The 94665-nt window shown below is 43.1% G+C and carries 90 protein-coding genes, 1 tRNA gene and 3 pseudogenes; 20 read left to right on the top strand and 74 right to left on the bottom strand.

Annotated features, from left to right (window positions below):
- Window positions 1-85: 85 nt before the first annotated feature.
- Window positions 86-649, bottom strand: a pseudogene (locus tag RWX26_RS08040) (helix-turn-helix domain-containing protein); the annotation flags it as partial.
- Between RWX26_RS08040 and RWX26_RS08035 the strand changes: the two are divergent.
- Window positions 641-1210 (top strand): annotated as a pseudogene (locus RWX26_RS08035) (low temperature requirement protein A); the annotation flags it as partial. The pseudogenes RWX26_RS08040 and RWX26_RS08035 overlap by 9 nt on opposite strands.
- A 111-nt stretch (window positions 1211-1321) precedes the next feature.
- On the opposite strand, the gene leuS reads toward RWX26_RS08035, so the two are convergent.
- The gene (leuS, locus tag RWX26_RS08030) at window positions 1322-3823 is read right to left on the bottom strand and encodes a leucine--tRNA ligase (protein ID WP_314580687.1); all 2502 of its coding nucleotides are present in this window, start codon (window positions 3821-3823) and stop codon (window positions 1322-1324) included.
- A 164-nt stretch (window positions 3824-3987) separates the two neighbouring features.
- Here leuS and RWX26_RS08025 point away from each other — a divergent pair, with 164 nt between their 5' ends.
- Window positions 3988-4551 carry an isoprenylcysteine carboxylmethyltransferase family protein gene (locus RWX26_RS08025; protein WP_314580684.1) on the top strand — a complete coding sequence of 188 codons (564 nt, stop codon included), beginning with the start codon at window positions 3988-3990 and terminating at the stop codon, window positions 4549-4551.
- A gap of 67 nt (window positions 4552-4618) precedes the next feature.
- On the opposite strand, the gene RWX26_RS08020 is transcribed toward RWX26_RS08025, so the two are convergent.
- The 9 genes from RWX26_RS08020 to RWX26_RS07980 all read right to left on the bottom strand — a co-directional run bounded on the left by RWX26_RS08020 (window position 4619) and on the right by RWX26_RS07980 (window position 13686).
- Window positions 4619-5713 (bottom strand): glycerol dehydrogenase, encoded by a 1095-nt coding sequence (locus RWX26_RS08020; RefSeq protein WP_314580682.1) that lies wholly within the window; start codon window positions 5711-5713, stop codon window positions 4619-4621.
- Between the two features lie 47 nt (window positions 5714-5760).
- Window positions 5761-6429: a fructose-6-phosphate aldolase gene (locus RWX26_RS08015; protein ID WP_314580680.1), complete on the bottom strand. Its 669-nt coding sequence runs from the start codon at window positions 6427-6429 to the stop codon at window positions 5761-5763.
- A gap of 14 nt (window positions 6430-6443) precedes the next feature.
- Window positions 6444-8885, bottom strand: a complete 2442-nt coding sequence (locus RWX26_RS08010) for a glycyl radical protein (protein ID WP_314580678.1) — start codon at window positions 8883-8885, stop codon at window positions 6444-6446.
- Between the two features lie 168 nt (window positions 8886-9053).
- Window positions 9054-10355: a PTS sugar transporter subunit IIC gene (locus tag RWX26_RS08005; protein WP_002911151.1), complete on the bottom strand. Its 1302-nt coding sequence runs from the start codon at window positions 10353-10355 to the stop codon at window positions 9054-9056.
- Window positions 10356-10372: 17 nt separating this feature from the next.
- Window positions 10373-10684, bottom strand: coding sequence for a PTS sugar transporter subunit IIB (locus tag RWX26_RS08000; protein ID WP_002896658.1), 312 nt, complete (start codon window positions 10682-10684; stop codon window positions 10373-10375).
- A gap of 20 nt (window positions 10685-10704) precedes the next feature.
- Window positions 10705-11028, bottom strand: a complete 324-nt coding sequence (locus RWX26_RS07995) for a PTS lactose/cellobiose transporter subunit IIA (RefSeq protein WP_002896659.1) — start codon at window positions 11026-11028, stop codon at window positions 10705-10707.
- Between the two features lie 331 nt (window positions 11029-11359).
- Window positions 11360-11851 carry a hypothetical protein gene (locus tag RWX26_RS07990; protein ID WP_314580674.1) on the bottom strand — a complete coding sequence of 164 codons (492 nt, stop codon included), beginning with the start codon at window positions 11849-11851 and terminating at the stop codon, window positions 11360-11362.
- Window positions 11852-11952: 101 nt separating this feature from the next.
- Window positions 11953-12924 carry a sugar-binding transcriptional regulator gene (locus RWX26_RS07985; protein ID WP_002903662.1) on the bottom strand — a complete coding sequence of 324 codons (972 nt, stop codon included), beginning with the start codon at window positions 12922-12924 and terminating at the stop codon, window positions 11953-11955.
- Between the two features lie 18 nt (window positions 12925-12942).
- Window positions 12943-13686, bottom strand: a complete 744-nt coding sequence (locus RWX26_RS07980) for a DeoR/GlpR family DNA-binding transcription regulator (protein ID WP_314580670.1) — start codon at window positions 13684-13686, stop codon at window positions 12943-12945.
- 124 nt (window positions 13687-13810) lie between these two features.
- Here RWX26_RS07980 and RWX26_RS07975 point away from each other — a divergent pair, with 124 nt between their 5' ends.
- Complete coding sequence (locus RWX26_RS07975) at window positions 13811-14587, top strand: glycyl-radical enzyme activating protein (RefSeq protein WP_032913016.1); 777 nt, start codon at window positions 13811-13813, stop codon at window positions 14585-14587.
- Window positions 14588-14658: 71 nt separating this feature from the next.
- Here RWX26_RS07975 and RWX26_RS07970 read toward each other — a convergent pair whose 3' ends face one another.
- The gene (locus tag RWX26_RS07970; protein WP_314580667.1) at window positions 14659-15528 is read right to left on the bottom strand and encodes a glycosyltransferase family 2 protein; all 870 of its coding nucleotides are present in this window, start codon (window positions 15526-15528) and stop codon (window positions 14659-14661) included.
- 210 nt (window positions 15529-15738) lie between these two features.
- On the opposite strand from RWX26_RS07970, the gene RWX26_RS07965 reads away from it, so the two are divergent.
- On the top strand, window positions 15739-16710 hold the full coding sequence (locus RWX26_RS07965; RefSeq protein WP_314580664.1) for an NERD domain-containing protein: 972 nt from the start codon (window positions 15739-15741) through the stop codon (window positions 16708-16710).
- Window positions 16711-16760: 50 nt separating this feature from the next.
- Here the strand turns inward: RWX26_RS07965 and RWX26_RS07960 are convergent, their stop codons facing one another.
- The 6 genes from RWX26_RS07960 to RWX26_RS07935 all read right to left on the bottom strand — a co-directional run bounded on the left by RWX26_RS07960 (window position 16761) and on the right by RWX26_RS07935 (window position 23017).
- Window positions 16761-18170, bottom strand: coding sequence for an LPXTG cell wall anchor domain-containing protein (locus RWX26_RS07960; protein WP_002929046.1), 1410 nt, complete (start codon window positions 18168-18170; stop codon window positions 16761-16763).
- A 118-nt stretch (window positions 18171-18288) separates the two neighbouring features.
- Window positions 18289-19218 carry an aldo/keto reductase family oxidoreductase gene (locus RWX26_RS07955; protein WP_002929045.1) on the bottom strand — a complete coding sequence of 310 codons (930 nt, stop codon included), beginning with the start codon at window positions 19216-19218 and terminating at the stop codon, window positions 18289-18291.
- Between the two features lie 9 nt (window positions 19219-19227).
- A complete protein-coding gene (locus RWX26_RS07950; protein WP_314580659.1) occupies window positions 19228-21006 on the bottom strand; it encodes a beta-galactosidase in 1779 nt (592 codons plus the stop codon).
- On the bottom strand, window positions 21007-22368 hold the full coding sequence (locus RWX26_RS07945; protein WP_002896670.1) for a PTS sugar transporter subunit IIC: 1362 nt from the start codon (window positions 22366-22368) through the stop codon (window positions 21007-21009). It lies immediately after the preceding gene.
- A gap of 5 nt (window positions 22369-22373) precedes the next feature.
- Complete coding sequence (locus RWX26_RS07940; RefSeq protein ID WP_002898520.1) at window positions 22374-22691, bottom strand: PTS lactose/cellobiose transporter subunit IIA; 318 nt, start codon at window positions 22689-22691, stop codon at window positions 22374-22376.
- A gap of 8 nt (window positions 22692-22699) precedes the next feature.
- Entirely contained in the window at window positions 22700-23017 is a 318-nt protein-coding gene (locus RWX26_RS07935; RefSeq protein WP_080555820.1) for a PTS sugar transporter subunit IIB, read from the bottom strand.
- 204 nt (window positions 23018-23221) lie between these two features.
- On the opposite strand from RWX26_RS07935, the gene RWX26_RS07930 reads away from it, so the two are divergent.
- Window positions 23222-24418, top strand: coding sequence for an ROK family protein (locus tag RWX26_RS07930; protein WP_314580653.1), 1197 nt, complete (start codon window positions 23222-23224; stop codon window positions 24416-24418).
- 84 nt (window positions 24419-24502) lie between these two features.
- Here the strand turns inward: RWX26_RS07930 and RWX26_RS07925 are convergent, their stop codons facing one another.
- Together RWX26_RS07925 and RWX26_RS07920 are read right to left on the bottom strand one after the other, a co-directional pair.
- Window positions 24503-25399 (bottom strand): PEP phosphonomutase, encoded by an 897-nt coding sequence (locus RWX26_RS07925; RefSeq protein WP_002907378.1) that lies wholly within the window; start codon window positions 25397-25399, stop codon window positions 24503-24505.
- Window positions 25400-25631: 232 nt separating this feature from the next.
- A complete protein-coding gene (locus tag RWX26_RS07920) occupies window positions 25632-27524 on the bottom strand; it encodes a M13-type metalloendopeptidase (RefSeq protein ID WP_314580647.1) in 1893 nt (630 codons plus the stop codon).
- 149 nt (window positions 27525-27673) lie between these two features.
- Between RWX26_RS07920 and RWX26_RS07915 the strand changes: the two genes are divergently transcribed.
- From RWX26_RS07915 to tpx, 4 genes are all read left to right on the top strand, one after another.
- Complete coding sequence (locus RWX26_RS07915) at window positions 27674-28393, top strand: metal ABC transporter ATP-binding protein (RefSeq protein ID WP_314580645.1); 720 nt, start codon at window positions 27674-27676, stop codon at window positions 28391-28393.
- Window position 28394: 1 nt separating this feature from the next.
- Window positions 28395-29243, top strand: a complete 849-nt coding sequence (locus RWX26_RS07910) for a metal ABC transporter permease (RefSeq protein WP_032909605.1) — start codon at window positions 28395-28397, stop codon at window positions 29241-29243.
- 19 nt (window positions 29244-29262) lie between these two features.
- Complete coding sequence (gene ssaB, locus RWX26_RS07905) at window positions 29263-30192, top strand: metal ABC transporter substrate-binding lipoprotein/adhesin SsaB (protein ID WP_314580642.1); 930 nt, start codon at window positions 29263-29265, stop codon at window positions 30190-30192.
- A gap of 151 nt (window positions 30193-30343) precedes the next feature.
- Entirely contained in the window at window positions 30344-30835 is a 492-nt protein-coding gene (gene tpx / locus RWX26_RS07900) for a thiol peroxidase (RefSeq protein ID WP_002901615.1), read from the top strand.
- A gap of 20 nt (window positions 30836-30855) precedes the next feature.
- Here the strand turns inward: tpx and RWX26_RS07895 are convergent, their stop codons facing one another.
- The 3 genes from RWX26_RS07895 to RWX26_RS07885 all read right to left on the bottom strand — a co-directional run bounded on the left by RWX26_RS07895 (window position 30856) and on the right by RWX26_RS07885 (window position 35212).
- Window positions 30856-31953, bottom strand: coding sequence for a DUF3114 domain-containing protein (locus RWX26_RS07895; protein WP_314580638.1), 1098 nt, complete (start codon window positions 31951-31953; stop codon window positions 30856-30858).
- 287 nt (window positions 31954-32240) lie between these two features.
- Entirely contained in the window at window positions 32241-34481 is a 2241-nt protein-coding gene (locus RWX26_RS07890; protein WP_314580635.1) for an SEC10/PgrA surface exclusion domain-containing protein, read from the bottom strand.
- Between the two features lie 278 nt (window positions 34482-34759).
- Window positions 34760-35212: a C39 family peptidase gene (locus RWX26_RS07885; protein ID WP_314580632.1), complete on the bottom strand. Its 453-nt coding sequence runs from the start codon at window positions 35210-35212 to the stop codon at window positions 34760-34762.
- A 138-nt stretch (window positions 35213-35350) separates the two neighbouring features.
- On the opposite strand from RWX26_RS07885, the gene RWX26_RS07880 reads away from it, so the two are divergent.
- From RWX26_RS07880 to RWX26_RS07870, 3 genes are all read left to right on the top strand, one after another.
- On the top strand, window positions 35351-35998 hold the full coding sequence (locus RWX26_RS07880; RefSeq protein WP_223337927.1) for a metal-dependent transcriptional regulator: 648 nt from the start codon (window positions 35351-35353) through the stop codon (window positions 35996-35998).
- 105 nt (window positions 35999-36103) lie between these two features.
- Window positions 36104-36565: a MarR family winged helix-turn-helix transcriptional regulator gene (locus RWX26_RS07875; protein WP_223337928.1), complete on the top strand. Its 462-nt coding sequence runs from the start codon at window positions 36104-36106 to the stop codon at window positions 36563-36565.
- On the top strand, window positions 36558-36983 hold the full coding sequence (locus RWX26_RS07870) for an EVE domain-containing protein (RefSeq protein WP_011836390.1): 426 nt from the start codon (window positions 36558-36560) through the stop codon (window positions 36981-36983). Before RWX26_RS07875 ends, RWX26_RS07870 begins: the two co-directional genes overlap by 8 nt.
- Before the next feature lie 113 nt (window positions 36984-37096).
- On the opposite strand, the gene RWX26_RS07865 is transcribed toward RWX26_RS07870, so the two are convergent.
- Window positions 37097-37711, bottom strand: a complete 615-nt coding sequence (locus RWX26_RS07865) for a CPBP family intramembrane glutamic endopeptidase (protein WP_314580622.1) — start codon at window positions 37709-37711, stop codon at window positions 37097-37099.
- A gap of 500 nt (window positions 37712-38211) precedes the next feature.
- Between RWX26_RS07865 and RWX26_RS07860 the strand changes: the two genes are divergently transcribed.
- Complete coding sequence (locus tag RWX26_RS07860) at window positions 38212-39009, top strand: nucleotidyltransferase domain-containing protein (protein ID WP_314580621.1); 798 nt, start codon at window positions 38212-38214, stop codon at window positions 39007-39009.
- Window positions 39010-39102: 93 nt separating this feature from the next.
- Here RWX26_RS07860 and dtd read toward each other — a convergent pair whose 3' ends face one another.
- The 7 genes from dtd to RWX26_RS07825 form a co-directional block, all read right to left on the bottom strand.
- Entirely contained in the window at window positions 39103-39546 is a 444-nt protein-coding gene (dtd, locus tag RWX26_RS07855; RefSeq protein WP_314580619.1) for a D-aminoacyl-tRNA deacylase, read from the bottom strand.
- Between the two features lie 56 nt (window positions 39547-39602).
- Complete coding sequence (locus RWX26_RS07850; RefSeq protein ID WP_314580618.1) at window positions 39603-41822, bottom strand: bifunctional (p)ppGpp synthetase/guanosine-3',5'-bis(diphosphate) 3'-pyrophosphohydrolase; 2220 nt, start codon at window positions 41820-41822, stop codon at window positions 39603-39605.
- Window positions 41823-42460: 638 nt separating this feature from the next.
- A complete protein-coding gene (esaA, locus tag RWX26_RS07845; RefSeq protein WP_314580615.1) occupies window positions 42461-45205 on the bottom strand; it encodes a type VII secretion protein EsaA in 2745 nt (914 codons plus the stop codon).
- Window positions 45206-45361: 156 nt separating this feature from the next.
- Window positions 45362-49798, bottom strand: coding sequence for a type VII secretion protein EssC (essC, locus tag RWX26_RS07840; protein WP_314580612.1), 4437 nt, complete (start codon window positions 49796-49798; stop codon window positions 45362-45364).
- The gene (essB, locus tag RWX26_RS07835; protein WP_314580609.1) at window positions 49791-50927 is read right to left on the bottom strand and encodes a type VII secretion protein EssB; all 1137 of its coding nucleotides are present in this window, start codon (window positions 50925-50927) and stop codon (window positions 49791-49793) included. Before essB ends, essC begins: the two co-directional genes overlap by 8 nt.
- A complete protein-coding gene (locus RWX26_RS07830; RefSeq protein ID WP_002916152.1) occupies window positions 50920-51174 on the bottom strand; it encodes a hypothetical protein in 255 nt (84 codons plus the stop codon). Before RWX26_RS07830 ends, essB begins: the two co-directional genes overlap by 8 nt.
- Window positions 51143-51625 (bottom strand): type VII secretion EssA family protein, encoded by a 483-nt coding sequence (locus RWX26_RS07825; protein ID WP_002916155.1) that lies wholly within the window; start codon window positions 51623-51625, stop codon window positions 51143-51145. The genes RWX26_RS07830 and RWX26_RS07825 overlap by 32 nt, the downstream gene beginning before the upstream one ends.
- 654 nt (window positions 51626-52279) lie before the next feature.
- On the opposite strand from RWX26_RS07825, the pseudogene RWX26_RS07820 reads away from it, so the two are divergent.
- Window positions 52280-52916 (top strand): annotated as a pseudogene (locus RWX26_RS07820) (transposase).
- 35 nt (window positions 52917-52951) lie between these two features.
- Here the strand turns inward: RWX26_RS07820 and RWX26_RS07815 are convergent.
- From RWX26_RS07815 to RWX26_RS07775, 9 genes are all read right to left on the bottom strand, one after another.
- Window positions 52952-53407, bottom strand: coding sequence for a DUF5085 family protein (locus RWX26_RS07815; protein ID WP_314580602.1), 456 nt, complete (start codon window positions 53405-53407; stop codon window positions 52952-52954).
- A complete protein-coding gene (locus tag RWX26_RS07810) occupies window positions 53407-53865 on the bottom strand; it encodes a hypothetical protein (RefSeq protein ID WP_268702158.1) in 459 nt (152 codons plus the stop codon). Before RWX26_RS07810 ends, RWX26_RS07815 begins: the two co-directional genes overlap by 1 nt.
- 33 nt (window positions 53866-53898) lie before the next feature.
- Window positions 53899-54558, bottom strand: a complete 660-nt coding sequence (locus RWX26_RS07805) for a hypothetical protein (RefSeq protein ID WP_314580597.1) — start codon at window positions 54556-54558, stop codon at window positions 53899-53901.
- A gap of 369 nt (window positions 54559-54927) precedes the next feature.
- The gene (locus RWX26_RS07800; RefSeq protein ID WP_314580689.1) at window positions 54928-55656 is read right to left on the bottom strand and encodes a hypothetical protein; all 729 of its coding nucleotides are present in this window, start codon (window positions 55654-55656) and stop codon (window positions 54928-54930) included.
- Between the two features lie 5 nt (window positions 55657-55661).
- Complete coding sequence (locus tag RWX26_RS07795; protein WP_314580596.1) at window positions 55662-57116, bottom strand: T7SS effector LXG polymorphic toxin; 1455 nt, start codon at window positions 57114-57116, stop codon at window positions 55662-55664.
- Window positions 57113-57772 carry a DUF4176 domain-containing protein gene (locus RWX26_RS07790; protein ID WP_314580594.1) on the bottom strand — a complete coding sequence of 220 codons (660 nt, stop codon included), beginning with the start codon at window positions 57770-57772 and terminating at the stop codon, window positions 57113-57115. Before RWX26_RS07790 ends, RWX26_RS07795 begins: the two co-directional genes overlap by 4 nt.
- A 27-nt stretch (window positions 57773-57799) precedes the next feature.
- Window positions 57800-58063, bottom strand: a complete 264-nt coding sequence (locus RWX26_RS07785; protein WP_314580590.1) for a hypothetical protein — start codon at window positions 58061-58063, stop codon at window positions 57800-57802.
- Between the two features lie 13 nt (window positions 58064-58076).
- A complete protein-coding gene (locus RWX26_RS07780; protein ID WP_314580586.1) occupies window positions 58077-58496 on the bottom strand; it encodes a DUF5082 family protein in 420 nt (139 codons plus the stop codon).
- Window positions 58497-58574: 78 nt separating this feature from the next.
- Complete coding sequence (locus RWX26_RS07775) at window positions 58575-58871, bottom strand: WXG100 family type VII secretion target (protein ID WP_111676673.1); 297 nt, start codon at window positions 58869-58871, stop codon at window positions 58575-58577.
- 244 nt (window positions 58872-59115) lie between these two features.
- On the opposite strand from RWX26_RS07775, the gene RWX26_RS07770 reads away from it, so the two are divergent.
- Window positions 59116-61527, top strand: a complete 2412-nt coding sequence (locus tag RWX26_RS07770; protein WP_314580584.1) for a bifunctional 2',3'-cyclic-nucleotide 2'-phosphodiesterase/3'-nucleotidase — start codon at window positions 59116-59118, stop codon at window positions 61525-61527.
- A gap of 43 nt (window positions 61528-61570) precedes the next feature.
- Here RWX26_RS07770 and RWX26_RS07765 read toward each other — a convergent pair whose 3' ends face one another.
- The 5 genes from RWX26_RS07765 to RWX26_RS07745 form a co-directional block, all read right to left on the bottom strand.
- Entirely contained in the window at window positions 61571-62323 is a 753-nt protein-coding gene (locus tag RWX26_RS07765) for a 16S rRNA (uracil(1498)-N(3))-methyltransferase (RefSeq protein WP_314580582.1), read from the bottom strand.
- On the bottom strand, window positions 62324-63277 hold the full coding sequence (gene prmA / locus RWX26_RS07760) for a 50S ribosomal protein L11 methyltransferase (protein WP_314580579.1): 954 nt from the start codon (window positions 63275-63277) through the stop codon (window positions 62324-62326).
- A 143-nt stretch (window positions 63278-63420) separates the two neighbouring features.
- Window positions 63421-63891: a GNAT family N-acetyltransferase gene (locus RWX26_RS07755; protein WP_125341182.1), complete on the bottom strand. Its 471-nt coding sequence runs from the start codon at window positions 63889-63891 to the stop codon at window positions 63421-63423.
- On the bottom strand, window positions 63888-64340 hold the full coding sequence (locus RWX26_RS07750) for an NUDIX hydrolase (RefSeq protein WP_314580575.1): 453 nt from the start codon (window positions 64338-64340) through the stop codon (window positions 63888-63890). Before RWX26_RS07750 ends, RWX26_RS07755 begins: the two co-directional genes overlap by 4 nt.
- A gap of 9 nt (window positions 64341-64349) precedes the next feature.
- Complete coding sequence (locus RWX26_RS07745) at window positions 64350-64820, bottom strand: DUF3013 family protein (protein ID WP_314580573.1); 471 nt, start codon at window positions 64818-64820, stop codon at window positions 64350-64352.
- Window positions 64821-64907: 87 nt separating this feature from the next.
- On the opposite strand from RWX26_RS07745, the gene RWX26_RS07740 reads away from it, so the two are divergent.
- Both RWX26_RS07740 and RWX26_RS07735 read left to right on the top strand, forming a co-directional pair.
- The gene (locus RWX26_RS07740) at window positions 64908-66176 is read left to right on the top strand and encodes a replication-associated recombination protein A (protein ID WP_314580571.1); all 1269 of its coding nucleotides are present in this window, start codon (window positions 64908-64910) and stop codon (window positions 66174-66176) included.
- Window positions 66177-66441: 265 nt separating this feature from the next.
- Window positions 66442-66514 (top strand) — tRNA-Lys (locus RWX26_RS07735).
- Window positions 66515-67058: 544 nt separating this feature from the next.
- On the opposite strand, the gene RWX26_RS07730 is transcribed toward RWX26_RS07735, so the two are convergent.
- The 13 genes from RWX26_RS07730 to RWX26_RS07670 all read right to left on the bottom strand — a co-directional run bounded on the left by RWX26_RS07730 (window position 67059) and on the right by RWX26_RS07670 (window position 79635).
- Entirely contained in the window at window positions 67059-68891 is a 1833-nt protein-coding gene (locus tag RWX26_RS07730; RefSeq protein WP_314580569.1) for a Cna B-type domain-containing protein, read from the bottom strand.
- A gap of 465 nt (window positions 68892-69356) precedes the next feature.
- Entirely contained in the window at window positions 69357-70979 is a 1623-nt protein-coding gene (gene groL / locus RWX26_RS07725) for a chaperonin GroEL (RefSeq protein WP_002914472.1), read from the bottom strand.
- Between the two features lie 23 nt (window positions 70980-71002).
- Window positions 71003-71284, bottom strand: coding sequence for a co-chaperone GroES (gene groES, locus RWX26_RS07720; protein ID WP_314580567.1), 282 nt, complete (start codon window positions 71282-71284; stop codon window positions 71003-71005).
- A gap of 210 nt (window positions 71285-71494) precedes the next feature.
- Window positions 71495-71785: a hypothetical protein gene (locus RWX26_RS07715; RefSeq protein WP_002901670.1), complete on the bottom strand. Its 291-nt coding sequence runs from the start codon at window positions 71783-71785 to the stop codon at window positions 71495-71497.
- A 12-nt stretch (window positions 71786-71797) separates the two neighbouring features.
- Entirely contained in the window at window positions 71798-72652 is an 855-nt protein-coding gene (locus RWX26_RS07710) for a PTS system mannose/fructose/sorbose family transporter subunit IID (protein WP_399558434.1), read from the bottom strand.
- On the bottom strand, window positions 72636-73481 hold the full coding sequence (locus RWX26_RS07705; RefSeq protein WP_314580561.1) for a PTS sugar transporter subunit IIC: 846 nt from the start codon (window positions 73479-73481) through the stop codon (window positions 72636-72638). The genes RWX26_RS07710 and RWX26_RS07705 overlap by 17 nt, the downstream gene beginning before the upstream one ends.
- A gap of 27 nt (window positions 73482-73508) precedes the next feature.
- On the bottom strand, window positions 73509-74003 hold the full coding sequence (locus tag RWX26_RS07700) for a PTS sugar transporter subunit IIB (protein WP_002896729.1): 495 nt from the start codon (window positions 74001-74003) through the stop codon (window positions 73509-73511).
- A gap of 43 nt (window positions 74004-74046) precedes the next feature.
- A complete protein-coding gene (locus RWX26_RS07695) occupies window positions 74047-74484 on the bottom strand; it encodes a PTS fructose transporter subunit IIA (RefSeq protein WP_314580557.1) in 438 nt (145 codons plus the stop codon).
- A gap of 219 nt (window positions 74485-74703) precedes the next feature.
- A complete protein-coding gene (locus RWX26_RS07690) occupies window positions 74704-75987 on the bottom strand; it encodes a sugar ABC transporter substrate-binding protein (RefSeq protein ID WP_314580555.1) in 1284 nt (427 codons plus the stop codon).
- On the bottom strand, window positions 75984-76667 hold the full coding sequence (locus RWX26_RS07685) for a response regulator transcription factor (RefSeq protein WP_012130913.1): 684 nt from the start codon (window positions 76665-76667) through the stop codon (window positions 75984-75986). Before RWX26_RS07685 ends, RWX26_RS07690 begins: the two co-directional genes overlap by 4 nt.
- Window positions 76660-77973, bottom strand: coding sequence for a sensor histidine kinase (locus RWX26_RS07680; protein WP_002896734.1), 1314 nt, complete (start codon window positions 77971-77973; stop codon window positions 76660-76662). Before RWX26_RS07680 ends, RWX26_RS07685 begins: the two co-directional genes overlap by 8 nt.
- Window positions 77973-78959, bottom strand: a complete 987-nt coding sequence (locus tag RWX26_RS07675) for a substrate-binding domain-containing protein (RefSeq protein WP_314580548.1) — start codon at window positions 78957-78959, stop codon at window positions 77973-77975. The genes RWX26_RS07680 and RWX26_RS07675 overlap by 1 nt, the downstream gene beginning before the upstream one ends.
- A 280-nt stretch (window positions 78960-79239) precedes the next feature.
- On the bottom strand, window positions 79240-79635 hold the full coding sequence (locus RWX26_RS07670; protein ID WP_002896737.1) for a single-stranded DNA-binding protein: 396 nt from the start codon (window positions 79633-79635) through the stop codon (window positions 79240-79242).
- A 128-nt stretch (window positions 79636-79763) separates the two neighbouring features.
- On the opposite strand from RWX26_RS07670, the gene RWX26_RS07665 reads away from it, so the two are divergent.
- On the top strand, window positions 79764-80351 hold the full coding sequence (locus tag RWX26_RS07665) for a hypothetical protein (RefSeq protein ID WP_314580546.1): 588 nt from the start codon (window positions 79764-79766) through the stop codon (window positions 80349-80351).
- Between the two features lie 497 nt (window positions 80352-80848).
- Here the strand turns inward: RWX26_RS07665 and ytpR are convergent, their stop codons facing one another.
- The 3 genes from ytpR to RWX26_RS07650 are packed head-to-tail and all read right to left on the bottom strand — an operon-like array spanning window position 80849 to window position 82091.
- Window positions 80849-81475, bottom strand: coding sequence for a YtpR family tRNA-binding protein (gene ytpR / locus RWX26_RS07660; RefSeq protein WP_314580544.1), 627 nt, complete (start codon window positions 81473-81475; stop codon window positions 80849-80851).
- The gene (locus RWX26_RS07655; RefSeq protein WP_314580542.1) at window positions 81472-81807 is read right to left on the bottom strand and encodes a thioredoxin family protein; all 336 of its coding nucleotides are present in this window, start codon (window positions 81805-81807) and stop codon (window positions 81472-81474) included. Before RWX26_RS07655 ends, ytpR begins: the two co-directional genes overlap by 4 nt.
- Window positions 81804-82091 (bottom strand): DUF4651 domain-containing protein, encoded by a 288-nt coding sequence (locus RWX26_RS07650; protein ID WP_314580539.1) that lies wholly within the window; start codon window positions 82089-82091, stop codon window positions 81804-81806. The genes RWX26_RS07655 and RWX26_RS07650 overlap by 4 nt, the downstream gene beginning before the upstream one ends.
- Before the next feature lie 170 nt (window positions 82092-82261).
- Here RWX26_RS07650 and pepA point away from each other — a divergent pair, with 170 nt between their 5' ends.
- Window positions 82262-83326 (top strand): glutamyl aminopeptidase, encoded by a 1065-nt coding sequence (gene pepA / locus RWX26_RS07645; RefSeq protein ID WP_314580537.1) that lies wholly within the window; start codon window positions 82262-82264, stop codon window positions 83324-83326.
- 119 nt (window positions 83327-83445) lie between these two features.
- Window positions 83446-84930 carry a DUF1846 domain-containing protein gene (locus RWX26_RS07640; RefSeq protein WP_314580535.1) on the top strand — a complete coding sequence of 495 codons (1485 nt, stop codon included), beginning with the start codon at window positions 83446-83448 and terminating at the stop codon, window positions 84928-84930.
- Between the two features lie 54 nt (window positions 84931-84984).
- On the opposite strand, the gene RWX26_RS07635 is transcribed toward RWX26_RS07640, so the two are convergent.
- From RWX26_RS07635 to RWX26_RS07575, 13 genes are all read right to left on the bottom strand, one after another.
- A complete protein-coding gene (locus tag RWX26_RS07635) occupies window positions 84985-85419 on the bottom strand; it encodes a hypothetical protein (protein ID WP_101771841.1) in 435 nt (144 codons plus the stop codon).
- Between the two features lie 9 nt (window positions 85420-85428).
- A complete protein-coding gene (locus RWX26_RS07630; RefSeq protein ID WP_314580531.1) occupies window positions 85429-85593 on the bottom strand; it encodes a hypothetical protein in 165 nt (54 codons plus the stop codon).
- Window positions 85590-85793, bottom strand: coding sequence for a helix-turn-helix transcriptional regulator (locus tag RWX26_RS07625; protein ID WP_002907433.1), 204 nt, complete (start codon window positions 85791-85793; stop codon window positions 85590-85592). The genes RWX26_RS07630 and RWX26_RS07625 overlap by 4 nt, the downstream gene beginning before the upstream one ends.
- Before the next feature lie 148 nt (window positions 85794-85941).
- The gene (locus tag RWX26_RS07620; RefSeq protein WP_314580528.1) at window positions 85942-86979 is read right to left on the bottom strand and encodes a HAMP domain-containing sensor histidine kinase; all 1038 of its coding nucleotides are present in this window, start codon (window positions 86977-86979) and stop codon (window positions 85942-85944) included.
- Complete coding sequence (locus RWX26_RS07615; RefSeq protein WP_060976229.1) at window positions 86946-87644, bottom strand: response regulator transcription factor; 699 nt, start codon at window positions 87642-87644, stop codon at window positions 86946-86948. The genes RWX26_RS07620 and RWX26_RS07615 overlap by 34 nt, the downstream gene beginning before the upstream one ends.
- Window positions 87645-87656: 12 nt before the next feature.
- Entirely contained in the window at window positions 87657-88379 is a 723-nt protein-coding gene (locus RWX26_RS07610) for a lantibiotic ABC transporter permease (protein WP_314580523.1), read from the bottom strand.
- Window positions 88379-89167 (bottom strand): lantibiotic ABC transporter permease, encoded by a 789-nt coding sequence (locus RWX26_RS07605; RefSeq protein ID WP_314580521.1) that lies wholly within the window; start codon window positions 89165-89167, stop codon window positions 88379-88381. The genes RWX26_RS07610 and RWX26_RS07605 overlap by 1 nt, the downstream gene beginning before the upstream one ends.
- A gap of 1 nt (window position 89168) precedes the next feature.
- Window positions 89169-89876 (bottom strand): ATP-binding cassette domain-containing protein, encoded by a 708-nt coding sequence (locus tag RWX26_RS07600; protein ID WP_314580518.1) that lies wholly within the window; start codon window positions 89874-89876, stop codon window positions 89169-89171.
- Window positions 89877-89969: 93 nt separating this feature from the next.
- Window positions 89970-90782, bottom strand: coding sequence for a 2-amino-4-hydroxy-6-hydroxymethyldihydropteridine diphosphokinase (gene folK / locus RWX26_RS07595; protein WP_314580516.1), 813 nt, complete (start codon window positions 90780-90782; stop codon window positions 89970-89972).
- 87 nt (window positions 90783-90869) lie between these two features.
- Window positions 90870-91424, bottom strand: coding sequence for a GTP cyclohydrolase I FolE (gene folE, locus RWX26_RS07590; RefSeq protein WP_002896758.1), 555 nt, complete (start codon window positions 91422-91424; stop codon window positions 90870-90872).
- The gene (locus RWX26_RS07585) at window positions 91405-92799 is read right to left on the bottom strand and encodes a folylpolyglutamate synthase/dihydrofolate synthase family protein (protein ID WP_314580513.1); all 1395 of its coding nucleotides are present in this window, start codon (window positions 92797-92799) and stop codon (window positions 91405-91407) included. The genes folE and RWX26_RS07585 overlap by 20 nt, the downstream gene beginning before the upstream one ends.
- 1 nt (window position 92800) lies before the next feature.
- The gene (folP, locus tag RWX26_RS07580) at window positions 92801-93754 is read right to left on the bottom strand and encodes a dihydropteroate synthase (RefSeq protein ID WP_314580511.1); all 954 of its coding nucleotides are present in this window, start codon (window positions 93752-93754) and stop codon (window positions 92801-92803) included.
- Between the two features lie 194 nt (window positions 93755-93948).
- Entirely contained in the window at window positions 93949-94587 is a 639-nt protein-coding gene (locus RWX26_RS07575) for a type II CAAX prenyl endopeptidase Rce1 family protein (protein ID WP_314580510.1), read from the bottom strand.
- Window positions 94588-94665 lie beyond the last annotated feature (78 nt).

The raw sequence follows: 94665 nt of genomic DNA, 5'->3' as shown, positions 1-94665 counted from the left end.
CAGAACTAAATCCTTTGGATAAATTAATTGTCTAACTTTTGGGGGTCAGTACATTATCTGATGCTTATTAAAAATATTTCTGATTTTAGGATTGCTTCTGAATCTCTTCTCGATACTCCGATATCGTCTTTCCTGTCCACTTTTTAAAGGCTCGTGAGAAGGAAGATACTTCCGAATAACCAAGCAAATAGGCTACATCATCCGTTGTCATGTCAGGATTTTTGAAATAACCAAAGGCTAGGATTTTTTGAAACATTTGTAATTCTTGATTAAATTTGGTACCTTCTGCAGTCAGGTTCCGTTGCAAGGTACGACTGTTAATACCTAATGATGCTGCTATATCTTCGATGGTAAAGGAACCACTTGGAATAGCCTGGTAAAGTTTCTGCTGGACGATACCTGTGAAACTTTCACTGGTCATTGCTTCTGCTAAGCGTTCCTTGAGTTGAGGTTCTAGGTAGTCTAACATGACATTATTGGCCGTGAGGAAAGGCTTCTCTAAGTCAGCTTTTTTAAAGACTAGTTCATTCCCTTCCATTACTTCCACTTGGCATCCAAAAATACTAGCGCTGGCTTCTTCATAAGTATAAGGAGTCCCGACATGCACTGGGACAATCGCTTCGCCTGTTCCCGTCCGAATCAAATCAACCTGCCCCACCTGATTGAACGCATTTCGCTTTTAGTTATCATCACTTTTGGTGAGATGATTATGGGACTAGCTGATTTCTTTACCCTTGAACATTTCTCCATTCATTCTATCCTTTACTTTATCATCATGATCAACCTCTTTATGAACTATTTCGGTCAGTTTGACCATGCTATTGATGAGGAAGGGGAGAATAAAGGAATCTTCTTGATTTACAGCAACTATCCGATTTTCATTGGTTTGATTATGGTCACTGTTTCTATGAGTTTCTTGATCAATCCTGAAGCTCACCACCTCTTTGCGACTAGCTTCTTCTATGCTGGTATCGGGCTCTTCCAAGCTGCGGTCTTGTCAAATGGTCGCTTCAACAAGAGTTACCTCAAGTATGACAAAATCTATTATGGCTTACAAGCTACATTCTTCCTTATCGGACTGCTCTCAGACAATCCAACCATCGTCATTGCTATCGCAACTCTAATGACCTTGGCGATGGAAATTCATTTTACTCATTTTTATATGACACAGACCAAGAAATTCTCAACACCTAATTGGGAATTGTTCTAACAAAAGACCTTGAGAAAATTTTCTCAAGGTCTTTTGTATTTAATAGCAATAGCATTTGTTGTCTAATGCAGACTTGATTGAAATCTCCTGCAAATGCAATAAACAAACTAATTATTTCACCACGATATTAACTAGTTTATTTGGAACGCTAATCACTTTCACGACTTCTTTGCCAGCGATTTCAGATTTAATTTTCTCATCTGCCAGAGCGATTTCCTGCAGTTCCTCACGGCTCAGGTCCTTAGCTACGATTAGCTTAGCACGGACTTTACCCTTGATTTGAACTACGATTTCGACCTCTGCCTCAACCAGCTTGCCTTCGTCATAAGTTGGCCAAGCTACATAGGAAATGCTCTTGTCAGTTTGAGCGACTGCCTGCCAGAGTTCTTCAGCCAAGTGCGGTGCGAAAGGCGCAAGCAATTGAATGAAACCTTTAGCATATTCGACATAGAGTTTTTCTTCCTTGTTGGCTGCATTGACAAAGATCATGAGCTGGGCAATGGCTGTGTTAAACTTGAGCTCCTCAATCTGCTCTGTGACAGACTTGACTGTTTCATGGTAGACCTTGTCCAAAGCTCCGCTATTTTCAGAGACCAGCTCCTTAGAGTTAAGGAGACGATAGACCCGATCCAGGAACTTGCGGCTACCTTCTAGACCTTCCTCGCTCCAAGCGATGGACGCATCCAGCGGTCCCATGAACATTTCATAGACACGCAGGGTATCAGCGCCGTATTGCTCTACTACATCGTCTGGATTGACCACATTCTTCAGAGATTTAGACATCTTGGCTGGTGCTTGCTCCAGTTCTTCTCCCGTTTCGATGTTGAAGAAGGAACCATCACGTTTTTCCACCTTGTCTGTCGCTACAAGAGCACCACGATGGTCACGGTAGCTAGTCCCCAGAATCATTCCTTGGTTAAAGAGTTTTTGGAAAGGTTCTTTTGTTGGAACGACACCGAGGTCATAAAGGAATTTGTGCCAGAAGCGAGCGTAGAGGAGGTGGAGCACGGCATGCTCTGCACCACCGATGTAAATGTCAACAGGAAGCCAGGCCTTGAGCAGCTCTTCGTCTGCTAATTTCTCATTATTGTGCAGGTCGATGTAACGCAGGTAATACCAGCTAGAACCTGCCCATTGAGGCATGGTGTTGGTTTCGCGGCGTCCTTTGACACCATCTTCCCGAGTCACTTCCAGCCAGTCAGTCAGATTAGCCAGAGGGCTTTCACCGGTACCAGAAGGACGGATATCCTTGGTTACAGGCAGGACGAGTGGTAGTTCATTTTCAGGGACAGCCGTTGAAGTACCGTCTTCCCAATGAATGATTGGAATCGGCTCACCCCAGTAGCGCTGACGGCTAAAGAGCCAGTCGCGCAGGCGATAGGTTACCTTTTTATTTCCGACACCTTCCGCTTCCAGCCAAGCAACCATCTTGTCAATCGCGGCAGCCTTATCCAAGCCATCTAGGAAGCCAGAGTTAATATGCGGACCGTCTTCTGTGTAAGCAGCTTCAGCAACATTGCCACCCTCTAGAACCGGAATAATCTCTAAATCAAACTGCTTAGCAAACTCCCAGTCGCGCTCATCGTGCGCAGGAACGGCCATGATAGCCCCTGTTCCGTAGCTTGCAAGTACATAGTCGGCAATCCAGATTGGGATTTCCTTGCCATTGACAGGATTGATGGCATAAGCTCCTGTCCAGACACCGGTCTTCTCCTTAGCTAGATCAGTCCGAGCCAGGTCAGATTTGAGGCTGGCTGCATGTTTGTAGTCTGCTACTGCTTGAGCTTGTTCTGCACTTGTAATGGCATCGACGAGAGCATGCTCAGGAGCCAAGACAGCATAGGTCGCACCAAAAAGAGTGTCCGGACGAGTGGTAAAGACGGTGAAGTCCTTGTCTGTGTCCTTAATCTTGAAGGTTACATTGGCGCCGGTTGACTTGCCGATCCAATTGCGCTGCATATCCTTGATAGACTCTGGCCAGTCCAGCTCCTCCAAGTCATTGAGCAAACGTTCTGCATAGGCTGTGATTTTCAGCATCCACTGACGCATGGGTTTACGAACGACTGGATAGCCACCGCGCTCAGATGTGCCGTCTGGCAGAACTTCCTCATTAGCGATAGCCGTTCCCAGCTCTTCAACCCAGTTTACTGGCACTTCAGCTTCATAAGCCAGGCCTTTTTCGTAAAGCTTGGTAAAAATCCACTGGGTCCACTTGTAGTAGTTAGGGTCAGTTGTATTGACCTCCCGGTCCCAGTCATAGGAAAAGCCCAAAGCATTGATTTGACGCTTAAAGTTGGCAATGTTTTCTGCTGTAAAGTCAGCTGGATCATTTCCTGTATCCATGGCATATTGCTCAGCTGGCAAACCAAAGGCATCCCAGCCCATAGGATGAAGAACGTTATAGCCCTGAGCCCGCTTGTAGCGGCTGAGGATATCTGTCGCCGTGTAGCCCTCCGGATGCCCTACATGGAGCCCCGCTCCTGATGGGTAAGGAAACATGTCCAGCGCATAAAAGTTAGGCTTGTCCTTATCCGTACCTGTCTTAAATGTATGGTGCTCTGCCCAATATTTCTGCCACTTGGGCTCGATTTCTTTGTGATTATAATAAGCCATTCTTTTCTCCATTTTTTGTACTGTTTCTATTATACCATTTTCAAGGGATTTTGAAAGACGGAATCCAGTTTTCACTGACAAAAACTATAACTCATCTCTAAAGCGTTAGTCTCTGATTGACCTCTAAAATTAAAAGTTGTATAATTCTGACCGGAGGAATAATCATGAATTTACAAACTATTTTCACTTATGTTTTCTTTGTTATTTTTATTAGCACAGAAATGTGGATTAAAAATAAAACTAAGTCAAACAATGTAAACGACTCTGCAGATAAAGGGAGCCGCTACATCATTATCGGCAGTGTTATCTGCTGCTTATTTTTGATAAACGGACAATTTCTCGACTTTGTCCCCCACTTACCCAGCCTCACTATCTATCTTGGAATCCTCATCTCCCTAGCAGGGTTCGCATTGCGGGTCTATGCAGTCAATTATCTCGGAAAAAACTTCACACTGGCCGTTCAAACAACCGATAGTCAACAATTAGTAGACCATAGCCCTTATTCTATTGTAAGAAATCCTGCCTATACTGGCAGTATCTTGTCTATCCTTGGTCTATCGATTACATCACTAAATCCTCTTACAATCATTATCAGTCTTATTTTACTCGTGGTAGGATATAGCATTCGACTTAGAGTAGAAGAAAAAGCTTTAAGCAATCACTTTGGGAAAAATTACGAAGCTTATTGCCAAAAGGTTAGATACCGAGTTTTTCCTTACATCTGGTAATCCCACCAAAAAACAAGCCACCCTGTCAGTCCTACAGTTGAAAGGTAGCTTGTTTTGTATTTTACTTTTATTTATCCAAATCCCTGACATATTGGTCGACTGCTAGGATAGCACCTGCAATATCAGAAGCTGAAATCTCAAATGGCATCTGATGAATGGTTTCGCCCTCAATCGTCGCTTGCTGACCAACTTTGAGCAAATCTTCATAGCTGGTATTTTCTAAATGCATTTCTTTCAGAGTTGTCGGCATACCAATTTTTTGATAGAAGCGAATATATTTTTCCAATTCTTCTTTAGGTCGGTTTTCTAAGAAGAGCTGGGTCAAGGTTCCATAGGCAACTTTTTCGCCATGGGTCAGGTGATGAATATCTCCTGTGAGAGCTGTAAAGCCGTTGTGGATAGCATGGGCTGCTGCTAAACCTCCGCTCTCAAATCCGACGCCGCTGAGAAGGGTATTGGCTTCAATGATATTTTCCAGAGCTGGGGTCACGACTTTCGCTTCACAGGCTGCGATAGCCTGCAGGCCATCTGCAAATAGTGTTTCTTCACACTTCTTCGCAATCGCTACACCAGCTAGGCTCTGTCTTTGTCCCAGCATGGTAGTGCCATTTTTTTGCTGGACAGCACGCGCTTCTACCCAAGTCGCTAAACCATCTGCAATCCCAGAAGCCAGAAGTCGTTTTGGCGCTCCAGCAATTACTTTCGTATCCACCAAGACGAGTTCAGGGTTTTTACTATAGAAAATGTACTTTTCAAAGGCTCCATCTTCTGTATAGATAACAGAAAGTGCTGAAGTTGGGGCATCTGTAGAGGCAATAGTTGGCGCAATGACCACAGGACGTCCTAGTATATCTGCAATCGCCTTCGCACTGTCAATCGTTTTCCCACCGCCTAGACCAATAACCAAGTCTGCTCCGTCTTTTTCAGCCAAAGCAACGACCCGATCAATTTCAGCGTCAGAAGCTTCTCCGTTAAAAGCGACATGCAGCACATGAAAGCCATAACGGGTAAGGTAGTCATTGAACTTTTCCCCAACAATCTGGTAAACCACATCATCACAAAGCAAGACTGGATGGCTGCCTAACTGAAGAATCTGTTTTGCATTTTCAAACAGGGCATTTTCTCCCTGAATATAACGAGACGGGCTTGCAAAAATTCTCATAGAACACCTCTTTCATTTATTCATAAATAGAGCATTGAATATGCCTTTTAAATGTATTCCTGATTGTGAATTGCTGACCAGTCAGCAGCAAAGTCATCCACTGCCTTAGAGATAGACGGCATGGCAAAGGCTGCTGCAAAGATATCTGGTCCTGCTGTAATGGCTTGGGCCCCATCAGCAAAAGCACGATTAATTTGGCTAACATTCTTAAAGGACGCTGCCAATATTTTGCTGGCGGAATGTTCCCGCTCAATCGCTTGAGCCAGCTGGCTAATTACAGCATCTGAATCAATATTGAGATTTTCCATGCGGTTATAGTAAGGAGCAAGGTAGTCCGCCCCCGCTTCAATAGCTAATAGCCCTTGAAAAGTTGTATAAATGGCTGTCGCTGTAATCTTGTAGCCTTCTGCTTTGAGAGTTTTGATAGCTGCCAGCCCAGCCGGTGTGACCGGAACTTTAATATAGACAGCATCGCCGCATTTTTTTCGAATTTCAGCAGCATCCTTCAGGATGCCCTCATAATCCTTGGCAACAACCTGCACATGGATAGATGAACCTTCTCCTATGATTTCCCGAACAGCGCGAATCCGTTCGAAAAAATCTATTTTTCCTTCTTTTTTTGCGATGGTCGGATTAGAAGTCACTCCCGCCAAGGGGAGGACTTCCGACCATTTTTTTATCTCCTCTAAATTTAAGGTATCAAGCATGAATTCCATAAATTGGACCTCTTTTACAATGTGTGCTCCGTACGTCCGATAATATCATCTTGCGTCGCCTTGGAAAGCACATTGAAGAAAGCAGAGTAGCCTGCAACGCGAACAATCAAATCGCGGTGTTTTTCAGGATGCTTCTGAGCATCAATCAAGGTTTCCCTAGAAACGACATTGTATTGGATATGATAGCCATGCAGACGGTTAAAGAATGTACGAAGCAAGGCAATAAGTTTCACTTTATCTTCTTCCTTAGACAGGGTCTGAGGATTCACTTTTTGATTGAGCAGAACACCTCCTACGATTTCATCTGTCGGTAATTTAGAAACAGATTTCAATACGGAGGTCGGGCCATTCTTGTCCATATTGTGGGATGGAGAGCAGCCCTCAGCGAGCGGTGTTCCGGCATTGCGGCCATCTGGTGTCGCCAAAGTACCGCGACCTTGACCAACATTGGCTGAAATAGAAGACGTTCCTGAGTAGCGGATACCGCCAATTGGACCGCGACCATAGCGGGTATTTGGATATTTAGCGATTTCATCCACATAAATATCGTAAGCATCTGTCACTAGCTTATCTGCGTAATCATCATCATTACCATATTTTGGTGCATCATGAATCAGCATCTCTTGAATTTCTTTACCACGCTCACCAGCATAGTCCGTTTCAAGTGCATGCCAGAGTTCAGCCGGAGTCAGCCTGCCTTCCTCAAAGACCAGCTTCTTGATGGCCGCCAGTGAGTCTGATAGATTGGCAATACCGACTTGAAGACCAGAAATATAGTCATAGACAGCTCCGCCCTCTTTCAAATGCTTACCGCGTCCGATACAGTCATCTGTCAAAGCTGAGCAGAGGATATCCGGCACTTCTCTTTCAAGAGACAGGTCGATAGAATTCTCCACGATGACACTCATGCGGGTCAAATGGCGCAAGGTCTTGTCCCAAGCCGTTTGCAGCTCAGCAAAGCTCTTCATATCTTTAAAGTGACCGAAGCTTGGTGCAAAGCGCTTGCCAGATGCCGGATCAATCCCATCATTCATAGTAATCAGGAGCACCTTAGGGAAGTTCATGTAGCTCATACCTGTGCAACGGTAGCCCCATTTACCAGGCACAGCAGTTTCCACACAGCCGATAGCACTGTAATCGTATGCATCTTCTTCCAAAACGCCTTTGGCGATAAAAGACGGAATGATGATTTCATCATTATTGAAAGCCGGCATACCGAAACCAAGCTTCATGACTTCAATACACTCATTCATAAAGCGAGCATCCAGACCTGCATGATAGCGAACAGTCAGATTCGGCTGCGGAAGATGAGTTTGAGCTACAGATTTCAAGACAAGGTAGGAAAGTGGGTTGACTGCATCTCTCTTATCTCTCGTTTGCCCCCCGATTGTCACATTTTGATAAAGGGGACTGCCCGCAGATGAGAATGTGTGAGCCTGACTGCGCACTTTATTAATGGTAATCGTCTTAATCCAGAGATTGGTTAAGCGTTCTACAATGCTAGCCTCTGTTTCACGTCCAGCTTCCAAATCTGCCTTGACATAAGGATACATGTACTGGTCAAAGCGTCCATAAGAGAGCGAATGTCCGTTGGACTCGATCTGAAGGATACACTGGATAAACCAAACAGACTGAACAGCTTCAGCAAAGGTTGATGCTGGCTCGTACGGCACTTTAGAACAGATTCTAGCGATTTCTAAGAGCTCCTGACGGCGCTTAGGCTCTGCTTTTTCAGCAAGCTGATTGGCCAAGGCCACAAAACGCTCCGCATAAGCTTTCACAGCATCTACTACGATGAAAATGGAATCATAGAAGTGGTATTTGTCAATACTAGCCGGATCGGTCAAATCCAAGGCTTCCTTAGCTGCGCGAGCTTTTTCTTCAAAACCTTTCAGTCCATAGGCCAAGAGTTTTTGATAGTTGACCGCCAAGTGGGCATCCCCAGAGTTCATCTTTCCTTCCATGCCAAAGAAGCCAGTTTCCATATAAACCTGAACTTCCTCTGGAAGTAAAGCTCCAGCTCTCGCACGGAGGTTATTGTTTTCCCAGAAAGGAGCAATACTGCGGAGCTGCTCTTTGGTTTCCTCTGTAATGTAGAAGACGTCTCCGTCCCGCTTCTCAAAAAGATCTAGTTCATTGAGTACAAACTCTAAAGTATACTCTGGGAAGATAGGCGCGTCTTTATTAGATGAAGCCTGATTGCCGACGATCATCGTTTCATCTTCGATATAAAGCGTCATATTTTCCAAAATCTCTTTGAGCATGTAAGCACGTTTCAACACATTTGGTTTTTCCTTATGCTTATCATAAGCCTTGGTAGCTAAGACAGCGCGCTCTGCATCAATATAGGGCTTTTTATTTAAAACATCTTCCCGATACTTATCCATCCGCTCTGTTAAGCTGCCAAAATAGGCTGTTTTTATTGTTGTTTTTTCTACTTCTTTTACTTGGATCATTTGGTCACAACCTTTCTTATGAAATTTAATTTATTTCTTTCGTAACTATTGTAACATGCAAAATCTTAGAATTCAATCATTTATAGGCGATTACTGAATTAAAGATTTTTTGCACATTTGTGCCATCTGAGCCAAGAAACTTTTGTGTTTTTATCCATCAAAATCAGATTATTCTTCATTTTTCAATTCGTTATTGTAGGCAATCTTATCCTGAAACTTCACAAATGGGAAATAGACAAAGGCAGACATAGCTAGAATGACAATTTGAATGACTGCCCCTTGCCAGCCAGCGACCATAAAGCCAGAAATGATAGCCGGTGTACTCCAAGGCAAAGTCACACCTGCGAATGGCTGCATAAAGCCAACCGCAATCGCCATGTAGACAATCAAAGCAGCCAAAACTGGCACCAAAACGAAGGGCAGGAACATGACCGGATTCATCACAATCGGAAAGCCAAAGACAACTGGCTCGTTGACATTAAAGATTGCCGGGAAAGCAGCAACTTTCCCCAGAGCCTTATACTGTTTGGACTTGGCAGCAAAGAGCATGGCTACTACCACTCCAAAAGTGATACCGGATCCCGATAAGATAAGAAAACTATCCAAGAACTGTTGGGTCACAATATGAGCACCTTGACTAACGGACAGCTTATCTGCAGCAAGTAAAGCCTTATTTGCATCCAGGTTAGACAATAGTAAGGCTGTTACGACGCCATTGACAACGGATTGCCCATGAACACCAAACCACCACAGAAAAGAAATGAAGAAAGCAATACCGATAGCTCCATACAGAGAGCCCGTCAAACCTTGCAAAGGCACCTGAATGACATCGTAAATCATCTCAATAAAGGTACCGCCACCAGTCGCTATCTTGGCAATAATGTAAACAACCATTGATAGCAAGAAAATAACGAAAGCTGGAATCATGGCTTCAAACTGCTTGGCAATCGCTTGCGGAACCTGCTCTGGCATTTTGATGACAATATGCTTTTGAATGAAAATCGTATAGATACTGCCAACTGCCAGACCAATGAGAATGGCTCCAATGATTCCTTGTCCGCCAAACCAGACCTTGGCAATCGCATCTGCAATCGCCTCACCCTTTTCTGGTATGTAGGAGGATTTTAAGAGGATAAAGAAAGAAGAAAGAGACAGCACCCCTGCTGGCAGAGGCTCTACGCCGCTGTTCTTGGCATAGGAATAGCCGATTGAAAAACAAGAAATCAGCCCCATAATGGCAAAGGTTCCTGAATAAACCTGCATAAACGGTTCTGTCCAGTCTGCCCCAAACACACCAGCAATGGCTTGATTTAGACCTTCAAACGGCAATTGCCCTACAATCAAGAATAGACTTCCCACAACTGTAAGGGGCAAAATTGCCAACATACCGTCTTTTAAGGCGATAATCCCGCGCATATTGACAAACTTCATAATCGGCGCAATGATTTTTTGAGTATCCACTTTAGACATAACGAAGCTCCTTGATTTTAATGTTTATCCAACAAACTCAAAGCGAGATTTAACACTTTTTCGCCATCTAGCATACCGTAATCAGCCATCGGAATAACTGCAATCGGAGTATGGCAACTGTCGCAAATAGCTGTAGATTTGTCTAGTGTATAGGCTACCTGCGGGCCCAATAAAGCGACATCCAGATCCGCTGCATAATCAGCCAACTTAGCCTGAGAGTAGGCTTCAATCTCAGCTTCCAGCCCTTTTTCAGCTGCAGCTATTTTCATATTGTTGACCAACATTCCTGTTGAAAAACCTGCCGCGCAAAACAAACCAATCTTAACCATCTTTTCATCCTCCTGATGATTTATTTTTCCCCTTGTAATTCTCTTCTCAAGTCGATGATTTCTTTGATGAGGTTAATCTCTGTAATGCTAGTCATCAAATGATCTTGAGAATGAACAAACAGTGCTGTAATCTCTGTTTTCGTTCCTCCAGCTTCCTGAGCTAGGAACTTGGTCTGCAAGTTATGGGCCTCTAACAGCGCCTTATCTGCCAGCTCAATCTGCTCATCGCATTCTGAAAACTTACCATCTTTAGCTAGTGATAAAGCTTGATAAATATGCTGCTTGGCATCACCAGCGTCTAAGATAAGACCCATGATAATTTGATCTGCTACAATCATTTCCATATGTTACAATCGCTCCTATCTTTATGATTAACAAAAACTTGTTCTTTTGTTTGAAAGTGATTTATTTTTGTTTGTAACTAGAATGTATCACCTTTATCTCAGTCCGTCAATATATTATAGAACAAATTAGCTTATTTAAATTATTTTGCACATTTGTGCAGAATAAAAATTCCCCCCATAAAGGACAGTTCTGTACAGCTTTATTCATCTGCGATTCAAAGGCACTCTATTAGATAAGAACGATAAGCAGATTCGGCACAAAAAAGAAGTAGCAGCTATTCGCTTCTACTTCCTCATATTGTGCTATGTTAAGAAACCGAAACTTATCTTTTTATACGGCCTTCTCAATTTCCTTTGCTATTTTACTTTTCCGCAATTTCCTCTGGAGGATGTATTTCAATAAAACAGCAGGATTCAGACTGTAGGATAATTGCCATTTAAAATAATTCATCCACTCGATGACAGCAAAAAACCAAATTGCTAAAGAGATTATGGATGTGGGAAATTCACTGTAATTTAACATAATTATCAGGGCTCCTACACCCAGTAAAATAAGGTCTAAGATCTTTAGTATTCTGTAAATCTCGCCTGTATATCTTTCAGCAAATCTTGGATTGGAAATCCTTTTTATCAAAATCCACCAGAAAACAGAGCCCTGTATCAAAATAAAACTCAGTACAAACAAGGAGAAAGAAATAGAAATCAAAGCTCCAGTAGTAAGAATCCATTTTTTGAGAAGGAAAAAATTCATCCAAAATACTAGCACAGCGACTAGCTCCCCTGTGGCTAAACTAGTCAATTTTTGTTTCATTAACTTTTTCAAATCAACAATCCACCTCCATACATAGCTGCTAATCCACTATTAAAAAATAGGATTCCTAAATTTAGTTTTGGAAATCTCTTGCACCTGAGATGCCGCTACCATCAGGAAGTGAGGAAACTCCCATCTCCATCCAAGTCTAGCATTTTTAGAATCGTCGCTTCATCCGTAATCAAATGATTGACATAGCCAGCTCGCAACACCGCTAAGATGGCAGCAGACTTTTGACTGCCATAGGCAAAGGCCAAACTAAGCGGCACCTTTTTCAAATTTTCCAAAGAGATGGCAATCGTTCGATTTTGCAAATGCTGGTAGACCATCTCCCCTTTTTTATTAAAGAAGCGACAGCAGATTTCTCCGACAGCATCCTGACTCTCTAGAGCAAGAAAATCCTCTGAGGTCAGCATGTCCAGCCATTGGCGATTTCCCGTGTCAACCTGCCCTCCAATACCAACCACAGCCACATCCAGCTCCTGCCAGCTGCTTTTCAGATCTTCAAAATATTTAGAAGCCAATATTCCATTTGTCAGTTGCTCGTTCTCCTGAATAATCGTGGAATTCATAAAACGGCAGTCCCCATGGTATTTTCCAGCCATGCTATAGATGAGGGTGTTCACATGATAGCGTGCATGGATATGACTCGGTCCACCTGCCAAAGGAAAGAAATGGACATTTGTCAAATGCTTGCTGCTGGAGTGCTCTACTAAAAGGCTCAAGCTCTTTCCCCAAGAAAATCCCACTTTATCATTGTCTTTAATCAGGCTACGTAGCATACCCGCAGCAGCTTGAGCAAGCCTTTCTTCCAAGTCTGCTGGAGATTCATCTACTAAGTTACTGACAATTTCGATTCCCTTGAGCCCGTATTTTTCTTTTACATAGTTTTCCAAATGGAACAGGCGAGTGTCAAAGTCTTCAATCTCAATCTTTACAATGCCCTCTTTTTTCGCTTCTGCCAGCATTCGGCTGATAGTGGTGCGATAAATCCCTGTCTCAGCCGCAATGTCAGACTGGCTTCTTTCTTCGATATAGTAGAGATAAGCAATTTTTGCCAATAGTTTTTTTCTTTCATTTTTCATCTTATCTCCTTCTCTCTGCTAGATTAGGGTCAGCTTGATATCGGCAGCTTTCAAGCGCTCAACAGCCTCTTTCGGAATCGCCTTGTCAGTCACCACTTGCGCAATCTGCTTGAAGCCAAATCTCTTAACCGTTCCTTTTCTGGTAAACTTACTTGAGTCCGTCAAGACAATCATCTGGTCAGATGCCTCTGACATATACTGCACAACCTCACTCCGCATCAAATCCTTGCCTGTAAAGCCTAGATTTTCATCATAGCCATCTGTTCCGACAAAAGCATGTTCTACGTGGAAAAACCGAATCATTTCCTTGAGAAGAGGCCCTACTGTCACTTGAGAATCTTTCTGAAATTCTCCGCCCAGTAAGATAATTTTACAAGAATCAGTTTGTTTTATATAATCCGCAATAAAATAAGAATTGGTAATAATCTTGACATTCTTCTTCGTTCGGCAGATTTCCTCAGCTAGCAAGGCGCAGGTCGAGCCTGATTCGATCATAATGGTTTCATTATCCTGAACAATTTTTGCTGCTTCCTGGGCAATTCGGCGCTTGGTATCATAATGAAAGGAAAGCCTGACATTCAGATCATCGCCGCTATTTAAAACAGCATAGCCATGCTCTCTGCGCAGCAGACCTTTGGTTTCCAGCTTATCCAAGTCCTTGCGAATCGTTACTTTGGACACTTTTAAGCGGTCAGACAAAGTATTGACATCGATTCGTTCAAATTCAGATACTAATCTAACAATTTCATCTAAACGTTCCATTCTATCACCTCTGCTATTATTGTAACAAAAGACGCCTTAAAAATAAAATAAAAATAACTTTCATTCGTAATTGTTTTTCTTTCTAAAATAAGTTATAATGATTGTATCCAAAGGAGGCCTGAGTATGGAAACAACAAAAGGAATTATTTTCAACATCCAACATTTCAGTATTCATGATGGACCAGGGATTCGTACAACGGTTTTCCTCAAGGGCTGTCCTCTGCGCTGCCCTTGGTGCTCTAACCCAGAATCACAGCAATTCAGACCCGAGCCTATGCTGGATGCTACTACCAAAAAAAGCATCACTATGGGGGAGGAAAGAAGTGTCGAGGAGATTATCAACGAAGTCCTAAAGGACAGAGATTTTTATGAAGAATCTGGCGGCGGCCTGACCTTATCTGGCGGAGAGATTTTCGCCCAGTTTGAATTTGCCAAGGCCATTCTCAAAGCGGCTAAGGAAAAAGGGATTCATACCGCTATTGAAACAACTGCCTTTGTAGAACATGAAAAATTCGTGGATCTCATCCAGTACGTTGATTTTATCTATACAGACCTGAAACATTATAACTCTGTCAACCACCGCAAGGTGACTGGAGTAAAAAACGAATTGATTGTTCAGAATATCCACTACGCCTTCACTCATCAAAAGACGATTGTTCTGCGCATTCCTGTCATTCCGGATTTTAATGACTCTTTAGAAGATGCAGAGCGGTTTGCGACTTTGTTTAATGAACTATCCATCAATCAAGTCCAGCTGCTGCCTTTCCATCAATTTGGCGAAAATAAATACAAATTACTTGGCCGAAAGTATGCCATGGAAGATGTCAAGGCCTTGCACCCTGAAGACTTATTTGAATACCAAGATGTCTTTTTGAAGCATGACATTAATTGTTATTTTTAGTCTTTAATTTTTAAAACACTAAAAAACAAGCTACGCTTTCAGCCCTATGGTTGAAAGGTGGCTTGTTTTGTTTATTCTCCAAACAGTTTGAGTTTGCTTTCAATTTCCTGATAGACCCGACTGGACTGCATACCGACGGCTGCAGCGCTGTCGCGACAATACTGGAGCAGGAAAGTGTAGTACTTGTAGTAGAAGCTCAGGTCATAGCCCAGCTTACCTAGAATGGCTAGCTGCTCCTCAAAACCTACAATCAAGTCTCGAAACCACTGCTCATTCCAAGTCATGGAGATGCTATTTGGACGTAAGCGATAGTAATAGAGCGGTTCATTGAGATAGATAATCTTGTCTGACTGAAGATAAAGCTTATAAGTCGTAAAAGCATCTTCTGCCACTCGGCCGACTGGATAGCGTACTGTATCAAAGAGCTTACGCTTATAGAGCTTGGCCCAGGCACAAAGAAAGACACCGTCTACCATGCGCCGTCTAGGGTACTCCTCAATCATCTCTTCTCGCGTATAGAGGGTTTCAAAATGCTCTGTCGAATAGTAGAGGAAGGCTGAATCCTCAGCACGGAAACTACAGTGGTGACCAATGGCAATGTCCGCATCGTACTCCTTGAGCTTTTCATAAAGACGGGCAACATGCTGCTCAGGCAGCCAGTCATCTGAATCAACAAAAATCAAATAGTCTGCACTGGAGTGCTCAATCCCTGTATTGCGGGCACCGGACAAGCCTTGATTGTCCTGATGAATGAGACGAATCCTAGCATCCTGGTCAGCCAGCTCTTGGCAAATCTGGCCCGAAGCATCTGTTGAACCATCATTGACTAGAATAATCTCCAGATTTTGATAGGTCTGACGACAGACGCTGTTCACACATTCTGCTAAATACTGCTCAACATTGTAAACAGGGATGATAACACTGATTAATTCCTGAGACATGATAACTCCTATTCTTTTCCTGTCTTTTTATTATACATGATTTTTTAGGTTTGTGAGGTGTTTTTGGAAAATAAGTTTTTAAAGGATAGCTTTCTATTTTTAGACACATTTTGTTCTATTGTTCAATTGCTGTGTTTTTACACTTATAAAAATCTTTCGTTCTTTATTTTGTGCTATACTCGAATTAGGGATTTTAAGGGAGATTAGGAAATGTTTGGATTCTTTTTCGTCGCATTTGTGGCTGTCTTTGGCATCGTCTTTTTTATCAGTTATAAGCTACTTGAAGACCGAGAAGATACGGACTCAGATTGGTCGTCCAGCCAAAGCCCAGAGCCTGACTATTTCCAGCAAACCCAGACTGCCCCTTGGGAACTCAAATACAACAAGGGAAAACAGGGAGAGTACCAGCTTGGTCAGGTCTTGAACCAGCTCTATGGCTATAAAAAGATTTTGTACAATCTCTATATCTTCAAAGAAGATGGCACTACTACTGAGATTGATGCCCTGCTGATTCATCCATCTGGAATTTACATTTTTGAGTCCAAAAACTACAAGGGCTGGATCTTTGGCTCAGAAAATCAGCAACACTGGACTCAGGTTCTTTCCGGTGGCCGCGGAAAATCTTACAAACATTCTTTTTTCAATCCCGTTATTCAAAATAAAGTTCATCTCAAATGGCTCAGCTACTATCTCAACCAATACACGCCAAATCTATATTCCTATATCGTCTTTGGCAATGACTGTCAACTTAAGGAAATCCATCTAAACAGTGATAGGCATAAGGTTATTCAGACCTGGCAAGTGATCGGAGCAATTGACCGGCAGGCCTACCAAAGTCAAGTCTACCTGTCGCCTGAGCAGATTGACGACCTTTATCGTATGCTCCTGCCTTTGACCAAGCGAAAGCAGGTCATCAAAGAGCGCCATATTAACAGTATTGCTCAGAATAAGCAACGAAGAGACGCAGAAAAGATCTGCCCTCGCTGCCAGCATGGATTGGTGCTCCGTACAGCATCCAAAGGTTCTAAGGCCGGTCAGAAATTTTGGGGCTGCTCCAACTTCCCAAGATGCCGCTTTACTCAAAAATACCAGAAACCTGTCTGCAGTCCGCCTGCTGCGCAAGCACCTAATTTTGGACAGCCTGTCGTGCAAAACCTAAATCAAACACAAAGCAACAGCTAGAATCTGCTGTTGCTTTTTTGTAGATTATTTTCCCCTCTAGCTTGCAAAACCTAAGATTTTTTCTTCAAGCCAAGGAAGCCAGCACCCAGCCCTAAGAGTCCGAGCCCAAGCAGATTGGTCAATAGACTGCTTTGACTGCCGGTCTTAGGCAATTGTTTGGAAGAAGCTTGCTCAAGAGTTGGCTCTTGAGACGCTGCTTGAGGGTCCGTCTGGCCGCTTGTTTTGTAGGTCAGATTTTCCACTTGGCTCCCCTTTGGATCAGGTCTTGCAGGAGTTGGCTGCTGGGCTTGATTTTGGGGATCCTGCTCCATATCGGCCAGCGGCACGATACTCTTCATAAACTCATCTTGTGAAATGGCCCTTTCTTCGACTGCATCTTGAATACCAGTGAGGCTAACAAAATAGTAACGAGCCCAATCCTTGGTCAGTCGCTGAATACCAGCCAAACCAGCTCCTGGATACCAGAGCGGCTTACTCACTTCTTCAGCAAATTTCCAGTCACCGCCAACTTGAATACCAAGCTTGGCATCTGGGTCAGATTTTTCAGAAATACGCGCTTCGACAGAAACCAGAACAGCCCGAATGGTCTGAGGATTCGGAATATCACGAGCCTGATCAGAACCCCAGTGGGCAACCCTATCCTGCTTAGGTAATACCTCAATAGCTGTTCCCCCGCCAGCCAAGGCTTCCTGCCGCGCATCTCCTACGTAGCTGGACATATTCCCCTTGAACTGAGCAACCCATTGAACCCCTTGAGGGTGATCCACAATTTTCTCCCAGACATTGGAGTCCTTCCGAAGGACGAAAGCCTGCATGTTACGAACATCTGCCCAAGCATTGCTGGCCTTATTGTCCGTCATTTCCATCACAACACCCCAAGGATCAAATTCATTCATCCATTTGCCGCGTTCCTTGTCAAAGACAGCCTGTGCTTCTTCGTCGGTCATCCCTTCGCCTTTATAAGCTAGGTAGTACCAATCAGCTGCGGGGTCATAAGTCGGACGACCGCCTAACACGACGGCTCCGCCATTAAATTGGCCGGGGCCGCCATTAGGACCGCGCTTTTGACGCTCCCCATTTTCTTCAACGACATTTTCCTCCGACCAAACCCAGACATCCCCTTGATTGGCTCCCATCTGAGCAATGGCGCGCTGCTTCTGCTCATCGGACATAACCTGACTAGCTGGCAACTCACTAGCAGCTGATTCGGCCTGACTTGCAGGAGCTGCTTGGGGTTCAACCACAGCTGGATTTTCAGCCTCAGGACTTGCTTGGGCTGCTGGAGAAGCCGGCGTTTCAGCTACTGCGGCAGGGGCAGGCGCAACATCTTCTGCTTTAACTCTTGAGACGCACGTCAAAGCTGCTAAGGACAAGAGGGAAGCACATAGCAGCAAGCCGCTTCCATACTTGGCAGCAGAAGCAGATTTTGCTAGGCCTTGCCAAGAAAACTTATTATTCATATCATTCTCCTTTCATAAGACACAGAATCTAGCTTAATCAATGAAACAAGCAGACCGATTCACTGCTCTTAGCCTTCATTGATTCTGAATAACAAATAATCTCCCTGCAAAAACAAGCTTAGGGCAGAGGATTCCCTGCGCTCTTGTATATCTTATACCAGTCAGCCCGAGAGAGCTCAATATCAAAAGCAGCCACCATTGAGCGAATTCGCTGTGGATTCATGGAGCCAACAATTGGCTGCATCTGAGCCGGATGACGCAAAATCCAGGCCAGAACTAAGGCTTCAAAGGAAACTTGATAGTCTGACGCAAAGGCATGCAGAGTTTCTGTAAGCGGAGCATATTTAGGATGCTCCATAAAAAGTCCCTGGTTCAAGTCAACCTGAAATGGTGACCAAGGCTGAATCGTGATATGATGCAATCGACAATAGTCCAATACACTACCATCCCGGACGATTGCCAAAGGATTGAGCATATTGGCATTGAGCCCAGCATCCAGCATCGGAGTATGGGCAGGACCAAACTGCAGTTGGTTGGCAATCAAAGGCTGCTCCACACTTTTCTGCAGCAGCTCGATTTGATAAGGATTTTGATTACTGACTCCGAAATAGCGGACCTTCCCAGCTTGGTGCAGCTGTGAGAAAGCTTCAGCCACCTCTTCCGGCTCCACAAGAGCATCTGGCCGGTGTAGGAGGAGCACATCCAGATAGTCTGTCTGCAAACGCTCCAAGCTGCCTTCAACCGAGCTGATGATATAATCCTTAGAAAAGTCAAAATGGTAGTTGGTGTGAACATCCCGCAGTCCGCACTTGGACTGGATGAGAACTCGGTCTCGGGGAATTTTAGCTGAGCGAAGAGCCTGCGCAAACTTGGCTTCAGATTGCCCACCAGCATAAACATCTGAGTGGTCAAAGAAATTAATTCCCACTTCTAATGCTGTTTCAAGAACGGAAACGACCTCTTTAGGATCGTGCTCTGCCAATCGCATGCAGCCCAAAATCAGCTGACTGGCTTCTTTCAGTTCATTCCCGACTGTCATATATTTCATCGCAACACCTCATTTCTTATAGACCGGATGATCAAGCAAGGTCAACTCTTCAATCTTGACATTTTCAGTTTCAAAGACGATAAATTCATTCTTTTCCTTAAGTAGGCCAGACGGCACATAGAGATAGTGAATTGGTCCTTCATTCCAGTAGCGGCCAAGGTTGAAGCCGTTGACCGAAATACAGCCCTTCCCATACTTAGAGCAGTCAATGAAAGTATCAGCGATATCATCTAACTCTGCTTCAAAGCGATAGAAGGTCGGTGCTTTAACTCTTTCAGGTGGAGCTGAGTAGCAGTCTAGCTTGGCCAGCATTTCCTGGTCAAACTTGAGCGCATAATGCTTCCAACCCTTGCGGAACTGGTGGTTAATCATGATACCACCCTTGACTCCCTTGGATTGACTGGGTGCACCCAGCTTGTAACCATAGTTGACCCGCCCCATATTTTCCACCAACACATCAATCTGAATCCGTTCGGTGTCAGCTGAGAAGAGCATTTCATCACCGATTTCTTCCCGATACTGGGTAGCTAGGTGCTCCTGATTGACATAGAAATGGCAGCGATCATGAGTCTCCAATGCCTTGAGCCTTTCCTCATGGTATTGATTTTTGATATCGGAACGGTAGAGAATATAGCCATGATTCTGCCCAATCTGCTCCATAGGCTGCGGATAATCCAGCTGAATTTCCTCTGTGATGTCCGCTACAACATCCAGCAGATTTGCAGTCCCAAGCAGCGGAAAACTGCCATAGGCCTTAGCCTGTCGGCTAATAGGCTCCATCTGCTCAAGCTCTGGAAAGACCTCGTGGGTCACCCGCTGAACAGCGTAGTATTTCTCTGTTGGCTGCCCCCACTCAGTAATGGGTGCGTCAAAATCATAGGAGGTAATCTGCGGCAAATCCTTGGTCTTGCGGGCCGAACAGCCGCTGATAAAGCCAAAGTTTGTCCCACCTCTCAATAGGAAGAGGTTCATGCTGCCTAGCTGCAGCATTTCTTTGACATCCTGAGCCAAATCTTCTGCCTCTCGCCGAACGATTTCCTCGCTCCAGCGGCTGAACCAGCCATCCCAAAACTCGGTACACATAAGCGGCCATTTCTTGCCGTAGCGCTCCATGAAAGCTCGCAGATTATCTGTATTTTCCTTGGGCTGAGAGCCGAAATTCCCCGTCACAAAAATATCATCTTCAATCAAGGTCCCAGACTCCAAGGCCTCAATCCAAGTCCCATCAGAAGTAAAGAGGGGAACCGTAACTCCACGTACCTTCATCATCTGTGCAATGCTGCGCATGTAGGCCTTGTCCTCGGCGTAAGAACCGTATTCATTTTCCACCTGCATCATGAGGATAGGCCCCCCTTGATCACTCTGATAGGGCAGAAGCTTGGGAAAGAGCCAGTCATAGAAATGACTGACCTTTTCCAGAAAAAGCGGATGATTGACCCGCAGGCGCATCGAAGGATATCTCAAGAGCCAGGCTGGCAGGCCGCCAAAGTCAAACTCTGCACAGATGTAGGGCGTCGGCCGGACAATGAGATAAAGCCCCATCTCCTCAACCAACTTGAAGTATGCTTCAAAATCCAGCATGCCCTCTGCCTGAAACTGACCTTCCTGAGGTTCATGCAATGCCCAAGGAATATAGGTTTCTACCGTATTAAAGCCTAAAGCTTTAAGATTGTAAAGGGTATCTCGCCACTGGTCTGGATGAAGCCGGAAATACTGAATAGCTCCCGATAAAATCTTAAAAGGCTTGCCATCCAGGTAAAATTCTTCTTTAATTTCAAATTTTGCCATCTATCCAAGCTCCTCCTGTTTATCTGCCATCTTGACAAAGGGCAGATATATAGCGGTCGAAATAGCGATGTTAACCAGCGAAAGAATAATTGCCCGCCAGTCGAAGGCTGTCGCAAAGAAACCGTAGAGAATCGGCGGCATTACCCAAGTAACGTTTTGAGTAACCGGCGCAACCAAGCCCATAGAGGTTGCAAAGTAGGCTACTGTTACCATGACCATTGGCGTCAGGACGTATGGAATAAACATAATTGGATTCAAAACGATTGGCAGACCGTACATAACCGGCTCACCGATGTTGAAGACCATTGGGAAAATTCCCAACTTGGCCACTTCGCGATAGTGCTTGTTCCGAGATTGCCAGAGAATGGCAATGGCAACACCAATCGCATCAAACCAGACAAAGGCACCAAAGGAATTATCCGTCCACATGTAAGGAATCGCATGCCCAGCCTGATAAGCTTCCAGATTGGCCAGCATGGTCACACCAAATAGACTGGCCATAACTGGCGCCAGCACATTACCACCGTGCAGTCCGAAGAACCAAAAAATCTTATTGAGAAAGACAATGAGCAGCACAGCCCAGAAGCTTTGAGACAAGCTGAGAAGCGGCGCCTGCAGAATCTTGTAAATCCAGTCAATCAAGAGCTCGCCTGTCACAAGGTTAAAGAGATAGGTCGCAATTCCCACGACATACATGGCAATCGCAGCTGGAATGATAGACAGGAACGGCTTCATGATAGCTGGCGGAACAGAATCTGGAAGTTTGATGGTCCAGTTACGATTCATGACCTTACAAAAGATGATGACAGATACAAAACCAATCAGAATGGCAGTAAAATAACCACGCGCACTGATCTGGTCACCTGGAATGACACTGTTAATCGTCACAGACAGATTACTGCCGTCAAGTTTTAGCTCTGGGAGTTTTGAAATTGCCTTACTCAGCCCTGGTGTTTTGCCAGCCAACTCAAAGGTTTTAGTGACTGAGCCACCAATGGTAATGATGTAGGAAGCCACAGCTACCAGACCAGCAGACACCTTATCAGTATTGTAAATCTTAGCGATATTGACCCCGAAGGTAAAGAGGAATAAGAGGGTAACGATAGGAATACTGCCCTTAAATACCAGCCAGTTAATATCAATCAGCCACTGGAAGGTAGAGGAAATCCAGGTCCAGCCGAACTGTCCTGGCAAGTCAGATAGAAAGGCGTTGACCATGAGGGCGAAAGAGCCCGTCATAATCACAGGCATGGTCCCGATAAAAGAATCCCGTAGGGCAACCAGAAATTTTTGGTTGCCGATTTTATTGGCAATAGGCATGAGACGCGCTTGCCATTTATCAACCAAACTACTCATCTGCATTTCTCCTATTCATCAAATTTTTTATGCAAATCAACAATCTCCTTTGCCAAATCAACAAAGGCGATACTGGTCATGAGATGATCCTGCCCATGCACCATAAATAAACTAAGTTCTGTCTTCTCTCCTTGTGCCTCCTTGCTCAGCATTTCAGCTTGAGCGTGATGGGCTTGCAGCAGGGCCTTCTGAGCCTGACTCAGTCTCTCCTGAGCTCGGTCAAAGTCCTGCTTTTTAGCTGCAGCAATTGCTTCGATAGCACAAGACTTGGCCTCTCCGCCATACATAATGAGGGTCATAGCGACCTCTAAGGAATCTTTATTTTCCATAAAAGTACCTACTTCATGAGCGACTCTGCCAAATCCAGGACCTTATCCCCCTTCATCATTCCGTAGTCCGTCATAGGGATAACATCCACCGGAATACCTTTTGAAGCTAGTTTTTCCTGTAAATCCTCCAGCAGATAGCGGACCTGAGGCCCCAGCAAAAGGACATCAACCTTTTTCTCGCTTAGATAGTCTTCTGCTTCTGACACTGGCACCGCAAATATCGTCGCAGCCAAGCCGCACTCCTCTGCAGCTTTCTGCATTTTATTGACCATGAGACTGGTGCTCATCCCAGCCGCACAGACTAACATAATTTGTTTTGTTTCCATCAGCATCCTCCTTTATGAATCTGACCTAGCCTGCAACGACGCTTGCTATTTATTTTCAATATATAAACAAAAATCCGAAAACAGAATATTTTTCACTATGTTATTAATATTCTATAAACATTATAACTATTTTTTTGTACTATGTCAACGCTTACATTTGAGATTTATAGCTTTTTTTGATAGTATAGCAGCAGAGGAAAGAAGATGACACGAACTAGAAAACAAAACGAGCTAAGGGCAACTGTCCTGGATCAGCTCTATGCCAAACGACCGATTTCTCGGATTGATATTTCAAAAGAAACTCAAATTACACCAGCCACGACTGGCAGTATCATCAATGAACTGATCAAGGAAGGCTTGGTACTGGAGCTGGGCGAGCTCAATGATGAGAGCGTAGGCCGCAAGAAAACCCTGCTAGATATTGCGCCTCGTAGCCGCTACTATCTGGGCTTTGAGATTTCTGAAAAACACCTGGCCATAGTCATCGCTGACAATACCGGTGAGATTGTAGAAAGCAGCATTCGGACTTATCAGGTCGAGGTGACAGGCGGCCCGTCTGACCAGGAAATTATCCGGCTGATTCAAGATTTTCTGAAGAAGAACAGCAAATACTCCATCTCAGCAATTGCCCTCGGGCTACCGGGGCATGTGAATCTCTCTGAGAGTGATTTTATCATTTCTAAAAATCCCCACTGGGGACAGATTAACCTGCAGACTATTCAAGAAGCCTTTGACCTCCCTGTCTACTTTGCCAATAAATCCCACTGTTTGACAATGGCTGAACGCCTCTTTAGCTATCATCCTACAGACAGTAATTTTATCGTCTATCATGTCGCCAGAGGTATTCATTGCTCCTACATGTACAAGGGCAGTATTTACAGTCAGGAGAATTATCTTATCGGGGAGGTAGGACATACTGTCATCAATCCCGAAGGCGAGCGCTGTCCTTGCGGCAAGCACGGATGCCTGCAGGTCTATGCCAGCGAGAGTGCTCTGATTGATAAAGCAGCTATCCTGTATCGGGCTTCCCAGACCTCGCTCCTAAAGACCCTTGTAGAGGATGCTAACGACATTGATTTGACAAGTCTGATGACCGCCTATCGCTTAGGAGACTTGGGGAGCATTGAGTTGATTCATACTGCCTGCCGCTATCTGGCCATTTCCATTTCTAACCTCTGCCAACTTATTGATAGCGAAAGGATTTATCTGGACGGCCAGCTCTTTTCCTATCCGGTGATTGCCGAGCAGGTTCTGGCTCAGTTAGAGCAGGAAGTCCCTCTCTTTCCAAAGCAAAAACAAGCAGAGATTGTTATTATCCCCTACTCTAAATACAGTATTGCCCGCTCTGCAGTCAGCCTCTGTGTCTATCATGAATTTTTGGATAAAAAAGGAAACCTATAAAGGCCGAGACAAGAATCTCGGTTTTTTTACAAAAAAAGAGACAGGCTTTCTAGGAGCTTACCCCTAAAAGCCTGTCTCATTTTACTATCTATTGATTGAGCGTGAAATCATGGAAATGGTGTGGCGCTGCCCTCTGAGAGCCTTGCTCATGGCAAAGATATTTTCAACCGGGGCCAGACAGCCGTAGCCGGAATCTCCGATATGCTGGATATCTACACCGCAGATTTTGTTACGGATAGCCATTTGCTTGACAATATCTTCATCAGCACTCTCTTGGCTGGTACCGATCGCACTCATAACCAGAGCCCCCTTTTGATGGGCCAGTCGGACAATCTGCTTCAAGTCCTGCTCATCAAAGCCTGGCACACTGCCGACTGCCGGTGCTAGGACAATATCAACACCAGCTTCGATAAATTGAGCGATTGCTTCTAGGTCTGCTACCGGCTCATCCACACCTGAAGCATGCATTTTGCCCGCAATCAGCAGGCCTGAAAAATTCTCCTTGACCACTCGAATGGTGTCGATAATGGCTTGATTGGTGACACCAGTCCCCGGATTACCTGTTAGACAGATAAAGTCAACGCCCAGCTCTTCTGCTCGCTGAATGGTCGCTAGACTAGCCTGACGCCCCTCATTTATGATCAGTCGTTCTCCTGCCATCTGGGCCTGACTGTCCACCGGCTCTAGATTGATACCGATAGGACGGCCCACCAAGCGATGAAGTTCCTGAACAAAATCTTCCTTGGCGTCCAGACCAGCTACAAAAGGCTGGAAGATATCAATCCCATTCAGCAAAATCAAGTCAGCACCAAAAGACCGAGCAATCTCTGCATTGGTCACATCACCGATATAAGATTCTTTGAAAGCTACGTTTTCAGATAGGATAACGCGGCCCTCACTGGCCTTGATGCTCTGTTTCAGCTCCGGCGCAGTCATACTTAAAATTTCTGAAGCATTTGAACTAATGAATCGTTTTACCATAAGAACATCTCTTTTCTTTATTATTCATTAATAAACACTTTGAAATCTATTCTATTTGGATATTTTGTTTGTTTTTTGTTATCAACTACAGTATAGCACAAGGCCACAAAAATGTAAACGCTTTATATTTTCTTTGACAAAATAGTCTGCTTTCACAAACAAAAACAGACTATTGAAATGAACTCGATTATTTTTGATTTGAGCAAGATTCGATAAGCGTCTTATCTCGGCATCACCAGATGACCACCCGCTCTTCTGGACTCCGCCACATGCCGTCTCCCTCTTGGACATCAAAGGTCGTAAAGAAGTCGTCAAAGTTAGGCAGCTGCACATTGGTCCGAAGCTTGGCTGGAGCATGGACATCGACGCTTGCCAAAAGCTTCATATACTCTTCGCGTCCCTTCATTCGCCAAATGCGGGCAAAGTTGGTAAAGAATTCCTCAGCAGAGAAATCCGCTTCTTTCTTGGCTGCTTCTAGGGCTGCTGCAATACCGCCCAGATCTGCCACATTTTCTGAAACAGTCAGCTTGCCATTGACCTTAGCACCATAGGAATCCTGCCCTTCGAACTGGTCAATGACCTTTTGAGTCCGTTCGGTAAAGGCTTGGTAGTCATGCTCCGTCCACCAATTATTAAGACTGCCATTTTCATCAAAGGAAGCTCCATTGGTATCAAAAGCATGAGAAATCTCATGGGCAATGACCGCTCCGATACCACCGTAATTGGCTGACGAGGACTGGTGCAAGTCATAGAAAGGCGCCTGCAGGATAGCCGCTGGAAAGACAATCAGGTTTTTCTGCGGATTATAGTAGGCATTGACCATATGGGCTGGCATTCCCCATTCCTTGTAATCCACCGGTTGATTCCACTTGCTCCAGCTGTAAGCAATATCAATCTGGCTTAGCTTCTGAGCATTTTCAAAGAGAGTCAGCTTTTCATCCACGACCTTGCGAGAATAGCGCTCAGGAAGCTCGTCAGGATAACCAATATAAGGCTTGATGACATTGAGTTTGACAATAGCCTTGTCCCGAGTTTCTGGTGTCAGCCAGTCATTCTGAGCCAGGCGATTTTTATAAACTTCAATCATCGTCGCCACTTTCTGCTCCACATCAGCCTTGGCTTCTGGAGAGAACTTCTGACCGGCATACCAGAGACCAACAGCTTGATTAAAGGGACCTTGGGCCAGGTAAAATGCCGCTTTTTTCTTGTCCTGAGCCTGAGGAGTCCCTGATAGAGCACGATGATAAGCTCCTGCCAAGACACGGATGTCATCCGTTAGATAAGGTGTCGTATTACGAACTGCAGAGAGAATCAGCAGAGCATGGAGTTTATCCCAGTTAGCGGCTGTATAAATATCCTTAGCTGCCTGCCAAAAACGCTCTTCTGGCACAATGACTTGGTCGGGTTCTTGACCGATTAACTTGGTGAAAATATCCGCCAGAGGCAACTCTGGCACCAAGGCCTTGAAATCGTCCCACTTATAAGGATGGTAGAGCTTAGCATACTCAGAGCTTTCTTCACTAGACAGAACATACTGAGCAAAAACAGCATCCAGCTCCAAGATCTTGTCCAGAAGATCCTTGATTTCCTCTTCTGCAAAGTCAAATATTGCTAGCAAATCTTCCTGAGCCTTGCGCCATTTTGCAAGTAGGTCAGCCTTCTGCGGATGGTTCTCCGCATAGTAGGTCGTGTCTGGCAAAATCGTTCCCGGTCCGTCTGCCCAGAGGACATTGATTCGGGCATCCATAAAGTCAGGCGCTACACCAAAGGGGAAATAAGTCGGCTTGCCAGCCAGCTCGAAGTCAGCAATCTTAGAAGCATAATCTTCAAAAGACGCTAGGTTGCGAATTTCATCAATGTAAGCACGCGCAGGCTCAATCCCTGCCGCTTCCCGCTTGTCATAATCCACTGCTAAGCGGTGGTAAGCAACAAAGTTCTGCAGAATGGCATCTTCTGGCACTCCATCGCCAGCCAGCCATTTGTCTGTCGTAGAAAGCATAAGTTCCTCAATCTCATCTGCCAGATCCATGAAGCCGCCCGTCACTGGCTTATCATCAGGAATAACCGCCGTCTTGGCCCACTCACCATTAATCGCATCATAGAAATCATCTTGTAGTCGTGTCATCTTCTTCTCGCTTTCATGCTTTTGATATAACCTTATCAAAATCTACTTGTTTTTTCAAACATTTCTTATATTAATTTTAGAGATTTATTAAAAATTAACTTGACTTAATTTTTATTTTAATGTATATTAATCTCATAGAGGTGTATGAGATGATTACGATTAAAGATTTGACTGTTAGCTATCAGGATACGCTGGCTCTTGAGCCCCTTTCATTAACCATTAAAGAGCCAACCATTACTGGGATTATTGGTCCTAACGGAGCCGGAAAATCCACCCTGCTCAAGGGCATGCTAGGGATTATTGACCACCAAGGCCAGACTCTGCTGGATCAAAAGCCACTGCAGAACTCTCTCCAACGGATTGCCTATGTGGAGCAAAAGATTAATATTGATTATCATTTTCCTATCAAGGTCAAAGAGTGTGTCTCTTTGGGACTTTACCCGCAGCTCAAGCTCTTTCAGGGGCTGAAGAGTTCTCATTGGGACAAGGTAGCTGAGGCATTGAAAATTGTCGGTTTAGAAGACTTGGCTGAGCGCCAGATTAGCCAGCTATCCGGCGGGCAATTCCAGCGAGTCTTGATTGCTCGCTGCTTGGTTCAAGAGGCGGATTGTATCTTTTTGGATGAGCCCTTCGTCGGGATTGACTCTGTCAGTGAAGAGATTATCATGGCGACTTTGCGGAGTCTCAAAGCCGCAGGCAAGATTATCCTGATTGTCCACCATGACCTGAGTAAGGTAGTTGATTATTTCGACCAAGTTATCCTGCTCAATCGTAAGCTAATTGCCTTTGGACCTACCGAGACCAGCTTTACCAAAGACAATATGAAAAAGACTTACGGCTCCCAGCTCTTTATGAATGGAGGTGCCTAGGATGATTTTAGAATTTTTCCAAGGGCTGCGGGATTTTCACTTTCTGCAAAACGCCCTCATCACAGCCATCGTCATTGGGATTGTTGCTGGAGCTGTCGGCTGCTTTATCATTCTGCGCGGCATGTCGCTCATGGGGGACGCTATCTCTCATGCGGTTCTGCCCGGTGTGGCCCTGTCCTACATTTTAGGGATTAATTTCTTTATCGGAGCCATCACCTTCGGACTTTTGGCCTCGATTATTATCACCTACATCAAGGGCAATTCCATTATCAAAAGCGATACAGCCATTGGGATTACCTTTTCTTCCTTCCTAGCTCTGGGTGTGATCCTAATTGGCGTTGCCAATAGTTCCACAGACCTCTTTCATATTCTCTTTGGGAATATTTTGGCCGTACAGGACATTGATATGTGGATTAGTATTGGAGTCGGAATAGCTGTGCTCTTAATCATCATCCTCTTTTTCAAGCAGCTATTGATTACCTCCTTTGACCCCTTGCTGGCTCAAGCCATGGGCATGCCGGTCAGCTTCTATCACTATCTGCTGATGATTCTTTTGACCTTGGTCTCTGTGACAGCCATGCAGAGTGTGGGAACCATTCTGATTGTCGCTCTCTTGATTACGCCGGCAGCAACGGCCTACCTCTATGCCAACAGTCTGAAAACTATGATCCTGCTGTCCTCAGGACTGGGCGCTCTAGCTTCTGTACTGGGGCTCTTTATCGGCTACAGCTTTAATGTCGCTGCAGGATCCAGCATTGTCCTGACCTCAGCTCTCATCTTTCTCATCTCTTTCTTTATCGCCCCTAAGCAACGCTATTTAAAACTTAAAAACCGACCTAAACTAAAATAAAATTTGATGGAGGAATCCCATGAAAAAATTAGGTTTTTTATCCCTGCTTTTGCTAGCAGTCTGCACTCTCTTTGCCTGCTCCGGTCAGAAGAAGGCATCCAGTGACTCGTCCAAGCTCAAGGTTGTTGCGACCAACTCAATTATCGCTGATATTACCAAAAATATAGCTGGCGATAAGATTGACCTGCACAGCATTGTACCAGTCGGCAAAGACCCCCACGAATATGAACCCCTGCCCGAAGATGTAAAAAAGACTTCTCAAGCGGACCTCATCTTCTACAATGGTATCAACCTGGAAACTGGCGGCAATGCTTGGTTCACCAAGTTGGTCAAAAATGCCAATAAGAAAGAAAACAAGGACTACTACGCTGTCAGCGATGGCGTTGACGTCATTTACCTTGAAGGGCAAAGTGAAAAAGGCAAGGAAGACCCTCATGCTTGGCTCAACTTGGAAAATGGTATTATCTATGCGCAAAACATTGCCAAGCGTTTGATTGAAAAAGACCCTGACAATAAGGCCACTTACGAGAAAAATCTCAAAGCCTATGTGGAAAAGCTAACCGCTTTGGACAAGGAAGCCAAGGAGAAATTCAACAATATCCCAGAAGAAAAGAAAATGATTGTGACCAGCGAAGGCTGCTTCAAGTACTTCTCTAAGGCCTACAATGTGCCATCAGCCTACATCTGGGAAATCAACACCGAGGAAGAAGGAACTCCAGATCAAATCAAAAGCTTAGTTGAAAAACTGCGCAAAACAAAAGTGCCATCTCTCTTTGTCGAATCAAGTGTGGACGACCGTCCAATGAAGACTGTCTCTAAAGACACCAATATCCCAATCCACGCTAAAATTTTCACTGACTCAATCGCTGACCAAGGCGAAGAGGGTGACAGCTACTACAGCATGATGAAATACAATCTGGATAAAATTTCTGAAGGATTGGCAAAATAATGATAAAAGGTTAGGAAGACAAAATCCTAACCTCTTTATTCTTGGAGAAGGAGCTTCACATGGAGTCGCTCTCAAATTTCCGGTCAAATTATTCGAAAAAAATCACTATTCGCTGTACAATGAAGTTATCAAACATGAATGGAGACTTCCTATGACAACTTTTCTCGGAAATCCTGTAACCTTTACTGGAAAGCAACTGCAAGTTGGCGACACAGCCCACGATTTTAGCTTGACAGCCCCTGACCTTTCAAAGAAAACTCTGGCTGACTTTGCTGGCAAAAAGAAAGTCCTGAGCATCATCCCATCTATCGATACTGGTGTCTGCTCAACTCAGACTCGTCGTTTCAACCAAGAGCTCTCTGACTTGGATAATACCGTTGTTATCACTGTTTCAGTTGATTTACCTTTTGCTCAAGGCAAGTGGTGTGCTGCTGAAGGCATTGAGAATGCTGTCATGCTCTCTGACTACTTCGACCATTCTTTCGGCCACGACTATGCTGTTCTCATCAATGAATGGCACCTTTTGGCCCGTGCAGTTCTTGTCTTGGACGAAAACAACACTGTGACCTACGCTGAATATGTTGACAATATCAATACCGAGCCTGACTATGATGCGGCGATTGCAGCAGTTAAGAGTTTATAAGAGATAAAAATACGGACCTGCTAGTCCGTATTTTTTTGTGCGAAAAACTTCTGCCAAAACTGACGGAACCAAGCCCAGAAACGCAAGAAAAAGGATGGTCGATCCAGCAATTTCTTGAACCGAGCAATCTCTGCCTTTACCTGTTTATAAGCACTCCGTCCCTTTCGAGCATAAGGGCTCTTAGCCGAACGATAGCCCAATGGGCCACGATTGTTCTGAGGTGATTTGAACTTGCGGCCGCCATTTTCAATGGCAAGCCTGCGAAAGCGAGGATCCCAGACTGCAGGCGTTTTGACATCATAGCGAGTATGAGAAGCCTGATTGTCCGGCCGGTTATTCTCACCATAGTTAAAGCTGGCGCCATTCACAATACCATTTTGGCTGGCCCCCTCTGGATCGATAATATTGAGAAAACGACCTGTCTGATCCAAAATAAACTCTGTATGAAAATCAATCAGGATTTTTATATTGGCCTGACTTGCTTGACCATCCGGATAGATAGCTTGACTAGACATCTTATCAATATAGGCTTTATTATGCAAGCGAGAGGATTCTTGAAAGCTATAAGGCAGCGCTGGAAAAGCCTTTAGATAGGAGGCCAAGGCTTCTGCATCTGTCATACCAGCCTGACGGTAGTGATCTCTGACCCACTGGGCCTGCTGGCAGGAAATGACATAGCGAAACTGATGTAGCTGCCTTTTGAGCTTTTGATTGCCATCCTTTTGGCTAAAATCATCTGCCGGAAAAGCCTGGCGCAAGGTCCTTGAAAAAATCTTCCAAAAGCCATCATGAGGTGTTAGGTTTGGAGCAATCCGAGCCAGCAAAAAATCCGTCTCTGCCTTGTTTCCGCTCAGCTCCTCAGGCATATTAGCAAGATTCATAGCCAAAACCAGCAACTCCTGAGCTCCTAACCTGCTGATCTGAGCCTGCTCAGCCTGCCAGAGCTTTTGAAAAAAGGGACTGCCAAAAAGCTGAGCCTCCCGCAGGTAATCTCTTTCTTCTGACACTGTTTTCCCTTGCACACTAATCTCTGCAAAAACTTGTTCTAACGCTGTCTGAGACCAGCCGATTGATTGCAATTGCTGAAAGAGCTGCTCTTTCTCTTCTTTCGGATACATGGCTTCCCTCCTTTCTGTTAGCTCTAATAGTTCAAAACTGTAGGGATTATAATAAAAAATCTAATCTACATAGAACAATTAGATTTTATCACAAACTCACATGATAACAAAGAACAAAATATGAACCCTTGGAGTGCTAACAATAAAGATGTTCTTAACAAATCACTCAATAAATAAAGAGAAGACCAAACTGGTCCTCTCTCAGTATGAGTTTTATTGAAATGAGTCGTCCAACTTTTCACCGATTAGACAATTCATCTAGAATTTGATTTTATCGATAAATGCTCTTAAGCTTTACGGCGTTTTGCAAAAACCAGTCCCAGCATAGAGAGCAATCCCAATCCTGCAAGTGCTAGAGATGATTCAGCAGAACCTGTTTTTGGAAGAGCTGCCGGAGCCTGATAGGTCTGAACTGGTTTCTTTCCGTTCTTCACTCCCGTTGTAGTGACTTTCAGAACCTTTCGCTCATTCTTAGAAACGAGGTTGGTTGGGTCGTCTGTCTCAAGGGCTGCAAGAGCTGCTTTCAAAGCTTCAAGTTTGGCATTTTCGACTCTATATGTTTCTTCCTTACTTGCCAAGTTTGCTTTAGCATCATTGAGAGCTGCTTCTGCTTCTTTTAGAAGAGCAGGGGCGTTTTGCAAGCGAGTAACATAGTCTTTAGCAGCTTGAACAGCGCGTTGAGCCTCTTCCAGAGCTATAGCCGCAGCAGTTGCCTTTTCTTGAGCGGTCGCTGTAGCTGCTTTCAATTCAGCAAGCTTGGCATTAGCTCCCTCAGCTGTTTTTTGCGCACTTGCTTGGGCTGCTTCTTTTTCTTTCAAGCTTGCTTGAGCTTTAGCTAAAACTGCAAACTTAGCCTTGGTTTCTTCAGAAGCCGAATTCTTGCTATTTTCGAGTTCAGCTTGGTAAGTACGTTCCGCCTTGGCTAACTTGTCCTTAGCAGTTTTCACAACCTCACGCAGTAATAGGGCTGTCTCCTGCTTGTTCTGAGCATTTGTCAACGTGCGTTGAGCAGCATCCAACTTAGCTTGTGAAGCCGCCAAATCTTTACGAGCAGCGTCTGCTTCTTGATTATTGGCATTTGGATTGATTAAGGCTGGTGTTATTTTGGAAGGATCTTTAATATCACCGTCATTATTTGGGAAAAGAAGGAAGTTAATTCGGTTAATAATGCCGTTGTTGCTAAAGTTAACAGCAACATATGCACCTTTCTTTTGATTATCAAGATGCCCCACTACCTTTTGGGCATAGATAGTCCCTCTCTCCCTATACGCACTGCTATCTCCTAAATCAAACAGTTGGAATTTGATATCATCGTAAATTGCCTTTTTTAAATAGTCAACAGAGACATTCTCTTGGCTAGCAAGAATAGGATAAGGGCCGAGTTCGTTAGTTCCTGATACTCTATGACCAAACTGATCCAGTCCAAATTTAGCAACCACACTTCTTGGAACATCTACTTGTGAAGTTATAGGTTCTTTTGATTGGTATTTATATTTTTGTTCACGGGCTGCTTGGCTTAGAGCTGTTGCATAGTCAATACTATTTTGTGTTAATGTTACTGGTGCTGTTCCTGCTTGCTTACGGATTTGATTAATCAAATCTTGTGCATAATAGTTCAATTCCATCAGAACATCATTTGGAATAGCATTGATGTTAACCATTCGTTGCGCATCTTTTGGACTACCAATATAATTATTGCTCGATTTTAGGGTAGCTGCTTCTTTAGCAAGTGTTTCTTGTGCCTCAGATGTTAACTTTGCTGTACCGTTGATATTGTTACTTTTAATTGCATTTATATAAGCTTGCGATAGGGTAAAAGTATTGTGAACCTGATCTTGAGACGAAAGTTTCGCTTCTTTTTCCTTGATTTCTGCTTGGGCTGCTTTGATATCTGCCTGGGCTTGATCAATCGACGCTTGTCGTTTCGCATCTTCAGCTTCAGCTGTCTTCAACTGGTCTTGGTAAGAATCCAGGTTCTTTTGTGCCTTGTCAAGCTCATCCTTTGCCTTCGTTACCTTTTCACTCACCAGTTTGCTGTCCACAGCTTTTTGGGCTGCATTCACAGCATCCTGAGCAGTTTGAGTCTCGGTTTGTGCCTTAGCTGCTTGAGCTTGAGCATCCTGAGCTACAGCTGCCTGTGTGTCTTCTGCTTTTTTAGCTGTATCAAGAGCTGCTTGGGCTTGCTTGGCTGCGTTTTCCGCTGGGGCAACTTTTTTCTCAGCTTCTGCCACAGCTGCCTGAGCCTCCGCAATTTTTTCTGAACTTGTATCAGCATTATCTTTCTTGTCTGTTTCAACCTTAGTCTCAGCAGTCGCAACCTGTTCTTTGGCTTGGTCAACAGCCGCTTTCGCTTGATTAACCTGCTCAGTTTGCTGTTTAAGAGCTTCTGGACTTGCAGATAGAGCCTTATCTTGGTTTGCAGGTGCATTTGCATCCACTGGAGTTGTATCTGCAGCTACAGTGTGAGCAAATCCAGTACTAGCAAGAACTGCTGCACCTAAAATGACATGTTTTTGGATTTTTTTCATGCTTTTCCTCCTGATATGTTAATAGTATAATGAGAAAAGCTTTGTTTGTCAAACTATTTACATGTTTTTTTGAGAACATTTATCACAAATATGTCCAAAAATAGAATCTCGTCTCAATCGCTTCCAAAAAACCTGTGTGTCTGGCCAGAATCATATAATGAATTTTACGCTTACTGACTTTGTCAATGATAAACTCTTGAACGAGTGCAAGTATACTAGTCATAGAATGCAGAAAACCGCCCGTCAAGCAACGAGCGGTCTTCTTATTCACGCATTTCTTATCCTTTGATGGCAATAAAGGGTGATCCTTCTGTATTATCCGTCGGATCGACACTCTTGACTCCAAAGAGATAGTCTACTGGATACCAGCCATTATTAGCTGCATTATAAGGGTCACGAACATAGGTTTTTCCATTGTCATAGCCTTTGAGAACCAGCTCATGAGTCACTGGATAATGGGCAAAGATGCTAGTACCAACGGCACCTAGAACATGATGCCCCTGCGAAAGCACTTCTTTGACAGCAGAAGCTGTAAACAGGGTCTCAGTCGTCAGATCCCAGTGCTGGGCAGCTCGGACTATACCACGGCTGCTGGTACCAAATCCATCTTTATTAAATTCATTGGTATGGTTATATAGGTAATCCGCAACGGTTGTCGGCAGAACTTCTGAGCCAGTAATCCCAGAAATAACCATGGCTAGCGTTGTCGGCACGCATCCTGTCGCATCCATGCTGTAAGGACCATACTTCCTGCCACCCCAACGGCCATCACAATGAAGAAAATCTAAACATCAAAGAAAGGCTTAGACGCTGTATTCTTGCAGCGATTTTTGTTATACTAATGATAGAAAGTTCAGCGAGGATGCAAGATGACCCCAAATAAAGAAGACTATCTCAAGTGTATCTATGAGATTGGCAGCCGCCACAAAAAAATCACCAATAAAGAAATCGCCCAGCTCATGCAGGTTTCACCTCCGGCTGTGACGGAAATGATGAAAAAAATGCTGGCGGAAGAACTTCTGGTCAAGGATAAAAAAGCCGGCTACCTGCTGACTGATTTGGGGTTAAGGCTAGTTTCTGACCTCTATCGCAAGCACCGACTGATTGAAGTCTTTCTGGTCAACCATCTCGGCTACTCGACTGATGAAATCCATGAGGAAGCCGAAGTCCTAGAGCACACTGTTTCTGAGCGTTTCGTTGAGCGTCTGGATGCCATGCTCCAATACCCCAAGACCTGTCCACACGGAGGTACCATTCCAGCCAAGGGAGAGCTTCTGGACGAAGAAAACCAACTGACTCTGGAAGAGGCTTCTGCCCCTGGCGACTATATCATCAAACGCGTACACGATGACTTTGACTTGCTCAAATACTTGGAAAAATATAACCTGCAAATCGGCCAAACCATCACCTTCATCCAATACGATTCTTTCGCTCAGGTCTATCTTCTCAAGACAGAAACTCAAGAAATCCAAATCAATCCTAGGATTGCCCAACAGATTTATGTAGAAAAACTATAAACAGAACCCAGTTCGGACTTTTTAGTCTAAACTGGTTTTTTATTGACAAAAATAAGATGTCAGATTACAATAAGTGTACTTATAAAATATCTAGAGGGAAAGCTAATGGAAAAATCGCAGTTTAACTCCATCTACAAGGATGAATATCAAAACTCAACCGGTCTGCTCTTTATCCGTACCTATCACAAGTGGCATGGGCTGATAAAAAACAAACTGAGAACGATTGATTTGACCCATCCTCAGTTTGTCGTTCTGACCACTCTTGCAGCGCTTCTGCGTCAGCAAGAATGGGTTAGTCAAACCGATATTGCCCGATTTTCTGACATGGATGTTATGACCGTATCCCAAATCATCCGCCTTTTGGTCAAGAAAGGTTTGATAATGCGGGAAGTCCATCCCAAGGACAGCCGCGCCAACATCATACTTCTAACGGATACGGGGCTGCAAAAGGTCAACCAAGCCCTCCCTCTAGTAGAAGGCATTGATCAGGCGTTCTTTGGAAAATTAGGAAATAATACAGAAACATTAAACCAACTCTTAATCAAACTGGAGGCAGAAAATGACTAGATTTTGGATTGGTGTCGTATCAAAAGAACATGTACTAAGAGGTGTAGAAGGTGGATTTTGTCAAGTCTGCCATGGAAAGAAAGCACCATTGAACCGAATGAAAAAGGGGGACTATCTTCTGTACTACAGCCCCAAGTATCAGCTGAATGGTCAGGAAAAGCTACAGGCCTTTACAGCAGTTGGCAAGATTCTAGATGACACTGCTTACCAAGTAGAGATGTTTGAAGGCTTTGTCCCATTTCGGCGAGATGTCAGCTACTACCAGCCTGTCAAAGACTGCCCTATTGAGCAAGTCCGACAGCATCCTCAGTGGCGCCAATATGCTTCTCAGATAAGATACGGACATTTCGAAGTTTCGAAGGACTTCTTCCTTTATGTTTTTGAGCAAATGAAACTGGACAGCCCTGCAAATCAGTAAAAGCAACTTCGTTTGACTTACACCTAAACCTTTGCTCACCGGTCATCAAATCTAAAGTTCCGATTTCCCTTGAGAATCGGAACTTTTTGATTTGAAGTAAAAATCTCGATTTATTAAATCAGCATAAATGCCGATAAACTGCCCACGACAACATTAATTAGAGCATGCACGATCCAGCTGGCTAAAATGGAGCCATCAGATTTCTTTTCATTGACAAAGCCCATATAGGCCGCGATGCCACCCGTACACAAAATGATGAGCAGGGTTTGCTGCCAAGAGAGCACTGTTATAAACATCAAGCCATGGAGCAGACCAAAAAGAGCAGCTTGTATGGTGTTGGCTACCACAAAGGATAAGCGGCTAGCCAATCTCTTTAAAAGAAAACCTCTGAATAACAGTTCTTCCGACAGAGAAGTTTGAAAAATACCATAAATCAGAACAGCTGGCAAGGCTTGGAAGCCCAGGCCTGAGAAATTCGAAGTCGCTGTATCCAGATTTTTTACAGCAGGATATACTAGCAAAAACGAAAGAACTAAGAAAAATAGCGAACCCAGCAAAATCCACAGCCAGATCTTCTGACTGCCCGTATCTTTTAGCGGTTTTAAGCCAAGCCATTCTAAAAATGGACTTTTTCTTCTAGCACTTATCAACCACCAAACAAAAGGAAGAAAAGCAAACAAAGCAATTTGAATCAGAGCATTCAGCATCTGTTGAACTAGATTTCCCATGGTAAGAGACTCCTTTCTTTTCTTTAATATGATTATACAAGACAAACTTCAAGAATTTATAAAGTAATTCTAAAATATTTCTAAAGAATGAAAGAAATCATAAACATAAACAAATCAAGGATTATTGCCACTTCCACTTGCCTACTATGCTTATCATTTTTGGACTAAATGATGTCAAAAAATCTTTAAAAACTTATCTCAAAAATCTAAGAAAAGTTGCAGATAAAAATAAGGCCATGAATTTAAAAAATAGAAAACTGACAATGAGTTAAAGAAAGGAAAAAAGTCCTAAAATTTTATCACACAAAGTCAAATTTTCAGCCTATCGATCCTAGATCATTTTCTTTTTAGTCCAATACTTCCAACTCTTGCTCATCCACTTCCTACTCCTCAGGGTTTCAATTTTACAGGCTCAGAACCATGCCAAAAGCTGTTTTTTCCTTCTTGCCAACCCCCTTACATTTTGCTACAATGATGTCAAAAATCAGTAAGGAAAAATCATGCCACAAAAACTTTTTAAAGAATTTGCCCAGCTAGATCAAGTAGAAGCTATTGTTCTCGGTGGATCTCGTGCTGGACAGCATTTTGACAAAGACTCAGACTATGATGTCTATATCTACTTGACAGATTCCATTGCTCCCACGACTCGACGCGATATCCTCAGCAAGTACTGCTCCTACATGGAAATCGGCAATCAGTTTTGGGAACTAGAGGATGACTGTGTGCTAAAGAGCAAGATCGAAATTGAGCTCATTTACCGTACACTGGATAGCTTTGATAAAGACCTGCAGACTGTAGTCCTAGACCATCAGGCTCAGAATGCCTACACCACCTGTATGTGGCACAATCTGCTCCACAGCAAAATCATCTACGACCGAAATGGTCTCTATGAGGCACTTCAGAACAAGTACAGACGACCTTATCCAGCTGAACTGAAAAAGAATATTATCAAGAAGCAGCTCCTCCTACTCGATCAAGCCATGCCAGCTTTCTCCAAACAAATAGAAAAAGCGCTCAAGCGTCAGGACTTGCTCAGTATCAATCACCGTAGCAGTGAATTTTTTGCTTCCTATTTTGACTTGCTCTTCGCCCTAAATGAACAGACGCACCCTGGAGAAAAGAGAATGCTAGAGTTTGCAAAAACCAACTGCATGCTATTACCTCAGCATTTCGAAGAAAATATACATACCTATTTTCAAAAGCTCTACACTGAGCCCGCTAAAGCGATAAAGCTTATCAATCAGCTAGTGGCGACCATCAAAGAAGTCATTCCTCAAGAAATTATTGATAGTTTTTAGAAATGCAACCTGAAGCCACAGCCTCATTGCTGCAGAAGCTAAAAAAATTAGGAGTTTGAACATTAGTGTTCAAGCTCCTTTTCATGCTTCTTATCAGCGATTCTTTGTATCCAAGATAATAGTCACTGGACCATCATTGACTAGTTCTACCTGCATGTCTGCCCCAAAAATCCCCGTTCGAGTCAGCACCTCTTGCTTCAGGGCAAGATTGAAGGCATCATAAAAATTGCTAGCCATCTCTGGCGGAGCAGCCTTAACAAAGGCTGGCCGATTCCCCTTTTTGGTATCTGCATGCAGAGTGAACTGGGAAATTGACAAAATCTCTCCAGCAATGTCCTTGATAGACAGGTTCATCTTACGCTCAGCATCGGAAAAAATCCGCATATTGACAATCTTCCTGACTGCATAATCCATATCCTCCTGACTATCGTCAGGCCCTACGCCTACTAGGAGCAGGAGACCTTGTCCAATACTGCTGTGCAGCTGCTGGTCAATGCTGACCTGAGCACGTTTTACGCGCTGAATCACTATTTTCATATCTTTTCCTTTGATTTAACGGTAACCTATAGCTAGATAATGATTTCCGAAGAGAATCAGCCATTAGTCCGCTTGACCGAGTAGACCTCCGGCACGCTCTTAATCTTATCCACCACCGTTGTCAGCATGGACAGATTCGCAATGCCAAAAGAAACGTGGATATTAGCAAATTTCATATCCTTGGTCGGCTGAGCATTGACTGTTGAAATATTTTTGGTGGTATTGGACAGAACCTGCAACACATCATTGAGGAGGCCAGAGCGGTTGAGACCGTAAATATCAATGTGAGCCGTGTACTCTTTAGTCGTGTTGTTGTCTTCCCATTCCACATCAATCAGCCGCTGCTCGTAATTTTCCTGAGCCTTGAGATTCATGCAGTCCTGCCGGTGAATGGCTACACCGCGGCCTTTGGTAATATAGCCGACAATGTCATCACCCGGTACGGGATTACAGCACTTAGCAATCCGGATGAGGAGGCCAGACGCCCCCTGAATAACCACACCGCCTTCGTGCTTGACCTTGAGAGTATCTTTTTTGTTTTCGACCTTGACTTCGCCGCCCTTGACCAATTCCTCCGCTTCTGCTCTGGCCTTGGCCCGCTCTTCCTCACGGCGCTCTTTTTCTGTCAGGCGATTGAAAATGCTAATGGCACCAATCTCACCGAAGCCAATCGCCGCAAAAAGCGCCTCTTCAGTCTTATAGCTGGTCTTCTGCAGCACTTCTTCCATGTGCTTCTTGTCCATGTACTTATTGGCTACATAGCCATGCTCCTGGAATTGAGCCTGCAAGAGCTCCCGCCCTTTGGAGATAGACAGCTCCTTGTCTTGATTTTTAAAGAACTGACGGATTTTATTTCTGGCCTTGCTGGTCTTGACAATATTGAGCCAGTCGCGGCTAGGTCCGAAGGAGTTAGCATTGGTGATAATCTCCACCTGATCACCTGTCCTAAGTTTGGTTGTCAGAGGAACCATGCGGCCATTGACCTTAGCTCCCGTGGCTTTCTCACCGACCTTGGTATGAATCTCATAGGCAAAGTCAATGGGGCCCGAGTCCTTAGGCAGAGAGCGCACTGCCCCATCTGGTGTGAAAACGTAAATTTCCTCAGCTAGATAGCTCTCCTTGACCGAGTCAACGAAGTCCTTGGCGTCATTAGACTGGTCCTGCAGCTCCATCAGTTCCTTGATCCAGTTCATCCCGATGGCCGATTCTCTGCTGTCTACATGTCCCTTGATGCCTTTCTTGTAAGCCCAATGGGCCGCAACCCCATACTCAGCGACCTCATGCATTTCCTTGGTCCGAATCTGAAACTCAATCGGACCTTTGGGGCCATAAACGGTCGTATGGATGGACTGGTAACCATTGGCCTTGCGGTTTGCAATATAATCCTTGAACCGCCCCGGCATCGGCCGCCAAAGTTCATGAATGTAGCCCAGCATGGCATAAACATCACTTTGAGTATCCAAGATACAGCGAATAGCAATCAGATCATAAATCTCATCAAAACGCTTCTTCTTGTCCTGCATCTTGCGATAGATCGAGTAGATATGCTTGGGCCGGCCATAAATCTTACCGTGCAGATTACGCTCGCCAGCATAGGTCTCAATCTTCTGAACCACCTCTTCTACCAGAGCTTCACGCTCCCGACGCTTCTCCTTCATCATGTGGGAAATTTTGTAAAATTCCACTTCATTGAGATAACGGAAAGACAAATCTTCCAGCTCCCACTTGACACTGGAAATCCCCAGGCGATGAGCCAAGGGGGCGTAGATTTCCATTGTTTCTCGGGAAATCCGCTCCTGCTTATCCTTGCGCAGATGCTTGAGCGTCCGCATATTGTGGAGACGGTCTGCCAGTTTGACCAAAATAACCCGGATATCCTCCGACATGGCCATCAGCATCTTACGGTGATTTTCTGCCAACTGCTCCTCGTGGGATTTGTACTTGACCTTACCCAGCTTGGTAACCCCATCTACGATCACGCGTACATCCGTCCCAAACTCTCTTTCCAAATCATCCAGCGTCGCACGGGTATCCTCGACCACATCATGAAGAAAGCCGCAGGCAACCGTTACCGCATCTAGCTTAAGCGTGGCCAAAATCCCTGCCACCTGAATAGGATGCACGATATAAGGCTCGCCTGACCTGCGAAACTGCCCACTGTGACAGTCAATCGCATAGATCAAAGCTTTCTGTATGAAGGCCACATCCTCCGCAGCCAGATATTTTCTCGTAAGGGCCAATACCTGATCGCCCGTCAAATTCACTTCTTTTGGCATCTCGTCTCTCCAATTCCTGCCTACTATTTTATCACTTTTAACCCGATATGAAAACCTAGAAGACGGTTCTATGTTTGTTTTAGTACAAAAAAGTGGAATCAATAATAGGTAGTAAGCTTTAAACTGAAGTTAGCCTCCTAAAACTTAAAAAACATCTATATCTTATACTAATTATTGACCAAACCCCAAGCAAAGAAACATAGAGATACAAAACTACTCCGCTCTAAAATTTTGAATAGGCACTTGAAGCAAAAAGGGAAATCGGTTTCAAGATTTGAAAGGAAAACAGCCTTCCGTACAAAATCTATAAGAAATATTTATTTAGTCCACCTACTTAATATTCCAAGCAGCAGATTTCTCAAACAATTTTAATAAATTTTTTGAGAAATCATTAAAGTCAGCTATTTGAGCCTCAATTCTCATTTTTTTATGTTGTGCTTTAATCTTAAGATTAGATTTCTATACTTTTACTTATCTATTTAAAATAAGGCTGTGACATTTCTATCACAGCCTTATCCAATAATTCAAGAACTACTAGAATAAACGAAGCTAAGTATAGATGATATACACAATATTAAAACTGGTTTCATCATTACTTTCTACACCTTCCAGTAGCATTTCTATTGCTAAGATTCTACCTATTCAAATTGTTCCTCTTCTTCTTTTTCAACCATCTTCTCTTTCTTTCTATGAGCGTACTCTCTAATTGTCAGACCCGTAGCAATGTTGGTTAAAAGTAAGATTACGAGTAAGTAAACCCATATTGGAGTATTTGATAAAACACCAGATTGGCTTGTTTTTTCAGTTACAACAGGATTGGATAAGAAATTCAAAACAGCTTGGTTATCTGTTCCGTTTGAACGAGCATTCGATAATACTCCTTGAAAGTTCTTATTAAACTCAGTACTATCTTCAATATTTTTAGCCTGATTCTTAATAAGCGACTCTGTTTGTTGGTGAACTTCCTTCACTTCTCCTTGGACTCTTTTAGCTTGCTCTGCCAAAGTGTTAAATTGCGTATCCATAGATCCGATTGCATTCCCATTAGAGGCGATTGTATCAGATGTATTTCGAGTACTAGATGCAAGCTTTGTAACAATATCTAGCAAACTATTACTACTATCATCAGTTGTATAAAGTCTATTATTAGATAAACTGTCACTAGAACTTGTTGGAGAAACTTCCAGAAGTTCTGGACTATTTTTCTTCCACTCTTCATACTGTTTATTTAAATCGTCAACGGCTTGTTGATGCCAATCAGATAGTTCTCCAACAATTGCAGCAAAATAATCATTCGGTAATTCTTCTTTTGTCAGTTGTGGAAGAGAAGCAGTATTTTTCTGAAGTCGATTTATCTCTGCACTTAACTTAACATATAATTCAATCCCTGACTGTCGATATTGGTCCACATCTTCTGGTTGTAGTTTATCCGCTACAGACGATGGCGAAATATTCCCATACATCTTTGCAACTGAGTTACTTGCTGGATTAGCAATATCAATATCGTAGGACGAAGATGGGCTTCCATATAGGTTCTTAATCGTAGCTGCCGCGGTATCAATTCTAGATAGTTGTTCAAAAATATTAGACAAATCTGTCTTAATTAATGCATCATTTCCCTTATTGTTATCATAAAAGAAACTGTATTGTAAAGGTATTCTCTCACTACCAATCTCAAGCTCAAATGCAACCGTATTGAGACCATAATTAGGAGAAAGCTGAATTTGCAGTTGAAGGCTAGTAGGTTCAGAAATACTATCAACACTTGGAACTACCGTAGCTCCCTGAGCCCCTTGAACCTGTATATTCGTCACACGGATAGTAGTTGCAGTATATTTATTACCCCCATTTCCTTCAGAAGTCATCTCAGGGTAAACATGCTCCATTGTAACTGTTTTTGCATCTGTTGACGGCAAAGAATCATTGGCTACAGTTATAAAAGTATAGCCTGGCATTGAGCCAGTAGTAGCACCTTTAACACTAGCATAGCTAGCTAACAAGTTTAATTTTGCATAGTAAGAAGCAATTTGGTCATCTGTTAAAGCCCCAAACTCTCTTAGTTTATTAAATAAGGTCGCGTAATCTCCAGAATTAACACTAATAGAAGCAATTGTACTATTTACATAATTAGTATAATCTCCAGGCAACTCATCTGAATCTGATAAAGTATTAACAACCTGTTTGGCCAGCGCCTGCCTCACATTATCTTTATCCACACCATCACTAACAGCTTTTAAAATCGCATCTTTATCATCTCCCAAAGAACTTGTATCAACCTGCACCCCATTAAAATAATTCTGGGAAATTTGGTCACGAGAACCCTCAAGAGAGTTTCTAATGGACTCCAGTTCCTTTTGAGATTGCTCAATCTGCTCTTGAGAATGATTTATTTTATCATTATAACTTTCTATGTGCTTAGCTAAACGAAGCAAATAAGAATCTGGTTCATTTGGCTCAGTAGGTGATTCCGTATTTCCAAAAAGATGTAAATAACTTATTGAATTTTTATAAAGGTCAAGATATAATTTGTTATCTTTATCATATTGATTCTTAACGGAGTTTCCTGCCACCTGAGCATTATGGTTAGCAACTTGTGATTGAACTTGCTTATACTTTAAAATTGGATCTGTTTGACCCATTAAAGATTCAGCATTTCTTTTTAATAAATCAGAAGTTGAAGTTTTGAAATTTGATGTTGCTTGTTCAAATGATCTATTAGAGGACTGAACACTCTCTGCAATTGAAGGGATCGAATCTATTGATTTGATACTCCTATCAGCAGGTTGAACAATTGAAGTAGATAAAGAATCATAGATATCAGACTCGTCACCAACAATTGTATTCATCTGAAGTTTAGCATCATCAAGGTTATTAATGACACTTGTAAAGTACAGACGAATTGTTTTCTGATTCAAACTATTAACATAATCTCCAACCTGCTGAGCCATCTCAAGCGACTGTTCTTTTTTTACAGAATCTTTTACTTTATATGTAATTTTAGCCTTTTCAGGATTAAAACTAGATAACTGCAATATATTGTGTGAAAAATCTTTAGGAATGTAAATGATAGCTTCAAGGGAATTGTCTTTGTACTGACTCTCCGCCTGATCTCTAGACATGACTTTCCAACTTGCCTTTTTTCTCTCATCTTTCGCTAGTAATTTTGTAAAATCATCTCCAAAATTATATTGAGCGCTATTTAACTGTTCGCCTTCGTCTTGATTTACAATCCCAATACGAAGATGTGTCTTCTCTTTAGTCCCTAGAACAAAAGAAAGGCTATCTGACTGTCCCATATAGATAAGAAGTCCTGCAGTAATTACTATACATAAAATAGCCAAGACTTTCCTAAGCAAGTGATTTTTTCCTTTTTTTATACCCATTATGGATTTTTCTCCTAAATTGATTTTAACATTATCATCAAAATATTTATAATTTATTCATGATAATATACATCCTACAATCATTATAATTATTACAAATAGTAGGATTTCTTCTATTATAGCATATTCAGAAATTATTATGGAAGCTTTATGTACCTATTTTTCTTGCGGAATTCTCAAACGATGAACACTTCTACCAACGAAGAACTGTGTTTCATTAAGTTCAACCAATGGTTCATTGTATTGAGTACGACCAGGCACAACTTTCTGTTCGTTAAAGATGGTACCAAACGTTCCCATTGGAACATTTTGGCGAAGCCGTTTGAAGAACGGTGTGAATTTGCTAACTATGCCACTTTGATAACCATGGAAAATCAAATGAATGTTGACCGACGAAGATTTTGTGAACAAAGTATTTACATCTTTATCCATCAGTACAATCTTATCACCAGCTAAGTTTATATCTGGAAGATAAACAAACATTGGTTGCACTCTACGCTTACCAGACTGAATAATGCCTAATAGTTCACCAAGGAATTGGCTAATATTCGCCTCCTCAATTCTAGTATCAAAGTGTTCATTCATACCAACAAAACGTCCATCAGTATCAACCACTACGCGATCAACTTTCCCAGAAAACTCTGAAAAAGCAGATAATATCGTACGCTCAATACTATATGTTTGAGAAGGAGTATCATCCATGAGAAGAATAAATTCATAGTTCATTGGTTCGATAGAGCGAACCAACGTTGTTTCCTTATCATAACCAATTGGAATATTGTATTTTTGCCGTTCCTCTTGGACAGCTACATCATTTTCAAATTGCTCAAAAGTAATTTCATTAGCCAGCATTGGAACAGCTTCTGGTCTAGGGCCATCCCATAACTTATCCATTACCTCAATAGCGTTTTCTAAACTCTGCAGTCTTTCAAGATTGGAACTTCCTTCTGTTGCAAGGTATACTTGAAAACGAATAGGTTCTTCAAATCTAATCTGACCACGACCAGGAATTACTTGATCAGCTAGAGCATCAAAACCAATAAGATCTTTTTTAGAATCCTTGTCGACCAAATACAAAACAAACTGTGTAGCAAAATTACTTCGCATACTTAACTTCATAGTAGTGTTCCGAAGAACTGTTGCTATCAAATAGATACCTAAGCTTGCGCCCTCACGTAACACCTGATGAAAAGCGGATTCAACAGAACTTTCGAGTGGATGATCACGTACAGTATCATAAGAGTCAACAATATTTAAAATGAATGGTAAATACTGACCTGTCTTCTGCTCATACTGTTCAATAGAAGTAACTCCATATTCCGCCAATAAATCACGGCGTTTTTGTATTTCTTTTTGTAAACTCTTAAGGAGCTTCAATAGTTTTTCGGCATCATCTAGAGTAGCAATATCTGCCACATGCGGTAAACCTTTCAGAGGAAACAGTCCATTCGTTCCAAAATCAAACAGGTTAAATTGCATTTGATCTGGTCTATTAAGCCGAGCAAAATTCATAACTAGCGTCTGAAGCGCTTGAGATTTCCCAAACCCTGGGGAAGCATAAATGATACTGTGACTAAACTCTTCTAAATCAAATTCTAGCATCCGCTGATCCTGCTCTGAAGGAATATCCATTAGAGCAAAAGGAGCTTTGTGAAGCTTCTTCTCTGTCCATTTCGTAGTTAAAACCGGTGACGTAATATCTTCATCAAGCGGAGGTAACCATGGCTTAGCTGGTATACAAAGGTCTACATTCTTTGCGTGTTGAGCAATATATTCCACAACAGCATCTAGTTCAGTCTCATCAGTATTAGCATCTGTGCTGACCGTCTCTTCCAAGTAAGACAAATCTGTAGTAGCGAGTTCATACTGCCCCAGCTCATTGATTATCCAAAGCCGATTGTCAACTTCTTCACTACGAGCTTTCACTGTTGGTGCATATCGTGCTCCACTCCATGCTGATTGAAAGAGTTCATATATTTCATTATTCCCAACTTGTAAATAGGCACGACCTGGCTGAGTAATACTTGCAGCATCTGGTGTTTTTATAATCTCATTTGAATCCGCTTTTTCCGCCACTTTGAGTGCCAACTTAAATCGAGAATTAGACCAAATTTGATCATTAACAACTCCTGAAGGCTTTTGAGTAGCTAGAATCAAATGAATCCCTAGGGAACGTCCAATACGCGCTGTTGTTACAAGTTCTGTCATAAACTCAGGTTCATTTTGCTTCAACTCAGCAAACTCATCCGAGATCAAAAATAGATGTGGAAGCGGCTCAGTAGGGAAATCTCCCTCTATTCCAGAGCGACCTTCCTTGTATAATTTTGTATATCCATTAATATGATTGACCCCAAATCTACCAAATAGGCGTTGACGCTTTTGCAACTCTGCTCTAATGGAAGCTAACGCGCGCTGGATTCCTGCTCCATCTAAGTTTGTGATAACGCCCATCAAATGTGGCAAATCTTTAAATAAATTTGCCATCCCTCCACCTTTAAAGTCTATTGGGAGAAAACCAATATCTTCTGGACTAAAGTTTAATGCTAGCGATAAAATGTAAGATTGTAATATCTCCGACTTACCCGATCCTGTTGTCCCGGCAACAAGACCGTGGGGACCATGAGCACGCTCATGTAAGTTCAAGTAGACAATATCATCTTTTCCTCGAACCCCAAGTGGAACAGCAAGGCTCTTCGATGTATCTCCTCGAGCCCATCGGCTAGAAATATTTAAGTCATCAACCTGTTCCACATTATACAATTCTAAGAATGTAATTGCATCAGGAAGTGCATTTTTTTGAGTTTCCTCATGAACTAGATTACTTAAACTACGAACAGCACCTTCATAATCATCTATCAACGGATACGGAGTAAAAACTTGGTTTACATATATTCCTCTATTATTGATTAAAGTAGCTGTATCTCCATTCTTTAAATCAATAAGCGTGGTTACCGTTTCAGGTAATTGACGACGACTTTCTTTTACCCAAATAACAGTTACTCCAAAAGAAGCCAAATCTGCTCGTGAAAGGCTTTCGTTGATAGCATGACCAGACAACAAGCGATCATCTGAAATGACTATCACAATCTGAGGTAAAAAGGTTCTTTCCTTCTGTTCCTTATCTTGAATGCGAGACTGTAATACTTGATAAAGACTTGTAAGTACAGCATCTTTCGTACGATCATCATGTACAAAACCACGAACATTAATCATTGGTAACAGAAAATGAGGTAAAAACCGCCATTTCTTCCAAATTTGATCATAATCTTCCTGCGAAGTCAAATTAACAAATATTACATCGTGATAAGAATGAAAAGCTGCAACTTGCAATAAAAGTTGCTGGATAAACAACTGACCTATGTCATGTTGAGCAACCAGCCCAACAATATTCTGAGCAAGTGTTGTTGTAACAGGAACACCTTTTTGTTTCTCATAAGTCTTTAACAAATCTTGAGAAAAAATTGTCAGCTTATCCTTAGTTAAAAAGTCCGTTTGATAATCAATTTGAAGCTGACTATCAATATCTCCCAAGCCAAGCGAGACAGTCATAAAATCTTCATTAAAAGGTAAGCGTTCATAAAGACGTTCATCATAACGCATAATCATATCAATTAACGTATTGATATTTGGTTGCTGATAAAATAGAATATTCTTTTCCTCTGCATAATGCTTATGTAGAGTGGATAATTGTTTTAATAAATACGCCTCGTAATCTTCTACCCTTGTTATCTTCTTTTGTTTATACTCTTTTTTATCAGTAAAATAACTCGTAATTGAAAATGCAGCTGTAAGAACACTCATTCCCCCCATACTCAACATCATAATGGCATTTCGTCCCATTAGAACAACTACCAAGCCAGAAAGAGCAACCATACCTAGAGGCGGAACAATTGCTCGCCAAATAGCATTTTTAGGTTTTGTTGGGGGATTTTTAGGTTTTTCTATTCTCTGACGTTTATCGTATATCGTGGGGAGTACTCGAGGACTACGACGATAAACTGGGAAATTAGATTGATAAATTGACTTTTTCTCTTCCAATAGGACACTTTGAGTATTGAAATTTGCTTTCTCAAAGAACGATGAAATTTGCCATTGATTTTCTAAAAACTCTATAAAATAGTTCTCTACAAAAATACTATCTCCTTTTTTAAATTCAGAAATAATATCAGAAGAAATCAATTGCTCGTTCAAATAGAAGACACTGCCATTTGGATAGAGATAAACTTTACCATTGGAGAACAAAACATAGGCTTTCGAGTGAATGAGGAGATCTGCTTCTTTTTCTTTTGAAATAATAAAATCTTGATTTGGAGGAGAAATGTAACTAACAGAAATGTCACTCTCTTCTTCAAGGACAAAAACAGTCTTATTTTCAATAGTATTTTTTCCTCTGGTTAATTCTTTTCCATTAGAGTAGACCTTACTATCATTCACGTTGAAAAAAAGTCCTTGCACTTCAGCACTGTCGCCTTCCATAAAAGTGAGTAAAGAAAGTCGCTTGCCAAATATAACCACTTTGATTTGCCCAGAAATTTTATTAGAAATCAGTTCTTTTTCTGTATTGTGAAAAAATTTTTTGTCTTCCCTACTCATCTTTTTCTTCACCTACTTTTACACCTAGTTTTTTAGAAAGCTCCTCTATTTCCTTGCGATATTCACTTAATTTTTTTTGTTTATTAGCACCCTTCATATTCTTATCTTCACGGGTTTGTTCATATAAATTAGTATAAGCGTGCAGGGTCAACTGATCATCCCCAATATTCTGAGCTAAATCTAGAGATTTTTTATAGTCTCCCCTTCCAAGATAAATCCAATAATCTAAAAGATTTTCCTCGCTGGATGGAGTGATTGTGTTTAAAACGCTTGATTTCTGCTCCTCAGACAAGTTATCTAAATGAACATAAGAGGACGCTAAAACATATTTTGCTTCTTTACCTAAGCGATTTACTTGAAATTTTTGTAAATCGTCGGCAACATCGTCATAATGCTTAGAAATAAAATGGCTCTGTGCATCCACTGTCGCACGCTGAACAGGGATAGACCAAAAATAAAAATATGCTGCAAAAGCTCCTAAAGCAACAGTTGTAACGCTAAAGATTCCCATTCCAATAGAAAAAATACGCCAACTCCGTTTTGAAACCACTATCTTTTTTTTCTTTTCTTCCTGATAAGCTTTGTCGTAAGCTTCATTAACATATTTTATTACTTCTTCATATGTCTTACATGCAGCTATATCCTGTACCAATGAATCTCTTATTGCAGCTATACCATCTATTAGTAATTCAAAATCAAGTTTTGGTCGCAGAATAGAGACAACCAAAGCCTTGTAGCTCATTAGAAACGTTTCTGAAGTATAAGGTATAGGACTCATAATTCCTTCTAAACCAAAATGTAGAATCTTAACAACACTTCCTTGTAGAAATATATTTTTCGGATGGATATAAGGAATCTTAAAATTATGCTCAGAGAATGTCAAAGTTTCCATTTTCTGAGCCAACTCCAAACGCTTTACTTCTGTCATCTCTTCCGCAATAAGTTCTTTAAGACTATAAGAATATTTTGGCTTATCATAAATTAGTGATAAAAAACCATTATCTTCTAATGTCACGGCAGCATCCACATAATTTTCAATTGTAGATAATTTTTGACGAGAAAAATGGCTGGCTGGCAGAATAACCTTGACCTTTTCCTTACTGTATTTAATTTCAATTTTATCACTCATTTATAATTACCTCCAATACATCTCCATCCCCTAATGGATATTCCTTTAGAGCTCTATGCTGTTCTATTCTTAGAAGCTTTCCTCGAACCTCTAAATGCCAATTGTTTTGATGAATAGATAATGTTTTATCTAGATTATTTGAACACATTAACATCTTTACTCCCTGTAAAGATAATAATTTAGAAAAGCGAATATCTATTTCCTTATCTTCATATCTAATTGTTGCGTTTAAATATTTTTCCCCCATGAAAAATCCTTCCTAAATAAATTCCAATTAAAATCATTGCTACAATAAATAATACTGCACCAAGAATTGACCATATCATTGTGGCCCCTGATTCCTCTGTGTCTACAATAATACTGTCAGAAACCTGATAGTTCTGAAAAAGAGCATGTCGATAAACTTGGAGGTCGAGTCCATCACCACTCCGAACTTCTTTCTTACTGAAATTAGCTTGGTTTGCAGTCTTAAGCATTTCCTGAGCATCAGTTTTAGATTTCGTCGCTTCTTGCTCTATTCTATCCATAAATAAATTAGGTGCATAAATATGCTCAATTTCATTACCTTGGGAACGCTGCTTTTTTTGCGTTATCGAATCTGTTTTTAAATCTAATTCGCCGTCCTTAGCATAAACAGTACTTCCAGTAAACAATAACAATAAAAATATCACTAAAACTCGACTTGATTTTTTCAACATTTCATCTCTGCTTTCTAGCTTAAAAGACTAAGAAAAATATTCAGCATCCATAAGTACGTTATAAATATTCCTAAACAACATTTATCTATCATAAAAATCTGTAATAAATTTTATATTGACTAGTCTCATTCAAAGATTAGTCTTATTTTATCACGAATTGTATTAATATTCAAACTTTCAAACAGTTATTCACAAGCAGATTGTGCTGTTGTGACAAAAAATATATCACCTAAATAAATTTAGATGATATGATATATAATTCTAAATCCAAATATACCGCCCCGATTCAATTGTGATATGTCTTACTTCCCTAAGATACTTCTGATTTATCACCAATTAATATTCAAATTTCAATGCTCAGAGTGTTATCTATCGCCTTTATTTAACGATATTTTTTCTAACTTGCGCTACTCAAAACATCTCTAAATATCTTTCCCATAATCTTTTCATCAGAAAGGACATTTCGACTGAGATTATATCATAAACAAAGTGATGTCCTCTAATATAACGATTCTTTTCATATCATTGTTTAAAGGCTCTATAATTTCTGTAGTGGGTAAAGCACTGTAGGAATGATGGAGCCTCTTTTGTTGTAAAAAAAATCCCATAAGACCTATAATGAAAAGCGACCAAACCATCATTAGAAAGACTCTTATGGAACAGTTAAATTTTATCACAAACTTACTGGGAATGAAAGACCCTAATATCACTATCTTGGATGTTCTAGATGCTGGTACACATAAAGAAATCATCGCTAAGCTAGATTATCCTGCTCCTAAATGCCCTCACTACCAAGAACAAATGACTAAATATGACTTCCAGAAAGAATCGAAAATACCTTACCTAGAGTGTGCAGATTATAATACTCTCATTCGCTTGAGAAAGCGCCGTTTCCGCTGTAAAGTCTGTAAGGAAATGGCTGTCGCAGAGACTTCCTTAGTCAAGAAGAATCACCAAATCGCAACCATTATCAAGCAGAAAATAGCTCAAAAACTAATTGAGAAAGTCCCTATGACTGCCATCGCTGAAAGCTTGGCTGTCTCTACTTCGAAGAAAGAATTGCTTGTCTAAATCCTATCTTTCAAACTGTTTTTAAGACCTTTTTGAAAGAGAAAAATAAAATTATAAACGCTTTGAGCTTACCTACTCAAACGCAAAACTAGAAGCTACTAATAACCTTATCAAAATCATCAAGCAAAACGCTTTTGGCTTCCGAAACTTTAAAACTAAGACCCTCGTCGTTTTGAATATCAAAAAGGAGAGGACTGATTTAGCCCTCTCTAGGATATAACTTTTTGGGGTCAGTACACAATCTTACTCCTTTAATTAATACGCATAGCCAATCAATACGATTACACGACCTGCACCTTCAGTCTGTACGACATGGTAGAAAGGAGTATTTAATTCTCGATCATTCTGTTCTAACGTCCATAGTAAACGAGCATAGGCTTCTTTAGTTAATTCTTCATAATCATGATCTATCGAAACCATTAAGACATTATTAATTTCAAAATATGTTGAGAATCGCATTCCCTCGACTTCTAAATACTCCTCTTCTAATGGAAGGAGAAACTCTACATTCATATTGCCATCGTAAGGCACATTATTCAAACTATAGACGAGCGGACCATCAGGATGCCCGCCTGCTTCTTCAATTGCTGCCATAAAAGCATCCAGCTCATTTTGCATCTGACTCACATGAAATTTTTTTCGTTGTTTAATTACATTCCGAGCTTCAAAGACAGCATCATTAGATACTCCTTCCGCCACAATATATTCCATTAATTCACCTCCCAACTGCTATAGGCATCAACCCTAATTTCTCTGCCAGGATGATAAAGAACATGATAGACTGCCAAGGTTTCTAAATTTTTACCTGCATATTTTGCAGCCAAAGTCTCATAATACTCCCCTAAACTACTTGAAGAAAATGCTGCAAAGTCATCACTGCTCACTAAAACTTCATCTTCAAAAAGAATAGGTCCGTCATAGTTCCCTGTAGGATTAATTTCGTTACCAAATGTTGAAAAAATTGATAAGACATTCGTACCAGAAAAAGGGTAACTTTTAAAGTATACTGGCCCATCTGAATACACAACATCTAGCATATCCTCTATAAATTCCCAACACAGAGGGTAAACTTCTTGACAAAGTTCCTCTACCGGAATACTTGTCAAATTCCTTTCTTCATAGCCAAACAGCTGATGAAGCACTAACTTTTTTGGCCTTGTTTCCATCATTATTCCGTTTCTTTCTAGATTATTATTCATTTTCTAATTCAATTCATCATAGTCAGGATTTTTCCGCACATAGATAGCCGCATAAACTGCGTCTACTATAACTGCTGGAAGAGTCACTGTTATCAGAATCCCAAATAAAATACCAAAAGCTTTTTCAATATAACCAGTAAGGAGAGTAGGGCCCAATATTGCACCTATAAAAGCTAATGCAGCTGTTGTTCGCCATTCTTTCTTTTTATCACCAGAACCCACTTGATTAAAAGTCCAGACCTTGCCACGATTCTTGGGAAAGTAATACCAAGAGTAAAGAGAGCAAGAAAGAACGAAGATAGAAAGCATCACAAAATTATAAATAATTGATACTTCTGAATAGATTCCTTCATTACCAACTAGCATTAACAAACATATAAAATCGACATCAATAAGTAAAACTAAAATAATCAACGAAATAAGAAGATAAATCAGACTTTTAAATTTTAAAATTAATTTATAAAAAAAGGAGATTAGAATTGCCACACCACAACTTGATATACAGAATATAAATAAAATTTTGTAGATGCCTAATTTATCAATAAAAGTCATTCCCCAAAACAACAAAGAAGATATAAAAAGAGCTATCCAAGGAAATAATTTAATATATCCTATGCTTACCTCGTTAGTAATTAGGGGCCCGTGATAACGTTCATCATTCATAATCAGCCTCCAAATAATTTCTTTAAACCGGACTTGGCTAAGCCAGTTAAGGAGCTATCCTCTGATTTAGTCCACTTATGATTCATTGCCCAAGAAAATGCCATCCCAAGTCCAGCACCAACAACGGTACCAACAGGACTTCCAATCATCTCATCGTGCCGATTGCCGCACCAGCGCTAGAAACCGTATCTACAGTCTGGTTCATTGCAAAGTTTCGAATTTTTGCACCCGCTAAATGGGGGATAGACTTCTAACAAAATTACCCTACTAAAATATTCATCAAATTTCTCTCTTCATGGTTAAATAGCTGATACAGTATAAACCTTTCGGTCTTACTTCCATATTGTTTTAGATTTCTTCTAACATTAATTACAATCTGTCATTATCAGGATGTTTCCTTATATAAATTGCTGCATAAATAGAGTCTATAACAACAGCTGGTAAAGTCAATGTAAATAAAATTCCCAATAAGATACCCAAAATATTTACAACATAGCCAGTTAACAGAGCTGGAAGAAACATAACAACTCCAAAGATTACACAAAAATTGAACAGCAGTTCTTTCTTCTTACTCTTTGCTTTAACACCGTAAGTTTTCCACTGGTTAATCTTCCAAACTTTCCCTTTATTTTGAGGTAGGTAATACCAAGCATAAAAACCACAAGCGAAGAAAAAGAGGAGCAACATTGGAATAACATAGAATAGACTCAAATCCGAATCGTAGACAGTTCGTGCACTAAGAGAACTTCCATTTGAAACGAACATCAATAGGCCGATAAAACATAAGCAGACCAACACTGTCCAAGACACTAAAGCAATTAAGATGTAGGTTAAAGACTTAAAGCGGTTTATCAAAGAGTTAAAACGTCCAAAGAGAATACTCACTACATTAATAATGACACAGGTAAGAAATATAACTTTAATAATTCCAATATTATCCTTATAACCACCACCAAAATATAAAAACAAACTAATAGGTAGGCTAATCCAAGGATAAAGTTTAATATAACCTAGACTGACACCATCAGTAATCAGGGGACCATGATATCTTTCCTTAGTAATATTATTTTTCCTAGATTTATTATTCAATTCTTTCATATTCATCAGCTGAACCACCCCGCTACTGCCTTGAAACCACTTCCAATGGCATTTGTTGCAGCCTTTAATCCATCTTTAGCTACGTCTGTCACAGACTTATTGCCCATAAAATCCCATTTTTGATTCATAGCCCAAGAAATAGCCATACCAGCTCCCGCACCAACAACGGTACCAACAGGACCTCCAATCATCGTACCGATTGCCGCACCAGCATAGGCCGCACCAGCGCTAGAAACTGTATCTACAGTCTGGTTCACTGCAAAGTTTCGAATTTTCTCACCTGTTGAAGACGTCTTATCGTCAAGGAAAGATTCTTTTAAATTCATACCGATTGATAAAAGAGAGCCTGCAACTCCTAAGAATTTCCCGCCTTTAGCCCATTTCCCAGCCTCTTTAAACCCTTTAAAATCATTGAAAGGATTAATACCAGATTTCAAAGCATCTTTTGCCGCAGCCGTTCCTGCTTTGTTTGCATCTTTCAAGGCATTTTGCCAACCCGTCATTTTAACGCCCTTACCGATATTAGTCTTGCGAATATCAGACTGCTTAGTCTCAGTTTGAAATTCTTTCCCTCTCTTATATACCCTGTTATTGTTTCTGTTATAAAGATTCTGGCGTTTTGAACCAATTTGAACACGACCCTTGCTGTCAACAATAATTTTTCTGCCGTTTATATATTTGACTTCTTTTAAATAAGTGCTTACTGTTTTGACAACTTTAGTTCCTTTTTTCACCCATTTATTTAACTTAATCACGGCCTTACTAATCTTAGTCAATAATTCCAAAGGAGTTAAGCCATTAACATCCTGGGTGATTTTCTGAACTTCCTTCAAAAAGTCTTTGTCATTATAAAACGCTTTAGCATCTTCCGAACTAAAACCACTGCTTGTAAAAGCGTTAAGACTTTCCAAACTCTGAGTCTGCATTTCCAGTACTTTAGAGTACTCATCTCCCCGTTTCCAGCCATTGAAGCTAGCCATATTGGTTTTAGTATCGGTCAAAATGGTCTTTCCTTCTGACAAAGGAGTAGTAATTGTGCTGGCATCTGGATTCGTCAGACTGATAATATCAGAAATGGAGCTATAAATATTTGCAGTTGCTTGATTCACCGTACTAATATTGGTCTCTATACTCGAAAAGCCATCTAAAAGCCCTTGTAGATAATCCGTATCAATAATTGCATCTGTGGCTGTCTCTGAGACTGTTGATTTAAACTGTTCAATAGTCTTATCATATTGAGCAGAAAGAACGGCTAAAGCATTAGAAAAATTTGTCAATAAGGGAACCTGATGGTTATTTATCTTAGCATCAATTGCTCCCTTGACATCTCCCTCTAAGCTTCCCGAACGTACCAAATTCTCAAAAGAGGTCTTAGCTGTCTCAAGCTGAGTAGTAATCGAGGTTTGTGAGTTAGACAAAGCTGTCTTCTGGTTATGAACCTCTGTCATATCTATTTTCATCTATCTTCTCCTTCAATACTATGTGTCATGGAAAAAACCCTATATCGAAAATAATCCCTACGATACTGCTGATCTACATAGGATTGATCCAAAGTATCGCTGTAACCTTCTTGTATAATCTGGGAAATCAAATAGCTTGGAATAAACAAAGGTTCAACATCTAGTCTCATACCATAAGGATAGATGCTAGCTAGATAATCTATGTATTCCCGGTCGTCTGGTTCAGAAAGCAATCTCCGCCCCATAATCATCGCCATAAAAGGAACCTTGGCCTTTTCCATCTCGGATACCAATTCCTCTGGAAGCAGCTCGCGATCTAACTCTACCAAACTGCCCAAAGGAAGGATTGGAGCCAACAGTAAATCAGTATAAGATAACCAAATTCTAAAGTCTTTCATAGACAAAACGAGCTCCGAGCCTAAATAAGCCAGAGTTGCTTTTTCTCTTTCCCAATCAAACTCCATCGTAACAGATGTGCCAAGCAAGCTACTGTAGCTATAAAAGGACTCTTTCTTGACAATTGCCAACTGAAGTCTACGAAATGCATCTCCTTGACTGATCAAGGATTTACCCACTTGCTCCAAAATGGCTCTTTCGCCCTCATCAACTTCTAATTGAAGCAAGGAGTTCTGATAAAGGTCACTTATTTCATTCATTTATCTCGTTCCTTTCTGCTAACCTACCTATTTAGCATTTGCTTGATTTTGGTCATCAGTCACTTTATTCTGAGCTGCTTGATTCATTCGCGTCACATCGGTTGTTGTGAAAGACTTGAGACTGCTAATCGCTGCATTGAAAGAGTCAATATCATCATTAAAAGATGTAAAAGGAGTCATCGTCGTTGCTGAAAAAGTTAACTCTGCCATTTCTGCTATCCCAGAGACATTTGTACTGACTGCAGAAGTAAGTCCCGTCCAAACACCATAATCTGTTCCTGTTTTTGCCATTAATTTTCACCCTCTATTCTGAACTAGCTGAATTAGCCAAAGCCTGATAATTAAGCATGTTATTATAAGCTGTATCTGCTGCTGTCTGTAAATTGGCTGACTCTGTTTGAAGCTCTCCGATTCTAGTATTTATACTACTCAAATTTGTATCATGGCTCGTTTTATTGGTTGTAGCAGCGGTATTAGCAGAATCGTACTTCTCTGCATATTTATTCTTCCGATCTCCTTTAAAGCTGGATTCATCTTCCCCTTTTATTTTCGTTAAGGCATCTATAATACCTGTCTGAAAATTATTTATCTGAGTGGATAAGTCTGATTTGGCCGTCTCTAAGCGAGAAATCTTTGCATCTACTGCTGCTTTTTGAGACTTTGCATTATTGCACTTCTGTGATGCTTCATTAGCTAATCTTTGGTACTCAGATGCATTCGACATTTATATTCTCCTCTTTCTGAATTCTGACTAAAATAAAGAGAGATAGGAAGCAATCCCATCCCTCCATTCCAGAGTTTTTTATCCTTTGAAACCAAAGCTATTTGCATCCGCTGTATCACGTTCTGATACAGTATTAGCATAACTAACCAATTGTTGATTGATAGAGCTCAACAATTCTTGGAATTTAACCACATCACCATGCAATTGTTGATATTGTTCAAGATAAGATTGGAAGGCACTACCTTTCCAGTGTGCTTGCATTTCACCGTTAGCAGTATTTACTGTCTGAATAGCTGCTTCGATTTGATCGCGAGCATTAGAATAAACTGCAGCTTGCGAGGTGAGCTGTTCTGGGGATAATGAAATTTCTGCCATAATTGGACTCCTTATTTATAATTTAATTGTTCTTAATAGAACATCTTATGTTAACGATTTTAACTTTTTTGTTAATGCTTGTCAAGTATTTTACAATAGATTTTTATTATGTGATTACTATTAAAGGATATATTCTATTTTTTTGAATACTTCTTATTACTTATATAGTTTTCTAAAAACTTGATGAGAGCGCTTTAATATAGTATAATATAAGTCTGAAATTCATTTTAACAAAGGAGATATTATGTCTAAATCATCCCTTCAAAAAACGGTTGTGCTTTTAAGTACAGCAGCTCTTGCGGCAGCTGTAAATGCTGTTCAGGCTGATGAGAATACTCCAGCAGTCACTACTAATCCTGCCCCAGTAGAAAGCAGCGCAGCGGAAGCAAAACCAACGACTGCTGCAAATCCTACTGAAGCTACTGCGACACCAGAGAACACGGAGCCTAGCTCTGCTATTTCCCCAGAAAATGCCAGCGGAAATACTGATGCTTTGATGGCTATGGCTCGAAATGTAGCAGCTACTGAGGATACTAAGCCCGTGGAGGGACAGACTGTCGATCTTCGTATCTTGGCAACAACCGACCTCCATACCAACTTAGTCAACTACGACTACTATCAGGACAAGCCGGTCGAGACCTTGGGACTGGCTAAAACAGCCGTGCTAATCGAGAAGGCCAAGAAAGAAAATCCGAACGTCCTCTTAGTCGACAATGGCGATACCATTCAAGGAACGCCGCTTGGAACCTATAAGGCCATTGTGGATCCTGTGGAGAAGGGCGAGCAGCACCCTATGTACGCTGCCCTGCAGGCTCTGGGCTTTGAAGCTGGTACTCTAGGGAACCATGAGTTCAACTACGGCCTGGACTATCTGAACCGCGTGATTGAGACAGCTGGCCTGCCAATCGTCAATGCCAATGTGCTGGATCCAGCGACTGGTAAATTCATCTATCAGCCTTACAAAATCATCGAAAAGACCTTTACAGATACTCAGGGACGCTTGACGACCGTCAAGATTGGTGTGACAGGGATTGTACCGCCGCAGATTCTAAACTGGGATAAGGCAAACCTAGAAGGAAAAGTGGTCGTTCGCGATTCTGTTGAGGCTATTCGAGACATTATTCCTGAGATGCGCAAGGCAGGTGCAGACATCACTTTGGTGCTTTCTCACTCTGGTATCGGAGATGACAAGTATGAAAAAGGCGAGGAAAATGAAGGCTATCAAATCGCTAGCCTGCCAGGTGTGGATGCTGTCGTAACGGGCCACTCCCACGCAGAATTTCCAAGTGGAAACGGAACTGGCTTCTACGAAAAATACCCTGGCGTAGACGGTGTCAACGGTAAAATCAACGGTACTCCAGTAACCATGGCTGGAAAATACGGCGACCATCTGGGCGTCATTGATCTCAAGCTGAACTATACCGACGGCAAATGGAAAGTCACTGACAGCAAGGGCTCCATCCGCAAGGTGGATACCAAGTCTAATGTAGCTGATCAGCGCGTCATTGATATTGCCCAAGAATCCCACCAAGGGACTATCAACTATGTCCGCCAGCAAGTCGGTACTACGACTGCACCGATTACAAGCTACTTCTCTCTGGTCAAAGACGATCCATCCGTGCAAATCGTCAACAATGCCCAGCTTTGGTATGCTAAGCAAGAGCTGGCTGGCACGCCTGAAGCCAATCTTCCTATCCTGTCTGCAGCAGCGCCTTTCAAGGCAGGAACTCGTGGGGACGCAACGGCTTACACAGACATTCCAGCTGGTCCTATTGCCATCAAGAACGTAGCAGACCTCTATCTCTATGACAATGTCACTGCTATCCTCAAGGTCAACGGTGCCCAGCTCAAAGAATGGTTGGAAATGTCAGCTGGCCAGTTCAATACCATTGACCCAAACAATAGCCAACCGCAAAATCTGGTCAATACTGACTACCGGACTTATAACTTTGATGTTATCGACGGTGTTACCTATGAGTTTGACATTACCCAGCCGAACAAATACGACCGCGAAGGCAAACTGGCCAACCCAAATGCCAGTCGGGTCCGCAACCTGAAATACCAAGGCAAGGAGATTGACCCCAATCAGGAATTTATCGTCGTGACTAACAACTACCGGTCCAACGGTAACTTCCCAGGTGTTCGAGAAGCCAGCCTCAATCGTCTCCTCAATCTGGAAAACCGCCAAGCTATCATCAACTATATCTTGGCTGTCAAAAATATCAATCCAAGTGCAGATCAGAACTGGCATTTCGCTGATACCATCAAAGGACTGGACCTGCGCTTCCTGACAGCTGATAAGGCCAAGAACTTGATCGGTACTGACGGAGACATCGTCTATCTAGCAGCTTCTGCCCAAGAAGGATTCGGCGAATACAAATTCGTCTACGTCGCACCGAAAACTGAATCAGTTCCTATTGAGCAACCAAGCTCTCCGACTACCGCAGTTGAAGCAGCCAATCTGCAGCATAGCAGAGTAGACTTCCCTGTCTTGACTGCTGTTGACCCTAGCACAAACAAGCAAGCATCCCACAGACAGGCAGGAACAGAAAGCCTCCCAGCAACCGGAGAAAAGTCATCCTCGCTCGGACTCTTGGGACTTGTCATGACCGGACTTGCAGGAATCTTCGCCTTCAAAAAACGAGAAAGACAATAATGATTAAAAAATCAGCAGCCAAAATGGCTGCTGATTTTGCTTTTTAAAGACTGTCCTTACTCAATTCCAACAAAACACTGACTGCGGTCAAGGCATAAAGCGGAGCGGTTTCAGCTCGCAGGATACGTGGACCTAGACCAGCGGAGACTGCCCCTGCTTGGTCAAAGGCAGCTATTTCATCCGGAGATAGTCCACCCTCCGGTCCGAAGATAAAGAGCAGTTTGTCTCCCTTAGATAACCCTCTCACAGCCTGCACCAGAGTAGCAGCTTCCCCTACCTTTGCTGCTTCCTCGTAGGCTACGATGATGCGGTCAAAGTCTGTCAAGGCTGCCAGAAAGTCTGCCTTTTTATCAAAGAGCCGAATCTCAGGAATCAGATTGCGCTTGCTCTGCTCTGCTGCTCCCTGAGCAATTTTCTCTAGCTTTTCACTCTTTTTAGCCAGCTTTTTACCATCCCACTTGGCCACCGACCAGTCCGCTGGAAAAGCCCAGATAGCACTGGCTCCTAGCTCCGTTACCTTCTGAGTGATGAATTCCAACTTATCGCCCTTAGGAAAGCCTGAAGCAATGGTCACTTGAACTGGCAACTCTGTATTGTCTGCCAGCTCCTCCAAGATTTCCAAGCTCTGCTGGCCGGGGTCTAACACCCGAGCCAGCCGTTTCATGCCATCATCAAAAACCAGTGTGACTTGGTCACCCTCTTTGAGCCGCATGACTGAAAACATATGTTTGGCCGTATCCTTATCCGTGACCACCAGAGGGGACTGAGGACTTCCTTTTATAAAATACTGCTGCATCTAACCACCTATCACGCCTGAAATGTCCTGCGTTTTCTTAAAGACACAGGCATTCCATTCGCCCTGAATCATATGCGTTTCCAGGAAAAATCCTGCTGCTTCTGCTGACTCGCGCACCATTTCCCACTTCTCAGAAATGATCCCACTCATAATCAGATAACCCTCATCCTTGACCAGACGATAGGCATCCTCTGTCAGATGGATGAGAATATCCGCCAAGATATTGGCAACTATGACGTCCGCCTTGATTTCCACACCTCGGAGAAGATCCCCCGGCGCCACATGAATGTTCTCCATACCAGGGTTGAGCTCAATATTTTCCTGCGCCACGCGCACCGCCACCTCGTCCAAATCATAGGCGTAGATGTCCTTAGCGCCTAAGAGAGAGCTGGCAATGGAGAGGACGCCGCTGCCTGTGCCCACATCCAACACCGTTTCTCCGCCTCGCAAGACCTGCTCCAGCGCAAAGAGGCTCATCTTGGTCGTCGGGTGAGTGCCCGTACCAAAGGCCATGCCAGGATCCAGCTTGATAATCTTCTCACCAGCTGTCGCCTCATAGTCCGTCCAGGATGGCACAATGGTCAAGTCGTGGGTAATCCGAGCCGGCTCAAAGTATTTCTTCCAATTGTCCGCCCAGTCTTCCTCAGCCAGTTCCTGCCGAGTCAGCTGAATATCTCCCGTCTCCAATCCGAAGCCATCCAGCTCAGCCAGACGCTCATTGGCCTTGGCCGCAACAGCCTCTATATTCACCGAATCCGGGTAGTAGCCAGTAATCCTGACCCGATCGCTCTGCTCAACTTCTGGAAAAAGCTCACCGTACTGATCAACCTGCCCCAGATAATCTGCGCTGTCATCGATAGCCACGCCCTGACTGCCCAGCTCGATCAGAATATTAGAGGCTGCTTCTTCCGCCTCCCGCTTCACTTCAATCGTTAATTCCTGCCAAGTATCCATATTTAAAATACCAAGCCCGTAAAACACAAAGCCAAAATAGGAAATTCTCTGACGACGTTTGTGTCTAAGAGAACTTTATCTTTTTGCCACAGTGTTTAGGGCGGGTTCAGTTTAGAAATTTAACTGAACGATCCTTTCTTTGTTTATTTCATTGTCTTCGTCATGTAAACCATATCCATGCCCTCTTTTTCAGGCTCAGTATGGGTCTGATGATAGCCGTTTTTCTCATAAAAAGCTACCATGCCTTTGTCCTGGAAAACCGTGCACAAATCCCATTTCATAACGTTGGAAAATTTCTCCTCAATCAGACCAAGCCCCTCAGAACCATATCCTTTGTTCTGGTACTCTGGCAAAATCGCCACTGTCCCAATCCAGCCTGCTGTCTGTTCGTCATTTGTATTCAAGCGAATAAAGCCCAGAATCTTCTCGTCGTCTTTGACAAAATAATAAAAACTATTGGGCCGCTCAACCAGCTTCCAGCGAATCCGCTCTCGCTCCTCCAGATAGGGGTCGTATTGATCCTGATATTTCTCATAAACGGCCTTAAAACTCGCTCGCTGAATGGCAATAATGGTCTCTAAATCCTCAGCTCCTGCCCGCTCAATATGAATCATGCTTGTACCTCCAAATAATCGCTCAACCTGTCCTGCAGCTGCGGAATAACCTTTTTATCTGATAAGAACTGGCTCGCATCCATCATCTGATAAGCCTGTCCCTCGTCGCCAAAGACAATGCTGGCAAATTCTTCCTGAGTGATGGTTCCCACCATAAAAATAGAGGTTTTGTCAGGATCAAGCATTCCTTGATATTCCTTAGCCCAGACAATATCCACTTCTTCGAGCTTCAAACCAAGCTCTTCAAAAACTTCTCTTTGGATGCATTCAAAAGGTGTCTCCTCGCCCTCGCGGCCACCGCCCGGCAACTCCCACATATTGGGCCAAGGAATGGTTGAAATATCGTCTCGCAAGATAGTCAGCAGCTTGTCATCACAAATCAAGGCAATCTTGCAGCCAGAAAACTCCATCTGTTTGTGCAGCAAATCTAGTCCTTTTTCATCCACCATAAGCGCCTCCTAATACCTTGGATAGGAATAAAAGTCTGTCTCAGTCAAATCCGCTCTGCCATTTTCAAAAGCCTCAGCATTCCAAGCCATCTCAAACTCTGCCGCCTCTGGATCTGCTAAAAAGTCCATGAGTGCATCGAGACCAGACTCAGCCGTTTGGGTTAGAAAATCCACGAAATAAGCCAGAAACTCCCGTGACAGCCCCTTCTTCGGCTCATAGGCCAGGGCAGCCAGATAGTCCTCGGCCTCAAAACGAGACTTGACCGGATTATAGAAAAGCACGGCTTCCTCAAAGTAAATATCCTCAGCCGAGGCATTGCCCTCAACATCAACAGTTTCAACCCCACCCAGATTTTGCACCTCAAGGAGAAAGGCTACTTCCACTGCGTGATTTTTTTTGTCCCAATTTATCTCATAGTCAAAAGGAAAGCTCTTCCCCATTTCCTCGTCCAATATCTCCAAAAAACCGTACTTAGCCATGATTTCCTCTTTTCATTGTGATAAAATATTACTATCTACAATAGTAACACAAAACGCTAAGAAAAACACTTGCAGAAAGGAAATCTTATGCCAGAAAACCTAGCCCTGCGCATGCGCCCGACCGGCATTGATCAGATCATCGGCCAACAGCATCTGGTCGGACCTGGGAAAATCATCCGTCGCATGGTTGAAGCCAACCGCCTGTCCTCGATGATTCTCTACGGACCACCCGGCATCGGCAAAACCTCTATTGCCTCGGCTATTGCCGGCACAACCAAGTTCGCCTTTCGCACCTTTAACGCCACCGTAGATAGCAAGAAGCGCCTGCAGGAGATTGCTGAAGAAGCGAAATTTTCCGGCGGACTGGTGCTCTTGCTAGACGAGATTCACCGCTTGGACAAGACCAAACAAGACTTTCTACTGCCGCTCTTAGAAAGCGGTCTAGTCATCATGATTGGAGCGACGACAGAAAATCCTTTCTTTTCTGTCACTCCGGCTATTCGAAGCCGAGTTCAGATATTTGAGCTTGAGCCCCTAAGTAACGACGACATCCGGACAGCCATTCAGCTAGCCCTGACAGACAAGGAGCGAGGATTTGATTTCCCAGTGGAGTTAGACGATGAGGCTCTGGAATTCATTGCCATCTCTACCAACGGAGACCTGCGCTCTGCCTATAACTCGCTGGACCTAGCCGTACTCTCTACCCCAGAAGATAGCAAGGGCATTCGCCACATCACGCTCGATGTCATGGAAAACAGCCTGCAAAAAAGCTATATCACCATGGATAAGGACGGAGACGGCCATTACGATGTCCTCTCTGCCCTGCAGAAGTCCATCCGCGGCTCCGATGTCAATGCCAGCCTCCACTATGCAGCTCGTCTCATTGAGGCTGGAGACCTACCTATCCTAGCTCGACGATTGACCGTTATTGCTTACGAGGATATCGGCCTGGCAAATCCTGACGCTCAAGTCCATACGGTTACAGCTCTAGAAGCAGCTCAACGGATCGGCTTTCCTGAAGCTCGCATCCTTATTGCCAATATTGTTATTGATTTGGCTCTATCTCCCAAGTCCAACTCAGCCTATCTAGCCATGGACAAGGCCTTAGCTGACTTACGAAAGAATGGAAACCTTCCCATCCCCCGCCACTTACGAGACGGCCACTATGCTGGCAGCAAGGAATTGGGCAACGCACAGGACTATCTCTACCCTCACTCCTATCCTGGCAATTGGGTCAAGCAGGACTATCTGCCCGACAAGATAAAAGATGCCAATTATTTCACTCCTAATGAGAATGGCAAATACGAGCGAGCCCTTGGGATGACTAAGGATAAGATTGACGACTTAAAAAAATGATGACATCGTTTGCAAAAAATCACATTTTTCTCTTGAATTTTTCAAAATTTATGGTATCATAATTATAGAAACGCTGTGGTGTACGACTTCACACTTAAGTGTTGACCGACTATTTTTTGTATTATTAGGGAAACAAAAGACTTCTAACAGCATGCAGGCCGTTTCACGCGGAAGCAGCTTCAGTTAGAGCGAGTTGCCCACCTGCTTAATTGCGCGGGTTCAATACAAATCGTGAAGGTCCGGCACCAATACAGCTTTTTCTATTGCCTCCTTAGCTCAGCTGGCAGAGCAGCGGACTCTTAATCCGTGGGTCGCAGGTTCGATCCCTGCAGGGGGCATAGAAATAGATAAGAAAAAGCCTTGGTTTCAGGGCTTTTTTGTTTATTTAATCCCGCTTTTTTCAGCTCAATCATCTCCTTAAATTCAAAGTAGATTTTCCACAAAAAAATCCCCTTCCTTTAGACACAAGAAAGGAGGGGCATCGCATAGAAAAAACTACGAGAGAAGATTGAAGCAAAATATATTTGACGAAAACCTGATAAAGATGATCACACACCGAGCATATTCCTAAGGATGTCTTATAATTTTTTTGGTTTAGGAATTAAGAAAGATTATATATATCAAGTTTTGATGTACTTCACGCTTGCACATCAAAGCGGCCTTCCCCGTAGTTCTGAGCAACTAATTTGTTCTAGGAAACATCTTAGTTGCTTTTTATTTTAAAACAACTATATTACGGAACATCACAGTCTTGATTAACAAAAGGATACAAGATAGTGACTGATTGTAAAAAAAGCACTTTTTTGCTTTCTAAAAAACGGCTACTGCTAATCCGGGTTTGGAGTAAAAAATCTCTGTCCCTTAAGGGAACAGAGATGAAATTTATTTCTTCTTCGCACGGAAGACAATGAAGCCTACCAAGCCTACTAGAGCTACTCCAGCAGCAATCATGATCCAGCTAGCATTCTCACCCGCTTTAGGGAGAACTTTCTTGGTTCCAACATTAGAGGCATTTCCTCCGCCAGTACCATTATCTGATTCGATGATCACAACAGTACTTCCTGTAGTGCTGCTTGAGCTAGAGCTAGAACTAGAACTACTACTGCTGCTCTTAGAGCTATTGTCCGAACTAGGTTTCGGCGGTTGCGGAACTCCTGGAACTGGTGTATTGGTAATGTTCATACCATCAACAGTAGCTGTATAACCATAAACACGGTCTTCAGTAACTGAGTAGACAATATCTTTTCCATCTTCACCAGTCGCTGGCAAGTCAGTGAACTCATACTTCCACTCACCCTTATCATTCGGACCAATTTCTTTATGAGCAACTTCAGTGCCATTTGCATAGAGACGAACGGTAATCTTGTCTGGACGTTTGCCATCTTTATCGTTGTCATCATTCCAAGTCTTGGTACCTGAAGCGGTAATCAATGCCTTACGGTTGGTAAAGTCTTTGTAAATAATACCAGAACCATAATTTTTGAGCTGAGCGGCATTAACCTGAATCTCTTCATCTGACAGTTGGTAACCTTCTGGTGCCTTGGTTTCCTTAATCAGATAATGCTCCTTAATCAAGTTGCTGAAAGAAGCAATCCCGTTAGCATCACTGGTTGCTTTTTGAACAATTGTCACACCATCTTCATCGTACAATGTGAATTCAGCACCTGCTAGGGCTTTACCAGCTTCATCTTTCTTAGTCACCTGCACACCATAGACATCCCCATGTGCATAGCCGTTTGCACGTTGGTAGCGGACAGCAACTGAAGATTTTTGCTCTTCGATATTATCTGCTCGCATGATTGCTTCGTTCGGGAAGAGTGTTCCATCAGTCGGAACTGTAGGGAAGTTGACACGATAGCGAACATAGAAGCCTTCATTGGCACCGATATGTCCCATGTTAATGGTAAAGGAACGCTTGTCAGGCGCAAGATTAATCGTATAATTTGCTGTCACATCCTCGCGCTGCTGACTTAGTCGGTAAGAGTTATCAGCCGGGTCAACAACCCATGAGCCTTTAAGAATTTGGAAGCTGTTGAGATCAATTTCTCCGGTATTAAAGCCCAGAGTATCTGAAATAACAACATTATCCAGTTCTTGATTTTGTTGGTTGATATTCAGGCTGTAAGTAATGCTCTTGATATTATCCGCATTATTCCAGCCGTATTTTATGAAAGTATAAGGAGTTGCTTGGCCAGGAAGACCTTTGTAGTCAACTTTCCCATACTCAACAATCTTCTTACCAACGATAAGTTTCAGAGGAATAGAGCCTTTATCTCTAGCTACTGTATGATCAACGCGAGCTAAAAGATGAACTTTTCCTTCAATATGAGAGCGAGTCAGGACATAGTCTGTATAAGTCAGTGTAAGCTGTTTAGAGCTTGCATCAACAACAGCTGTCGCTACGAGATTGCCGTCATCATCTTTGACTTCAAAATCAGCTCCCTCCAAGGCAAATTCAGCAGGAAGTCCAATGGTCGTAGTATCTCCTGGCTGAACCTTGCCATAATTAAAGGCAAAGTTTGCGTCAATTTGAAATTTTTCCCAAGGGGAAAGGCCGTCAGTCAGTTCTTCACCCTTTTGATTGTAAACATTTACTGAGGTGATAACATCGTCTACCGTGTTAGCTCTGGCAGATTGACTGCTAGAAAACAGGCTAAAGAGGAGCACAAAGGCTACTGAGAAAAAGCGCGCAATAGTATGAGATATTCTTTTCATAAATAATCCCTCCGTTTTTTTCCTTTTTTCCTTTTTATCGAACATGTAAAAATATTAAAATTCCTTTACATTTCCAATATACTACATATATTAGACTAGCATACGATTGACTATAAGTCAACTATTTACCTTTACCAGTTCAGCTTTTGTCGACAATGTGTAAACCAGTTTATTTCTCCAAAAACCTTGTTATATAAGAATTGAAAACCGTTTCCTCCGTCATCTTCTTGTATTTTCTTGAAACAAAAATGTAATATTTGGCTACATAATAAATGAACAAATATGAATTATATGACCATGAATATTTATATATATAAATTTGTTTTTAAAAGCAAGCATAATTATTAAGGCTTGCTACATAACTAGTCACAATAAAAAAACTGAACAAATCTGCTCAGTTTTCTAATTGATAAATATAAGACAAAGATTATACCTAATTTATACGAATATATAATCCATTATTTTCTACATCATACCGCCCATCATGCCTGGATCCATAGCTGGAGCTGGGCTAGCTGGTTCTGGTTGATTAGCTACTACTGCTTCGGTTGTCAAGATAAGACTGGCAACAGAAGCGGCATTTTGCAAGGCTGAACGAGTCACCTTAACTGGATCAATGATTCCAGCTTCAATCATGTTAACCCATTCGCCAGTCGCGGCATTAAAGCCTGTACCAACTTCAGAGTTTTTCAAACGGTCAATGACGATTGAACCTTCAAAGCCTGCATTCAGAGCGATTTGACGGACAGGCTCTTCCAAGGCACGGAGAACGATGTTACGTCCAGTCCCTTCATCCCCTGCCAACTCAAGACCTGCAACAGCGTCCAGTACGTTGATATAGGCCGTACCACCACCTGATACGATTCCTTCTTCTACTGCTGCACGGGTTGCATTAAGGGCATCTTCGATGCGAAGTTTCATTTCTTTGAGTTCTGTTTCGGTTGCAGCTCCGACCTTAATCACAGCTACACCACCGGACAATTTAGCCAGACGTTCTTGCAGTTTCTCACGGTCAAACTCAGAAGTGCTGCTTTCAATCTGTGACTTAATAACTGCCACACGGTTAGCAATGGCTTCTGGATTACCAGAACCTTCCACAATCACAGTGCTGTCCTTATCAACAGTGACTTTAGAAGCTTGTCCAAGCGCTTCAATCGTAGCGTCTTTGAGCTCTAGGCCAAGATCATCTGTAATCACTGTACCGCCTGTCAAGATAGCGATGTCTTCCAACATAGCCTTACGACGATCGCCAAAGCCTGGTGCCTTGACAGCTACGACATTAAAGGTTCCGCGAATCTTGTTAAGAACCAATGTTGGCAGAGCTTCACCATCTACATCATCTGCGACAATCAAGAGCGGACGATTGGTTTTCAAAATGTTTTCCAATAATGGCAGAATCTCTTGAATGTTAGAAATTTTCTTGTCAGTAATCAAGATGTAAGGATTGTCCAGTTCGGCTACCATTTTTTCATTGTCAGTTACCATATATTGAGACAAGTAGCCGCGGTCAAACTGCATCCCCTCAACTACATCCAGCTCAGTTTCCATCCCTTTGGACTCTTCGATGGTAATAACACCGTCATTGCCAACTTTTTCCATAGCTTCAGAGATGTACTCACCGACTTTCTCGCTGCGAGAAGAAACGGCAGCAACCTGAGCAATAGCTTCCTTGTTAGAAACTGGCACTGAGTTAGATTTTAGGGCTTCAACTGCTGTCGCAACGGCTGCTTCAATCCCGCGGCGGATACCAATTGGATTAGCACCAGCTGTAACATTTTTAATCCCTTCGCGGACGATAGCCTGTGTCAAAACAGTTGCTGTTGTTGTTCCGTCACCAGCGATATCGTTGGTCTTTGAAGCAACTTCTGACACCAGCTTAGCGCCCATGTTTTCAAAATGGTCTTCCAGTTCGATTTCCTTGGCAATGGTTACACCGTCATTGGTGATAAGGGGTGAGCCAAAGGATTTTTCCAAAACGACATTGCGGCCTTTAGGACCCAAAGTCACTTTGACAGTATTTGCTAAGATGTCAACTCCACGAACCATACTGCTTCTTGCATCTGCTGAAAATTTAATATCTTTTGCCATTTTATTATTCCTCTCTTCTAATCTTACTCGACAACTGCTAGAATATTGGCTTCACTGACTAAGAGATAAGTTTCATCTCCGTCCTTGACTTCCACGCCTGCGTGATTTTCTACGAGAACCTTGTCCCCTTCCTTGACACTCAGGGCTACCAGCTCACCGTTCAACGTACGAATACCTTGGCCGACTGCGACAACTTCTGCTGTCTTAGTCGCTGCTTGGCCGGTGCCTGCAATGACAAATCCGCCAACTTTCTGCTCTTTTTCTTCTACTTTCAAGACCACACGGTCTCCTAATGGTTTTAACATAGTTTTCCTCCAAAGATTGAATTTTTAGCACTCTAAACTATCGAGTGCTAATCTATAGTTATTATTTTATCACTTGGTCAGAAATAGTCAAGAAAAAAACCGGCTAGATGAAAGAAAAATTTTATTTTTTCTTCACTTGGTCCTAAAGTCAAAAAAATAAAAAACAAGTCCGAGCTAAAATCCTCTCAGACTTGTCTTTAGGGGGAATGTCTATCTTGCAAGTTTTAGTTTTGCTTCAAAATCATCAATCACTTTTTGCAGATTTAGGCGTCCTCTATAGATGCCATAGCCAAACAAAAGCATAGCTAAGATACCCAGTAGAGCTAGGACGATTCCTGCAATCAGTGCTAGGAGATTGGTCTCATGAAAGAGATAAATCAGAACAAGACCGATGCTGGCAATGGCAAAGAAGAGACTGAACCAGCGTCCTAGATTTTCAATCATATGCTTCTGGTAGTGAATTTCTGTTTCATAGCCTTGAATCAATTCTTGTTCTGTCATGATCTTCTCCTTTTAATATTTCAATCCTGGGTTGAAGAAACCAACTAATACACCAACAAAAGCAACTACAACGAGGATGAGCATAACTTTGATTGGAGAAAAGTTTTTCTTCGCCATCAGCCACCAACAGAAGACGATAAAGAGTGCTGTCAAGAGACCAGGGTAGACACCATCTAACTGATCTTGCATGACCAAAAATGCTTTACCAGATGAATCTTTCAATTGGAAAGCCGTTTTTACTGGAACCCAAGTAGCAGCAACTGCTCCGATAACCATACCACCAACGATAGATACTGATTTACGGATAGCCTGTCCTTGAGGACCTACCAAAAATTCAACTGCTTTATCACCTAATTCATAGCCTTTGAAGTAGGCAAAGCGCATACCGCCATAGATGAGAACATTCCAGACAAGGATGTAGAAGAGAGCGCCGATAGGATTTCCACCTTTAGAGAGGCCAAGGGCAATCCCCAGCAGAACTGGAATCAAAGTTCCAACTACTAAAGAGTCACCGATACCCGCGATAGGTCCCATGAGACCGGCACGCATACCATTGATAGTTTCGCCATCAACAGCGTCACCATTGGCACGCGCTTCTTCCAAACCAGCTGTAATCCCCACTACCAAAGCCCCGAGCTGAGGTTCTGTATTGAAGAAAGCTGTATAGGTCTGCATAGCTTCTTTCTGCTCTGCTTTGTCTTTGTAGAGTTCTTCCACGATTGGCAGCATAGAGGTCAAGTAGCCGAAAGTCTGCATGTGCTCTTGAGAGAAGCAAGTTAAATGACCATAGTACCAATGGTGGAATGATTTCGCTAAAGTCTTTTTAGTTATTTTCTTTCTTTCAGCCATCTTAGATATCCTCCTCATCGTCATCAAAGTCAGCCCCACCAGCCGGCGCGGTTACTCGAGCTGATTTGATTACTTCCAATTCATAGTAAATTACTGCAAAAATCAATGAAACAATTGCACTGGCAACCAAATTAAGACCAAGTGACTTAGCCAAGGTGAAGCCCACAAAGAATGGGATAAAGTCAGCAGCCTTGGTAACGATTTGTTTCAAAAGAATGGCAATACCGACACATGGGAGAAGAGCTCCGACTGTAAAGAGGGATTTCATGATGAAGCCATCCATTGGCAGATGGGTTTTCATCAGTTCAACCATATTCGGACCAAACTTCGTGATGATCATGGTTGGAAGGAAAGAGAAGACAAAGTGGGAAATCCAAGGATAGACCCAGTCAACAGCGTAAAGCTTTTTGAATTCGCCTTTTTCAACAGCTTTCCAGCCAATGTGCTGCCAAAGCAAGTTTGTAGTAGCTGTTCCATAGAAGAGAACTGTACCGATAGTACCAACTGCTGCTCCGATTGGTGCAGCTGCTGCAGCGATAGCAGATTCAGAGGTGATGCCTTTAGAGTGAACAAACAAGATTGCGAGAGGAATCCCAATGTAAGAGATCGCCCGCACGTCAGCGGAAACTGTACCACCTGGTGTTACCAGAGCGATATAGAGGACCTGAAGGGCTACCCCAACCATAATCCCTGTTTTTAAATCTCCAAGAATCAACCCGCTAATCAAACCTCCGACCAGAGGACGTCCCAGAGTGTAGTTACCAATACTAGAACCACCCATACCAGGCATAGAAGCTAAACTAGCAAAAAGACCCAGTAAAGCGGCTTGCAGCCAAGAAATTGTCATAATAGACTCTCCTTTTCATTATTGTAATTAAAAACCAAATTTAGACTTGAAATCGCTCCAGTAACCAATGGAAACATCTGGTAAGAGCTGGAATTTGACTTTGTAGCCTGCTTTTTCAATCGCCTCAATCGCTTCTGCCTCTTCCTGAGTGATGGACTGGTTGTTGCCCAGCTTAACAGCTCCCGGACGGTCATTAGCAGGACCGACGATGATTTCCTTAACATCCCCAGGTACAAAACCTTGGTCCACTAGAATTTCCTTCATGTCTACAGGATTTTTCGTAATGAGGAAATAACGGCTGTCTGACTCTGTGACCTTGCCTGATTTTTCCTTGAAGGCTTCCTTGGTCCAAACAAAAGTCTTCTTGTCAGAAGCTCCCTTGTAGGCCTGAATCAAAACCTTGTTTCCTGCGGCTGCATTATTAACTGCAATCAAGCCATCACAAGGGTATTCCTTAGCCCAGCGAGTGACTGTTTGACCGTGGATCATGCGGTCGTCAATCCGTACAAATGATACTGTCATCTTTAAAATCTCCTTTTATCTTTTATAATATATGGCGGAAGCACTAAATGTCGTCTTCATCTTCGTCAGCTGCATCGCTTACGACTTCAAATTGCTGCAAAGCAGCTGTAGCCTCGGAAAGGATAGCCTGAGCCAGCTCTTTTCCGTCTAAGATGTCTTTCATAACCAAGCCAGTCAGTCCCATGGTCAGGTTCAAACCTCCCAAGATAACTGCTGAGTCGAGCTTACCCATGTCAGCTAAGATACTAGCTGCTGTCGTCAGAGGACTGCCTCCTACAATATCAGCCAGAACTAAGACACTGTCATCAGCACTTAAGCCAGCCAAGGCCTGAGTAAAATCAACTGCAAAATCATCAACTGACTTGCCTTCCTGAAGACCGACCGCAATCACCTGATCCGTCTTGTCTCCGGCAAACATCTTCAAGGAACTCTGCACGCCTGCAGCCAGTCCCCCATGGCTGACCAGTACAAGGTATTTCATCTTTCCTGCCTCCTTTATCCTTCGACTTCTTAGCCAAGTCAGGCTTTAGATGACGAAGGATTTATTGATGATTTTATTGTACAGAATATGGAACCGGTTTCATATTGTCAAATGTCACTTTGCCCAGATGACATTTGTTAGGAAAAATATGACATTTGTCATATTGGTCTAGTCAGCTGTGCTTTTTTCTGGCTTAATTAGCAATAAAAAGAAAGCAGATTATTTTCCGCTTTCTATTTCTCTTTGAATGCTCGGCAAGGCACTGTCAATCTCTTGATTCTGCATAGCATTTTGAATTAGATAGTCCATCCGATCCATCGTATGACGGTCCACTTCCAGACTGATGTCAATGATGGAGCGATTCATCATGTGGTCTAGCCTATCAGAAGTCAAGGAATCCAAGCCAAAATCATCGGCCTGTAAGATTTCTCTACCCTGTTGACTTTTCACTACAGATGGTAAAACTGAGGTCCCCTGCGATTTTTCAAACAAGGCCTGCTGACTTTCTTTATCCTGTGACAGCAAGAGCATAAATTCCCAAGCCAACTTTTCTTGCTTGGTATTGGAAGACATGGCAAAGAGCGAGGTCTTAACTTGTGTTCCCATCACCTGGCTATTAGCTGTTGGCATCGGGATACAGGTCCAAGAAAAGCTAGAATACTTGGCAACATGGTATGGGTAGGGCTTGTAGGTCCGATACTGGGCCAGACTCATAGGATAGAAGGCCACCCGCCCCTCATCAAAGTCATTAGAAGTCACCTTATAGTGCTGGCTGAGCATGTCTAACTTGCTCATAAAGGCCAAGGCTTGGTGCATCTCTGAACTGTCTACATTGATACCGGATTTATCGATAAGGTGGCCGCCATAAGCTACCAGAGCCTGCTGCCAAGTATAATCCGTAATACCGTACTGATCCACCACACCATCGCCATTGGTATCCTTGGTTACTTTCTTGCAAATCTCATAGAAATCCGCCAGGGTCCAACCTGACTCAGGAATGCTAATCCCTTCTTTTTCAAGCAGGTCTTTATTGACACACATCATGATAGGATTGCTCTCAACTGGAAGAGCATAGCTGACTCCCTGATATTGCCCAGCTTCATAAGCCACCGGATAAAAAGCCTTTCGTTCATCATCCGTTAAAAGGGTATCCAAGGATTTGAGCGCGCCAGTCGAAGCCAACATGCTAAAGTCGTTTTCCGGTACCATAAAGAGATCTGGCTGCTCGCCTTTCAAGACTTGCTCAGCCAGCCAGTCAGCGTAATCATCCTTGGGAATACCGCTTTCATAGACGACCTTGACATGAGGATGCGTCTTTTCAAATTTTTTAATCAAGCTGTCCAAGACCTTGTTTTCGCGGCTGTTAGGCACATCCCAGCTAGAGCCAGCATAGACACCGATACGCAGGACTTTTTCCTGAGCTGAAGCCCAAAAGACAAAAGCCAGAGCAACAGATATGATCAGGACAACCAGTAGGGCCAAATGTCTCAGTCTCCACTTCATTTGTCGCTTTCCTTACTAAAATCTCTCTGGGTGACTCCGGTCTGCACAGCCCAGATAGCCAGCTGGGTTCGGTCGCGCAAGTTGAGCTTGGCTAGGATGCCTGACAGGTAATTTCGGACTGTCCCTTCTGATAGAAAGAGCTTGGCTGCAATTTCTTTATTCGAAATCCCAAAGCCAATCTGCTGGATAATCTTCCACTCTGTTCGGCTCATATCCTCAACATTTTCCTCAGTCACCGTGATAGCAAAGTTGGACTGGGCCATCTGTGAAAAGATTTTGAAGACCTTAGTGGCAATATTGGGATTGATCATGGCTCCGCCTCGATAGACTGTCTGAATGGCTTCGTGAAGCTCTTCTGTCGAAACCCCTTTGAGAATATAACCAGACGCACCGTATTTGAGAGCGGAGAAGATAAATTCATCGTCATCAAAGGTCGTCAGAATGATAATCTTAACATCCGGATACTGCTCCTTGACAGCCTTGGTACAGAGAACACCGTCCATGACTGGCATGCGAATATCCATCAAAATCACATCTGGGCGTACCCGATGAAGCTTTTCCAGCACTTCCTTGCCGTCTCCGACTGTCCCAACAACCTCAATATCAGCGTGGGCTGACAGGATGATTTGCAGAGACTCGCGAATCAAGGCCTGATCGTCTGCTATTAAAACCTTAATCATGTCTTCCTCCTATTTTGGGGATTTCGATATGCGTGTAGAAACCGTCCCGATTTTCAAAGCGGACGCTTCCGCCAATAATCATTAGGCGCTCCTGCATCTGCTTGAGGCCATAGCCATAGTGGAGTTCATCAAAACCAACACCATCATCCTGAATGGTCATTACATAGGACTCTTCCTCCAGCAACTCAATCCAGATAGTCTTGGCATGCCCATGGCGGACAGAGTTGGTAATAGACTCCTGAATCACCCGAAACACAATGTCTTCCTTGGCAATATCCAAGTCAATATTATCCCATTCGTAGCGGAGATGAATCTCCAAATTGGAGATGGCTTCATACTCACGGATAATCTTAATCAGAGCTTCCTTCAAAGTGTTATTTTCCAGAGCTCCCGGTCGCATCTTATTGAGCGAGCCGCGGACATCACGGATACCATCTCGAACGACGACTGAAACATTATTGAGCTGCTCCTTAGCCCGATTGGTATCAATATCAACCAAGACCTTGACCGCATCAATACCCGCCGAAATTCCCGTCAGGGCATGGCCCAATGTATCGTGAATCTCTCTGGCAATCCGCTTCCGCTCTCGATCTTCTGCTATTTTCTCAGACAAAGCCAGATAAGAGTTCAACTCGCGATTGGCCTGAGAAGCCATGCGCAGCTCTTCCTCAATCCGATGACGCTCCGTAATGGCTGACAGGATGTAGAAGAGCAAGGAAATCATAAAGACGACGATATTGAGGGAATAGAGGAAGTTCTTACCAAAAAGCAGTAACAGCCGGACGGACTCTGGGTAAAACCGAATATAGGTATCTAAAGAAGGCAGCTTGATAAAGAGCGACATAAGGTCATAGTTGGACAAGAGCAGCATGCCAAAGCTCAAAATAATGAAAGAAAACCAATACTTCTTGTCCTTAGAAGAATTGAACTCCTTAGAGCCATAGAAAATATCCGCAAACACCAAGAGAATCAAGCCATTGTAGGACGAGTGCAAGACGGAAAAGATGACCAGCATGAGCAAGATTTCAATAATGGTCGCTTTGTCATAGACGGACAGCTGATTGGGGTGGCGCTCGCGATAGTACATGACCAAAAGCAGACTGCCATAGAGGCTAATTGATACCCAGAAAATCAAGCTGGGAGAGCCCGGAATAGCATCCAAACGCTCCAAAAGCGAGTGACTGAAGCCCTTAGCTGCTACATAGTTGGTCGCAAAGAGATAGATGGACGCATTATAGACAATGGCAACTAGATTGATGACCATCAGGGCTATTTTGCTATAAAATATACTTTTTTGAGGTCTCATTATTGCCACCCTGTAACTGTGTATTGACTGATATTATCTCTATTAACCAGATGAACGGGAATCAGGTATTGGCTGTCGTAGGATTCCCCCTCCTGCATCAGCTCAATTACCTGCGCCACCTTGCGCCCCATCTGAATGGGCGATTGGGCCACGGTTCCCTCTATATCGCTAGTCGTAGCCAGAAAGTTTTTGATATCTGGTGAACCATCCACGCCATAGATTGAGATTTTCTTATCAAGACCTTGATTTTTAATAGCAGCCAAGGCCCCGATAGCTGCTCGATCATTGAGCGCCATAACTACATTAAAGTCTAAACCTTCGTCTAGAGCCCCTTTGACCTGCGGCATGGTTTCCTCAGTCTGGCCCAGTGTTTCTTTCTGGGAAATAATCCTGTAGCTAGGCTGTTTTTCAATCGTATCAATAAATCCCTGAATCCGGTCCATGGCCGAGACGGCATTGCGGTGCTCTAGAAGGAGAATATTGGCAGAAGGAAGACGCTTCATCATGTCCTGGGCAATCAGGACGCCTGCTTGGTAGTTATCAGACACAATGGTCGTATCCACTTTTACATCCTGACTGATAGGCGCATCCACTACGATAATTTTAATCCCAGCTTTCTTGGCCTTTTGAAGAGAGGAAATAATACTTGGACTATTGCTTTTCACCGGATTGATGACAATGACATCAACCTTTTCTCGGACAAAAAAGTCAATCTGCTGGCTCTGCTTGCCCTCATCCAGCTCAGGATCCCGAACGTAGAGCCTGCTGCCCTGCTGGTTGGTTTTCTTCTCCAGCTCCGCATTTAAGGTCTTGTAAAAGTCATTGTTCATGGTCATGTAAGTCACCCCAATCTTGACCTGCTTCTCATCTGGCAAAACGCCCTTGAAATAAACAAAAAGCAAACCCAAGATAAGCAGAATAAAAAGCGGCCAGAGAGCCTTCTTCTGATAATGCTGTATCCGTTTTTTGACCTTAGCTGATACCATTTTTCACCCCCTATGCCGTAAGCGCCTTTATGAAACATATAGGATTATTATATTACAAAGCCACCAAAAAGCAAAATCTTTCCAGAAATGGCTATAATAAAAGAGGCGAGACAGAATCTAAAAAATCCATGATTTTTGATTCTTGGTCCCACCTCGACAATCATAATTAAACTTTTAAAAGCTTGATAGAAATAGACTTTCAGTCAAACAGATCTTGCATCCTGCAAAACCGAATGATGATTTTTTAGAGCAAGGTCATTTCCCAGTCTTTGCCTCTTGCTTAAAAGGGAAGCTCCTCTTCTTCCAACACCAAATCTGCTAAATCAGCTCCGCTATTATTTTCACGCAGAGCGCGCTGGGCCCGACTTTCCAGGAGCTGGAAGCTATGACAGAGCACTTCTGTCACATAATGAGTCGCCCCCTCCTTCTCATAGCGACGAGTCCGTAGCTCACCATCCAGAGAAATCAAGCTGCCCTTACTTGCATAGCTGGCTAAAGTCTCAGCTAGACGACCCCAGACAACCACATTTACAAAATCCGCCTCACGCTCACCGCTCTGAGATTTATAACGGCGATTAACCGCGACCGTTGCACGAGCCACAGATTTTTCATTCGCAGTCTTGTGCAGTTCAGGTGTAGCCGTCAGCCGGCCGATTACAATTACTTTATTATACATTTTATATCCTCCTAACTTATCATTCGTAAAAGGAGGCAAAAAGTGAAAAAAATGTGGTATAGTATAGATAAAAAGGAAAGTTGCAGCTTCTGCCCCTTTCCTACTAGACTTGTGCAACGGAGGCTCCGATGACCATTAAACATTCGCCTGTGAAAAATCTTCTTTTTATACTGATTTCTCTGTGGTTCGGAGGCTTTTCTGCCTTGGCTGCCGTAGACTACCTGACTAGCTCCAACCCCTACAAAGACACCAGTTTCTTTGTCCTTAGTCTACTGGTTGCTGCTTTTTTCTTACTGCTCCTTATCTTTGCTATTCGCAGACTAACCATTCATGCGACTATCCTCTCCTTTGACCACGAATATGTGACCTACCATTATAGCGGACTCTTATCAGCAGCCACCTACTGCATTCCCATGCAGCAGATTAGTCATGCTCGCTACAGCCGAGACAGTGAAGAATCCGAGATTAGTCTTTGGATGGAGGACGGTTTCCATGACTTTGCAGCCTTTAACCATCCCCGCCACAAAATTTATGCCTATCCTGACAGCCAACTCATCGGCATTGTTTTCAAGAGAAAGCGCCTCAAAGTATTGGAAGACCAAGGCCTAAATAGCCTCATCTACCAGTACAAATACAGCAGTCCAAGCCAGAGTCCCACAGCCACTCCTCAATCAACAACCGACTCGCAAAGCAATAGCAACAGCGTCTTCTTTTGAGACAGTATGGTGATTGGTAAGACAAATCACTTTAGATTACGGAGGATATCTAATGAATTATATAGCTTTTGTTTACTCCATTCTTTTATTATTTTCAACCTATTTCGCTTATAAAAAGAAAATGAGTAGCTCCAAAATCTCATTAATCATCAGTTTGTTTTTATTTTTCCTAACTCTTCTGAATTTATTTTTCTTCAATTTTTTACTGAAAGCTTTAATATCTATACTTTTAATTTTAATCTCAGTAAGTTTTTTCCATGACAGAAAAATGAGTAAGAAGCAGATTCATTATACTCATCATTGTGTTAGATTGATTTTTCATCTGTTAATTATTTATTTTCTCTACCATTAGCATGAGATAGATTTATAACGCTAAATTTATTGCAACAAAAATAGAGTGAAACGACTTGTATAGTCGTTTCGCTCTATTTCATATTTCGGCTGTTATAGGATATATCGCCTATTTCTGAGCTTTTTAGAACGTTAAATCCTATCCCTTATCCCTGCCAATGTTTGGCTGGGTCAAAGGCAGTTCCAACTAGTTCACTATCGGCTAATTCAATGATGCCGCGTTTTTGAGGCGCATTAGGTAACTGAAGTTCTCGTGGGCTGCACATCATCCCAAAACTCCTTTCACCTCGAAGTTCTCCCGGGAAAATCAAATTCCCTTTCGGCATCATAGCACCTGGCAGAGCCACAATCGTTTTGAGGCCGACTTTGGCATTAGGAGCACCGGCCACGATTTGAACGGTCTTATCAGCAGCTATCTGCACTTGGCAGATATTCAGGTGGTCACTATCTGGATGAGCTACCATCTCAACAATTTCTCCAACCACAAACTTCGGCTGGCTGTCATTAACCAAATCCGCTGGGAAGCCTTCCTTGCTCAACTCCTGATTGAGAATGGCCACTTGCTCATCTGTCAAAAAGACCTGTCCGCACTCTGCAATTTCAAAAAGGTCTGACTGCTCAAAAATATTCCAAGCAACAGTCTGGCCATTGTCTTCGCGGTAAACACGCGCTACCCGTCCTTTGCGCTCTGCTGCCAGTTTAGCTCCTTGATTGTCCGCGGCAATAATCATCAGCACGTCGCCGACATATTCTTTATTATAGGTAAAAATCATTTTACGCTCCCTTTTTCTCTTATACTCGCTAAAAATTCATTGATTTGACCCTTGGTCTTGCGTTCACGATTGACCAGACGGCCAATCTCCTGTCCCTTTTCCAGCACTACTAAGCTGGGAATCCCGTAAATGTCCCACTCTTTGGCCAGATCCAGATAGGCATCACGGTCCACTTGGATAAAGCGATAGTCAGGATTTCCCGCTTCTATCTCTGGCAGAAAAGGTTGGATAAATCGGCAATCTCCGCACCAGTCAGCCGTGAAAAAGAAGACAGTCTGCTCCCCATCATTGACATAAGAAGCCAATTCCTCTAAATTTAAAGGAATAATCATACTTCTTCCTCGTAGCTTAGCTGACCATTTTCATAGACAAAAGCAAAATGACGGTCATCCTCTAGGACCAGACCACCAACCAAGCGTTCATCTGTGGACTCGTAGAGCTTGATATAAAGGCAGGAAATAGTACCCTGACTGGAAAAGAAATCTCGCACAAGCTCGACGATTTCCTCCCGATTACGCAGTCGTTTCTGCTCCTGTACGACTTTGGCTGCTCCAAAAGCCAGCGCTCCAGCCCCCAAAAGGGCGGTTGTGGTTAAAATGATTTTTTTAGCTTTCATGTAGAATATTTTAACACAAAAGAGCAGAGGCGACAAACAATATTCCAGATTTTCCTGGGAGAAGTTGGATTCCTAAGCGGGTAGTCCTGTTGATTCAGGCAAGCTATAAGATTTCCCTACTCATTTACCGCAAAAAGTGATAAAATAGGGGACAGAAAGAAGGTAAGTTTATGACAACATTATTTTCAAAAATCAAGGAAGTAACAGAGCTTTCTGCTATTTCGGGTCACGAGGCACCTGTTCGCAGCTACCTACGAGAAAAAATCACTCCCCATGTCGATGAGGTTGTCACCGATGGCCTGGGCGGTATCTTTGGGGTACGCCATGCAGAAGCTGAAAATGCTCCCCGTGTATTGGTAGCGGCCCACATGGACGAGGTTGGCTTTATGGTCAGCGAAATTAAAGCTGACGGGACCTTCCGCGTAGTGGAAATCGGCGGCTGGAACCCTCTGGTCGTTAGCAGCCAACGCTTCAAACTCTTTACCCGTGAAGGTCGGGAAATTCCTGTCATCTCAGGCTCTGTCCCTCCTCATTTGACGCGCGGATCTGGCGGACCAGTTATGCCACAGATTGCAGATATTGTCTTTGACGGAGGCTTTGCGGATAAGGCAGAAGCTGAAAGCTACGGCATCCGTCCAGGAGACACTATCGTGCCAGACAGCTCTGCTATTCTCACAGCTAACGGTAAAAATATCATCTCCAAAGCCTGGGATAACCGCTACGGCGTCCTTATGGTCAGCGAATTAGCACAAGCCTTGTCTGGTCAACCACTAGACAGCCAACTCTATGTCGGCGCCAATGTTCAAGAAGAGGTTGGCCTGCGTGGTGCCCATGCTTCAACGACAAAATTTGCCCCTGAGGTCTTTCTGGCTGTGGACTGCTCCCCAGCAGGCGACATCTATGGCGGTCAAGGTGCCATCGGCGACGGAACGCTGATTCGCTTCTTTGACCCTGGTCATCTCATGTTGCCAGCTATGAAAGACTTCCTCTTGACAACTGCTGAGGAAGCTGGCATTAAGTATCAATACTACTGCGGCAAGGGCGGAACGGATGCTGGTGCTGCCCATCTCCAAAGCGGCGGCGTACCATCTACTACCATTGGTGTCTGTGCCCGCTACATCCATTCCCACCAAACCCTCTATGCCATGGACGATTTCCTGCAAGCTCAAGCTTTCCTGCAAGCTTTGGTCAAAAAGCTGGATCGCTCAACGGTGGACACGATTATCACCTATTAATTTCAAAAAGCAGCCCGTTCTTCATTCGGGCTGCTATCTCTTTTGTCTGATACTTCCCCTTTCAACTTTCCAATTTGAAGAAAATTTTGTTATAATGCTTAGCAGAGGTGAAAATATACATGAAAAAAATTGCTTTTGATTCTGAGAAATACTTAAACCTGCAGCGCGACCATATCTTGGAACGCATTAATCAATTTGAGGGCAAACTTTACATGGAATTCGGCGGTAAAATGCTGGAGGATTTCCATGCTGCTCGCGTCCTGCCAGGCTATGAGCCGGACAATAAAATCAGACTTCTCAAAGAGCTCAAGGACCAAGTTGAGATTGTCATTGCCATCAATGCTAATAATATTGAGCACTCTAAGGCGCGTGGCGATTTGGGCATTTCCTATGATCAGGAAGTGCTGCGACTGATTGATACCTTTAACGAGCTGGATATTTATGTAGGCTCAGTGGTCATCACCCAGTATTCCGGCCAGCCAGCAGCTGACCTCTTCCGCAGCCAGCTGGAAAAGAATGGCATCGCTTCCTACATCCACTACCCGATCAAGGGCTATCCGACCGACATGGACCATATCATCTCACCTGAAGGTATGGGGAAAAACGACTACATAAAAACTAGCCGTAATCTAGTCGTAGTAACTGCACCTGGTCCTGGTTCTGGTAAATTGGCTACTTGCCTATCCAACATGTACCACGACCAAATCAATGGCATCAAATCAGGCTACGCCAAGTTTGAAACCTTCCCAGTTTGGAATCTGCCCCTGCACCATCCAGTCAATTTAGCTTATGAGGCAGCGACGGCAGACCTGGACGATGTCAACATGATTGATCCTTTCCACCTGCAAACCTACGGAAAAACCACCGTCAACTACAATCGTGATATTGAAATTTTCCCAGTCCTAAAGCGTATGCTGGAGCGCATCCTTGGAAAATCACCTTATGCTTCTCCAACGGATATGGGCGTCAACATGGTCGGCTTTGCCATTGTAGATAATGATGCAGCTATCGAGGCATCTCAACAGGAAATCATCCGTCGCTACTACCAGACGATTCTGGACTTCAAGGCGGAGCGCGTTTCTGAATCTGCTGTCAAAAAGATCGAACTCTTGATGAACGACTTGGGCATCACACCGCTGGACCGCAAGGTAACAGTTGTAGCACGCGATAAGGCTGAAAGCACTGGTGAGCCAGCTCTGGCATTGGAATTGCCAAACGGTGAAATCGTAACCGGTAAGACCTCTGAGCTCTTTGGTCCTACGGCCGCTGTATTGATTAATGCCATTAAGAAACTAGCCAATATTGCCAAAGAGACTAAGCTGATTGAGCCTGAGTATGTCAAGCCAATCCAAGGCCTGAAAATCAATCATCTGGGCAGCCGTAATCCTCGACTCCACTCAAACGAAATCTTGATGGCTCTAGCAATCACAGCCATGGAAAATCAAGATGCTGCGCATGCCATGCAGCAACTCGGCAATCTCAAGGGCAGCGAGGCCCACTCCACCGTCACTCTGACTGATGAAGACAAAAACGTCCTGCGTAAGTTGGGCATCCATGTAACCATGGACCCTGTTTACCAGTATGATAGACTCTATAGAAAATAAAAACAAGCTCTGTTAAAAGCTTGTTTAGAAAGCTGGCGTCGCCAGCTTTTTTTGTTAATAACGCTTAGACAGGAGAAAGCGCAAAAGATAGTAAAGTCCCAAAACCAGGATAATGGTCAAGGTCAGAAACTGATTGAGATTTAAGATGATTGGGAAAATCATGGACAGGACACTCAAGCATGCTGCCAGCAGCAAAAGTATATTAAAAAGCAAAGTACGAGTCTTTTCGTCAATCATGCGATTGCGCTCGTCAGTCACTTGAATGTAGAGCTTCTCAAAATTTTCCTCCCGTCTTAGGGCCAGATTATACCGAATGGTCAGCAAAGAAAGCCCCAGCAGGATGCCGACCATGACTCCTTCCTGCTGATCATCCAGAGAATGAAAGTGGCTCCAGGCCAGTCCTACCAAGATGATAAAGGTTAAGATACGCCCCACGATAACTTTCCTTTGAAGTTTTTTCCGAAATTCTTGTTTAGTTAATGTTTCCATGTCAGCCTCCTATTTTTCATACGCTTGAAAAATTTTCAAAATCACCACAATCAATATAACTCCCACAAAAGGCAGGATTTCCTTAGGGATAAAATTGGCTTGAAAATGGAGATAAGATAAGCCAACCACCACCAAAATAGCCAATATCCATTTACACAAATAAGTCCATTTCATGATTTATCCTCCTCAAAGAGAAACACTTCTTCAATCCTTAAATTGAAAAAGGATGCAATTTTATGAGCCAAAAGCAGCGAGGCATTGTAGCGGCCTTTTTCTAAAGAAATAATCGTTTGTCTCGTGACCTCTAGCTTCTCAGCCAGCTCCTCCTGGCTGAGCTTTTTTCTTTTTCGTAATTCTTGAATTCGATTTTCCAAGGCTGCCTCCTTTCCACAATGTAAAACAAACTTTACTTTTCAAATATAGCATAGTCTCCTTTACATCTTTTGTCAAGAAGAAAGCGGCAAAAAAAGAGCTGAAACTCTAAACATTTCAGTCCTTTCATCATCTTGATTGATTTCCTTTTTATTTGTCTTTTAAAGCTACAGCCAATTCTACACAAGCTCCTCCTTGGTCTGGATTGAGCAGGGTCAGACGACCACCGTGCAAGAGAGCTACCTGCTTAGAAAAGGCTAAGCCGATACCATGATGGGGATTAGCTGAATTGCGGCTTTGGTCACTCTGATAAAAGAGCTGTTCCGCTCCCAGCAGCATCTCCTCTGAAAATGCAGGGCCATTGTTCCAGATAGCAAAAACCAACTGGTCCTGCTGCACTGATACCATCAGCTTCACTTCCTTTTGGTCCTGATTAGCATGTTCAAGCGCATTCAGTAAAATATTGAGCAAAGCTCGTTTGAGATAGTCCAAATGAATTGACAAAATCAGACTAAGATCACAATCTTCTTGGAGGTAGAAACGATAGTTTTCCTGTTTGCTGAACAGTGCCCAGTCGTCCTGTAAATCAGCCAAAAAGTCCTCCAAGGAAAGCTGGCTGAACTGATTAGAATCAATTTGAAAAGTCTTAGCGTAATCAATAAGAGAGCCACAATACTCTTCCATCTTGTGACTGGCCCGCAAAATCTCAGCAGCATAATCTGCCTGTGACTGGCCCAACTGCGCCAACTCCAAGAGCTCAGCATTCCCCTTAATCACAGTTAGGGGCGTCTTCAAATCGTGCGATGTCGCTGATAACTGTAAAATCAACTCCTGATTATGTTGCTGCTCTCTTTCTAGAAGACGAGCATTTTCTTGGTGGCTGCTCCGTAGATCGCTATAGACTTCTAGCATTTCCTCAATCCGAAAAAGCTGGCTTTGATTTTCTTCTAAAAGCTTCTCGCTCGTTAGCATTTTTATTTCCCTGTCGATTTTTCGGAGCAATTTCAAAATATGATAAAAAGTAATCAGCAGCAAGCTCCCTGCCCAAAAGAACAAGGTGAAAAGAACGTGATTACTTCCTTGCGTAAATTCATAGCCTATAAGCACAAAAATCAAAACATGGAAAAAGACGATTTTTAAACTGGTTGTCCAGACTAGGCTTTTGAAATTTCGGGTTCTAATTGCCATCTATAGCCTACTCCTCTCACTGTTGCGATTGCTTGCAGCCCTTCTTGTTTGCATTTTTGGCGAATCTGATACACGTATTCTGAGATGGAGCGAAGCTGTGTTTCTGAGCTTTCTGGGTAAAGCAAGGTATGCAGGCGTTCAGCTGAAAAGGTCTGCTTGGGATTGCTAGCAAGTAAATGCAGTAACTTAAACTCTCGCTCTGAAAATTTCAAGACTTTACCAAAACAGGCAACTTCATAGCGCTCTGGATAAAATTGACAAGAAGCAATTTCAGAATATCGCTCCTCCCGTCTTTCCTCCCGCCGAAGATGAGCTCTGACACGCGCCAGTAATTCTTTGGTTCCAAAAGGCTTGACAATATAGTCATCTGCTCCGCGAAAGAGTCCTTCCACCTTGTCCGTCTCCAATTCCTTGGCCGTCAGAAAGATGATTGGGCACGAAAGATGAGGACGAATGTAAGAACACAGTTCAAAACCATTAACAGGCTCCATCATCACATCCAGCAGAATCAAGTCATATCCGACAAAATGCGTCAGCTCTAGCTCTTCTATCCGATCAAGCGTCGTCACATCATAAGCATCAAGCTCTAGGACATTTTTCACTAGCTTCAAAATGCTCCGGTCGTCATCAACTACCAAAATACGATACTGTCTCATGATTTCCATTATAGCATACCTCTAGCGAACATCTCGTTTCAAGCTGAAGAATATAGCAGAGCTCCAAACCAAAGCTAACCAGAACAGCTGTATTCCCAGCCCTGATAGATCTATTGAATGCTGAAGCCCTTCATACTCAAAAAGGTTTAGGGTAGCCAGATCGGGCAGGTATTTTGCTTCCTTGATGAAAGTTGCCAACAAACGACTGAGACCAATCAAGAGAGGAAAGAGCACTGACACCGGCACAACCCAAGATTGAAAGAGCAAAGCGAGGCCGGCAGTTAAAAAAGCCAGAAGAAGATTGCTGAGAAGACCAAAAGAGCTGTAATAAAGGAATTTCCCCAGCAAGGACCAGCTAAAGTCCAGGTCAAAACGAGCCAGCATAACAAGGAAACAGCTACTTATAATGACACTATAGAGAACCAAGAGCAGCACGGCCAGAAAAAGGAATTTCCCAGCCAACCAAGCCCTTCTATTTGATACAGTTAGAAAATTCGTTCGCATCCCAGACTTGACAAACTCCTGGGCAAAATAGAGGGAAGTAAAGATGACGATGACAGGCTGTGCCAGATAGAGGGCATGCAAAGCCTCACTCAGAGCCTTTGTCTGGCCAACTGCTGTTTGACTGTAGTCAAGATTCATCAGAAAAAATGGAACGATTACCAGAGCCACCAAGGCTGCACCAAGAGCGAGATAGTAAGAACGGAACTTAATCCATTCGCTTCTAAGTAGAGCTTTTATCATCAGTATCGCCCTCCTAAATCCGTCTTCAAAAAGCGCAGAGAGGTCATACCGCCGATGACTAGTAACCATGCACCAAGTATCAACAGCCCTTGCAAGGGATTGTTGGCATATTGGGAAGTTGGCGTTGCAGCAAACAACTCTCCTGCTGGCTGTGGCAAATAAGCTCCCCAACTCGTGTGAGCAGCTAGATAGTTTCCTAGATTATAGATTTGGGGTACGAGAAAAAGCAGAGGAACTAGCATGGTCCGAGCCAATAAACCTAACAAAAATGAAAGGATTCCTAATAAGGTTAGAGATAAGGTTTTCCACAAAATCAGACTCCAAGCAGCCTGATTGAGCAGAATCGGATCAAGCCCTTCCTTTCCTAAAGCCAGGTGCATGACCATATAACTACAGTGGATTGATAAAAAGCTACTGGCAAGAGAAAAGCAAGCAAAGGTCATGAGTTTCCCCACAAGCAACTTCAGGCGGTTATTACAGGTCAAGAGACTAGTTCTCAAGCTATGAGACTGAAATTCCATAGCTCCCAAAATTCCAGCTAAGATGACCAAAACCATGCCTGCCATAGAGGCACCATTGAGACCTAGATATTCCAGCGGGTCAATGGCTTCTGCCAGACCGGGAACCGTCTCAGGTGTAGCATCCAAGCCGACAGATAAATACTGTCGGCCCTCCAGCCAGGATACGGCAGGCACCAATAGCAGCATGAAGGCCATACTCACTTTGAAAGCCTTGGTTGAGCAAATTTTCAACCATTCTGAATGCAATAAAGACATCGTTTCTTTCATTTTAAACCTCCTCTGTCAAATCAAAGAAGAGATCTTCTAGGCTGTCTGAATCTTGCAGCACCTCTTCCAATTGTCCCTGCTCAATAATTCGCCCATGATGAATCAAGACTACATCATCTGTCACCATTTGCACCTCTGATAGGATATGAGAAGATAGAAGTACCGTTTTCCCTAAATCAGCCTGCTGACGGATGAACTTTCTAAACCACTTAATCCCACTTGGATCCAGTCCATTAGTCGGCTCATCTAATATAAGAAACTGAGGATCTCCCAGCAAAGCTGCTGCCAAACCCAACCGCTGACCTTCCCCCAGAGACAGGCTTGACAAGAGATCCTTCCTCCTATGAGCAATCCCAGTCATCTCCAAAACCTCATCAATCCGAGACTTGGGAATAGCATTACTCGCCGCAATAATCCTCAAGTGATCATAAACCTTTCGATTTGGCAAACCGCCAATGCCGTCAAAGGCTGCACCTACCGTTCTGAGCGGATAAGTCATTGACTGATAAGTTCGCCCATCAAAAGTCGCAGTTCCTGCTGTCGCCCGATCTAACCCCAAGAGAATCCTCAAGGTCGAACTTTTCCCTGCACCATTTGGGCCTAGAAAAGCTGTAATCCGACCGCTTCTAGCTGTAAAAGAAATATCTTCTAAAATCTGCTTGCTGCCATGCTTTTTGCAGACTCCTTCTATTTTCACTATATGTTCCATACTGAACTCCTTTTGATTTTTCTTTAGTATACAGGGACAAGTTCAGAGAAAGTTCAGACAATAAAAAACTTGCCTTGCGACAAGTTTCTTTTCTCATTTTTCAACCGCATCCCAGAGTTGGCGGATGCTTTTTTTCTGCACTGGATCGACAAAATGTGGAGCAATTTCCACCAAAGATTGCAAGACAAAAGCCCGCTCAGCCACATAAGGATGAGGAACAATCAAATCTGGACTGTATAGCTCCTCCTGCCCTATGTAAAGGATATCCAGATCAATCACACGAGGTCCCCATTTGATCTCCCGCACGCGCCCTAAATCCGCTTCGATGGCCAAGAGCGTCTGCATTAACTCCTCAGGATTGAGCCAAGTCTCAATTTCAACAACTTGATTGAGAAACGGATCCTGCTCAACCCCACCCCAAGGCTCCGTCTCGATACGGCTTGATGCCTGCAAAATTCTTATATTCTGCTCTGCCATTTTTTCCAGAGCCGCATCCAGATTGGCAGCTGGGCTGCCTTGATTGCTCCCCAGAGCGATAAAGGCTTTCCGCTTCTGACGCACTAGCTTGACTGAGCAGGTCTCTAAAGGCAACGGCACCGGTGCCCAAGGCTTCTTGACCTCCAAGCTGACCTTTTGCACCAAAGGATGAGTCAGAAAAATCCGATCAATCAGTTTATAAGCCAGCGTCTCAATCAAGTCTTCCTTGCTTTCCTGACACCAGTGGGTCAAATCCTGAGCCAATTCTCCATAGTGGATAGAAGCTGTCAGGTCGCCTGTTTTGGCAGCCCGAGTCATATCATAGTCCAAAATCAGATCCAGCACAAAACGCTGGCCCAATTCCTTCTCCGCTCCAAACAGACCGTGATAAGCATACACTTCCAAATCCTTAATGCGCAGCTGATCCATTCTCTTATCCTTTCTGATTCAAGTTTCTGCATTTTATCCTTGATAAAACTATCTAGCCTTTCCCGACACGCTCTACTACTGATAAGATCAATGCCCCATCAGTTTGTAAGCTTCATTTTTTAGATCCTTGTCCGTCGCTAAAACGCCACGCGCTGCTGTAGTAACCGTTGCAGTGCCAGGCTTTCTGACTCCGCGCATATTCATACACATATGCTCAGCTTCTACCCAGACCAGGGCCCCTTGAGCACCCAGATAGTCCATCAAGGCCTCAGCAATCTCTACAGTCAATCGCTCTTGAATCTGCGGTTTCTTGGCATAGACCTCTACTGTTCGGGCCAGCTTGGACAGGCCTGCTACCCGACCATTAGGCACATAGGCGATGTGAACCTTCCCGTAAAATGGCAGGAAGTGGTGCTCACACATGGAATGAAAGAAAATATCCTTCTCCACTACCATATTATTGTCAATGATTTCAAAAGACTTGGCCAGATGCTCCTCAGCAGTCTCACCCAGCCCGGCAAAGATTTCCTGGTACATTTTAGCAATGCGCTGTGGCGTCTCCTGCAAACCTTCGCGGCTTCCGTCTTCTCCAACCGCCTCAATAATCTGGGCTACAGCTGCTTCAATTTTCTTCGTGTCCATATATGCTCCTATGTTCATTTTTATTTTTTGATAATTGACTTGACTGAGAAGGACGCTCAGCAAAGTCTAACTCGCGATTCTCAAGGATTGATTTTCTAACCTGAGCCAGAAAATAAAGAGAACCCGTAATCAGCAAAAGCTCATCCGGCTCATGCTCTACTGCTAAATAATCTGATAAATAATCCGGCCATTCTTTGTAAGACAGGCCTTGCTGCTCAGCCAAGGATTGCATGCTCTCTTTAGAAAAACTCCGCGGATCAGCAAAGGCTGTCAAGCTTATAGCTGCTTTGGGAATCTTTTGCAGCAGCTCCACCATATCATCCAAGGCCTTGGTTTGGATACAAGCAAATAAAATGTGCTTCTTATAAGTCGGATAATGCTGGTCCAGTGTCGCTGCTAACGACCGCAGGGCATGGGGATTATGGGCTCCATCCAGAAGAATAAGCGGCTGATCCGATATCCTTTCCAAACGCCCTGGCCATACAGCAGCAAGCAAAGCACTCTCAACCTCTGCTTTTGTCAATAAGGGCAGCGACTGCAACTGACAGTATAGGTCACACAAGTGCAGAGCTAGTCCAGCATTATCCGCCTGATGCAGTCCCATCAGAGCTGTTTGATACGAGTCTTTGGCCCGATAGGCATTCGAAAAGGAAAAGCACTCCCCCTCCTCTGACTCTTGATGTTCCACTTGATAGTCTTGAGACCAAGAAAAGAGCGGAGCATCTTTTTCAGCAGCCTTTTGCTCGACTACTGCCAGAGCCTCTGGCTCCAACCTACCAGTCACAATAGGGACTCTAGGCTTGATAATGCCAGCTTTCTGCTGGGCAATAGCCTCTAGACTGTCACCTAGCAAGGCTACATGATCCAGACCGACTGTCGTGATAGCAGTAAGCAAAGGCTGACAGACATTGGTACTATCCAAAAGCCCACCCATGCCGACCTCGATAATAGCCACATCCACCTGCTGCTGGACAAAATAATCATAAGCTAGAGCAGTTACAATCTCAAACTCAGTCACCCCCTGCAAGCCAGAGTCTGTCGCATGCTGGGCTAAGAGGTCCTGATAAAGGCTCAGCAATCGCTGAAGATCTTGGTCGGAAATCGCATTGCCATTAATGGCAATCTGCTCATTGTAGCTGACTAGGTAGGGAGAGGTGAAAGTGCCAACCCGCAAGCCTCGCACTTCCAAGAGTTGGCGCAGATGGGCAATGGTTGAACCCTTGCCATTAGTCCCTGCAATATGAATGACTGGCAGCTGCAAATGCGGATCCCCCCGCAACTCCAGTAAACGCTCCATCCGCTCCAAGCCAAAATTGGGACTGGCTGTTCGATAGGCTTCCAGCCAGCTTAAATCAGGTAATTCTTGTTTTTTCATCTTACTTATATTGACCTAGATTGAGATCTTCTGTCTGCTGTGCTAGACGAATCGCATCGCCAACAGCTGCAGCCATCCGGTGCTTAGCCACTTCGTGCACTCTGACAACTTCAACGCCTCTGCTAGCCGCAAGGCTAGTCAGATGGGCTGAAGCTGTATCACGGTTTTCAAAGCCTTCCTGAGTATCAGGATTGACCTCAAAGCCGTTTTCTTCTAAGACACTAACGAGAAACCGCTTACGAGAAACCCCAAGAAAAATAGGGAAACCAGCCTGATGGAGACTATCCAGCTCCTGCAAAATGAGAAGATTCTCCCGTTTGGTCAAACCGAAACCAATCCCTGGATCCAGCATGATATTATCACGCGAAAGGCCAGCATTTTCGGCCACCTTCAAAGATTTCTCAAAATACTTCCACATCAGTTCTGTAATTGGTAGTTCTGCAAAAAGAGATAACTCTTCCTTTGTGAAGGCTGAACCAAAGCCAAATTCTGGGAAAATCCTTGAGCTGACATGTTGAGGACGAGCCATCACTGGATTAAACATGACAATGACTGGCGCGCCATATTCCGCAGCTGTCTCTGCCATCTTTTCATCACCCAAAAGACCGGTAATATCGTTGATAATATCTGCACCCGCAGCCAATGCCGCCGCAGCCACTTCCGACTTCCAAGTGTCCACAGAAATCAGAATATCACTTTCCCGACGAATAGCTTCAATGACCGGCACCACCCGTTCTATCTCTTCTTGAATAGCCACAAAATGACTGCCTGGCCGAGTAGACTCACCACCAATATCCAGCATGTGAGCTCCCTCAGAAATCAGCTTTCTAGCCTGAGCCAATGCCGTCTCAACCGTATTGTAGCGCCCACCATCTGAAAAGGAATCCGGCGTCGCATTGATAATGCCACAGAGGCCAGTTCGGCCATTTGGAGCAATTGCTTTTAGATTCACCATTTGACTTTCATCTCATTTCTATCGGCTGCCCTGCTCTTCAACAAAAAAGGCACACTCATCTAGTGTACCGCAAAGCTCTCAGCAGATGCAGCATCCAGTCCTATGAACTGCACTCGACTTCACAAGAAGACCTTATCCAGCCCCTTGTTTCATTTACCATTTTACCATAATTCTTCTATTTGACAAAACACTTTCTAAAAGCAAAAGGGTAAAAGGCTGAGAATAATCATATTTCGGAGAATATGGGCCAGCATAGACAGCTCCAAACGCTGAAAATAAGGCCTGAGGAGATGGGCAAAGACTAGTCCCAAAAGCAGATAGGACAGAAAACACAGAGTTTCCTGAGGATTTTTCGCAAGGGAAAAGCAGAGCAAACCTAGTGCAATCCCCCAGTTTTTCCGATAGCGAAAGGAGAAGTCACTATCAATAAATTTCGGTGCTGCAGGGGATAAAACTGCGATGTCAATCCCCAGAAGCAAAAGAGAAGATGACAGAAAACTCTCCGTCAGCATCTGCTCCATCGCCTGTCCTGACTGCGCCTCCTTGCCACACAGCAGAAGGACCCCCGCAGCATTGACCAAAATCATCAAAAAATACAAGAAAAGCAAGTGTCGATAATTGCTTGACTGACGAAGAGAACCTTTGATTTCCTGAAGTTCTCTGGAAAAATAAAAGGCACAACAAAAAAGCAACCCCAGCAAGCCCACCATAAAAAGCAGATTAGCCTGACTAAAGACCAAGCGATGAGGCATTGGATGAAACATGAGTAGCAGTCCCGTCTGAGTCAACATAGCCAGTAATAACAATTGAATGATTTTCTCTAATTTCAGCATATTCTCTCCATTCTTCTCTTATCATTATAGAAGAAGTAAGAGCAAGCTGGGAGAAATCCCCTCAAATGTCCTAATTTG

The sequence above is a fragment of the uncultured Streptococcus sp. genome, assembly GCF_963536705.1.
Taxonomy (GTDB): Bacteria; Bacillota; Bacilli; order Lactobacillales; family Streptococcaceae; genus Streptococcus.
Note: the sequence above shows the minus strand (reverse complement) of the source record. Positions and strands in the feature narration are given on the sequence as shown.

Coding starts and splice junctions, on each gene's coding strand:
- leuS (WP_314580687.1), bottom strand. CDS start 3,823: ATGGCTTATTATAATCACAAAGAAATCGAGCCCAAGTGGCAGAAATAT.
- RWX26_RS08025 (WP_314580684.1), top strand. CDS start 3,988: ATGAATTTACAAACTATTTTCACTTATGTTTTCTTTGTTATTTTTATT.
- RWX26_RS08020 (WP_314580682.1), bottom strand. CDS start 5,713: ATGAGAATTTTTGCAAGCCCGTCTCGTTATATTCAGGGAGAAAATGCC.
- RWX26_RS08015 (WP_314580680.1), bottom strand. CDS start 6,429: ATGGAATTCATGCTTGATACCTTAAATTTAGAGGAGATAAAAAAATGG.
- RWX26_RS08010 (WP_314580678.1), bottom strand. CDS start 8,885: ATGATCCAAGTAAAAGAAGTAGAAAAAACAACAATAAAAACAGCCTAT.
- RWX26_RS08005 (WP_002911151.1), bottom strand. CDS start 10,355: ATGTCTAAAGTGGATACTCAAAAAATCATTGCGCCGATTATGAAGTTT.
- RWX26_RS08000 (WP_002896658.1), bottom strand. CDS start 10,684: ATGGTTAAGATTGGTTTGTTTTGCGCGGCAGGTTTTTCAACAGGAATG.
- RWX26_RS07995 (WP_002896659.1), bottom strand. CDS start 11,028: ATGGAAATGATTGTAGCAGATCAAATTATCATGGGTCTTATCTTAGAC.
- RWX26_RS07985 (WP_002903662.1), bottom strand. CDS start 12,924: ATGAAAAATGAAAGAAAAAAACTATTGGCAAAAATTGCTTATCTCTAC.
- RWX26_RS07980 (WP_314580670.1), bottom strand. CDS start 13,686: ATGGAACGTTTAGATGAAATTGTTAGATTAGTATCTGAATTTGAACGA.
- RWX26_RS07975 (WP_032913016.1), top strand. CDS start 13,811: ATGGAAACAACAAAAGGAATTATTTTCAACATCCAACATTTCAGTATT.
- RWX26_RS07970 (WP_314580667.1), bottom strand. CDS start 15,528: ATGTCTCAGGAATTAATCAGTGTTATCATCCCTGTTTACAATGTTGAG.
- RWX26_RS07965 (WP_314580664.1), top strand. CDS start 15,739: ATGTTTGGATTCTTTTTCGTCGCATTTGTGGCTGTCTTTGGCATCGTC.
- RWX26_RS07960 (WP_002929046.1), bottom strand. CDS start 18,170: ATGAATAATAAGTTTTCTTGGCAAGGCCTAGCAAAATCTGCTTCTGCT.
- RWX26_RS07955 (WP_002929045.1), bottom strand. CDS start 19,218: ATGAAATATATGACAGTCGGGAATGAACTGAAAGAAGCCAGTCAGCTG.
- RWX26_RS07950 (WP_314580659.1), bottom strand. CDS start 21,006: ATGGCAAAATTTGAAATTAAAGAAGAATTTTACCTGGATGGCAAGCCT.
- RWX26_RS07945 (WP_002896670.1), bottom strand. CDS start 22,368: ATGCAGATGAGTAGTTTGGTTGATAAATGGCAAGCGCGTCTCATGCCT.
- RWX26_RS07940 (WP_002898520.1), bottom strand. CDS start 22,691: ATGGAAAATAAAGATTCCTTAGAGGTCGCTATGACCCTCATTATGTAT.
- RWX26_RS07935 (WP_080555820.1), bottom strand. CDS start 23,017: ATGGAAACAAAACAAATTATGTTAGTCTGTGCGGCTGGGATGAGCACC.
- RWX26_RS07930 (WP_314580653.1), top strand. CDS start 23,222: ATGACACGAACTAGAAAACAAAACGAGCTAAGGGCAACTGTCCTGGAT.
- RWX26_RS07925 (WP_002907378.1), bottom strand. CDS start 25,399: ATGGTAAAACGATTCATTAGTTCAAATGCTTCAGAAATTTTAAGTATG.
- RWX26_RS07920 (WP_314580647.1), bottom strand. CDS start 27,524: ATGACACGACTACAAGATGATTTCTATGATGCGATTAATGGTGAGTGG.
- RWX26_RS07915 (WP_314580645.1), top strand. CDS start 27,674: ATGATTACGATTAAAGATTTGACTGTTAGCTATCAGGATACGCTGGCT.
- RWX26_RS07910 (WP_032909605.1), top strand. CDS start 28,395: ATGATTTTAGAATTTTTCCAAGGGCTGCGGGATTTTCACTTTCTGCAA.
- ssaB (WP_314580642.1), top strand. CDS start 29,263: ATGAAAAAATTAGGTTTTTTATCCCTGCTTTTGCTAGCAGTCTGCACT.
- tpx (WP_002901615.1), top strand. CDS start 30,344: ATGACAACTTTTCTCGGAAATCCTGTAACCTTTACTGGAAAGCAACTG.
- RWX26_RS07895 (WP_314580638.1), bottom strand. CDS start 31,953: ATGTATCCGAAAGAAGAGAAAGAGCAGCTCTTTCAGCAATTGCAATCA.
- RWX26_RS07890 (WP_314580635.1), bottom strand. CDS start 34,481: ATGAAAAAAATCCAAAAACATGTCATTTTAGGTGCAGCAGTTCTTGCT.
- RWX26_RS07885 (WP_314580632.1), bottom strand. CDS start 35,212: ATGGATGCGACAGGATGCGTGCCGACAACGCTAGCCATGGTTATTTCT.
- RWX26_RS07880 (WP_223337927.1), top strand. CDS start 35,351: ATGACCCCAAATAAAGAAGACTATCTCAAGTGTATCTATGAGATTGGC.
- RWX26_RS07875 (WP_223337928.1), top strand. CDS start 36,104: ATGGAAAAATCGCAGTTTAACTCCATCTACAAGGATGAATATCAAAAC.
- RWX26_RS07870 (WP_011836390.1), top strand. CDS start 36,558: ATGACTAGATTTTGGATTGGTGTCGTATCAAAAGAACATGTACTAAGA.
- RWX26_RS07865 (WP_314580622.1), bottom strand. CDS start 37,711: ATGGGAAATCTAGTTCAACAGATGCTGAATGCTCTGATTCAAATTGCT.
- RWX26_RS07860 (WP_314580621.1), top strand. CDS start 38,212: ATGCCACAAAAACTTTTTAAAGAATTTGCCCAGCTAGATCAAGTAGAA.
- dtd (WP_314580619.1), bottom strand. CDS start 39,546: ATGAAAATAGTGATTCAGCGCGTAAAACGTGCTCAGGTCAGCATTGAC.
- RWX26_RS07850 (WP_314580618.1), bottom strand. CDS start 41,822: ATGCCAAAAGAAGTGAATTTGACGGGCGATCAGGTATTGGCCCTTACG.
- esaA (WP_314580615.1), bottom strand. CDS start 45,205: ATGGGTATAAAAAAAGGAAAAAATCACTTGCTTAGGAAAGTCTTGGCT.
- essC (WP_314580612.1), bottom strand. CDS start 49,798: ATGAGTAGGGAAGACAAAAAATTTTTTCACAATACAGAAAAAGAACTG.
- essB (WP_314580609.1), bottom strand. CDS start 50,927: ATGAGTGATAAAATTGAAATTAAATACAGTAAGGAAAAGGTCAAGGTT.
- RWX26_RS07830 (WP_002916152.1), bottom strand. CDS start 51,174: ATGGGGGAAAAATATTTAAACGCAACAATTAGATATGAAGATAAGGAA.
- RWX26_RS07825 (WP_002916155.1), bottom strand. CDS start 51,625: ATGTTGAAAAAATCAAGTCGAGTTTTAGTGATATTTTTATTGTTATTG.
- RWX26_RS07815 (WP_314580602.1), bottom strand. CDS start 53,407: ATGGAATATATTGTGGCGGAAGGAGTATCTAATGATGCTGTCTTTGAA.
- RWX26_RS07810 (WP_268702158.1), bottom strand. CDS start 53,865: ATGATGGAAACAAGGCCAAAAAAGTTAGTGCTTCATCAGCTGTTTGGC.
- RWX26_RS07805 (WP_314580597.1), bottom strand. CDS start 54,558: ATGAATGATGAACGTTATCACGGGCCCCTAATTACTAACGAGGTAAGC.
- RWX26_RS07800 (WP_314580689.1), bottom strand. CDS start 55,656: ATGAAAGAATTGAATAATAAATCTAGGAAAAATAATATTACTAAGGAA.
- RWX26_RS07795 (WP_314580596.1), bottom strand. CDS start 57,116: ATGAAAATAGATATGACAGAGGTTCATAACCAGAAGACAGCTTTGTCT.
- RWX26_RS07790 (WP_314580594.1), bottom strand. CDS start 57,772: ATGAATGAAATAAGTGACCTTTATCAGAACTCCTTGCTTCAATTAGAA.
- RWX26_RS07785 (WP_314580590.1), bottom strand. CDS start 58,063: ATGGCAAAAACAGGAACAGATTATGGTGTTTGGACGGGACTTACTTCT.
- RWX26_RS07780 (WP_314580586.1), bottom strand. CDS start 58,496: ATGTCGAATGCATCTGAGTACCAAAGATTAGCTAATGAAGCATCACAG.
- RWX26_RS07775 (WP_111676673.1), bottom strand. CDS start 58,871: ATGGCAGAAATTTCATTATCCCCAGAACAGCTCACCTCGCAAGCTGCA.
- RWX26_RS07770 (WP_314580584.1), top strand. CDS start 59,116: ATGTCTAAATCATCCCTTCAAAAAACGGTTGTGCTTTTAAGTACAGCA.
- RWX26_RS07765 (WP_314580582.1), bottom strand. CDS start 62,323: ATGCAGCAGTATTTTATAAAAGGAAGTCCTCAGTCCCCTCTGGTGGTC.
- prmA (WP_314580579.1), bottom strand. CDS start 63,277: ATGGATACTTGGCAGGAATTAACGATTGAAGTGAAGCGGGAGGCGGAA.
- RWX26_RS07755 (WP_125341182.1), bottom strand. CDS start 63,891: ATGATTCATATTGAGCGGGCAGGAGCTGAGGATTTAGAGACCATTATT.
- RWX26_RS07750 (WP_314580575.1), bottom strand. CDS start 64,340: ATGGTGGATGAAAAAGGACTAGATTTGCTGCACAAACAGATGGAGTTT.
- RWX26_RS07745 (WP_314580573.1), bottom strand. CDS start 64,820: ATGGCTAAGTACGGTTTTTTGGAGATATTGGACGAGGAAATGGGGAAG.
- RWX26_RS07740 (WP_314580571.1), top strand. CDS start 64,908: ATGCCAGAAAACCTAGCCCTGCGCATGCGCCCGACCGGCATTGATCAG.
- RWX26_RS07730 (WP_314580569.1), bottom strand. CDS start 68,891: ATGAAAAGAATATCTCATACTATTGCGCGCTTTTTCTCAGTAGCCTTT.
- groL (WP_002914472.1), bottom strand. CDS start 70,979: ATGGCAAAAGATATTAAATTTTCAGCAGATGCAAGAAGCAGTATGGTT.
- groES (WP_314580567.1), bottom strand. CDS start 71,284: ATGTTAAAACCATTAGGAGACCGTGTGGTCTTGAAAGTAGAAGAAAAA.
- RWX26_RS07715 (WP_002901670.1), bottom strand. CDS start 71,785: ATGACAGAACAAGAATTGATTCAAGGCTATGAAACAGAAATTCACTAC.
- RWX26_RS07710 (WP_399558434.1), bottom strand. CDS start 72,652: ATGAGGAGGATATCTAAGATGGCTGAAAGAAAGAAAATAACTAAAAAG.
- RWX26_RS07705 (WP_314580561.1), bottom strand. CDS start 73,481: ATGACAATTTCTTGGCTGCAAGCCGCTTTACTGGGTCTTTTTGCTAGT.
- RWX26_RS07700 (WP_002896729.1), bottom strand. CDS start 74,003: ATGACAGTATCATTTGTACGGATTGACGACCGCATGATCCACGGTCAA.
- RWX26_RS07695 (WP_314580557.1), bottom strand. CDS start 74,484: ATGAAATACCTTGTACTGGTCAGCCATGGGGGACTGGCTGCAGGCGTG.
- RWX26_RS07690 (WP_314580555.1), bottom strand. CDS start 75,987: ATGAAGTGGAGACTGAGACATTTGGCCCTACTGGTTGTCCTGATCATA.
- RWX26_RS07685 (WP_012130913.1), bottom strand. CDS start 76,667: ATGATTAAGGTTTTAATAGCAGACGATCAGGCCTTGATTCGCGAGTCT.
- RWX26_RS07680 (WP_002896734.1), bottom strand. CDS start 77,973: ATGAGACCTCAAAAAAGTATATTTTATAGCAAAATAGCCCTGATGGTC.
- RWX26_RS07675 (WP_314580548.1), bottom strand. CDS start 78,959: ATGGTATCAGCTAAGGTCAAAAAACGGATACAGCATTATCAGAAGAAG.
- RWX26_RS07670 (WP_002896737.1), bottom strand. CDS start 79,635: ATGTATAATAAAGTAATTGTAATCGGCCGGCTGACGGCTACACCTGAA.
- RWX26_RS07665 (WP_314580546.1), top strand. CDS start 79,764: ATGACCATTAAACATTCGCCTGTGAAAAATCTTCTTTTTATACTGATT.
- ytpR (WP_314580544.1), bottom strand. CDS start 81,475: ATGATTTTTACCTATAATAAAGAATATGTCGGCGACGTGCTGATGATT.
- RWX26_RS07655 (WP_314580542.1), bottom strand. CDS start 81,807: ATGATTATTCCTTTAAATTTAGAGGAATTGGCTTCTTATGTCAATGAT.
- RWX26_RS07650 (WP_314580539.1), bottom strand. CDS start 82,091: ATGAAAGCTAAAAAAATCATTTTAACCACAACCGCCCTTTTGGGGGCT.
- pepA (WP_314580537.1), top strand. CDS start 82,262: ATGACAACATTATTTTCAAAAATCAAGGAAGTAACAGAGCTTTCTGCT.
- RWX26_RS07640 (WP_314580535.1), top strand. CDS start 83,446: ATGAAAAAAATTGCTTTTGATTCTGAGAAATACTTAAACCTGCAGCGC.
- RWX26_RS07635 (WP_101771841.1), bottom strand. CDS start 85,419: ATGGAAACATTAACTAAACAAGAATTTCGGAAAAAACTTCAAAGGAAA.
- RWX26_RS07630 (WP_314580531.1), bottom strand. CDS start 85,593: ATGAAATGGACTTATTTGTGTAAATGGATATTGGCTATTTTGGTGGTG.
- RWX26_RS07620 (WP_314580528.1), bottom strand. CDS start 86,979: ATGGCAATTAGAACCCGAAATTTCAAAAGCCTAGTCTGGACAACCAGT.
- RWX26_RS07615 (WP_060976229.1), bottom strand. CDS start 87,644: ATGGAAATCATGAGACAGTATCGTATTTTGGTAGTTGATGACGACCGG.
- RWX26_RS07610 (WP_314580523.1), bottom strand. CDS start 88,379: ATGATAAAAGCTCTACTTAGAAGCGAATGGATTAAGTTCCGTTCTTAC.
- RWX26_RS07605 (WP_314580521.1), bottom strand. CDS start 89,167: ATGAAAGAAACGATGTCTTTATTGCATTCAGAATGGTTGAAAATTTGC.
- RWX26_RS07600 (WP_314580518.1), bottom strand. CDS start 89,876: ATGGAACATATAGTGAAAATAGAAGGAGTCTGCAAAAAGCATGGCAGC.
- folK (WP_314580516.1), bottom strand. CDS start 90,782: ATGGATCAGCTGCGCATTAAGGATTTGGAAGTGTATGCTTATCACGGT.
- folE (WP_002896758.1), bottom strand. CDS start 91,424: ATGGACACGAAGAAAATTGAAGCAGCTGTAGCCCAGATTATTGAGGCG.
- RWX26_RS07585 (WP_314580513.1), bottom strand. CDS start 92,799: ATGAAAAAACAAGAATTACCTGATTTAAGCTGGCTGGAAGCCTATCGA.
- folP (WP_314580511.1), bottom strand. CDS start 93,754: ATGGTGAATCTAAAAGCAATTGCTCCAAATGGCCGAACTGGCCTCTGT.
- RWX26_RS07575 (WP_314580510.1), bottom strand. CDS start 94,587: ATGCTGAAATTAGAGAAAATCATTCAATTGTTATTACTGGCTATGTTG.